The 108,858-nt window shown below is 70.3% G+C and carries 117 protein-coding genes, 3 tRNA genes, 1 pseudogene and 1 riboswitch (1 of these 122 only partly in view); of the genes and pseudogenes, 53 read left to right on the forward strand and 68 right to left on the reverse strand.

What is annotated here, in order from left to right:
* Positions 1 to 780: 780 nt before the first annotated feature.
* Both ASF28_RS16715 and eno read right to left on the reverse strand, forming a co-directional pair.
* Positions 781 to 1,188 carry a thiol-disulfide oxidoreductase DCC family protein gene (locus ASF28_RS16715; protein ID WP_056095772.1) on the reverse strand — a complete coding sequence of 136 codons (408 nt, stop codon included), beginning with the start codon at positions 1,186 to 1,188 and terminating at the stop codon, positions 781 to 783.
* A 77-nt stretch (positions 1,189 to 1,265) separates the two neighbouring features.
* Positions 1,266 to 2,555, reverse strand: a complete 1,290-nt coding sequence (gene eno / locus ASF28_RS16720; RefSeq protein WP_056095180.1) for a phosphopyruvate hydratase — start codon at positions 2,553 to 2,555, stop codon at positions 1,266 to 1,268.
* Between the two features lie 283 nt (positions 2,556 to 2,838).
* On the opposite strand from eno, the gene queF reads away from it, so the two are divergent.
* Complete coding sequence (gene queF, locus ASF28_RS16725; protein ID WP_056095183.1) at positions 2,839 to 3,303, forward strand: preQ(1) synthase; 465 nt, start codon at positions 2,839 to 2,841, stop codon at positions 3,301 to 3,303.
* Positions 3,304 to 3,334: 31 nt separating this feature from the next.
* On the opposite strand, the gene ASF28_RS16730 is transcribed toward queF, so the two are convergent.
* The 15 genes from ASF28_RS16730 to ASF28_RS16795 form a co-directional block, all read right to left on the reverse strand.
* The gene (locus ASF28_RS16730; RefSeq protein WP_056095186.1) at positions 3,335 to 3,853 is read right to left on the reverse strand and encodes a hypothetical protein; all 519 of its coding nucleotides are present in this window, start codon (positions 3,851 to 3,853) and stop codon (positions 3,335 to 3,337) included.
* Positions 3,854 to 4,032: 179 nt separating this feature from the next.
* Positions 4,033 to 4,356 carry a hypothetical protein gene (locus tag ASF28_RS16735; RefSeq protein ID WP_056095187.1) on the reverse strand — a complete coding sequence of 108 codons (324 nt, stop codon included), beginning with the start codon at positions 4,354 to 4,356 and terminating at the stop codon, positions 4,033 to 4,035.
* Positions 4,357 to 4,456: 100 nt separating this feature from the next.
* Positions 4,457 to 5,329, reverse strand: a complete 873-nt coding sequence (gene kdsA, locus ASF28_RS16740; RefSeq protein ID WP_056095190.1) for a 3-deoxy-8-phosphooctulonate synthase — start codon at positions 5,327 to 5,329, stop codon at positions 4,457 to 4,459.
* Positions 5,330 to 5,338: 9 nt separating this feature from the next.
* A complete protein-coding gene (locus ASF28_RS16745; RefSeq protein ID WP_056095193.1) occupies positions 5,339 to 5,845 on the reverse strand; it encodes a hypothetical protein in 507 nt (168 codons plus the stop codon).
* A gap of 22 nt (positions 5,846 to 5,867) precedes the next feature.
* Positions 5,868 to 6,194: a BrnA antitoxin family protein gene (locus ASF28_RS16750; RefSeq protein ID WP_056095198.1), complete on the reverse strand. Its 327-nt coding sequence runs from the start codon at positions 6,192 to 6,194 to the stop codon at positions 5,868 to 5,870.
* On the reverse strand, positions 6,181 to 6,453 hold the full coding sequence (locus ASF28_RS21965; RefSeq protein ID WP_082476622.1) for a BrnT family toxin: 273 nt from the start codon (positions 6,451 to 6,453) through the stop codon (positions 6,181 to 6,183). The genes ASF28_RS16750 and ASF28_RS21965 overlap by 14 nt, the downstream gene beginning before the upstream one ends.
* Before the next feature lie 55 nt (positions 6,454 to 6,508).
* On the reverse strand, positions 6,509 to 6,958 hold the full coding sequence (locus tag ASF28_RS16755; protein ID WP_056095201.1) for a hypothetical protein: 450 nt from the start codon (positions 6,956 to 6,958) through the stop codon (positions 6,509 to 6,511).
* A 65-nt stretch (positions 6,959 to 7,023) separates the two neighbouring features.
* Positions 7,024 to 8,319 carry an aminotransferase class I/II-fold pyridoxal phosphate-dependent enzyme gene (locus ASF28_RS16760; RefSeq protein WP_056095203.1) on the reverse strand — a complete coding sequence of 432 codons (1,296 nt, stop codon included), beginning with the start codon at positions 8,317 to 8,319 and terminating at the stop codon, positions 7,024 to 7,026.
* A 208-nt stretch (positions 8,320 to 8,527) separates the two neighbouring features.
* The gene (locus ASF28_RS16765) at positions 8,528 to 10,078 is read right to left on the reverse strand and encodes a Do family serine endopeptidase (protein WP_056095205.1); all 1,551 of its coding nucleotides are present in this window, start codon (positions 10,076 to 10,078) and stop codon (positions 8,528 to 8,530) included.
* Positions 10,079 to 10,168: 90 nt separating this feature from the next.
* The gene (locus ASF28_RS16770) at positions 10,169 to 10,879 is read right to left on the reverse strand and encodes a DUF2459 domain-containing protein (RefSeq protein ID WP_056095775.1); all 711 of its coding nucleotides are present in this window, start codon (positions 10,877 to 10,879) and stop codon (positions 10,169 to 10,171) included.
* 2 nt (positions 10,880 to 10,881) lie between these two features.
* A complete protein-coding gene (locus ASF28_RS16775; protein ID WP_056095208.1) occupies positions 10,882 to 13,623 on the reverse strand; it encodes a valine--tRNA ligase in 2,742 nt (913 codons plus the stop codon).
* A gap of 112 nt (positions 13,624 to 13,735) precedes the next feature.
* Positions 13,736 to 14,353 (reverse strand): PopZ family protein, encoded by a 618-nt coding sequence (locus ASF28_RS16780; protein WP_200912689.1) that lies wholly within the window; start codon positions 14,351 to 14,353, stop codon positions 13,736 to 13,738.
* A gap of 307 nt (positions 14,354 to 14,660) precedes the next feature.
* Positions 14,661 to 16,055 (reverse strand): TolC family outer membrane protein, encoded by a 1,395-nt coding sequence (locus tag ASF28_RS16785; protein ID WP_056095778.1) that lies wholly within the window; start codon positions 16,053 to 16,055, stop codon positions 14,661 to 14,663.
* 194 nt (positions 16,056 to 16,249) lie between these two features.
* Positions 16,250 to 16,909 (reverse strand): protein-L-isoaspartate O-methyltransferase family protein, encoded by a 660-nt coding sequence (locus ASF28_RS16790; RefSeq protein WP_056095214.1) that lies wholly within the window; start codon positions 16,907 to 16,909, stop codon positions 16,250 to 16,252.
* 220 nt (positions 16,910 to 17,129) lie between these two features.
* A tRNA-Cys gene (locus ASF28_RS16795) sits at positions 17,130 to 17,203 on the reverse strand.
* A 274-nt stretch (positions 17,204 to 17,477) separates the two neighbouring features.
* On the opposite strand from ASF28_RS16795, the gene ASF28_RS16800 reads away from it, so the two are divergent.
* Positions 17,478 to 17,553 (forward strand) — tRNA-Asn (locus ASF28_RS16800).
* A 164-nt stretch (positions 17,554 to 17,717) separates the two neighbouring features.
* Positions 17,718 to 17,793, forward strand: a tRNA-Asn gene (locus tag ASF28_RS16805).
* Between the two features lie 258 nt (positions 17,794 to 18,051).
* On the opposite strand, the gene ASF28_RS16810 is transcribed toward ASF28_RS16805, so the two are convergent.
* The 11 genes from ASF28_RS16810 to ASF28_RS16860 all read right to left on the reverse strand — a co-directional run bounded on the left by ASF28_RS16810 (position 18,052) and on the right by ASF28_RS16860 (position 26,185).
* Positions 18,052 to 18,255, reverse strand: coding sequence for a hypothetical protein (locus ASF28_RS16810; protein WP_056095218.1), 204 nt, complete (start codon positions 18,253 to 18,255; stop codon positions 18,052 to 18,054).
* A 182-nt stretch (positions 18,256 to 18,437) separates the two neighbouring features.
* Positions 18,438 to 18,698 (reverse strand): hypothetical protein, encoded by a 261-nt coding sequence (locus ASF28_RS16815; RefSeq protein WP_056095220.1) that lies wholly within the window; start codon positions 18,696 to 18,698, stop codon positions 18,438 to 18,440.
* 50 nt (positions 18,699 to 18,748) lie between these two features.
* Positions 18,749 to 19,873, reverse strand: a complete 1,125-nt coding sequence (locus ASF28_RS16820; RefSeq protein WP_157085632.1) for a branched-chain amino acid ABC transporter substrate-binding protein — start codon at positions 19,871 to 19,873, stop codon at positions 18,749 to 18,751.
* A 71-nt stretch (positions 19,874 to 19,944) separates the two neighbouring features.
* On the reverse strand, positions 19,945 to 20,304 hold the full coding sequence (locus ASF28_RS16825; RefSeq protein WP_056095223.1) for a DUF6867 family protein: 360 nt from the start codon (positions 20,302 to 20,304) through the stop codon (positions 19,945 to 19,947).
* Positions 20,304 to 21,101, reverse strand: a complete 798-nt coding sequence (locus tag ASF28_RS16830; RefSeq protein WP_056095226.1) for an ABC transporter ATP-binding protein — start codon at positions 21,099 to 21,101, stop codon at positions 20,304 to 20,306. The genes ASF28_RS16825 and ASF28_RS16830 overlap by 1 nt, the downstream gene beginning before the upstream one ends.
* Positions 21,098 to 21,958, reverse strand: coding sequence for an ABC transporter ATP-binding protein (locus ASF28_RS16835; protein WP_056095783.1), 861 nt, complete (start codon positions 21,956 to 21,958; stop codon positions 21,098 to 21,100). The genes ASF28_RS16830 and ASF28_RS16835 overlap by 4 nt, the downstream gene beginning before the upstream one ends.
* Positions 21,959 to 22,014: 56 nt before the next feature.
* On the reverse strand, positions 22,015 to 23,319 hold the full coding sequence (gene livM, locus ASF28_RS16840) for a high-affinity branched-chain amino acid ABC transporter permease LivM (RefSeq protein ID WP_056095785.1): 1,305 nt from the start codon (positions 23,317 to 23,319) through the stop codon (positions 22,015 to 22,017).
* Positions 23,320 to 23,392: 73 nt separating this feature from the next.
* Positions 23,393 to 24,310, reverse strand: a complete 918-nt coding sequence (locus ASF28_RS16845; protein WP_056095229.1) for a branched-chain amino acid ABC transporter permease — start codon at positions 24,308 to 24,310, stop codon at positions 23,393 to 23,395.
* A gap of 209 nt (positions 24,311 to 24,519) precedes the next feature.
* Positions 24,520 to 24,933 carry an EF-hand domain-containing protein gene (locus ASF28_RS16850; protein ID WP_056095232.1) on the reverse strand — a complete coding sequence of 138 codons (414 nt, stop codon included), beginning with the start codon at positions 24,931 to 24,933 and terminating at the stop codon, positions 24,520 to 24,522.
* 183 nt (positions 24,934 to 25,116) lie between these two features.
* A complete protein-coding gene (locus ASF28_RS16855) occupies positions 25,117 to 25,467 on the reverse strand; it encodes a hypothetical protein (protein ID WP_056095234.1) in 351 nt (116 codons plus the stop codon).
* A 67-nt stretch (positions 25,468 to 25,534) separates the two neighbouring features.
* Positions 25,535 to 26,185: a hypothetical protein gene (locus ASF28_RS16860; RefSeq protein WP_056095237.1), complete on the reverse strand. Its 651-nt coding sequence runs from the start codon at positions 26,183 to 26,185 to the stop codon at positions 25,535 to 25,537.
* A gap of 152 nt (positions 26,186 to 26,337) precedes the next feature.
* On the opposite strand from ASF28_RS16860, the gene ASF28_RS16865 reads away from it, so the two are divergent.
* Both ASF28_RS16865 and ASF28_RS16870 read left to right on the forward strand, forming a co-directional pair.
* Positions 26,338 to 27,006 carry a response regulator gene (locus tag ASF28_RS16865; protein ID WP_056095239.1) on the forward strand — a complete coding sequence of 223 codons (669 nt, stop codon included), beginning with the start codon at positions 26,338 to 26,340 and terminating at the stop codon, positions 27,004 to 27,006.
* Between the two features lie 56 nt (positions 27,007 to 27,062).
* Entirely contained in the window at positions 27,063 to 28,415 is a 1,353-nt protein-coding gene (locus tag ASF28_RS16870; protein ID WP_056095243.1) for a sensor histidine kinase, read from the forward strand.
* Here ASF28_RS16870 and msrA read toward each other — a convergent pair.
* The 3 genes from msrA to ASF28_RS16885 all read right to left on the reverse strand — a co-directional run bounded on the left by msrA (position 28,399) and on the right by ASF28_RS16885 (position 30,630).
* Positions 28,399 to 28,923, reverse strand: coding sequence for a peptide-methionine (S)-S-oxide reductase MsrA (gene msrA, locus ASF28_RS16875; RefSeq protein ID WP_056095247.1), 525 nt, complete (start codon positions 28,921 to 28,923; stop codon positions 28,399 to 28,401). The genes ASF28_RS16870 and msrA overlap by 17 nt on opposite strands.
* A gap of 138 nt (positions 28,924 to 29,061) precedes the next feature.
* On the reverse strand, positions 29,062 to 30,159 hold the full coding sequence (locus ASF28_RS16880; RefSeq protein ID WP_157085633.1) for a 2'-deoxycytidine 5'-triphosphate deaminase: 1,098 nt from the start codon (positions 30,157 to 30,159) through the stop codon (positions 29,062 to 29,064).
* Between the two features lie 105 nt (positions 30,160 to 30,264).
* Complete coding sequence (locus ASF28_RS16885; RefSeq protein ID WP_244475064.1) at positions 30,265 to 30,630, reverse strand: hypothetical protein; 366 nt, start codon at positions 30,628 to 30,630, stop codon at positions 30,265 to 30,267.
* Positions 30,631 to 30,849: 219 nt separating this feature from the next.
* Between ASF28_RS16885 and apaG the strand changes: the two genes are divergently transcribed.
* The 4 genes from apaG to ASF28_RS16905 are packed head-to-tail and all read left to right on the forward strand — an operon-like array spanning position 30,850 to position 33,328.
* Positions 30,850 to 31,242, forward strand: coding sequence for a Co2+/Mg2+ efflux protein ApaG (apaG, locus tag ASF28_RS16890; protein WP_056095256.1), 393 nt, complete (start codon positions 30,850 to 30,852; stop codon positions 31,240 to 31,242).
* Positions 31,243 to 31,246: 4 nt separating this feature from the next.
* Positions 31,247 to 32,413, forward strand: coding sequence for an acetylornithine deacetylase (gene argE / locus ASF28_RS16895; RefSeq protein ID WP_056095259.1), 1,167 nt, complete (start codon positions 31,247 to 31,249; stop codon positions 32,411 to 32,413).
* Positions 32,410 to 33,018 carry a spermidine N1-acetyltransferase gene (gene speG, locus ASF28_RS16900; protein ID WP_082476639.1) on the forward strand — a complete coding sequence of 203 codons (609 nt, stop codon included), beginning with the start codon at positions 32,410 to 32,412 and terminating at the stop codon, positions 33,016 to 33,018. Before argE ends, speG begins: the two co-directional genes overlap by 4 nt.
* Positions 33,019 to 33,043: 25 nt before the next feature.
* Positions 33,044 to 33,328, forward strand: coding sequence for a YciI family protein (locus ASF28_RS16905; RefSeq protein WP_056095262.1), 285 nt, complete (start codon positions 33,044 to 33,046; stop codon positions 33,326 to 33,328).
* A gap of 10 nt (positions 33,329 to 33,338) precedes the next feature.
* Here ASF28_RS16905 and ASF28_RS16910 read toward each other — a convergent pair whose 3' ends face one another.
* The 3 genes from ASF28_RS16910 to ASF28_RS16920 form a co-directional block, all read right to left on the reverse strand.
* Complete coding sequence (locus ASF28_RS16910) at positions 33,339 to 34,346, reverse strand: Hsp33 family molecular chaperone (RefSeq protein ID WP_056095264.1); 1,008 nt, start codon at positions 34,344 to 34,346, stop codon at positions 33,339 to 33,341.
* Positions 34,347 to 34,515: 169 nt separating this feature from the next.
* The gene (gene argF, locus ASF28_RS16915; RefSeq protein WP_056095790.1) at positions 34,516 to 35,463 is read right to left on the reverse strand and encodes an ornithine carbamoyltransferase; all 948 of its coding nucleotides are present in this window, start codon (positions 35,461 to 35,463) and stop codon (positions 34,516 to 34,518) included.
* Positions 35,464 to 35,504: 41 nt separating this feature from the next.
* Positions 35,505 to 36,698, reverse strand: a complete 1,194-nt coding sequence (locus ASF28_RS16920; protein WP_056095267.1) for an aspartate aminotransferase family protein — start codon at positions 36,696 to 36,698, stop codon at positions 35,505 to 35,507.
* A 237-nt stretch (positions 36,699 to 36,935) separates the two neighbouring features.
* Between ASF28_RS16920 and ASF28_RS16925 the strand changes: the two genes are divergently transcribed.
* Positions 36,936 to 37,409 carry a RidA family protein gene (locus ASF28_RS16925; RefSeq protein ID WP_056095273.1) on the forward strand — a complete coding sequence of 158 codons (474 nt, stop codon included), beginning with the start codon at positions 36,936 to 36,938 and terminating at the stop codon, positions 37,407 to 37,409.
* Positions 37,406 to 38,158, forward strand: coding sequence for a glycerophosphodiester phosphodiesterase family protein (locus ASF28_RS16930; protein WP_056095275.1), 753 nt, complete (start codon positions 37,406 to 37,408; stop codon positions 38,156 to 38,158). Before ASF28_RS16925 ends, ASF28_RS16930 begins: the two co-directional genes overlap by 4 nt.
* A 20-nt stretch (positions 38,159 to 38,178) precedes the next feature.
* Here ASF28_RS16930 and ASF28_RS16935 read toward each other — a convergent pair whose 3' ends face one another.
* On the reverse strand, positions 38,179 to 38,577 hold the full coding sequence (locus tag ASF28_RS16935) for a hypothetical protein (protein ID WP_157085634.1): 399 nt from the start codon (positions 38,575 to 38,577) through the stop codon (positions 38,179 to 38,181).
* Positions 38,578 to 38,717: 140 nt separating this feature from the next.
* Between ASF28_RS16935 and ASF28_RS16940 the strand changes: the two genes are divergently transcribed.
* Entirely contained in the window at positions 38,718 to 39,962 is a 1,245-nt protein-coding gene (locus tag ASF28_RS16940) for a GNAT family N-acetyltransferase (RefSeq protein ID WP_056095281.1), read from the forward strand.
* Positions 39,963 to 39,983: 21 nt separating this feature from the next.
* The gene (locus ASF28_RS16945) at positions 39,984 to 40,505 is read left to right on the forward strand and encodes a glutathione peroxidase (RefSeq protein WP_056095283.1); all 522 of its coding nucleotides are present in this window, start codon (positions 39,984 to 39,986) and stop codon (positions 40,503 to 40,505) included.
* Here the strand turns inward: ASF28_RS16945 and ASF28_RS16950 are convergent.
* On the reverse strand, positions 40,475 to 41,446 hold the full coding sequence (locus ASF28_RS16950) for a cation diffusion facilitator family transporter (RefSeq protein ID WP_056095287.1): 972 nt from the start codon (positions 41,444 to 41,446) through the stop codon (positions 40,475 to 40,477). The two genes, ASF28_RS16945 and ASF28_RS16950, sit on opposite strands and share 31 nt — an antisense overlap.
* Positions 41,447 to 41,591: 145 nt before the next feature.
* Between ASF28_RS16950 and ASF28_RS16955 the strand changes: the two genes are divergently transcribed.
* On the forward strand, positions 41,592 to 42,023 hold the full coding sequence (locus ASF28_RS16955) for an HIT family protein (RefSeq protein ID WP_056095290.1): 432 nt from the start codon (positions 41,592 to 41,594) through the stop codon (positions 42,021 to 42,023).
* Positions 42,024 to 42,065: 42 nt separating this feature from the next.
* On the opposite strand, the gene ASF28_RS16960 is transcribed toward ASF28_RS16955, so the two are convergent.
* The 3 genes from ASF28_RS16960 to ASF28_RS16970 form a co-directional block, all read right to left on the reverse strand.
* Complete coding sequence (locus ASF28_RS16960) at positions 42,066 to 42,491, reverse strand: PilZ domain-containing protein (protein ID WP_056095292.1); 426 nt, start codon at positions 42,489 to 42,491, stop codon at positions 42,066 to 42,068.
* A gap of 91 nt (positions 42,492 to 42,582) precedes the next feature.
* Entirely contained in the window at positions 42,583 to 42,810 is a 228-nt protein-coding gene (locus ASF28_RS16965) for a hypothetical protein (protein WP_056095294.1), read from the reverse strand.
* A gap of 66 nt (positions 42,811 to 42,876) precedes the next feature.
* A complete protein-coding gene (locus ASF28_RS16970) occupies positions 42,877 to 44,931 on the reverse strand; it encodes an NAD(+) synthase (protein ID WP_443189745.1) in 2,055 nt (684 codons plus the stop codon).
* Positions 44,932 to 45,225: 294 nt separating this feature from the next.
* Between ASF28_RS16970 and ASF28_RS16975 the strand changes: the two genes are divergently transcribed.
* Together ASF28_RS16975 and ASF28_RS16980 are read left to right on the forward strand one after the other, a co-directional pair.
* Entirely contained in the window at positions 45,226 to 48,363 is a 3,138-nt protein-coding gene (locus tag ASF28_RS16975; RefSeq protein ID WP_443189748.1) for a DNA translocase FtsK, read from the forward strand.
* Between the two features lie 116 nt (positions 48,364 to 48,479).
* On the forward strand, positions 48,480 to 49,376 hold the full coding sequence (locus ASF28_RS16980) for a LolA family protein (RefSeq protein WP_056095303.1): 897 nt from the start codon (positions 48,480 to 48,482) through the stop codon (positions 49,374 to 49,376).
* A gap of 37 nt (positions 49,377 to 49,413) precedes the next feature.
* On the opposite strand, the gene ASF28_RS23620 is transcribed toward ASF28_RS16980, so the two are convergent.
* Positions 49,414 to 50,217: a CatB-related O-acetyltransferase gene (locus ASF28_RS23620; RefSeq protein WP_274533135.1), complete on the reverse strand. Its 804-nt coding sequence runs from the start codon at positions 50,215 to 50,217 to the stop codon at positions 49,414 to 49,416.
* Between the two features lie 319 nt (positions 50,218 to 50,536).
* On the opposite strand from ASF28_RS23620, the gene ASF28_RS22620 reads away from it, so the two are divergent.
* Entirely contained in the window at positions 50,537 to 51,505 is a 969-nt protein-coding gene (locus ASF28_RS22620) for an O-fucosyltransferase family protein (protein ID WP_157085635.1), read from the forward strand.
* A 139-nt stretch (positions 51,506 to 51,644) separates the two neighbouring features.
* Here ASF28_RS22620 and ASF28_RS16990 read toward each other — a convergent pair whose 3' ends face one another.
* A complete protein-coding gene (locus tag ASF28_RS16990; protein ID WP_056095309.1) occupies positions 51,645 to 52,403 on the reverse strand; it encodes a lysophospholipid acyltransferase family protein in 759 nt (252 codons plus the stop codon).
* Between the two features lie 167 nt (positions 52,404 to 52,570).
* Here ASF28_RS16990 and ASF28_RS16995 point away from each other — a divergent pair, with 167 nt between their 5' ends.
* On the forward strand, positions 52,571 to 53,380 hold the full coding sequence (locus ASF28_RS16995; protein WP_056095312.1) for an exodeoxyribonuclease III: 810 nt from the start codon (positions 52,571 to 52,573) through the stop codon (positions 53,378 to 53,380).
* Positions 53,381 to 53,646: 266 nt separating this feature from the next.
* Here the strand turns inward: ASF28_RS16995 and ASF28_RS17000 are convergent, their stop codons facing one another.
* Entirely contained in the window at positions 53,647 to 55,095 is a 1,449-nt protein-coding gene (locus ASF28_RS17000; protein WP_056095315.1) for an amino acid permease, read from the reverse strand.
* 106 nt (positions 55,096 to 55,201) lie between these two features.
* Positions 55,202 to 55,313, forward strand: a riboswitch (SAM-I-IV-variant riboswitch).
* 55 nt (positions 55,314 to 55,368) lie between these two features.
* Here ASF28_RS17000 and ASF28_RS17005 point away from each other — a divergent pair.
* The gene (locus ASF28_RS17005) at positions 55,369 to 56,415 is read left to right on the forward strand and encodes a threonine aldolase family protein (protein WP_056095793.1); all 1,047 of its coding nucleotides are present in this window, start codon (positions 55,369 to 55,371) and stop codon (positions 56,413 to 56,415) included.
* An 82-nt stretch (positions 56,416 to 56,497) separates the two neighbouring features.
* Here ASF28_RS17005 and ASF28_RS17010 read toward each other — a convergent pair whose 3' ends face one another.
* On the reverse strand, positions 56,498 to 56,698 hold the full coding sequence (locus tag ASF28_RS17010) for a hypothetical protein (RefSeq protein ID WP_056095319.1): 201 nt from the start codon (positions 56,696 to 56,698) through the stop codon (positions 56,498 to 56,500).
* A 442-nt stretch (positions 56,699 to 57,140) separates the two neighbouring features.
* Between ASF28_RS17010 and rpsO the strand changes: the two genes are divergently transcribed.
* From rpsO to ASF28_RS17025, 3 genes are all read left to right on the forward strand, one after another.
* On the forward strand, positions 57,141 to 57,410 hold the full coding sequence (gene rpsO, locus ASF28_RS17015; RefSeq protein ID WP_056095323.1) for a 30S ribosomal protein S15: 270 nt from the start codon (positions 57,141 to 57,143) through the stop codon (positions 57,408 to 57,410).
* A gap of 219 nt (positions 57,411 to 57,629) precedes the next feature.
* The gene (pnp, locus tag ASF28_RS17020; protein WP_056095327.1) at positions 57,630 to 59,801 is read left to right on the forward strand and encodes a polyribonucleotide nucleotidyltransferase; all 2,172 of its coding nucleotides are present in this window, start codon (positions 57,630 to 57,632) and stop codon (positions 59,799 to 59,801) included.
* A gap of 240 nt (positions 59,802 to 60,041) precedes the next feature.
* Complete coding sequence (locus ASF28_RS17025) at positions 60,042 to 60,263, forward strand: YgaP family membrane protein (RefSeq protein WP_056095330.1); 222 nt, start codon at positions 60,042 to 60,044, stop codon at positions 60,261 to 60,263.
* Between the two features lie 58 nt (positions 60,264 to 60,321).
* Here the strand turns inward: ASF28_RS17025 and ASF28_RS17030 are convergent, their stop codons facing one another.
* Positions 60,322 to 60,588: a GlsB/YeaQ/YmgE family stress response membrane protein gene (locus ASF28_RS17030; protein WP_056095331.1), complete on the reverse strand. Its 267-nt coding sequence runs from the start codon at positions 60,586 to 60,588 to the stop codon at positions 60,322 to 60,324.
* A gap of 225 nt (positions 60,589 to 60,813) precedes the next feature.
* Between ASF28_RS17030 and ASF28_RS17035 the strand changes: the two genes are divergently transcribed.
* A complete protein-coding gene (locus tag ASF28_RS17035; RefSeq protein ID WP_056095335.1) occupies positions 60,814 to 61,173 on the forward strand; it encodes a RidA family protein in 360 nt (119 codons plus the stop codon).
* A complete protein-coding gene (locus ASF28_RS17040; protein WP_056095796.1) occupies positions 61,173 to 62,309 on the forward strand; it encodes a polyamine ABC transporter substrate-binding protein in 1,137 nt (378 codons plus the stop codon). The genes ASF28_RS17035 and ASF28_RS17040 overlap by 1 nt, the downstream gene beginning before the upstream one ends.
* 7 nt (positions 62,310 to 62,316) lie before the next feature.
* Here the strand turns inward: ASF28_RS17040 and ASF28_RS17045 are convergent, their stop codons facing one another.
* Positions 62,317 to 62,517 (reverse strand): hypothetical protein, encoded by a 201-nt coding sequence (locus ASF28_RS17045; protein ID WP_056095338.1) that lies wholly within the window; start codon positions 62,515 to 62,517, stop codon positions 62,317 to 62,319.
* A 26-nt stretch (positions 62,518 to 62,543) separates the two neighbouring features.
* A complete protein-coding gene (locus ASF28_RS17050) occupies positions 62,544 to 63,593 on the reverse strand; it encodes a hydantoinase/oxoprolinase family protein (protein WP_056095341.1) in 1,050 nt (349 codons plus the stop codon).
* Between the two features lie 28 nt (positions 63,594 to 63,621).
* Here ASF28_RS17050 and ASF28_RS17055 point away from each other — a divergent pair, with 28 nt between their 5' ends.
* Complete coding sequence (locus tag ASF28_RS17055) at positions 63,622 to 64,305, forward strand: HisA/HisF-related TIM barrel protein (RefSeq protein ID WP_056095343.1); 684 nt, start codon at positions 63,622 to 63,624, stop codon at positions 64,303 to 64,305.
* 130 nt (positions 64,306 to 64,435) lie between these two features.
* Here ASF28_RS17055 and fae read toward each other — a convergent pair whose 3' ends face one another.
* The 7 genes from fae to ASF28_RS17090 form a co-directional block, all read right to left on the reverse strand.
* Positions 64,436 to 64,948 carry a formaldehyde-activating enzyme gene (gene fae / locus ASF28_RS17060; protein ID WP_027173662.1) on the reverse strand — a complete coding sequence of 171 codons (513 nt, stop codon included), beginning with the start codon at positions 64,946 to 64,948 and terminating at the stop codon, positions 64,436 to 64,438.
* Between the two features lie 185 nt (positions 64,949 to 65,133).
* Positions 65,134 to 66,063, reverse strand: a complete 930-nt coding sequence (locus ASF28_RS17065) for a triphosphoribosyl-dephospho-CoA synthase (RefSeq protein WP_244475065.1) — start codon at positions 66,061 to 66,063, stop codon at positions 65,134 to 65,136.
* A complete protein-coding gene (locus ASF28_RS17070; protein ID WP_056095346.1) occupies positions 66,060 to 66,974 on the reverse strand; it encodes an ATP-grasp domain-containing protein in 915 nt (304 codons plus the stop codon). The genes ASF28_RS17065 and ASF28_RS17070 overlap by 4 nt, the downstream gene beginning before the upstream one ends.
* A gap of 277 nt (positions 66,975 to 67,251) precedes the next feature.
* A complete protein-coding gene (mch, locus tag ASF28_RS17075) occupies positions 67,252 to 68,238 on the reverse strand; it encodes a methenyltetrahydromethanopterin cyclohydrolase (RefSeq protein WP_056095349.1) in 987 nt (328 codons plus the stop codon).
* Complete coding sequence (locus tag ASF28_RS17080; RefSeq protein ID WP_200912690.1) at positions 68,235 to 69,383, reverse strand: ATP-grasp domain-containing protein; 1,149 nt, start codon at positions 69,381 to 69,383, stop codon at positions 68,235 to 68,237. Before ASF28_RS17080 ends, mch begins: the two co-directional genes overlap by 4 nt.
* A gap of 54 nt (positions 69,384 to 69,437) precedes the next feature.
* On the reverse strand, positions 69,438 to 70,331 hold the full coding sequence (locus ASF28_RS17085) for an NAD(P)-dependent methylenetetrahydromethanopterin dehydrogenase (protein WP_056095356.1): 894 nt from the start codon (positions 70,329 to 70,331) through the stop codon (positions 69,438 to 69,440).
* Between the two features lie 139 nt (positions 70,332 to 70,470).
* Positions 70,471 to 71,463, reverse strand: a complete 993-nt coding sequence (locus ASF28_RS17090; RefSeq protein ID WP_056095359.1) for a beta-ribofuranosylaminobenzene 5'-phosphate synthase family protein — start codon at positions 71,461 to 71,463, stop codon at positions 70,471 to 70,473.
* Between the two features lie 334 nt (positions 71,464 to 71,797).
* On the opposite strand from ASF28_RS17090, the gene ASF28_RS17095 reads away from it, so the two are divergent.
* From ASF28_RS17095 to ASF28_RS17110, 4 genes are read left to right on the forward strand one after another with little or no spacing between them, the layout of a single operon-like run.
* The gene (locus tag ASF28_RS17095) at positions 71,798 to 72,877 is read left to right on the forward strand and encodes a hypothetical protein (protein WP_056095361.1); all 1,080 of its coding nucleotides are present in this window, start codon (positions 71,798 to 71,800) and stop codon (positions 72,875 to 72,877) included.
* Complete coding sequence (locus ASF28_RS17100) at positions 72,871 to 74,514, forward strand: formylmethanofuran dehydrogenase subunit A (RefSeq protein WP_056095364.1); 1,644 nt, start codon at positions 72,871 to 72,873, stop codon at positions 74,512 to 74,514. The genes ASF28_RS17095 and ASF28_RS17100 overlap by 7 nt, the downstream gene beginning before the upstream one ends.
* A gap of 33 nt (positions 74,515 to 74,547) precedes the next feature.
* Complete coding sequence (fhcD, locus tag ASF28_RS17105; RefSeq protein WP_056095366.1) at positions 74,548 to 75,504, forward strand: formylmethanofuran--tetrahydromethanopterin N-formyltransferase; 957 nt, start codon at positions 74,548 to 74,550, stop codon at positions 75,502 to 75,504.
* The gene (locus ASF28_RS17110) at positions 75,501 to 76,298 is read left to right on the forward strand and encodes a formylmethanofuran dehydrogenase subunit C (RefSeq protein ID WP_056095369.1); all 798 of its coding nucleotides are present in this window, start codon (positions 75,501 to 75,503) and stop codon (positions 76,296 to 76,298) included. Before fhcD ends, ASF28_RS17110 begins: the two co-directional genes overlap by 4 nt.
* 18 nt (positions 76,299 to 76,316) lie before the next feature.
* Here the strand turns inward: ASF28_RS17110 and ASF28_RS23035 are convergent, their stop codons facing one another.
* Together ASF28_RS23035 and ASF28_RS23040 are read right to left on the reverse strand one after the other, a co-directional pair.
* Complete coding sequence (locus ASF28_RS23035; protein ID WP_056095373.1) at positions 76,317 to 76,673, reverse strand: HigA family addiction module antitoxin; 357 nt, start codon at positions 76,671 to 76,673, stop codon at positions 76,317 to 76,319.
* Between the two features lie 18 nt (positions 76,674 to 76,691).
* Entirely contained in the window at positions 76,692 to 76,973 is a 282-nt protein-coding gene (locus ASF28_RS23040; RefSeq protein WP_056095376.1) for a type II toxin-antitoxin system RelE/ParE family toxin, read from the reverse strand.
* 216 nt (positions 76,974 to 77,189) lie between these two features.
* Between ASF28_RS23040 and ASF28_RS17125 the strand changes: the two genes are divergently transcribed.
* The 12 genes from ASF28_RS17125 to folK all read left to right on the forward strand — a co-directional run bounded on the left by ASF28_RS17125 (position 77,190) and on the right by folK (position 86,404).
* Positions 77,190 to 77,396, forward strand: coding sequence for a hypothetical protein (locus ASF28_RS17125; RefSeq protein WP_056095380.1), 207 nt, complete (start codon positions 77,190 to 77,192; stop codon positions 77,394 to 77,396).
* Positions 77,397 to 77,527: 131 nt separating this feature from the next.
* Complete coding sequence (locus ASF28_RS17130; RefSeq protein WP_056095383.1) at positions 77,528 to 79,156, forward strand: sensor histidine kinase; 1,629 nt, start codon at positions 77,528 to 77,530, stop codon at positions 79,154 to 79,156.
* A complete protein-coding gene (locus ASF28_RS17135) occupies positions 79,153 to 79,857 on the forward strand; it encodes a response regulator transcription factor (RefSeq protein ID WP_056095386.1) in 705 nt (234 codons plus the stop codon). Before ASF28_RS17130 ends, ASF28_RS17135 begins: the two co-directional genes overlap by 4 nt.
* 184 nt (positions 79,858 to 80,041) lie before the next feature.
* Entirely contained in the window at positions 80,042 to 80,131 is a 90-nt protein-coding gene (pqqA, locus tag ASF28_RS17140) for a pyrroloquinoline quinone precursor peptide PqqA (RefSeq protein WP_018043604.1), read from the forward strand.
* A 45-nt stretch (positions 80,132 to 80,176) separates the two neighbouring features.
* Positions 80,177 to 81,076: a pyrroloquinoline quinone biosynthesis protein PqqB gene (pqqB, locus tag ASF28_RS17145; protein WP_056095389.1), complete on the forward strand. Its 900-nt coding sequence runs from the start codon at positions 80,177 to 80,179 to the stop codon at positions 81,074 to 81,076.
* Between the two features lie 236 nt (positions 81,077 to 81,312).
* The gene (gene pqqC / locus ASF28_RS17150) at positions 81,313 to 82,395 is read left to right on the forward strand and encodes a pyrroloquinoline-quinone synthase PqqC (RefSeq protein ID WP_056095392.1); all 1,083 of its coding nucleotides are present in this window, start codon (positions 81,313 to 81,315) and stop codon (positions 82,393 to 82,395) included.
* A complete protein-coding gene (gene pqqE, locus ASF28_RS17155; RefSeq protein ID WP_056095395.1) occupies positions 82,392 to 83,549 on the forward strand; it encodes a pyrroloquinoline quinone biosynthesis protein PqqE in 1,158 nt (385 codons plus the stop codon). Before pqqC ends, pqqE begins: the two co-directional genes overlap by 4 nt.
* Positions 83,546 to 84,268 carry a hypothetical protein gene (locus ASF28_RS17160; protein WP_056095398.1) on the forward strand — a complete coding sequence of 241 codons (723 nt, stop codon included), beginning with the start codon at positions 83,546 to 83,548 and terminating at the stop codon, positions 84,266 to 84,268. Before pqqE ends, ASF28_RS17160 begins: the two co-directional genes overlap by 4 nt.
* The gene (locus ASF28_RS17165; RefSeq protein ID WP_056095400.1) at positions 84,249 to 84,620 is read left to right on the forward strand and encodes a hypothetical protein; all 372 of its coding nucleotides are present in this window, start codon (positions 84,249 to 84,251) and stop codon (positions 84,618 to 84,620) included. The genes ASF28_RS17160 and ASF28_RS17165 overlap by 20 nt, the downstream gene beginning before the upstream one ends.
* Positions 84,621 to 84,753: 133 nt before the next feature.
* Positions 84,754 to 85,527, forward strand: a complete 774-nt coding sequence (gene folP / locus ASF28_RS17170; RefSeq protein WP_082476641.1) for a dihydropteroate synthase — start codon at positions 84,754 to 84,756, stop codon at positions 85,525 to 85,527.
* The gene (gene folB, locus ASF28_RS17175; RefSeq protein ID WP_056095406.1) at positions 85,524 to 85,901 is read left to right on the forward strand and encodes a dihydroneopterin aldolase; all 378 of its coding nucleotides are present in this window, start codon (positions 85,524 to 85,526) and stop codon (positions 85,899 to 85,901) included. Before folP ends, folB begins: the two co-directional genes overlap by 4 nt.
* A 26-nt stretch (positions 85,902 to 85,927) precedes the next feature.
* Positions 85,928 to 86,404 carry a 2-amino-4-hydroxy-6-hydroxymethyldihydropteridine diphosphokinase gene (gene folK, locus ASF28_RS17180; protein WP_056095409.1) on the forward strand — a complete coding sequence of 159 codons (477 nt, stop codon included), beginning with the start codon at positions 85,928 to 85,930 and terminating at the stop codon, positions 86,402 to 86,404.
* Between the two features lie 114 nt (positions 86,405 to 86,518).
* On the opposite strand, the pseudogene ASF28_RS23675 reads toward folK, so the two are convergent.
* The 7 genes and pseudogenes from ASF28_RS23675 to ASF28_RS17215 all read right to left on the reverse strand — a co-directional run bounded on the left by ASF28_RS23675 (position 86,519) and on the right by ASF28_RS17215 (position 93,668).
* Positions 86,519 to 87,096 (reverse strand): annotated as a pseudogene (locus tag ASF28_RS23675) (L,D-transpeptidase family protein).
* A 1-nt stretch (position 87,097) separates the two neighbouring features.
* Complete coding sequence (gene xoxJ, locus ASF28_RS17190) at positions 87,098 to 87,952, reverse strand: rare earth element methanol dehydrogenase accessory protein XoxJ (protein ID WP_056095412.1); 855 nt, start codon at positions 87,950 to 87,952, stop codon at positions 87,098 to 87,100.
* Positions 87,952 to 88,572, reverse strand: a complete 621-nt coding sequence (locus tag ASF28_RS17195) for a c-type cytochrome, methanol metabolism-related (protein ID WP_082476642.1) — start codon at positions 88,570 to 88,572, stop codon at positions 87,952 to 87,954. The genes xoxJ and ASF28_RS17195 overlap by 1 nt, the downstream gene beginning before the upstream one ends.
* A 134-nt stretch (positions 88,573 to 88,706) precedes the next feature.
* Complete coding sequence (gene xoxF1 / locus ASF28_RS17200; protein WP_056095415.1) at positions 88,707 to 90,509, reverse strand: lanthanide-dependent methanol dehydrogenase XoxF1; 1,803 nt, start codon at positions 90,507 to 90,509, stop codon at positions 88,707 to 88,709.
* A gap of 652 nt (positions 90,510 to 91,161) precedes the next feature.
* A complete protein-coding gene (locus tag ASF28_RS17205; RefSeq protein WP_056095418.1) occupies positions 91,162 to 91,917 on the reverse strand; it encodes an ABC transporter ATP-binding protein in 756 nt (251 codons plus the stop codon).
* A complete protein-coding gene (locus tag ASF28_RS17210) occupies positions 91,898 to 92,635 on the reverse strand; it encodes an ABC transporter permease (protein WP_056095421.1) in 738 nt (245 codons plus the stop codon). Before ASF28_RS17210 ends, ASF28_RS17205 begins: the two co-directional genes overlap by 20 nt.
* 49 nt (positions 92,636 to 92,684) lie before the next feature.
* Positions 92,685 to 93,668 (reverse strand): ABC transporter substrate-binding protein, encoded by a 984-nt coding sequence (locus ASF28_RS17215; RefSeq protein WP_056095424.1) that lies wholly within the window; start codon positions 93,666 to 93,668, stop codon positions 92,685 to 92,687.
* A gap of 179 nt (positions 93,669 to 93,847) precedes the next feature.
* Here ASF28_RS17215 and ASF28_RS17220 point away from each other — a divergent pair, with 179 nt between their 5' ends.
* Positions 93,848 to 94,225: a 4a-hydroxytetrahydrobiopterin dehydratase gene (locus tag ASF28_RS17220; RefSeq protein WP_056095427.1), complete on the forward strand. Its 378-nt coding sequence runs from the start codon at positions 93,848 to 93,850 to the stop codon at positions 94,223 to 94,225.
* Positions 94,226 to 94,524: 299 nt separating this feature from the next.
* On the opposite strand, the gene ASF28_RS17225 is transcribed toward ASF28_RS17220, so the two are convergent.
* From ASF28_RS17225 to ASF28_RS17240, 4 genes are all read right to left on the reverse strand, one after another.
* Positions 94,525 to 94,746, reverse strand: coding sequence for a hypothetical protein (locus ASF28_RS17225; protein WP_056095431.1), 222 nt, complete (start codon positions 94,744 to 94,746; stop codon positions 94,525 to 94,527).
* 57 nt (positions 94,747 to 94,803) lie between these two features.
* A complete protein-coding gene (locus ASF28_RS17230) occupies positions 94,804 to 95,649 on the reverse strand; it encodes a metallophosphoesterase (protein WP_056095801.1) in 846 nt (281 codons plus the stop codon).
* A gap of 5 nt (positions 95,650 to 95,654) precedes the next feature.
* Positions 95,655 to 96,251, reverse strand: coding sequence for a cation transporter (locus ASF28_RS17235; RefSeq protein ID WP_056095434.1), 597 nt, complete (start codon positions 96,249 to 96,251; stop codon positions 95,655 to 95,657).
* An 88-nt stretch (positions 96,252 to 96,339) separates the two neighbouring features.
* Positions 96,340 to 96,765, reverse strand: coding sequence for a hypothetical protein (locus ASF28_RS17240; protein WP_056095437.1), 426 nt, complete (start codon positions 96,763 to 96,765; stop codon positions 96,340 to 96,342).
* Between the two features lie 237 nt (positions 96,766 to 97,002).
* Between ASF28_RS17240 and croR the strand changes: the two genes are divergently transcribed.
* The 10 genes from croR to ASF28_RS17290 all read left to right on the forward strand — a co-directional run bounded on the left by croR (position 97,003) and on the right by ASF28_RS17290 (position 107,130).
* Positions 97,003 to 97,482 carry a 3-hydroxybutyryl-CoA dehydratase gene (croR, locus tag ASF28_RS17245; protein ID WP_056095440.1) on the forward strand — a complete coding sequence of 160 codons (480 nt, stop codon included), beginning with the start codon at positions 97,003 to 97,005 and terminating at the stop codon, positions 97,480 to 97,482.
* Between the two features lie 65 nt (positions 97,483 to 97,547).
* Positions 97,548 to 98,294: a TrmH family RNA methyltransferase gene (locus ASF28_RS17250; protein WP_056095803.1), complete on the forward strand. Its 747-nt coding sequence runs from the start codon at positions 97,548 to 97,550 to the stop codon at positions 98,292 to 98,294.
* Positions 98,295 to 98,430: 136 nt separating this feature from the next.
* Complete coding sequence (crtI, locus tag ASF28_RS17255) at positions 98,431 to 100,023, forward strand: phytoene desaturase family protein (protein WP_056095443.1); 1,593 nt, start codon at positions 98,431 to 98,433, stop codon at positions 100,021 to 100,023.
* A gap of 374 nt (positions 100,024 to 100,397) precedes the next feature.
* Positions 100,398 to 100,799, forward strand: coding sequence for a DUF2141 domain-containing protein (locus ASF28_RS17260; RefSeq protein WP_056095806.1), 402 nt, complete (start codon positions 100,398 to 100,400; stop codon positions 100,797 to 100,799).
* A gap of 8 nt (positions 100,800 to 100,807) precedes the next feature.
* Positions 100,808 to 101,794 (forward strand): ABC transporter ATP-binding protein, encoded by a 987-nt coding sequence (locus tag ASF28_RS17265; protein ID WP_056095445.1) that lies wholly within the window; start codon positions 100,808 to 100,810, stop codon positions 101,792 to 101,794.
* Entirely contained in the window at positions 101,791 to 102,993 is a 1,203-nt protein-coding gene (locus ASF28_RS17270; RefSeq protein WP_056095448.1) for an ABC transporter permease, read from the forward strand. Before ASF28_RS17265 ends, ASF28_RS17270 begins: the two co-directional genes overlap by 4 nt.
* Positions 102,994 to 103,059: 66 nt before the next feature.
* The gene (locus tag ASF28_RS17275) at positions 103,060 to 103,290 is read left to right on the forward strand and encodes a DUF433 domain-containing protein (protein WP_056095451.1); all 231 of its coding nucleotides are present in this window, start codon (positions 103,060 to 103,062) and stop codon (positions 103,288 to 103,290) included.
* Between the two features lie 76 nt (positions 103,291 to 103,366).
* Positions 103,367 to 104,893, forward strand: coding sequence for a phytoene desaturase family protein (locus ASF28_RS17280; protein WP_056095454.1), 1,527 nt, complete (start codon positions 103,367 to 103,369; stop codon positions 104,891 to 104,893).
* Between the two features lie 150 nt (positions 104,894 to 105,043).
* Positions 105,044 to 105,814 carry a lysophospholipid acyltransferase family protein gene (locus ASF28_RS17285; protein ID WP_056095809.1) on the forward strand — a complete coding sequence of 257 codons (771 nt, stop codon included), beginning with the start codon at positions 105,044 to 105,046 and terminating at the stop codon, positions 105,812 to 105,814.
* 194 nt (positions 105,815 to 106,008) lie between these two features.
* Positions 106,009 to 107,130, forward strand: a complete 1,122-nt coding sequence (locus ASF28_RS17290) for a glycosyltransferase (RefSeq protein ID WP_056095812.1) — start codon at positions 106,009 to 106,011, stop codon at positions 107,128 to 107,130.
* A 175-nt stretch (positions 107,131 to 107,305) separates the two neighbouring features.
* Here ASF28_RS17290 and cutA read toward each other — a convergent pair whose 3' ends face one another.
* On the reverse strand, positions 107,306 to 107,632 hold the full coding sequence (gene cutA, locus ASF28_RS17295) for a divalent-cation tolerance protein CutA (protein WP_056095457.1): 327 nt from the start codon (positions 107,630 to 107,632) through the stop codon (positions 107,306 to 107,308).
* 110 nt (positions 107,633 to 107,742) lie between these two features.
* On the opposite strand from cutA, the gene ASF28_RS17300 reads away from it, so the two are divergent.
* A complete protein-coding gene (locus ASF28_RS17300) occupies positions 107,743 to 108,513 on the forward strand; it encodes an NAD kinase (protein ID WP_056095460.1) in 771 nt (256 codons plus the stop codon).
* Positions 108,514 to 108,517: 4 nt separating this feature from the next.
* Here ASF28_RS17300 and ASF28_RS17305 read toward each other — a convergent pair whose 3' ends face one another.
* A protein-coding gene (locus tag ASF28_RS17305; RefSeq protein ID WP_056095463.1) for a DUF2336 domain-containing protein crosses the window boundary here: on the reverse strand, positions 108,518 to 108,858 show its final stretch. The gene runs 1,474 nt beyond the window's last position; 341 of the gene's 1,815 nt are visible here — the last part of the coding sequence; the start codon falls outside the window, past its right edge — the gene reads right to left on this strand; the stop codon is at positions 108,518 to 108,520.

The following is a 108,858-nucleotide window of genomic DNA, read 5'->3' on the forward strand; positions in this document are numbered from 1 at the left end:
GTGTGTCTCGGCAATCGTCTCACGAGTGTGTCTCGGCAATCGTCTCACGATTGTTCGTTAGAACAATCCGCAAGGACAACGCCGTCCACGCTTCTCTTTCTCAGATTCACTTGTCAAAGAACGCCGGATCRCTCCGGAAACCCRATACAACCAGACCGCGCRGTCWCCCGCACGAAACCYGATTGCCAGACTTGGGAAACCGTGGTACCGACCTCACCATTGGTGAGTCGTCCCAGCGGTCCGGAGCGTCTAGAGCCCCGTCACCATTCTGTCAACCCGGGATTGCCAGACTTGGGAAACCGTGGTACCGACCTCACCATTGGTGAGTCGTCCCAGCGGTCCGGAGCGTCTAGAGCCCCGTCACCATTCTGTCAACCCGGACAATCCGGCGAACCCGCCAAACCACCCCGCCGACAGAACGACACCCGAGAGACAAAAACAGTGGATCATCCAGCCAAGGCCGGATCATCCATCCGATAAATCGTCTCCGAGATGTACCGGCCGCCGCCCCGAGACCCGAAGGTTCCGCTCGCCGCCGCCGATGACCGGGGTATACGGGCACCAAACCGGGCCGTCAACAGCCCGCACGACAGAAATGCAAAAATCTCGCGACGGATACGTCATTCGCCGTCACGGGCCGCCGAAGGCCCACGGGGGGGATGCTTTCCATCCGAGGTGCGCTTGGCGATCCCCTTCCCCGCAGGACTCGGACTTCGGATGATCGTTTTTCGCCCCGAGACGTCGCTCACCTCCCCGGTGGCGGCGCGGATGCCGGGCGGCTCAGGCGCCACCCGGTCCGCACGACCCGTCGCAGGGCGTCCGGCCACCGAGGCGGCGGGCGATCCAGGGGCGCAGGGGCAGGAACAGGCGGTAGGCGCCCTCTGCGAGCCATGGAGCGCCCGGAACGTGACGCACCCAGGCGAGGCGGTGCCATCCGGGCAGGTGCGACCACAGGGTGAAGAAGCCGGCTGCCCCGGAGGTCAGGCGACCGTCGCCGTCGCGGACGTGGAAGCGGGCGCGGGCGGCGTCGCGATCGAGGCCGCCGAGATCGGCCGGGCCGTCCCGGCTCACATCCACCCAGGCGAGGGCATCGGCACCCCGGCTTCGGCGATAGGTCCGGATCTCCGCGGCGCAGAGGGGGCAGGCGCCGTCGTAGTAGACGGTGAGCGGGGCGGGCGTCGTGTTCATCCCAGTGAGATAGGGCGGCGCCAACGAAAAACGGCCGCGACGTGTGTCGCGGCCGTCCGGTGTTCGATGGGCCAGGCTCAGAGGCCCGAGCGGATCTTCAGGGCCTCGCGGCCGGCGTAGCGTGCCTGCGAGCCGAGGCCCTCCTCGATGCGGATGAGCTGGTTGTACTTTGCCAACCGGTCCGAGCGGGCGAGCGACCCGGTCTTGATCTGCCCGCAATTCGTCGCGACGGCGAGGTCTGCGATGGTCGAATCCTCGGTCTCGCCGGAGCGGTGGGACATCACCGCCGTGTAGCCGGCGCGCTGGGCCATATCGACGGCGGCCAGGGTCTCGGTGAGCGTGCCGATCTGGTTGACCTTCACCAGGATCGAGTTCGCCGTGCCTTCCTTGATGCCGCGCGACAGGCGGGTGACGTTGGTGACGAACAGGTCGTCGCCCACGAGCTGGCAGCGGTCGCTGACGCGGTCGGTGAGCAGCTTCCAGCCGGCCCAGTCGTCCTCGGACATGCCGTCCTCGATGGAGAGGATCGGGTAGCTGTCCACGAGCTTGGCGAGGTAGCTGACCTGGGCCTCGATGTCCCGGGTCTGGCCCTCGCCCTCGTAACGGTAGGCACCGTCCTTGAAGAATTCGGTGGCGGCGCAATCGAGGGCCAGCACCATGTCGGTGCCGGGCTTGAAGCCGGCGGCCTGGATCGACTGCATGACGAAGTCGAGGGCGGCCTCGGCCGAGGGGAGATTGGGGGCGAAGCCGCCCTCGTCGCCAACGTTGGTGTTGTGGCCGGCCTTCTTCAATGCGCCCTTCAGGGTGTGGAACACCTCGGCGCCCATGCGCACGGCCTCGGCGAGGGACGACGCCCCCACCGGCATGATCATGAATTCCTGGAAATCGATGGGGTTGTCGGCATGCGCACCGCCGTTGATGATATTCATCATCGGCACCGGCAGCACCCGGCCCTGCGTGCCGCCGATGTAGCGGTAGAGCGGCAGGCCTGCGGTCTCGGCCGCCGCCTTGGCCACGGCGAGGGAGACGCCCAGGATGGCGTTGGCGCCCAGCCGCGCCTTGTTCGGGGTGCCGTCGAGCTCGATCATCGCCTCGTCGATGGCGATCTGGTCCTCGGCATCCATGCCGCCGATGGCATCGAGGATGTCGGACTGCACGGCGTTGACCGCCTTGCGCACGCCCTTGCCGCCGAACCGGCCCTTGTCGCCGTCGCGCAGCTCCACGGCCTCGTGGGCGCCGGTGGAGGCGCCCGAGGGCACGGCGGCGCGGCCGAAGGAGCCATCCTCGAGGAGGACGTCGACCTCGATGGTCGGGTTGCCCCGGCTGTCGAGGATCTCGCGGGCGGCGATGTTGGTGATCGCGGTCATGCAGGAGCCTTCTTCGGACGTTGCGATCGTCGAGCGGGTCCGATGCGGCGCCCGTTCCCCTCCCCCTGGAGCCGATGGCGGCACGGGGTCGGAATCGCGATTCTGTCGAGGCTTATCCGCCAACGTCACGCGTCGGGCAAGCGCCCCACCCGTTCGCAGGGCGGCAGGGCTCGCAAGAATGTTGGCCCGACTGTCAAGAAATTCTTGCCGCGGCCGCGTGACCCCACCCGGCAGCGACGAACCGGCGGATGCACCTTGCCGCGTCGCGCGCTATAGCCTGGGCATGACGCACGCGCCCCTGAACCCCGAGACGCTCCAGCTGGGACAGGCCACCCCCCTGCCCGGCTCCCCCGAGGAAGCCCGCCTCGACCGAGTGCCGAACCCGCATCCGGGCACGGATTACCTCGCCCGCTTCACGGTGCCGGAATTCACCTCGCTCTGTCCCGTCACCGGCCAGCCGGATTTCGCGATCCTGGTCATCGACTACGTGCCGGACCAGTGGCTGGTGGAGTCGAAGTCGCTCAAGCTCTACCTCACAGCGTTCCGCAACCACGGCGCCTTCCATGAGGATTGCACCGTGGGCATCGGCCTGACGCTCACCGAACTCCTGGCGCCGCGCTACCTGCGCATCGGCGGCTACTGGTACCCGCGCGGCGGCATCCCCATCGACGTGTTCTGGCAGACCGGCAAGCCGCTGAAATCCGTGTGGCTCCCAGAACAGGGTGTGCCGCCCTACCGGGCGCGCTGAACGGCACCGAGCCCGGCGCCCCCCGGCGATCCTACCGGTCTTCGTGGATCGCGCGCCGAACCTGCTCGATGAACCTGTTCTGCGGCTCCGTCGGTCCCTGATGGACCGTGGCCACGGCCCTGAGCATCCGGCACAGATCATCCCGCTCGGCCTGGGTGAGCCGGTCGCGCAGGAGCGGCGCCAGGGATTGGATGGCCGTTTCGGGATCGGGCGCCTGATCGGCCGCGTGGCGGATCACCGCCATGCGTGTCGCGAGATCGTCGCCGGGGTCGGTTACGTCGCGCATCTGATTCAGGATCTCGCTCTCTTGCTCGGGCGTCGGGACGCCGCGCTGTCGGGCCACCAGCGTCATCAACACACCGACCGCATCGGCGGGACTGCGCAGGGATCGCATCGGCGCCGATCGGATATCACGCTCGCTCGCCCGTCGACGCCGGGCGGTACGCCAGTCCCGGACGGCGTGATCGATGTGCTCCATGCCGTCTCCGTATCTGACCCAGTAGATCAGGCCGGTCACGAGCGCTCCTGCCAGGGCGATGAGGATCGGCATCCGGGATGTCCTCCGTGCACGTTCACGCGATCATCCCATGCAATCTAGGCGGGCATTTTGCAATCGTCTCGAAGGTGAAGCGTGGCCTTTCTCGTGTCGCGATCCCTGCCCTTGCCCCCAATGCAAGAGGCGGCTGGCTCGCGCCAACCGCCCTGTCGTCCTAAACCGTGACTGGTGGCTTAGTAGCCATAGCCATAGGCGGGTGCGCCATAGCCGTAGGCCGGGCGATCGTAACCGCCGCGATAGTACGAATCGCGGGCTGCGCCCGCGGCGATGGCGCCCGCCGCGAGGCCGGCGATCCCGAGGCCGACGGCGGCGCCGGTTCCGATGCCGCGACGGCCACCGCCGCGATAGGCATAACCGCGATGGCCGTAGCCGCCGCCATGGCCATAGCCGCCGCGACCGTAGCCATGGCCGTGTCCGGGACGCGCCTCTGCGGCGGTCGCCGCCGCCATGGCGCCGAGGGAGAGGGTCATGGCCGTGATCATTGCGAGCTTACGCATAGGGATCCTTGAAATTTCGCGTTTCTTAAAAACGTCAACAAGGACGGGCGCGAAGGGTTCCCCAATCACCTGAACAGGGTCGGCGCGCGAAACCTGGGTCTCAGCCAAGAACGGATGTATTCGACGCTTTGGCGAGGCGGTCGAAGGCCTGCAATTGTGCCAGGAGGGCGGGCATATCCTTCAACGCCACCATGTTGGGACCGTCCGAGGGGGCTTGATCGGGGTCGGGATGGGTCTCGATGAACAGGCCGGCGACGCCCACGGCCACGGCGGCGCGGGCGAGCACCGCCACGAACTCGCGCTGTCCGCCGGAGGTGGCGCCCTGCCCGCCCGGCTGCTGCACCGAATGGGTGGCGTCGAACACCACCGGGGCGCCGCGGGTCACCCGCGCCATGATCGGCAGGCTGCGCATGTCGGACACCAGGGTGTTGTAGCCGAACGAGGCGCCGCGCTCGGTGACCAGCACGTTGGGGTTGCCGGCACCCGTCACCTTGGCGGCCACGTGGGCCATGTCCCAGGGGGCGAGGAACTGGCCCTTCTTGACGTTGACCACCCGGCCCGTCGCGGCGGCGGCCAGCAGCAGGTCGGTCTGCCGGCACAGGAAGGCCGGGATCTGCAGCACGTCGACGACCTCGGCCGCGACGGCGCAGTGCCCGGCCTCGTGCACGTCCGTGAGGACGGGCAGGCCGAACCGCGCCTTGATCTCGGCGAAGATCGGCAGGGCACCGGCGAGGCCGAGGCCGCGTGCGGTGCCGCCCGAGGTGCGGTTGGCCTTGTCGAACGAAGCCTTGAACACGAGGCCGATGCCGAGGCGGGCGGTCATCGCTTTCAGGGCGTCGGCGATCTCAATCGCATGATCGCGGCTTTCGAGCTGGCACGGGCCGGCGATGAGCGCGAAGGGGAGGTGGTTGGCGAAGGCGACGCGGCCGGCCTGGACGACGGGGCCGGCGGTGGGGGAAGCGATCTCGGACATGGGAGGGGTCTAGCCCGCCGGGCGCTCCACGAAAAGACCGGCCCGGCGGCGCAGGGGCGCGGCCGGCGTCACGAGGCAGACGGTGAGGCTGCCGGACAGGCTGTCCTCGCGCGGCCCGGTCTCGCAGCGCAGGGCCGCCCTGCCGGCGATGCCCTGGCGCGGGGGGCCCGTCAGCAGGGAATACTGGTGGAGCGTGAGCGCCAGGACCTCGACGGCTTCGGCCTTCGCGCCCGTGAGCGCCTCGGCGGCACGTCCGATCAGGGCGAAGAACGGTCGGTCCGGTTCGCGGGCCAGGGACCCGAACACCATCCGGCGCGGCGCCCGGCAGGCGAGGCTCATCCGCTCGGCGTCGGCCGCCCGGAACACGGCGCCCGACCCGGCCCGACCGGCGAGGGACGCGCCCGTGGCGCGGATGAGCTTGGCCGTGAGGGCGTCGCAGGCGTCGGCGGCCCCGGCTGGACCCGCGAGGGCAAGGAAGAGGCCGGTCACGGCCGCAATGCGAAGGGCGTACATCATGAGCGTTGGTTTACGCGGCCGCTCACCCCTTTGTCTCCACGGGACCGAGCTTGGCGGCGGCTTCCCGCAGCACATCGTTCATCCGGGTCTGCCAGCCATCGCCCGTCGCCTTGAAAGCGTCCACGATGGCGGCATCGAGCCGGATCGTCACCGGAACCTTGACGGGTGCCCTCTGGGGGCCACGGGACCGGCGCAGTCCCTCGGCCAGGGCCGGGAACACCTCGGCGAAGGGACGGGCGCTTCTGAAATCGTCCGCCGTCCATTCGGGGTTGTCGCTGACAGCGTCCCAGTCGGCCTGGGAATAGCTCGGATTCGGACCGTGACCGGGCGCGTTCTCAATGGCGGCCATACAACATCCTTTCCAATGAACTCGTTGGTCGAAGACTGATGAGCGCCAACGCCTCCGTGCCGAGTGGGGATACGATTGCAGCCACGACGAGGCGTCCGTGGAGCGATCCAATCAGCTTGCTCCGTGGGCGTCCGGTCTGGCTCGATTTGGCGGGAACGGCCACAGCCGTTGCGAAATCGAAGCCAGCCTCGAATTCAGCGAAGTCCAGATCGTGCTTGACGAGATTCGCGAGACGCTTCGGTTCATCCCACACGATCATGAATCGTATGTAAGATTAGATCTGTCGGATCGTCAATGGACGCGGGGGCGACCTTTCACCGTGCCGAGTCGAGCGACCCCGTCCGTTCTTCCCGGCAGGCTGCGTTCGCGTGCGGGCGCAGGATGCGGGACAGGCGCACCGGGTGCGAACCGGTCTCGTCCTCCAGCACGCCCGTGAGGGCATCGACGGCGAGCGTCCCCGTGAAGCGGATCGTGTGGCCATCCGCGTCCGCCGCGAAGGCGAGTTCCCTGGTGGCGGCGTCGAGGTGGAGGGTTTCCGCTTGGACAGGCCCGGACAGGGCGGCGGTCTCGTACACGAGGGTATCGCCCCGGGGCGAGCGGCGGAGGGTGACGCGCTGGCCGGCGGGCGCGTGGTCCGCCGTCAGGCACAGGTCGGCGTAGACATAGGTGCCGGAGGCCCAGGACGGTCGGGCCCGGACGGAGCCGGGAAGAACCGCCGACAGGATGAGGCCGAGGCCGAGGCTTCGTCGCGTGATCCTGTCCATCGCCGCCGCCTCTCGATCGCCGACGCACCATCGGGTGCGTCGGTTTCCGGTTTGCGTCGGGCCGGTTACGCGGGGTCGCGTTCGCGCGCCCGGCGCTCCGCCTCGACGGATGCAAGAAGGATGCATACGGCGATGCCCTCGGCGGCGGCGGTGCAGTCCTTCAGGCTCGGATAGGAGGGGGCGAGGCGCAGGACGCTGTCGCGCGGGTCGCGTCCGTAGGGCGAGGTCGCCCCGGCCGGGGTCAGGGCGAGGCCGGCGTCCTTGGCGAGGCGCACCACCTCGGAGGCGGTGCCGTCTCGGGCATCGACGGTGATGAAGTAGCCGCCCTCCGGCTTGGTCCACCGGGCCGCCCCCGTGCCGGCGAGGTGGCGCGACAGGGCTTCCTCCACGGCGGCGAATTTCGGCGCCAGCAGGGCGCGGTGCGCGTCCATGTGGGCGTCGAGGCCGGCGGCATCGCGCAGGAAGCGCACGTGGCGCAGCTGGTTGAGCTTGTCCGGCCCGATGGTGCGCTTCGACGCGCGGGCGAGGTACCAGCGCACGTTGTCGGGCGAGCTCGCGAAGAAGGCGAGGCCGGCGCCGGCCAGCGTAATCTTCGAGGTCGAGGCGAAGACGAAGGCCCGGTCCGGGTTCCCCGCCTCGGCGCAGAGGCTCAGGATGTCGGCGACCTTGATCCGCTCGGGGGTGAGGTGGTGCACCGCGTAGGCGTTGTCCCAGAACAGGCGGAAATCGGGGGCGGCGGTCTTCATGGCGGCGAGGCGCCGGACGGTCTCGTCGGAATAGGTCTCGCCCGAGGGGTTCGAGTATTTCGGTACGCACCACATGCCGCGCACGGCCGGGTCGGCCACCGCGGCCTCGACCACGTCCATGTCGGGGCCCTGCCCCGTCATCGGCACAGGAATCATGCGGATGCCGTAGGCTTCGCACAGGGCGAAGTGGCGGTCGTAGCCCGGCACCGGACACAGGAAGGCGACGTCGCTCTCCTTCGACCAGGGCTTGACCGAACCGGGCACGCCCGTGAGCAGGGCCCAGGCGATGCTGTCGTGCATCATGGCGAGGCTCGAATTGTCGCCGACCACGATCTGGTCGGCCGGCGCGTCGAGGAGGTGGGTGAACAGGGCGCGGACCTCGGCGATGCCCTGCTGGCCGCCGTAATTGCGCGCATCCTCGCCCGCCTGCGTGACGTAGTCGCCGTTGCCGGCGAGCCCGAGCATGCCGGCGGCGAGGTCGAGCTGCTCGGGTGAGGGCTTGCCCCGGGTCATGTCGAGCTTGAGCCCCCGGGCCTTGAACGCCTCGTAGGCGTCGCGGGCGCGGGCGTGAAGATCCGCGAGATCGGCAGGATTCCGATCGGCGATGGTGGTCATGGTGCGGTTCCGGATGGTTGGGGTGCTGCAATCAAACGGGATGCACCATGGCCCCTCGCGGGGCGCGCGTCACCCTGGCGGAGACGCGCGCCCCGCCGCCCTGCCCTGCGCTCCGGACAAAAGGAAGCCGGCCACGCGGGGCCGGCTTAAAGTCGCAGAGGGAGGGCAGAACGGTGGACGGGCGGCCGGTCGGACCGCCCGGATCGGATCAGCCGGCCTTGTTCAGGGCGACGGCGACGAAGCGGGTGGTGCCCTTGGAACTCTTCACCCGCATGAGCACCGCCTTGCGGCCGCTCGATTCGGCGGAGCGGATGCGCTCGGCAACCTCGGAGGGCCGGGAGACGCTGGCCCCGGCGACATCGAGGATGATGTCGCCCTGCTCGATCCCCTTGGCGGCGGCCGGGCCGTCGGGATCGACTTCCATCACGGCGACGCCCTCGTCGCCGGCGCCGACCTCGGAGGCCGGGGCGAGGCTGAGGCCGAGGCGCGGCTGGCCGTCCGTGGACGAACCGCCCCGGCCGCCGCCCGTCGCCGATTTCGGGTCGTTGGGGAGCGCTCCGAGTTCCACCGTGGCGGTGTCGGACTTGCCGGCCCGGAGGTAGGCGAGCTCGACCTTGGCGCCGGGCTTGAGGCCGGCGATGCGGCGGGACAGTTCCTTGGCGTCGTTGACCGGGGTGCCGTTGACCGACTCGATGACGTCGCCGGACTTGAGACCCGCCTTGGCGGCGGGCGTTCCGGCCTCGGCGTGATCGACCAGCGCGCCCTTGGCCTTGTCGAGGCCGAGGCCGTCGGCGATGTCCTTCGTCACCGGCTGGACCTGGACGCCGAGGTAGCCGCGCGCCACCTTGCCGTCGGCCCGGAGCTGGTCGACCACCGCCTGCACCGTCTCGGCGGGGATGGCGAAGGCCAGGCCGACGCTGCCGCCGGATGGGGACGCGATGGCGGTGTTCACACCCACCACCTCGCCGCCGACGTTGAAGGTCGGACCGCCGGAATTGCCCTTGTTGATGGGCGCGTCGATCTGCAGGAAGTCGTCGTAGGGGCCGGCGCCGATGTCGCGGCCGCGGGCGGAGACGATGCCGGCGGTGACGGTGCCGCCGAGCCCGAACGGGTTGCCGATGGCCACCACCCAGTCACCGACGCGGGGCGCCGACTTGCTGAGGGAGACGTACGGGAAGGGACCGCCCTCGGTGATCTTGAGCAGCGCCAGATCGGTCTTCGGGTCCTTGCCGATGACCTTGGCGTCGAGGGTGCGGTTGTCGTCGAGGGTCACCTGCACGGTCTTGGCCTTGTCGACCACGTGGTTGTTGGTGACCACGTAGCCGTCGGCCGAGATGATGAAGCCGGAGCCCATGGCGCCGCGCTGGCCCTGGCGCTTGGGACTCTGGCCGCCGAAGCCCGGGCCGCCCTGCCCGCCCTGTCCACCGGGGCCGCCCTGGCCGAAGCGCTTGAAGAACTCGCGCAGCTGCGGCGGCACGTTCTGCTGGCCCTGGTTACCCGGGCCGTCGTCGTCGTCCGCCGTCGCGCTGTCGTCGAGCTTCACCTTCACGGCGACGACGCCGGGCTTCACCTTGTCGACGACGGTGGCGAAGGACCCCGGCGGATGGTCGGGGGTCTCGATGGGGTTCTTCGACAGGGCCTGGGCATAGGCCGGGGTCGAGGGCTGGGTGAAGCCGATGCCGGCGCCCGTCGCCACGAGGGCGGCCACGGCGACGGAGGCGAGGGCATTGCGGCGCAGGCGGTTGGACTGGACGGGCATCGACGGTCTCCGGATCGGGTGGCGCCGCCAAACGGCAGGCCGTGATCCAGGGTGTAGGGCTCGACGGGTGACCCGCCCGTGGCGGAGAGGTTACGGTTTGGACAGGTTCGGCGCCTCGGTCAGGCCGGCGCGCCAGCGCAGGTCGAGGAGGAACCCCTGCGGGTGGGTGTCGAGCAGGAGGGTCACCGGCACGCCCGCCGCGTTGAGGAGCCGGGCCACCCAGTGATTGCAGACGTTGGCGTAGGAGAAGCGCCCCGCGCCTTCGTAGAACAGGCTCGGTCCGTAGAGGCCGGGACCGCCCGCGACGGGTTGCCCGTCGTCCAGGCGAAAGCTCCCGTCGAGGCGGGCGAGGAGCCGCGCCAGTCCGGTGCCCGAGACCCGCACGGGCACGATGTCGGCGTGGGGAAAGCTCTGACGCACGGTCCGTTCCAGGCCGACCACCTGGACGACGCCGGTGCGGCCGCCGGGGGTGAACAGGGCCTCCAGGGCGAGGCGGAGATCGAACTCGGCCAGCGTCGGCGTCGCCCGGTAGAACCGGGCCTCGCCCCAGCCGAATTCGAGGTCGGGATAGGCCCGGAACCGCAGGGCGATCGTCCGGAGCGCCGCGCCCGCGCCCTCCCCCGTCAGGGCTTCGCGTGGGATCACGAGGCCGGAATGCCAGCCGTGGCTGACGAGGTGGATGGTCCGGGCGTCGTCGCCCGTGGCGGGATAGAGGGCCGGGTCGCCGGGGCTCGCCGTGAGGACCACGGCGAGCCAGAAGATCGCGAGCAGGCCGGCAACTCCGAAAGCCAGCCGGCGCATGATCACGGGGTCTGGTCGGAGAGCCGCGCCAGGGCCTCGGTGATCTTCTCCAGGCGGGCGGCCTGGGCGGCCCGGCGCTCGTGCTGCTCGTCGACGATCTCGTCGGGGGCGCGGGCCATGAAGTCGGCGTTGGCGAGCTTGGCGTCGATCTTCGTGATCTCGCCCTCCGCCTTCACGGCCTCCTTTTGCAAGCGGGTGACCTCGGCCCCGAGGTCGACGATGCCCTCGAGCGGCAGGGCCGCCACGGAGCCGCGCACGAGGAGTTGCACGGCGTTGCGCGGGGCCGTCGCCTCGAAGCGGATCTCGGACAGGCGGGCGAGGCGCAGGAGGGTGTCGCTCCAGCGCGTGGCGCGCGCCCGCAGGGCGTCGTCGGCGCCGATGACCACCAGGGGGATCTGCGTCGCCGCCGGCACGCCGGTCTCGGAGCGGGCCGAACGGATCTCGGAGACGAGGTCCACGAGCCAGCCGATTTCGGCCTCGGAGGCCGGGTCGTTCAGGGCGGCGAGATCCGGCCAAGGCGCCAGGGCGAGGAGGCCCCGATCCGAAAGACCCTCGCCCTTGATGGCCCAGAGCTCCTCCGTGAGGAACGGCATGAACGGGTGCAGGAGCTTCGCGATCTGGTCGATGAGGAAGGCGACGGTTCCTTGCGTCTCCTCCCGCACGCCCGCATCGACGTTTTCACCCTGCAACACGGGCTTCGCCAGCTCCACGTACCAATCGCAAAAAATGTTCCAGACGAAGCGGTAGGCGGCGGCGGCGGCGTCGTTGAAGCGGTAGGCGTCCAGCGCCGCCGTGACCTCGGCCACGGCCCGCGCCGCCTCGCCCAGAGCCCAGCGGTTCAGGGGATCGGTGGCGGCCTCGGGGCGGTACTCGGCCCGCAGGGTGCAGCCGTTGATCTCGGCGAAGCGCGAGGCGTTCCAGAGCTTGGTCGCGAAGTTGCGGTAGCCCTCGACGCGGTTCACCGCGAGCTTGATGTCGCGCCCCTGCGCGGCCATGGCGGCGAGGGTGAAGCGCAGGGCATCGGCGCCGTACTGCTCGATGAGCCCGAGGGGATCGACGACGTTGCCCTTCGACTTCGACATCTTGGCGCCGGCGGCATCGCGGACCAGGGTGTGAAGGTAGACGGTGGAGAACGGCACCCGGTCGGTGACGTGAAGCCCGAGCATCATCATCCGGGCGACCCAGAAGAAGATGATGTCCTTCCCGGTGACGAGGGTGTCGGTCGGGTAGTGGCGGGCGAGTTCGGGCGTGGCGTCGGGCCAGCCGAGCGTCGAGAACGGCCACAGGGCGGAGGAGAACCACGTGTCGAGGACGTCCTCGTCGCGGGTCAGGGTGACCGCCCGGCCGTGCTTGGCGTCCGCTTGGGTCTGCGCCTCGGCCTCGCTCGGCGCGACGAAGCATCCACCCGCGTCGTCGTACCAGACCGGGATCTGGTGGCCCCACCAGAGCTGGCGCGAGATGCACCACGGCTCGATGTTCTCGAGCCACTGGAAGAACGTCTTCTCGTAGTTGTCGGGCACGAACTTCGTCTGCCCGTCGCGCACGGCCTGGAGGGCGCGCTCGGCCAGCGGCTTGACGTTCACGTACCACTGATCGGTGAGATACGGCTCGATGACCACGTTGGAGCGGTCGCCGTGCGGCACCGCGTGGGTGTTGGGCTCGACGAGGCGCAGGCGCTCGCGCGCCTCCATCAGGGCGACGACCTGTTTTCGCGCGGCGAACCGGTCGAGGCCGTGCAGGGCGAGGGCCTCCGGCTCCGGGTTCGCCCCGGCGAGGAAGGCGACGTTGTCCGCGAGGCTGATCCGAGCCTCGGGGTCCAAAATGTTGATGGGCGTGCAGCCGGCGCGGCGGCCCACCTCGAAATCGTTGAAGTCGTGGGCCGGGGTGATCTTGACCGCACCCGTGCCCTTCTCGGGATCGGAATAGGTGTCGGCGACGATGGGGATGAGGCGTCCGACCAGGGGCAGCCGCACGTGCCGGCCGACGAAGTGGGTGTAGCGCTCGTCGTCCGGGTGGACCGCCACCGCCGTGTCACCCAGCATGGTCTCGGGCCGCGTGGTCGCCACGGTGATGACGTCACCGGTCTCGGCGCCGTCCGCGTCGACGATGGGATAGTCGAAGTGCCAGAGGTGGCCCTTGACCTCGACCTGCACCACTTCGAGGTCGGAGATCGCCGTCTGGAACTTCGGGTCCCAGTTCACGAGGCGCTTGTCGCGGTAGATCAGCCCCTGGGCGTGGAGATCGACGAAGGTCTTCGTCACGGCCCGGACCATCTGGTCGTCGGGGGCGCCGTTCAGCCCCATGGTGAAGCGCTCGCGCGACCAATCGCAGGAGGCGCCGAGGCGCTTCAGCTGGTTGACGATGGCCCCGCCCGATTCCGCCTTCCAGGCCCAGACCTTCTCGACGAAGGCCGCCCGGCCGATCTCGCGCCGGCCCGGCTCCTTCGCTTCCATCATCCGGCGCTCCACCACCATCTGGGTGGCGATGCCGGCGTGGTCGGTGCCGGGCTGCCACAGGACGTCGCGGCCGCGCATGCGCTCGAACCGGGCCAGGATGTCCTGCAGGGTGTTGTTGAGGGCATGGCCCATGTGAAGGCTGCCGGTGACGTTCGGCGGCGGGATCACGATGGTGAAGGGCCGGGCGTCGGCCCGGTCGGGCCGGCCGGCCTTGAACGCGTCGCCCGCCTCCCAGGCGGCAGCGATGCGCGCCTCGACGGCGGCGGGGTCGAAGGTCTTGTCCATCATGGGCGGGGTCGGGCCAGTTCGAGCGCTGCGGGGTCTTCGCGGGTTGGCCCGCTTTCAACCCGTCAGGCCCGCCGCGTCAACACGAGGGCGGCGATTCCCGGCCCGCGACGCCTCAGCGCCCCCGCGCCACGCGCTCGATCTCAGCGCGCACGAGGCGCTCGACCAGGGGCGGCAGGTTCTCGTCGAGCCAGCCCTTCAGCATCGGCCGGAGCATGTCCTGCACGAGGTCTTCCAGGGTGCGGGGGCTGTTGGACAGCACCGTGTTGGCCAGCATGGTGAACGCCTGGCCGACGCTGGCATCGGTCACCGACGAGGTCAGGCGCTCGGCCGCCTCGGTCTCCGGCCGGGGCGCCTCGTAGGCCGGCGGCACTTCATGGGCCGGCGGCGCCTGGCGTGCCGGCTCGGGCGCGGCCATCCGCACCGGTTCGGGCTCGGGCTCTGGTTCGTCGTCGAACGAGATGGCGTCGAAATCGAGGGTCTCGTTGGTGAAGCCGATATCGGGCTCCGCGAAGGCAGCGGGCGCGGGCGCCTTGCGCACGGGCTGCGCCACCTCGGCGAGATCGAGGATGTCGTCGTCGTTCTCGGGCGGGGGTGGTGCGGCCCGGACGGACTCCATCACCTCGGCCTTGGCATTCTGATCGTCGGCGATGATCCGTCGGATGGAGGCGAGGATCTCCTCCATGGAGGGTTCCTGGGCCTTGTCCGGTACCACGGGGCTGGCTGCACTCATCCGGACGACGCTCGGTTCAGGAAGGAACGGTTGACGATGCGGGCCAGTATTTCACGCTCCCGTGCCGACACAAGCGTCCGGCGGAACGGGGTGCGGGATAAGCGCCGCGATCGCGATTCCCCCGGCCCGTGTGGCCGGAGGGCGACCCTCCGGCGGGCGTCCGCGCTGCCCGGACGAAGGATCGTCCCCGGTCGGATCGAGCGGGTGGCCCCCGCGAGACCCACGTCGCCCCGGGGCGGTCGCAGCGAGACCCGGCGGAGACCGCGCGTCTTGTGCAGCCGGCCTGGGCCGACGCCGGAACGACGCCCTAGCGACCGTCCGGGGTCCGGACGCCGAACCACAGGTCCTTGACCTGATCGAAGTGCTCCTTGGGGCTGTAGGTCGCCACCGGCAGCGCGGTGAAGCGCACGGTGAGTCGGCCGACGGTCTGGACCATCGCGTAGGAGAAGACGACGCGGTTGCGCTGGGCCACGATCAGGTTGACGCGCGCGGTCAGCAGTTCCTGCTGTGCGTTCAGGACGTCGAGGGTCGTGCGCTGGCCGACGCGGGCTTCCTCGCGCACGCCGTTGAGGGCGACTTCGTTGGCCTGCACCTGCGCCTGCGAGGCGATGACCTGGGCCTTGGAGGCTTCGAGGTCGCCCCACGCCCGGACGATGCCGGCGCGGATCTGGTCGCGCACGTCCTCGACCTCGATCCGGCGCTGGCCCACGAGCTCCTTGGCCTGGCGGATCTGGGAGTAGGTCAGGCCGCCCTCGTAGAGCGGCACCGAGATGCGGCCGACGATCTGGGCGTTGAGGCTGCGGTCGCCGGGAAACTGCCCGTCGAAACGTTGCTGGACCGTGCCGGAGAGGCCCGCCGTGGGGGCGAGCTGACCCTCGAACACCTTCACGCTGGATTCGGCCACGTCCACGGCATGCATCGCGGCCAGGATCTGGGGGTGCTCCTTCAAGCCGATGTTCATCGCGCTTTCGAGATTGGCCGGAACGTAGCGGTCGAGGGGGCGGCCGGGGGCGAGCTGACGGGGCTCGACGCCGATGAAGCGGCGATAGGTGCCGATGCTGGCCCGCAGGGACGCTTCGGCCTGGGCGACGTCGGAGCGGGCGCCGGCGAGGCGGGCCTCGGCCTGGGCGACATCGGTGCGTGTGACCTCGCCGACGTTGAAGCGGTCGCGGGTCTGGCGCAGCTGCTCTTCCAGCACCTCGACGTTGTTGCGGCGCAATTCGAGGTTGGCCGTGTCGCTCAGCACGAACATGTAGGCCTGCGCCGCGCTGAACAGCGTGTTCATCTCGATGGAGCGCAGGGTCTCGCGCGTGCCGAGCACGTTCGATTCCGCCCGGCGGGTCTGGTTGTCCGTCTGAAAGCCGTTGAACAGGGTCTGGTTGACCGTGAGGGACGCCCCTCCCGGCCGGGTCACGTTGTCGATGTTGAAGCCCTGGACCCGTCCGTCGTTGCGGGCGAGGCCGATATCGGCCGATCCGCTCACCGTCGGCCGGTAGCCGGATTTGGCCTGGGCCACGTTCTCGTCGACGCCGCGCAGGGCGGCCCGGTTGGAATTCAGAGTCGGGTTCGCCGCATAGGCGCGCGACAGGGCGCTCTCCAGCGTCTCGGCCATGGCCGGATGCGCTGCCGCCAGCGCCAGGGCGACGATAGCAACGCACCGAAGTCCGTGGCGCGTCGCAGGTTTCCGTTCTCTCACGTTCATCAGCCCTTGCGGTTTCACGATGAACCGGTCAGCCGTCATCTTGCGGCTTCGCGCATTCGCGCCATCCGGGTTGCCCGCCCACTGGCAAGTCTATCCGAACTTGGCGGAGCGGGCACCGGGTTGGGGACTGGCCGGGTGTTGAATGGACGGCAGTGCCGCAAAAAAGCGACACCGGCCGGTCGGTCCTCGGCGGATCAGAAGGCGAAGGCGTTCGCCGTCGCGAAGGCGCCGAGGCCGGGAAGCGACGCATCGAAGAGCGGGCGTGCGCCGAACGCATCGCCGGTCCGGACGAACAGGGTCGCCTTGGCGGCGCGGGGCGGGCCGAAGACGCAGACGAGGCGGCCGCCCTCCTCGAGCTGCTCGAGGAGGGCCTGCGGCCGGACCTCGACGCGGCCGTTGACGAGGATCGCGTCGTAGGGGCCGGCCTCCGGGGCGCCGGCCTCCAGGGGGGCCTCGACCACCGCGATGCCGGTGCGGTCGCCCAGGCGTTCGCGGGCACCGGCCGCCAGGGTGGCGGAGGATTCGACGGCGACCACGTCGGCGCCGAGGTGGCGCAGGATGGCGGCGGCGTAGCCGTAGCCCGTGCCGACATCGAGGACCTTGGCGCCGGCTTCGAGGTCGAGGGCCTGGATCATCCGGGCGAGCATCATCGGGGCCGGCATGGGCCGAACGTCGCCGCCCCCGCCATCGAGGCTCAGGGTCTGGTCGATATAGGCGAAATCCTCACGGCCGGGCGGCACGAACCGCTCGCGGGGCACATCCTCGAACGCGTCGAGGACGGTGACGCTGTTCACGTCGAAGGTCCGCAACTGACAGTCGACCATGAGGCGTCGCGCCTGCGCGTAATCGAGCATGGATGCGGTCTCTTCCTTCGACGGCGGCCCGGCGCCCGGCGCCGCCCGTCCCGGGACGGTGCTTGCCCGGCGACAGTGCCTGCGGCGGCGCTTGATGCCCGCGGGTTGTCGGGGATGGGGGCCGAAAACGCAAGGTTTCCGGGGCCGCCCGACGCGCGCCGATCCTCATCGCGAGAATAGCGGGGACAGCGTCGCCAATGAATTGAAACGGGAAGGAATTTGGAGGCCTCGCCCGGAATCGAACCGGGGTGCAAGGATTTGCAGTCCTCTGCGTAACCACTCCGCCACGAGGCCTTCCCGCTCTGCCCCGATCGAGCGGGGCGGCGACCCCGGCCGGGCGGTCCGTCCGGGGTGAGCGGTCTCTAGCAGAGGGTTGGGCCGATCGGCAACGGTGTTTCGCCGGCCAATACGGGGTAAGTTGCGCGCGGGGCCCGGCGTGGTGAACGCGCCCCGTTCCGGCGCGGACCCGCCGCCGCAGGGGCCGTTCGGGGAAATGCGACGGATTTGTCAAACGCCGGTCCCGGGGTCTTGCGTCCGGCATCGGCCCTGTGTAGAGACCCGATCGCGGTCCCCGATAGCTCAGTTGGTAGAGCAAGCGACTGTTAATCGCTTTGTCGCAGGTTCGAGTCCTGCTCGGGGAGCCAATTTCTTCTTTCGATCCTGTCCGGTGCTTGCGGGCGCCAAGTGCAGGGTCACGGTCCTTGGGACCTTCGTTTCGACCCGGGTTCAGCGCAGGTCTCGCGCGGCCCGGGCGGTCATGCCGCTCCCTTGCACGCCCCGTCGGGCGTGTGTAGAGACCCGGCGGTGATCCCCGATAGCTCAGTTGGTAGAGCAAGCGACTGTTAATCGCTTTGTCGCAGGTTCGAGTCCTGCTCGGGGAGCCAATCCTTCGTCCGTGCCGGCGCCGAGTGCCATCGGGTGCCGCCCGAGCCGGATCTCCCGATCCCGTGCCCGGTTGTCCGCCCGCGACCCCGCGCGAGGCTTTCCCCGATCCCGATCCTCTCCACCGGCGCGCGTCGTGGTCGCGTCAGGATTTTCGCGCCAAGATTTTAGCGCCGTGACATCCGCACCATGAAAAACGCCGCGGACCCTGGGGTCCGCGGCGTCGCTGAGGGATTGACGGTGATCGTGGCAGGCCGGGCTTACCGGTCGCCGGCTCCGGAGAGCAGCTTCTCGATCTGCTCCATGCCGTTGCCGTAGGCCTTGGCCTCCGTGGGCAGGCTGCGGTCGGACCGCTGCACCAGCTTGCCGTTCTTGCGAATGGCCCACTGGTAGGGAGCCCCCTCGGCCTTCGGCGGCACGATCTCGAGGGTGTAGGGATGGGTGTTGATGGTTGTCTCGCTCATGGCACCACTATGCCACGGGCGGACGCCGCTCGCCAGACTCGGGAGCGCTCAAGAAATCGATAAACCGACATTCCGGGCATTTTCCCGGGGCGAAACGGGTGTTTCAGGGGCCGGTGAGTGGGGGGACGGGCGTGCGGACGCCGCAATCCGGGCCACGCGGGGGCATGCCGGCGGTCGATTCCCTAGGGAAGGGCGCCGGTGGAGCCCCTCCCGGGTCGACCGTCGGCATCGGCGGAAGCGGTTGCCGAACGCCGCAGGGTGGCGAGATCGGCTTCCGCGGCGAGGGCCCGGGCCTGCCAGGCATCCCGCTCGGCCCGGGCTTCGGTCAGGGCGGCCTCGATCTTGTCGGCGCGGACCGTCTGCAGCTTGGCGAGGGCCTGCGCCCGCTCGCGCGCCCGGGTCTCGGCCGCCATCTGGACCTTGAGGTCCCTCGGCGTTCCCATGTGCTCTCCTCGATGGCGGCGCCGGCCCGGAGGCCGGCGCCCGCGCGACCTTACTGCGCGACTTCATTGCCGGCGTAGTTGATGGCGCCGTCGGCGCCCTTCTTCCAGACGTACATGACGTAGTCCGGCCGGGTGATGTCGCCCTTCTTGTCGTAGGCGATGTCGCCGATCACCGTGTCGAACGGCTTGCCCTGGTGCAGGACGGCGGCGACCTTCTGGCCGTCGGAGGACTTGGCGGTCTCCATGGCCTGCTTCAGGATCTGGACGGCGGCGTAGGAGTAGAGGGTGTAGCCCTCGGGGTCGAAGTTGATCGCCTTGAAGGCGTCCACGGTGGCCTTGGACTTCGGATTCTTGCGGGCGTCGGGCGAGAACGTCATCAGGGTGCCGTCGGAACCGGGGCCGGCCACCTGCGCGAATTCGCGGTCGGCGATGCCGTCGCCGCCCATGAGGGGGGCGTTGAGGCCCTGGTCGCGCATCTGCCGGATCAGCAGGCCGGCCTCGGTGTAGAGGCCGCCGAAATAGATCACGTCGATGCCCGCCTGCTTGAGCTTCGACACGAGGGAGGAGAAGTCCTTCTCGCCGGGGTTGATGCCCTCGAAGATCACGTTGGTGCCGCCCTTGGCTTTGAGCGCCTTCAGGGTCTCGTCGGCGAGGCCGCGGCCGTAGGGCGTCTTGTCGTGGACGAAGGCGATCTTCTTGCCTTTGAACTTGTCGGCGAGGTAGGCGCCGGCCACCGCGCCCTGCTGGTCGTCGCGGCCGCAGGTGCGGAACGTGTTCCAGTTGCCGCGTTCGGTGTACTTGATCGCCGTGGAGGCGGGGCTGATCTCGATGATGCCGGATTCCGCGAGCACGTCGGAGACCGGGATCGAGACGCCGGAATTGAAGGCGCCGACCACGGCCTTCACGCCCTCGGAGGCGAACTTGTTGGCCACCGAGACGCCCTGCTTCGGGTCGGAGGCGTCGTCGCCCACCGTCATCACGAGCTTCTCGCCGTTGACGCCGCCGGCCTTGTTGATGTCGGCGATGGCCTGTTGCGCGCCGGTCTTGATCTGCGCGCCGAAGGCGGCGTTCGGCCCGGTGACGGGGACGACCACGCCGATCTTGATCTCCGCGTTCGCGGCCGTCGCCGCGACCATCAGGCCGAGGGCGACGCCGACTGACAACACTGACTTCATGCTGGTTTTCCCTCTCGAAGCGTCGTGCCGCCCGGAAATCCCGTGACGGCAGGATCGCAGGACACGTGAACTCAAGGTGCGGCCGGCCGGTCCCGCCAGCTCAAGGGACCGGTGCGCTCGTAGAGCCAGGCGTATTGCCGGGTCATCTGGCCGGCGCGGGTGAAGCGATAGGCGAAGGCCCCGACGGCGAGCACGAACACGGCATCGACGGCGTAGGCCGGCGCCGACTGGAGCGTCCCCTCGAACAGGGCATAATGCAGGAAGCGCGTCACGGCCGCGATGAGCAGGAGGGCCAGCGCGCAGTGCCAGAACGGGCGCCAGCCCCGCGCCATGCCGCTGCCGGTCATCCAGGCGGCCGAGCCCCCCATCGCCACGGTGACGAGGAGGAAGATGCCGAGGGTGGCGCCGGTCGGCGCGAAGGTCTCCGGCATCAGTGCTGTCCCCCTTCGAGGTAGGCGGCCTTCACCTGCGGATCGTCGAGGAGCGCCTGGCCGGTGCCGCTCATGGTGACGGCGCCCGTGACCATGACGTAGCCGCGATGCGCTAGCTTGAGGGCATGGTAGGCGTTCTGCTCGACGATGAATACGGTGAGCCCCTCGGTGCGGTTGAGTTCGCGCACGGTGGAGAAGATCTGCTTGACCACCAGGGGGGCGAGGCCCAGCGACGGCTCGTCGAGCATGAGCAGGCGCGGCCGGCTCATGAGGGCGCGGGCGATGGCGAGCATCTGCTGCTCGCCGCCCGACATGGTGCCGCCGCGCTGGTCGATGCGTTCCTTCAACCGCGGGAACAGGGTGCACATCCGCTCGAGATCCTCGGCGAAGTGTTTCCCCCCGTTGACGGCGGCCCCCATCTGCAGGTTTTCGCGGACCGTCATCCGCGAAAAGATGCGCCGGCCCTCCGGGGATTGGGCGAGGTTGAGGCGGGCGATCTCGTGGGTCGGCAGCTTCGTGATATCCTGGCCCGCGAAGGTGATGGTGCCTTCGCGCGCCTGGGGCTGGCCGAAGATCGTCATCATCAGGGTCGACTTGCCGGCGCCGTTGGCGCCGATGAGGGCGACGATCTCGCCCTCGTTGACGTCGATGTCGACGCCCTTCAGGGCCCGGATGCTGCCGTAATAGGCCGAGACCCCGCGCACGCTCAGCAGCGGCCCCTTCGCCCCGGCGGAAGCACCTTGCGCCATCCGCTCGCGGGTCTCGTCCACGAGGACGTTGATGCCGGCGACGCTCATGCGTGGGTTCCTGCCAGGCCGACTTCGGCCTCGACGGCGGCGACCTCCTCGTCGTCGACGCCGAGATAGGCGGCGATGACGCGGGTGTCGTTGCGGATCTGGTCGGGCGTGCCGTCGGCGATCTTGATGCCGTAATCCAGCACCACGATCCGGTCGGAGATCTGCATCACCACGGACATGTCGTGCTCGATGAGAAGCACCGAGGTGCCGAACTCGTCGCGGATGAGGCGCAGCAACGTGTTGAGATCGGCCGATTCGCGCGGGTTGAGGCCGGCGGCCGGCTCGTCGAGGCAGAGCAGGACCGGGTCCGTGCACATGGCCCGGGCGATCTCCAGGCGGCGCTGGTCGCCGTAGGGCAGGTCGCCGGCCGGCTCGTCGGCCCGGTGGGTGAGGCCGATGCGTTCGATCCAGGCGGCGGCCTTGGCGATGGCCTCGTCCTGCGCGCGGCGGTAGCCCGGCAGGCCGAGGATGCCCGCGAGGCTGAAGCCCGAGGCCCGCATCAGGGGCTTGTGCATGGCGACCAGCAGGTTTTCCAGCACGGTCATCTGCGGGAACAGGCGGATGTTCTGGAAGGTGCGGGCGACCCGCGCCAACCGGTTGACGTCGTGGCCGGGCAGGCGCTCCAGCAGGTAGGTCTCGCCCTCCCGCTGACGCAGGCGAATCATCCCTTCGGTGGGTTTGTAGAAGCCCGTGATGCAGTTGAAGACCGTGGTCTTGCCGGCGCCGTTCGGGCCGATGAGGGCGGTGATGTCGCCGCGCCCGACCTTGAACGAGACGTCGCCGACGGCGGTGAGCCCGCCGAACCGCATGGTGAGGTGATCGACGACGAGGATCGGGTCGGCGGGACCGCCGGGCATTGCGGCCGGGGGCTCGTCCTTCAGGGTGGCGAGGCGGGTGAGACCGGTGGCGTCGCTCATCGGGCGCGCGCTCCCAGGCGCACGGACGGCGTGCGCTCGGAGATGAGCCCGCGCGGGCGCCAGACCATCATGGCCACCATGGCGAGGCCGAACAGGAGCAGGCGGTACTCGTTGGGATCGAACCCTTCGCCGAACACGGCCTTGAGGAAGCCGAGGTTGCGCAGCAATTCCGGCGCCCCGACCATGGCGATGGCGGCCACCGCGACGCCGAGCTGGCTGCCCATGCCGCCCAGCACGACGATGGCGAGGATGATGGCGCTCTCCAGGAAGTTGAAGCTTTCGGGCGAGACGAAGCCCTGGCGCACGGCGAAGAACGAGCCGGCGAACCCGGCGAACATGGCCCCCAGGGCGAAGGCCGAGAGCTTGGTGATGGTGGTGTCGATGCCGAGCGACCGGCAGGCGATCTCGTCCTCGCGGAGCGCCTCCCAGGCGCGGCCGAGGGGCAGGCGGCGCATGCGGAGCGTCACGAGGTTGGTGACGAGGGCGAGGACGAGGATGAGGTAGTAGAGGAAGACCACCCGGTGCATCGGGTTGAAGGCGAGGCCGAAGACGCTGGCGAAGCCGCCCTCCCCGGCCGTAAACGGAATTCCGAAGAAGCTCGCCCGCGGGATCGACGACAGGCCGGCGGACCCGCCGGAAAAGTCGACCCAGTTGATGAGGACGAGCCTGATGATCTCCCCGAAGGCGAGGGTCACGATGGCGAGGTAGTCGCCGCGCAGGCGCAGCACCGGAAACCCGAGCAGTACGCCGAAACCCGCCGCGAACAGGCCGGCGAGCGGCAGGCAGAGCCAGAACGACAGGCCGAACACCGTGGACAGCAGGGCGTAGGAATAGGCGCCCACGGCGTAGAAGGCGACGTAGCCGAGGTCGAGGAGGCCGGCGAGGCCGACCACGATGTTGAGGCCCCAGCCGAGCATCACGTAGGTGAGGATGAGGATGCCGAGATCGATCCAGTAGCGTCCCTCCGACAGGCCGCCCGACCCGAGGGCGGCGAGCAGCGGCAGGGTCAGGGCGACGACCAGGGTGAGCGGACCGATGATCCGGCCCGGGCGCGCGACGCGGGCGGGGGCCGTGGAGTCCGCCGCCGCCAGGGTGCGGGCGTCGCGGCGGCGCGAGACCTCGCCGAGCACGAGGCGCTGGGCGAGCCGCAGGACGAACACGGCGGCGCACAGGCCCGCCACCAGCCCCCAGCGGCCGGTGAGTCCGAGGCCGGTGCCCTGGCCGAGATCCGTGCGGTAGGCCACCACGGGGATGCTCAGGCCCAAGGTGACGAGCGCGAAGAGCGCCGCGTCCTTGAACATTTCGGGAAGGGGAGAGGCGGCGCGCGCGGACACCGTCGGGGTCACGGGGCCGATCGTCGTACCTTGAGCCACGCTAGACCTTCTCCACTTCGGGGCGCCCGAGGATGCCGGACGGCTTGAAGATGAGCACCACGATCAGGATCAGGAACGCGGCGACGTCCTTGTACTCGATGGAGAAGTAGGCCGACCAGAACGTCTCGATGAGGCCGATGATGAGGCCGCCCAGCACGGCGCCCGGCAGGGAGCCGATGCCGCCGAGCACCGCCGCCGTGAACGCCTTCACGCCGGGCACGAACCCGTCCGAGAACGAGACCACGCCGTAATAGAGCAGGTAGAGGGTGCCGGCGACGGCGGCGAGCGCCGCGCCGAGCACGAAGGTCAGCGAGATGGTGCGGTCGACGTTGATGCCGAGCAGGGCCGCCATGCGCCGGTCCTGCTCGCAGGCGCGCTGGGCCCGGCCGAAGGAGGTGCGCTGGACGAGGTACCAGAAGCCGGCGAGGAGCAGCGCCGTCGTCGTCATGATGATCGCCTGCTTGTAGGACAGGGTCACGGTGTACTGCCCGTTCTCGTAGAGGACGATCACGTCGCGCACGAGGGGCGGCACCGGCTTGTTGCGGGCGCCCTGCACCACCTGGACGAAGTTCGACAGGAAGATCGACACGCCGATGGCCGAGATCAGTGGCGCCAGGCGGAACGAGCCCCGCAGGGGCCGGTAGGCCACCCGCTCGATGGCCCAGCCCCACAGGGCGGTGAGCACCATGGCGACGATCAGCACGATGAGGAAGACGAGGGCGACGGAGGTCAGCCCGAGCCAGGTCGTGAGGATGAGGAAGAAGATCAGCGCGATGAAGGACGACAGCATGAACACGTCGCCATGGGCGAAGTTCACCATGCCGATGATGCCGAACACCATCGTGTAGCCGAGGGCGATCAGGCCGTAGATCGATCCAAGCGTCAGCCCGTTGATGAACTGCTGGGCGAAGAATTCCATGGGCGCCTTTTCCGGGACCGGGCGTCTTCGCGGGACCGATCGATGGGATCGGGCCGGTCTCGCGAATGGCGTGCCAGCTTGGCATGTTCCGAACCGGGGGCCACGGTCAATCCTCGCCGACCGGTTGCGATGGACGGTCGCCTGCCCCTGAAACACGAACGGCCCGGCACATGGAGTGCCGGGCCGTCGTCTGCGCGGTGCGCGAACCCTTACTTCAGCAGGGACACCAGGGCCTTGCCGGCCGGGGTCTTCAGCTCCTTGGCATCGAGGGTGCCGTCGTTGTCCGGATCGGCCGCCTTGAAGCGGGCTTCCACCAGGGCGAGGTACTCGGTCTTGTCGAGGGTGCCGTCGCTGTCCGGGTCGGCGGCCTTGAGGGCGCCCTTGCTGACGCGGCCCTTGAGCTCCTTGGCGTCGAGGGTGCCGTCCTTGTCCGATTCCAGCTTGTCGAAGCGGGCGGCGGCCACGGCCTGGGCTTCCTTGAGGTCGATGGTGCCGTCGTTGTCGGTGTCGACCATCGACAGGACCTTCTTCGCGCTCGGCTCCTTCGCCGAGGCCGGCATCGTCAGGGGAAGCGCGAGCGCCACGGCACCGAGGACGGCGGACAGGCGGGACAGTTTGGTCATGAGGAACCCTCTCTCAGGCAATCGCCATTGCCATTTCATCATCGGCGAACGGTCGAAATCGTATCTCATGCCGCAGTGCAATATTTCAACCCCCGCCATGGGGTGAACCGGTAGAATCCTGCCGGTCCGGCAACCCTCGGGACGGGTGGCACAACCCTGTACCGCCCGTCCCGCACCGGCCGATCAGTCGCGGGATTTCGGCGCCGCGGCGGGCGCCGGCAGGGCCGCGAGCTTATCGAGCAGCTGCAGGGCGATGTCGGCGCAGGCCTTCATCGGCTCGTCGGCGGCACATTTCACGTCGAGGGCGGTGTCGCCCCGCTCCAGGCGGAAATGGGCGGCCTTCGGTGGCGGCGGTGCGTCGGGGCCGCCACGCGGGCCGCGCGGGCCGGCATGGGGACCACCCGGCGGCGGGGGCGGCGGAGCGCCCGCCTCCGGACCGGGCTTCGGACCGCCGGGCGGCGGGGCGGGCTGGGCCATGGCGGCGGAGGCGGACAGGAGCGCGGCCGCGCTCAGCAGGGCGATGGTCTTGGTCATGGAAAAACCTCTCGGTGAGGGTGCCCGCGGGCCCCGGGGGAAGACTGCGAATCGCCACGTCCGGTTTCTAGAACACGCGCTTCTCCCGCATGTGTCCGTCGAAGCCGACATGGAGCTGGCGCTCGCGGCCATCGGCGCCCCGCGCCGCGATGTCGAGGTGGCGCGGCCCCCGCCCCGTGACGCGGATGTCGGAATAGCCGGCGGCCTCAACCTGGGCGGTCAGGGCGGGCACGTCGGGCTTGGCGCCGAGGCCGACCTTGTCCTTGGCCCAGTCGAGGGTGCCGGGGGGCGGGCCGCCGGCGGGACCGACCAGGACCCTCGTGCCGTCGGCCCGGGTGATGAGCGCGGCGTGGAGGAAGCCGTTCTCGAACCGGCCCTGGACGGTGACGGCCTCGCCCGTCTTCACCAGGGTGCCGCCCTCGCCCCGCTTGCCCGTCTCGACCAGGGCCTTGCCGGTGCCATCCTGCACCACGAACTTGTTGCCGTAGATCTCGGCGACCTCGCCCTTGGCGGCGATGGCGGCCGACGGCTTCAGGGCCGAGATGGCGACGGGCTCCACGGGGGTCGGCGTCGCGGTGCCGGTCTGGGCGAGCGACAGGCCGACGGCGCCGAAGGCGAGGGGGGCGGCGATGGCGCCGGCCACCAGGGCGCGCCGGCGGGAGCGCTTGGGGGCGGCCTTGGGGGTGAGGTCGGTGGCGGTGCCGTCGATGGTGGTCATGGGGTGTCGGCGTCCTGTCTGGGGTTGCCCTCTCGGGTTGACGCCGTTCTAGGGGCGCCCCGCCAATCCGATCTGAACCGGGCGGTTCAGCCCCGGTTAAACCGCACGGCGTAGCCCGCCACTTCTGCTCAATCCGACGGACCCTGCGCCCGATGAAGATCCTGCTCGTGGAGGACGACGCGCCCCTCGCCGCCGAGATCGCCAAAGCGTTGCGCGCCGAAAACTTCGCCCTCGACCACGCCGCGAACGGCGAGGACGGCCAGCATCTCGGCGAGACCGAGACCTACGACGCCGTGGTGCTCGACCTCGGCCTGCCCAAGCGCGACGGCATCGCCGTGCTCCAGGCCTGGCGCGGCGAAGGCCGGACGGTGCCGGTGCTCATCCTCACGGCGCGCGACGGCTGGAGCGACAAGGTGGCGGGCTTCAAGGCCGGGGCCGACGACTTCCTGGTCAAGCCGTTCCGGGTCGAGGAACTCGTGATCCGCCTGCGCGCCCTCGTGCGCCGGGCCACGGCCCACGGCGCGAACCGCGTGGTCTGCGGCCCCCTCACATACGATTCGGGATTGGGCACCTTCGAGCGCGACGGCCTGCCCCTGAAGCTCACGGGCCTCGAATGGCGGGTGCTGTCCTGCCTCATCCTGCGCAAGGACGGGGTGGTGCCCCGCGGCCAGCTCATCGAGCGGGTCTATGACGGCGATGCCGACGTCGATTCGAACTCCGTCGAGGTCATTATCACCCGCCTGCGCCGCAAGATCGCCCCGGCCCGCATCGAGGGCGTGCGCGGCCACGGCTACCGCCTGATGCCGGGGGACGCCGCATGAGGCCCCCCGGCGGGAAGTCCCAGCCCCCTGCCCCGCCCGCGCCGAAACCCGAACGCTTGCCGGGGCCGTTCCACCTCGGGTCGCTCCAGCGCCGGCTCCTCCTCGCCGCCCTGGTCGCCATCACCGTCGCCCTGGTGGTGGCGGGCGTGGCCATCGGGCTCGTCCTCCACCGCTTCGTCCGGGGACAGCTCGACAGCCGCCTCGACAGCCAGCTCGTCGCCCTCGCGGCCGGCCTTGAGCGCGGTCCCGGGAACCGCCTGCGCCTCACGCGCAGCCTCGACGGACCGCCCTTCGACCGCGACCGGGCCGGCTGGTACTGGCAGGTCCGCCAGGGCGACGCCGTCCTGCGCTCGGGTGCCCTGGAGGGCCGCGACCTCGATCCCGGCGAGCGGGCCCGTGACGGGCGTCGCCCGGGCCACCCGCACCCGGCCGACGGCACCGGCCCGTGGGGCGAGAGCCTGATCCTGCGGGTCCTCACCCTGCCGCCCGAGGCCGGGGTGGCGCCGGCGGTGCTCGTCGCCTCGGCGCCGGCCGACGCCCTGCGCGGGCCCCTGCGCGAGGCGGGCGGCGCCTTGGCGCTGATCCTCGGAATCCTGGGTCTGAGCCTCATGGCCGGCACCCTGGCGCAGGTGCGCCTCGGCCTCAGGCCCCTGGAGCGCCTGCGCCGCGACCTCGCGGCGGTGCGGGCCGGGCACCGTGCCCGCGTGCCCGGCCAGCAGCCGGCGGAGATCCGGCCCCTGGTGGCGGAGGTCAACGCCCTCCTCGATCAGAACGCGGCCAATCTGGAGCGGGCGCGCACCCACGTGGCCAACCTCGCCCACGGCCTGAAGACGCCCCTCGCGACCCTATCGCTCGCCCTGTCCGACCGCGCCCACGACCCCGACGGGACCCTCGGCGGCCTCGTCGGCGCCATGGATGGCCAGGTGCGCCATCACCTGCGCCGCGCCCGCGCGGCGGCTCTGGGCGGCGCCACCCGCGAACGGACGGCCCTCGCCGAGCCCGTCGCGGACCTGCGCGCCACCTTCGCCCGGCTCTATGCGGAGAAAGGCCTCGTCATCGACGTGACCCTGCCGGCCGGGGCGGCGGTGGCCTGCGACGGCCAGGACCTCGACGAGATGCTCGGCAACCTCATCGACAACGCCTGCCAATGGTGCCGGGGCTACGTCCGGATCGGCGCGGCGAGCACGGAGGCGGGCCTCGCGATCACCGTCGAGGATGACGGGCCCGGCCTCGTACCGGAGGCCGCCGCCGAGGCGGTCCGGCGGGGCCGGCGCCTCGACGAGTCCGTGCCGGGCAACGGCTTCGGCCTGTCGATCACCCAGGAGCTCGCCGAACTCTACGGCGGCGGCCTCCACCTCGGTCGCTCGGGCCTCGGCGGCCTGCGGGCCGGCCTCACGTTGCCGGTGTGAGGGTCTTCTCTGCGCGGGCCGGCAGCGTCCAGTTCGGCCGGACGAAGTGGCAGGTGTACCCGTCGGGGCGCTTCTCGAGGTAGTCCTGGTGCTCCGGCTCGGCCTCCCAGAACGGACCGGACGGCGTCACCTCCGTGACGACCTTGCCGGGCCACAGGCCGGAGGCGTTCACGTCGGCGATGGTTTCCTCCGCGACCTGCCGCTGCACGTCGTCGGTGTAGTAGATCGCCGAGCGATAGCTCAGGCCGCGGTCGTTGCCCTGGCGGTTCGGCGTCGTCGGATCGTGGATCTGGAAGAAGAATTCCAGCATCCGCCGGAAGCTCGTTACGGCCGGATCGTACGTGATCTCGATGGCCTCGGCATGGGTGCCGTGGTTGCGGTAGGTCGCGTCCGGCACGTCGCCGCCGGTGTAGCCCACGCGGGTGGACACGACCCCCTCCTGGCGCCGGATCAGGTCCTGCATGCCCCAGAAGCATCCGCCGGCGAGGATGGCGCGCTCGTTGCTCATGGTCGTCCTTTCTCGGGTCTCGATAGCCCTGAGATAGGGTGCCGCCGCCCGATGTCCCAGCGGGCGGGCCGCCGGGCCACCCTGCGCGGAGCGTCGCGGGGGCTTCTTGGGCGAAAGACGTGTCGGGCGAAGTGCCTCTCAGGCGAAGTGCTTCGACAGCTTCAGCCCCTGCGCCTGATAGTTCGAGCCGGCCCCGGCCCCGTAGAGGGTCGCCGGCACCTCGGCCATGCGCTCGTAGACGAGGCGGCCGACGATCTGGCCGTCCTCCAGCAGGAACGGCACGTCGCGCGAGCGCACCTCCAGCACGGCCCGCGCCCCCGCCCCGCCGGCCCCGGCGAAGCCGAAGCCCGGATCGAAGAAGCCGGCGTAATGCACCCGGAACTCGCCGACGAGGGGATCGAACGGCACCATCTCGGCGGCGTGGTCCGGCGGCACCTGCACGGATTCCTTCGAGGCCAGGATGTAGAACTGGCCCGGATCGAGGATCAGGGCGCCCGAACCGTCCGCGGCCAGCGGCTCCCAGAACTCGGCGGTCCGGTGCGCGCCGGGCCGGTCGACGTCGACGAGGCCGGTGTGGCGCTTGGCCCGGTAGCCGATGAGGCCGTCGAACCCGGAGAGATCGATGGAGACGGCGATGCCGCCCTGGAACGACGGGTTCGCCGCATCGACCAGGGGGGTCCTGCCATGAAGCGCCGCGAGTTCGCCGTCGTTCAGGCGCGGCTCGCCCCGGCGGAAGCGGATCTGCGACAGGCGCGAGCCCGTGCGGACCTTCACCGGGAAGGTGCGGGGCGAGATCTCGGCGTAGAGCGGGCCGTGATAGCCGGCCTCGACCTGATCGAAGGCCGTGCCCCGGTCGGTGATGACCCGGGTGAACACGTCGATCCGGCCCGTCGAGCTCTTCGGGTTGGCGCTGGCCGCGAGGTCGCCCGGCAGGGCGAGGTGCTCCTGCAGTTCGGCGATGTAGACGCAGCCCGTCTCCAGCACCGCGCCCTGCGTCAGGTCCATCTCGTGCAGGACGAAGGCCTGGATGCAGGCCTGGACCGTGCGGGCGCCGGGCAGAAAGCTGGTGCGGACGCGAAACACCCGGGCGCCGAGGCGCAGGTCGAGGCTCGCCGGCTGGATCTGGTCGGGGGCGTAAGGCGTGTCCGGCCGGATCGCGCCCGCCTGCGTCAGGGCCGCGATGCCCTGCGCCGCCAGGATGCCCGCGGAGGGGCCCGTCTGCGCATTGGTCTGCATGGCGTCCGGCATCCTTCAGGGCTTCGCCCGCGCTCGATCGGGCGCCTCGTCGGGTCAGGGTCGCCGGAATTCGCGCCAGTTTCGGACGGAGCGCCTAAGGCCGCGTTAAACCTCCGGCTCTTCGGGCGCCTTCAGGACGATCCGCGCCAGGGCGAGACGGGCGAGGGCTCCCATGGCGACGAGGCCGGCAAGCGCGCTCGCCAGCACGGGGAAGCCCGCCGGCCAGACGACGAGGCCGAGGCCGAACAGGACCGCACCGAGGCCGGCGCCCGGCCCGAAGGCCAGCACCACCGACGGCATTGCCGACAGGCGCGGCCCCGGCCCGGCCCGGCGCGCGACCCGGGTTCCGACCGCCCGCGCCAGCCCGTCGAGGACGAGGGCGGCGGCCAGCGCCGCCGCCGCCCAGCCGTTGGAATCCGGGGCGCGCCAGGCGAAGGCCCCCGCCAGCCCGGCGATGGCGAGGCTGGCCAACAGGCCGCTCCGGGCGAGGAGACCTCGCTTGGCAAGTGGTGCGGGACCACGCGAAACGGCCCTGTCGATCACGCAGGCTGATCCTCACGTTTGCGCGGGCACCCCCGCATTCACCACGATTGACGCGGTTTTCGCCGGGCCGTACCACGGCGCCCTGAGCGTGTCGCGATCCTCCGGATCGCGGCCGGGTCAGGCCCGGCCACGGAGGCGTTGAAGGCGATGTACAAGGCTCAGACGCGCGGCATCAGCGTGACCGTGCAGCCCCGCTTCGTCGAGGAGGAATCCTCCCCCGCCGAGAGCCGCTACTTCTTCGCCTACACCGTGGAGATCGTGAACAACGGCTCCGAGCAGGTGCAGCTGCGCTCGCGCCACTGGCGCATCGTCGATGGGCGCGGATCGACCCAGGAGGTGCGCGGCGCCGGCGTCGTCGGCAAGCAGCCCGTGCTCGAGCCCGGCGAGTCGTTCAGCTACACCAGCGGCTGTCCCCTCACCACGCCCGACGGGCTCATGGCCGGCAGCTACACCATGGCGACTCATGCGGGCGAGAGCTTCGAGGCCGAGATCCCCGCCTTCTCCCTCGACTCGCCCCACGTCCGCCGCAGCGTTCACTAAACCGATGTCCGGCCCGCGCCCCACCACCCTCGATCTGCTGGCGCGGCTCGTGGCCTTCGACACCGAGAGTTCGAAATCGAACCTCGCCCTCATCGACTTCGTCTGCGGCTACCTAGACGGCCTCAACGTCCCGCACGTCCGCATCCCCAGCGCGGACGGCGACAAGGCCGCCGTGTTCGCCACCATCGGCCCGATGATCGACGGGGGGATCGTCCTGTCGGGCCACACCGACGTGGTGCCGGTGACGGGTCAGGCCTGGACCACGGACCCGTTCACCCTGCGCATCGCCGACGGGCGCGCCTATGGCCGCGGCGCCGTCGACATGAAGGGGTTCTGCGCCCTGGCGCTGGCGGCGATCCCGGATTTCCTCGCCGCCGACCTGGCGCGCCCGATCCACATCCTCCTGTCCTACGACGAGGAGACCACGTGTCTCGGCGTCGCCGACACCATCGCGCGCTTCGGCGCCGACCTGCCGCGCCCCGGCGCCGTCATCGTCGGCGAGCCCACCGACCTCGAAGTGGCCGACGCCCACAAGAGCATCGTCACCTACCTGACCACCGTGCACGGCCACGAGGCGCATTCGGCGAAACCCATGCTCGGCGCCAACGCCGTGATGGCGGCGGCCGACCTCGTGTCGGAACTGAACCGCATCGCCGACCTCATGATCGCCCGCGGCGACGCCTCCGGCCGGTTCGACCCGCCCGCCACCACGGTGCATGTCGGCACGATTTCCGGCGGCACGGCGCGCAACATTCTGCCCAAGCTCTGCACCTTCCACTGGGAGTTCCGGGGCCTGCCCGACCTCGACATGGGCGAGATCCCGGCCCTGTTCGCCGCCAAGGTCGAGACGACCCTGCGCGACCGGCTCAACCGCTACGGCGATTACGGGCGCATCGAGACCCTGGAGGAGGTGGCGGTGCCGGGCCTCGCGCCCGAGCCGGGCTCGGAGGCCGAGCGCCTCGCCCTGCGGGTGGCCGGGCGCAACCACACCATCTCCGTGCCCTACGCCACGGAGGCCGGGCGCTTCCAGGGGGCGGGCATCCCGACGGTGGTGTGCGGCCCCGGCTCCATCGACCAGGCCCACCAGCCGGACGAGTACATCACGCTGGCCGCCCTGGAGGCCGGCGAGGCCTTCATGGCCCGGCTCATCGCGGAATGTGCACGGCCATGACCCAAACCAAGAGCCAAACCAAGGGCACCTTCGTGTCCCGCACCATCGCGGCCGACGGTCCGGTCAAGCTCCGGCCCCTGGAGCGCGAGGACCTGATGTTCGTGCATCAGCTCAACAACAACGACAGCATCATGCGCTACTGGTTCGAGGAGGCCTACGAGTCCTTCGCCGAACTGGCGCAGCTCTACGAGCGCAACATCCACAACCAGACCGAGCGGCGCTTCATCATCGCCAATTCCGACGGCGAGCCCGCGGGCCTCGTCGAGCTCGTGGAGATCAACCACCTCCACAGGCGCTGCGAGTTCCAGATCGCCATCCATCCGGCCTTCCAGGGCCAGGGCTACGCCCCCCGCGCCACGCGCATCGCCATGGACTACGCCTTCAGCGTGCTCAACATCCACAAGCTCTACCTGCACGTGGACAAGGACAACGCCCGGGCCGTGCGCATCTACGAGCGCTGCGGCTTCGTGCCGGAGGGCATTCTCAAGGACGAGTTCTTCGTGAACGGCAAGTACCGCGACGCCGTGCGGATGTGCCTGTTCCAGCCGGCCTACCTGGCACGGCGCGGCAGCGGGGACATCGCCGAGCCGGTGCTCAAGGCCTGACGGCCCTCCCCCCAGGAGTACGGACATGATCGTCGTCTCGCTCACCTACCTCAAGAGCGCCGAGGAGGCCGACCGCCACATGGAGGGCCACATGGCGTGGCTGAAGACGGGCTATGCCGAGCACGGCTTCCTCGCCTCCGGGCGCAAGGTGCCGCGCACCGGCGGCGTGATCCTCGCCCGCGGCCCGCGCGCCGCGGTCGAGGCCTATCTCGAGAGCGACCCGTTCAAGACGCACGGCATCGCCGATTTCGCGGTGACCGAAATCGACGTGACCACGGCCGTCGCGGGACTGGAGGCCCTGAAGGGCTGAGCCTCGTTCCTCAGCCGGCCGCGACCTGCGCCTCCACCTCGGCCGGATCGAGATCGTAACGCCGCGAGCAGAACTCGCAGGTGATGCCGATGCGGCCGTCGTCGGCGACCATGTCGCGGCGCTCCTGGGGCGAGAACGACACGATCATCGCCATCACGCGCTCGGGCGAACACCGGCACTGCTCGCGCACCCCTTGCGCCTCGAACACCCGCACGCCGCGCTCGTGGAACAGGCGGTAGAGCAGGGTCTCGGACGACACCGCCGGATCGACGAGCTCGTGATCCTCGATGGTGGAGACGAGGCTGCGCGCCTCGACCCAGGCATCGTCCTCGGGGACACCCTGGGCGTCGAAATGGGCGTGGCCCTCCGGGATGTCGCCGGGGGGCAGGTCGGCGAGCCGCGCCCGGTCGACGGATTGCGGCAGGAACTGCACGAGGAGGCCGCCGGCCCGGTAGGTGGTGGCGCCGTTCGCGAATTCCTCCGCCACGGCAAGGCGGACCTGGGTCGGGATCTGCTCGGACTGGCGGAAATACTGGTGCGCCGCCTCTTCCAGGCTCTGGCCCTCCAGGGCGACGACGCCCTGGTAGCGGCTGCTCTGCGGCCCCTGGTCGATGGTCATGGCGAGGTGCCCCTGCCCGATGAGGTCGTGGCTCTTCAGAGGGGTGCTGCCCAGGGCCTGAACCCGCGCGGCGTCGAAGCGGGCCGTGGCGCGGACCCGGTCGGGGGCCTCGAAATCGACGACGATCATCTCGACGGGGCCGTCGGTCTTGGTCTGGAGCTGGAACCGGCCCTCGAACTTCAGGGACGACCCGAGGAGCACGGTGAGCGCCGCCGCTTCACCGAGCAGCCGCGCTACCGCGTCGGGGTAGCCGTGCCGGCGCAGGATGGTGTCGACGGACGGCCCGAGGCGCACCACCCGGCCGCGCACGTCGAGGGCCTCGACGGAGAAGGGCAGCACCACGTCGTCGTCGCCCTCGATGACGGGGGTCTGAGAAGCGGGTTCGTGTCCGGCAGTCATGGCATCTCCCTTCGGGCGCGACGGATCGGGCCAAGCGGAATCCCGCGAGCGCATGGGATCGCCGCCCTTCGCTCAGCGCTCCGGTCCATCCGTCGTCTGGCCTCGGCCGTTCATATAGGACGCGATCGCCACCCGCGCGACGGGGGGCCGTACGTCCCCCGTCGCGCCGTCAGAGGGCGCGCAGGCACCACGCCAAAATACCCTTCTGGGCATGCAGGCGGTTCTCGGCCTCGTCGAAGATCACCGATTGCGGGCCGTCGATGACCTCGGCCGTGACCTCCTCGCCGCGATGGGCCGGCAGGCAGTGCATGAACAGGGCGTCCTTGGCCGCCGCCGCCATGAGCTTGGCGTTGACCTGATAGGGCGAGAGCAGGTTGTGGCGGTGATGGTCGTCCTCGTCGCCCATGGAGACCCAGCAATCGGTCACCACGACGTCGGCGCCGTCCACGGCCGCGTAGGCGTCCGTGGTCACGTTGAGGCTGGCGCCCTCGGCCCGCGCCCAGTCGAGGAGGGGCTGCGGGGTCGCCAGTTCCGGCGGGGCGGCGATGTTCAGGGTGAAGTCGAACCGCGCGGCGGCGTGCACCCAGCTCGCCAGGACGTTGTTGGCGTCGCCCGACCACGCGACGGTGCGGCCCCGGATCGGCCCGCGATGTTCCTCGAAGGTCAGCACGTCGGCCATGATCTGGCACGGATGCGAGACCTTGGTCAGCGCGTTGATCACCGGCACCTCGGCGTGTTCGGCCAGCTCCAGCATGAGGTCGTGGTCGAGGATGCGGATCATGATCGCGTCGACGTAGCGCGACAGCACCCGGGCGGTGTCGCCCACGGTCTCGCCCCGGCCGAGCTGCATCTCGCCGCCCGTCAGCATCAGGGTCTCGCCGCCGAGTTCGCGCATGCCGACATCGAACGAGACGCGGGTGCGGGTGGACGGCCGGTCGAACACCATCGCCAGGGTCTTGCCGACGAGGGGCCGCTCGGCCGCGACCTCGCCCTTGCGCCGGCGCGCCTTGATGCCGGCCGCGGCGTCCAGCACCGTGCGAAGCTGCGCGGGGGAAAAGTCCTTGAGGTCGAGGAAGTGGCGCGGGCCGCTCTGGGTCCCGTTGAGGGTCGTGGTCATGGGTCCGTTCTTCGTCTGACGGTTCGTCGCGGGGCCGGCCGTCACGCGGCCGCTCCCTGGGTCCGGGTCTCGAGGGCGGTGGCCGTCGCGTCGAGGCGCGACACGGCCTCGGCCACGTCCGCATCGGTGATGATGAGCGGCGGCAGCAGGCGCACGACGTTGTCGCCCGCCGGGATGACGAGGAGGTGCATGTCCCGTGCCGCCGCGGCGAAGTCGGTGTTGAGCACGCCGAGCTTGAGTCCGAGCATGAGCCCGTCGCCGCGGATTTCCCGGATCACCGTGGGGTGGCGGTCCTGGAGGGCGGCGAGACGCTGCTTCAGGAGCAGCCCCACCTGTCCGACCCGGTCGAGGAAGCCGTCGGCCAGGACCACGTCGAGCACGGCGTTGCCCACCGCCATGGCCAGCGGATTGCCGCCGAAGGTGGTGCCGTGGGTGCCGGCCGTCATGCCGCGCGCGGCCTCGGCCGTGGCGAGGCAGACGCCGAGGGGAAAGCCGCCGCCGATGCCCTTGGCCGCGCTCATGATGTCCGGGGTCACGCCGGACCATTCATGCGCGAACAGCCGGCCCGTGCGCCCGACCCCGGTCTGGACCTCGTCCATGATGAGCAGGAGGCCGTGCGCGTCGCACAGGGCGCGCAGGGCGCGCAGGTGCTCGTGCGGGATCACCCGCACGCCGCCCTCGCCCTGGATCGGCTCGATCATCAGGGCGGCGGTCTCCGGGCCGATGGCGGCTTCGAGGGCGTCGAAATCGCCTGTCGGCACCTGATCGAACCCGTCCACCTTCGGACCGAAGCCCTCGATGTACTTGGCCTGTCCGCCGGCCGCGATGGTGGCGAGCGTCCGCCCGTGGAACGCGCCCTCGAAGGTGATGATCCGGAACCGCTCGGGGTGGCCGCCGACCGCGTGGTACTTGCGCGCCATCTTGATGGCGGCCTCGTTGGCCTCGGCCCCGGAATTGGCGAAGAACGCCACGTCGGCGAAGGTCGCGTCGACGAGGCGTTGCCCCAGGCGCTCGCCGTCGGGGATCTCGAACAGGTTCGAGGTGTGCCAGAGCTTCTGCGCCTGGGACGTCAGGGCTTCCACGAGGTGGGGGTGGGCGTGGCCGAGCGCGTTCACCGCGATGCCGGCGCCGAAATCGAGGTATCGCTCGCCGTCGCGTGCCACGAGCCATGCGCCCTCGCCGCGCTCGAAGGCGATGGGGGCCCGGGCATAGGTCGGCAGAAGGGCGGATGTCACGATCCCGACTCCGTGTCTCGCGGCGGCCGAAGGCGGCCGCACCAAATGAAAGTGCCGCCTCGGCAAGGGGGCGGCACGCGCGCGATTACTAGAGAAAAGCCCAATTCTGTCAATGACGGGACGGGTTCACACCGCCGACATGACGGCACGCTACACCCGCCGCGGGGATGCCTTGCGTGCCGCGCGCGGACATGGTCAGAGCGCCCCCACAAGAGTTTCGAAGGAGACGCGACGCGGATGAGCACGGCCAAGGAACGTCTGGAGGCGCTCGGCCTCACCCTGCCGAAGGCGGCGGCCCCCGTGGCGAACTACGTGCCGTTCGTGCGCACCGGCAATCTCGTGGTGATCTCGGGGCAGATCTGCTTTTCCGCCGACGGCAAGCTCGACCCGGCCCATCTCGGCAAGCTCGGCGCCGAGGTCTCGGTGGAGAACGGCATCGCCGCCGCGCGCCTGTGCGCCATCAACGTCCTGGCGCAGGTGCAGGCGGCCGTGGGCGACCTCGACCACGGCGTGGTGCAGTGCGTGCGGCTCGGCGGCTTCATCAACGCGGTGCCGAGCTTTGCCGGCCTCGCCGGCATCATGAACGGCGCCTCCGACCTCATGGTCGAGATCCTCGGCGACCGGGGCCGCCACGCCCGGGCCACCGTGGGCGTCGCCGAACTCCCCCTCGACGCCGCCGTCGAGGTCGAGGCGATGTTCGAGGTCAAGTGAGCGTCAACGCACCGGCCTGGCTCACCGCCCGGCCCATCGCCCATCGCGGCCTGCACGACCGGGCGGCCGGCGTGCCGGAGAACACGGTCGCGGCGGCCGAGGCCGCGATTCGTGGCGGCTACGCCATCGAGTGCGACGTGCAGCGCAGCGCCGACGGCGAGGCGATGGTCTTTCACGATGCCGGGCTCGGGCGCCTGACCGGGGTGTCCGACCCGGTGGACAGCCTCACGGCGGCTGCCCTGTCCGATCTCGCCGTGGCCGGATCGCCCGAACGCATCCCGACCCTGCCCGACTTCCTTGCCGCCATCGCCGGACGCACGCCCCTCGTGATCGAGGTGAAGTCGCACTACGCGGGAGACCTGCGCCTCATGGAGCGCGTCGCCGAACTCGCCCTCGCCTATGACGGCCCCGTGGCGGTCAAGTCGTTCGACCCGCACCTCGTGACCGCCCTGCGCGACCTCGCCCCAACCATTCCGCGCGGCATCGTCGGCGAGACCCGCCAGGACGACCCGGCCTACGCCGCCCTGCCCCCGAGCCTGCGCCGCTCGCTGTCGGACCTGCTGCATTTCGACGAGACCGCGCCGGACTTCCTGTCGTGGCGCGTGGACGACCTGCCCTGCGCGCCGGTCCATCTCTGCCGGCTGCTCGGCGCGCGTCCGGTCATGACCTGGACCGTGCGCAATCCGGACCAGCGCCGCCATGCCGAAGCGCATGCCGACCAGATGGTGTTCGAGGGGTTTATCCCCTGAGAAATCCTCGCCCTGGCGGCCTACTTCGCCAGGGGCTTCAGTCCCTCGAGGAAGGCAGAAACCTCGCGGCGATTCCACGATGCCCCGTTGTTCCAAAAGTCGAGCAGGGCAACGTGGTTGAGGCGCACCCACGCGATCACGCGCGGAAGCGCGACACGCGAAAGGGTGACGGGTAGAAAGTCGTCGCGGGGCTGCGGGTCCGGGCCGATGGAGACGATGAGGCAGGGCAGGGTCCTGCCCGCCCTATCGGGATACCACTTTACCCGAGGGCCATGCGCGCCCAGTGCCGTCGAGATGAAGATCGTGCCAGGAATGTTGGTGTCCTGTTCGTCGAGATTGGCCATCTCGATCAGGACGTCTTGGGCAAAATCGTCCGGCGGCGTGCGGGACGGATGCGTCTGCCCGGCATGAACGTTCATCAGTCCCATCGTTTGCCCCTTCCGAAGGGAAGTTCCGCGTGATCTTGAGCTTGCGGGGCCGTCCTGGCAACCGGCCTGCGACGGTGCCGGCCCCGCTCCGCCCTTGGCCCCTCCGCCGGCGGGGCCTAGATTGCCTCCTCATGGACACGCCCGACGCAGCCCCCGCCGCCCCCGCCGAGATCGTGACCGAACTGCAGGTCCGCGCCGTCCAGGGCCTGGGCCAGATCGCGGCAGCCGAATGGGATTCCTGCGCCACCTCGCCCGAGACCCTGTCGGCCGGGGACGAGACCCACAACCCGTTCACCTCCCACGCCTTCCTGTCGGCCCTGGAGGATTCGGGCTGCGTCTCGCGCCACACCGGCTGGCTGCCGCTCCACGTGGCGGTGGAGCGCGAGGGCCGCCTCGTCGGGGTGGCGCCGTGCTATCTCAAATCCCACAGCCAGGGCGAGTACGTGTTCGACCATGGCTGGGCCGACGCCTACGAGCGGGCCGGCGGGGCCTATTACCCCAAGCTCCAGGTCAGCGTGCCGTTCACCCCCGTCACCGGGGCGCGCTTCCTCATCGCGCCGGGCCAGGACGTGAACGAGGCCGCCTCCGCCCTGGTGGCGGGCCTGCGCGCCCTGCGGGCCGAGACCAAGGCCTCGTCGATCCACGTCACCTTCATGCAGGAGCGGGAATGGACGCAGGCCGGGGAACTCGGGTTCCTCCAGCGCGTCGACCAGCAGTTCCACTGGGACAATGCCGGCTACGCCACCTTCGAGGATTTCCTGGGCGCGCTGGCCTCCCGCAAACGCAAGGCGATCCGGCGCGAGCGCCGGGACGCGCTTGCCAACGGCATCACCATCGAACACGTCACCGGCGCCGACCTGAAGCCCGAGCACTGGGAGGCGTTCTACGCGTTCTACTCCGACACCGGCGCGCGCAAATGGGGCCGGCCCTACCTCAACCGCAAGTTCTTCGACCTCGTCGGCGCGCGCATGCCCGAGCGGGTACTGCTGATCCTGGCCCGGCGCGAGGGGCAGATCATCGCCGGCGCCATCAACTTCATCGGCGACGTCGCCCTCTACGGCCGCAACTGGGGCTGCGTCGAGGACCATCCGTTCCTGCATTTCGAGGTCTGCTACTATCAGGCCATCGACTACGCCATCGCGCACGGCCTGAAGCGCGTCGAGGCCGGGGCCCAGGGCGAGCACAAGCTCGCGCGCGGCTACCGGCCGGTGCTCATGCATTCGGCCCACGACATCGCCGACCCCGCCCTGCGCCGGGCCGTGGCCGACTACCTCGAGCGCGAGCGCGCGCACGTGATCGAGGCGGCCGACGCGCTCGACACCCTGACGCCGTTCCGGCGCGGCGGGATCGAGGGCGGGCCCGACGAGCCAGTCTGAAACCATTGCCGAAGGCGCCCGATGACCGACCTGCACAGCCTCGTTCCGCGCGCCGCCGACGGCACGCCGTATCCGCTCGCGCAGCATCGCGGCGAGGTGCTCCTCGTCGTCAACACCGCCTCGCAATGCGGCTTCACCGGGCAGTATGCCGGGCTCGAGGACCTGTGGCGCCGCCACCGCGCCGCCGGCCTCGCGGTGCTGGGGTTTCCCTGCAACCAGTTCGGCGCCCAGGAACCGGGGGATGCCGCCGAGATCGCCCGATTCTGTAGCCTGACCTACGACGTGACCTTCCCGGTGCTCGCCAAGGTGGCGGTGAACGGAGCCGACGCCGACCCGGTCTTCGCCCACCTCAAGCGTGAACGGCCGGGACTGCTCGGCCTCACGGGCATCAAGTGGAATTTCACCAAGTTCCTCGTCGGCCGCGACGGCCGGGTGATCGCCCGCTACGCCCCGAAGACGAAGCCGGCCGATCTCGACGCGGCCATCGCGAAGGCCCTGGCCGAGCCGGCGCCTCAGGCCTCGGCGGCGGCGGTCGCCGGGTAGGAGGCCGCCTCCTTCGACTGGATCTCGATGAACACCCGGGTCACGTCGGGGCTCTTCGCCTTGAGCTTGCGTTCGAGGCGTCCGACCATCGCCTCGATGGCGCCGGCGCTCAGGGTGTCGTCCATGTCGAGGCTGACGTTCACCAGGATGTCGGACGGCCCCATGTGCTGGGTCAGCACGGCGTTGACGTTGTGGACGCCCGGCTCCGTGCGGACCACCGCGCGGATGGCGGCGACGAGGGCCGGGTCCGCCGCCTCGCCGATGAGCAGGCCGTGGGTCTCGATCATCAGGAAGGCCGCCATGCCGATGAGGATCGCCCCGATGGCGATGGAGGCCCAGCCGTCGAGGTCGGGCATGTCGAGGACATGCGCCAGGATCACGCCCGAGAGGGCGACCACGAGGCCCATCAGGGCGGCGACGTCCTCGATGAGCACCGTGAACAGGGCCGGGTCCTTGCTGCGGCGGATGGCGGTGATCGGCGGCCGGCTGCCCTTCTCGGCCCAGAACGACTTCAGGGCGACGGCACAGGAATAGCCCTCGGCGAGCACGGCGAAGCCGAGGATGCCGACATTGACCCACAGGCCCGGGATGGTGTGGCCGAACACGTGGGCGTCCGAGACCGGCTCGGGATAATGCAGCTTGTGGATGCCCTCGTAGACCGCGAAGGCGCCGCCCCCGAGGAAGATGAACAGCGCGACGATGAAGGCGTAGAAGTAGATCTCCCGGCCGTAGCCGAACGGGTGCAGGGCATCCGCCGGGCGCTTCGCCCGCTTCATGCCCACCAGCAGCAGGATCTGGTTGGTGGTGTCCACCATGGAGTGGACGCCCTCGGCCAGCATGGCCGAGGAGCCGGTGAAGAACGCGCCGACGAACTTCGCCGCCGCGATGGCGAGGTTGGCGCCGGCGGCGGTGTAGATGGCGCTGGTGCTCTCGTGGGCCATGCGGGTCTCGTCCGGAAAGGGGCCGGGGGAGTCCCTGGCGTCGATCCCTGCAACGCGCTGAGTACGGTCAAGGTTCGCCCGGTGGACGCGCGGGGGGCGCCTGTGCATCGTGGCGCCCGAAACGATTTCATCGGAGCGACCGGCCGTGACCGCAGCCTATGACCCCCAGAACATCTTCGCCAAGATTTTACGCGGGGAGATCCCGGCTCACCGGGTCTACGAGGACGACCACACCCTGGCGTTCATGGACGTGATGCCCCAGGGCGAGGGCCATACCCTGGTGATCCCCAAGGCCCCGGCCCGTGGTCTCCTCGACGCCGACCCGGCCTCCCTCGCGGCGGTGGCGGCGACGGTCCAACGCGTCGCCCGCGCGGCGAAGGCGGCGTTCGCGGCCGACGGCCTGACGGTGTTCCAGTACAACGAGCCGGCCGGCGGCCAGACGGTGTTCCACCTCCACGTCCACATCCTGCCGCGCTTCGACGGCGTGGCCCTCGGGCGTCACACGGGCGGCATGGCCGATCAGGGTCTGCTCGCCGATCACGCGGCGCGGATCCGGGCGGCGCTGGAGACGGCGTAACGGTTGTCGCTCGGGCAAGGCGAGCCCGCGGCGACGCTCGCGTCACCCGGCGTTGAGGGTTTCGCCGGTCCCCATGGCGGTCCCGGCCGCGGCGACGGGCGCACCCATGAGCAGGCGGCGCAGGGCCGCGTTCTCGGCCTCGAGCTCGCTCACGCGGCGCATCAGGGCCATGAGCGAGGTGGTATCCTCGGCGGGAGCCGGCGCGGAGGCCGGCGCGGCCTCGAGGGCGAAGGCAATGCCGACGCCGTCGGCGCGGCGCCAGGCCAGGGTCGAGCGGTAGGTCTTGTCCTTCTGCGGAATGTAGAGCTCGAAGGAATCGGGCAGCGTCGAGGTCTCGGTGAGCGCCAAGCGTGCACCGGAGGCCGACATGTCGCGCACGAGGCAATCCATGCTCGACGCGCCCTTGTTGAACAGGATCCGGCCCTTGAGGAACGTCCTCTGCCGTACTTCCCTGCGATGCTCCGACATGGGGCGCGACCTCCGTTCACCGCACGTAATGCCGGTACCCTGGCACGCGCGCCTTAAGGAATGATCGCCGGAATGCCGGATTCGCGGCCGGTCAGTGGAAGCGGCTGTCCATGGTCTGGAACAGGTAGAAGCCGTTGAAGCGCACGGCCGTCTCCGCCGCCCGGTCGTCGAACTCGATGGGGGCCGCGCCCAGATCCGCGATCTTGCCGCCGAACGACCAGTGTCCGCCGCCGAGGAAGTGCGGCACCGCGCGGCTCTCCGGCACGGCGCAGCACAGGCCCTCGACGGTCCTGAGGCAGAAAACGTTGTAATTCTGCATCGGTCAACCTCCGATTCGCCCGCTCGGCAGACGGCTTAGCCAGACAATCGGACAGGTTTGTGTCGGTCAGGTTTCGGGAACGTTGCGCTCCAGTTCGTCCAGCCATGCCCGGGCGGTGCCGTCGGAGGGCGCGCGCCAGTCGCCGCGGGGCGAGAGGGCGCCCCCGGCCGAGACCTTCGGCCCGTTGGGCAGGGCCGAGCGCTTGAACTGGCTGAAGCCGAAGAAGCGCCTGAGGAACAGGGCGAGCCAGGCCCGGATCTCGGGCAGCGCATAGGCCCGGCGCTCGGCATCGGGAAAATCCGGCGGCCAGGCGCCGGCCTGCGCATCGCCCCAGGCATGGAGCGCCAGGAAGGCGATCTTCGAGGGCCGGAACCCGTACCGCAGGGTGTAGAACAGGGTGAAGTCCTGCAGGGCGTAGGGGCCGATGACGTCCTGCGTGCTCTGCGGCCGCGCCCCGGCCTCCACCGGCACGAGCTCGGGCGAGATCTCCGTGCCGAGGATCGCCTTCAGGGTGGTGCCGACCTCATCCGAGAACTGCCCCGTGCCGACCACCCAGCGGATGAGGTGCTGGATCAGGGTCTTCGGCACGCCGGCATTGACGCCGTAATGGCTCATCTGGTCGCCGACGCCGTAGGTGCACCAGCCGAGCGCCAGTTCCGACAGGTCCCCGGTGCCGATGACGATGCCGCCCTGCTGGTTGGCCAGCCGGAACAGGTAGTCCGTGCGCAGGCCCGCCTGCACGTTCTCGAAGGTGACGTCGTAGACCGGTTCGCCCCGTCCGAACGGGTGATCCATGTCGGCCAGCATCTTCGTGGCCGTGTCGCGGATGTCGATCTCCCGCGCCGTGGTGCCGAGCGCCGCCATGAGCGCGTGGGCGTTGGCCTTGGTCTCGTCCGAGGTGGCGAAGCCCGGCAGGGTGTAGGCCAGGATGTCGGAGCGCGGAAGGCCGAGGCGGTCGAACGCCTTGGCGACGACGATGAGGGCGTGGGTCGAATCGAGGCCGCCCGAGACGCCTATGACGGCGCGCTTCGTGCCCGTCGCCTCCAGGCGCTGGGCGAGGCCCGCCACCTGGATGTTGTAGGCCTCGTAGCAATCCCGGGCGAGGCGGGCGGGATCGGCCGGCACGAACGGAAACCGCTCGACCCGGCGCTCCAGGCCGAGGTCGCCCGGGGGCGGATCGAGGCGGAACCCGATCCGGCGACGGGCCGACCCGCGGGCACGGGCATTGTCGTCGAAGCTGCCGGCCTGGAGCCGCTCCTGCGCGAGGCGGTCGAGGTCGATGTCGGCCAGGGTCACGACCGGGCGGTCGGCGAAACGCGCACCCTCGGCGAGGCGCTCGCCCAGCTCGTCGATGCTGGTCTGGCCGTCCCAGGACAGGTCGGTGGTGGATTCGCCCAGACCCGCCGCCGCGTAGACGTAGGCGCACAGGCCCCGCATGGAGGCGGCCCGGGACAGGAGCGCCCGCGACTCCGCCCGGCCGACGGTGATGGGGCTGCCCGAGGGGTTGGCCAGCACCGTGGCGCCGGCGAGCGCCAGATCCATGCCGGGGGAGGCGGGGACCCACAGGTCCTCGCACACCTCGACGCCGAGGACGAAGCCGGGAATGTCCTCGGCGGCGAACAGCAGGTCGGTGCCGAAGGGCACCGTGTGTCCGCCCACCCGGATCGTCTCGCCCGCGATGCCCACGCCCGAAGCGAAGTGGCGCTTCTCGTAGAATTCCCGGTAGTTCGGCAGGTAGCTTTTCGGCACCACCCCGAGCACCCGGCCCCGGTGGATCGCCAGGGCGCAATTGTAGAGCCGGTGGCCGAAGCGCAGGGGCGCGCCGACGACGAGGACGGGGCTCAGTGTTTCAGAGCCCGCCCGCACGGCCTCGACGGCCGCCTCGACGGCGTCGCAGACCGTGGTCTGCAGGAGCAGATCCTCGATGGCGTAGCCCGACAGGCAGAGTTCGGGAAACACCGCCAGGGCCGCGCCGTGCCCGTCGCAGTCCCACGCCAGGGCCAGGACCGCCGCGGCATTGGCCGCCGGATCGCCCGGATGGCTGCGCCCGGTGCAGGCCGCGACCCGGGCAAAACCGTGGGCGTAGAGCGAGCGGAAGGCGGCGGGGCTGGTCTGGGCCAAGGGAGCGGTCAAAGGGCAGGGGGCTTCCGGTCGGGGCCTTCGGGACTGACCGGTCCATCCTACCCCGCGGCGCCCCCGCTCTCCAACCGCCGCACCGGAGCAAGCGTCTGTTAACGACGATGGTCCTAACTCGTCGGTGAACCGCGCCCCTCCCGGCGGCGGACCCGCTTCGAGTAAATCCGGCCAATCATGCGCGCATCGGGACGGCTCCCCTACTCCCATCGTGACCCCTCTCGTCCCGTCCGTGGCGGCGACCGCCTCGGACTGTCCATCGGCGCCCTGGCGCACCGGCTCATGAACCTGCGGGCCACCCTCACCCGCCGGCTCGCCGGGCCGCCGCAGCGCCCGGACTACACCGTGGCGGCGACCCGGCCGGCCCCGAGCTGGATGACGAGTCCGCAGGCCTTCGTCGGACGGGAGGCGGCCTACCGCACCCCGCCCGCCGCGCAGGGCTGGCCCGACCACGTCTTCGACGACCGCGCCACCCTCGACATGATCCCCGCGCGCGCCGCCCCCTTCGCCCGGCCCGAGGACGGTCTCCCTGAAGGCGAGGCCGGTCCCCGCGTCCTCATCCGCGCCCCGCGCCGGCCCGCCGCCATCGTGCCGGAGGCCGACGATAACCCGCGCGTCCAGGCGCACACCACCACCGCCCCGGCCCCCGCCGTGCGCTACACCCGCACGCCCGATCCCGTGCTGCAGGAGCGGCGCCAGCGCGCCCTCGATGCCGAGCGTGCCGTCCTCGCCCAGGCCGAGGCCGCCGCCGAGGAGATCCGGACCCGCGCCGAGGCGGAGCGCGCCGCCGCGGCCGCAGCGCTCGCGGCCGCCGAACTCGAAGCCATCGAGCGGGCGACCCGCGAGGCGGCGGCGGCCACCGCCGAGCCCCTGTGGCGCCAGCCCTTCGTGGTGCCCGAGGGCGTGCGCTTCTTCCGCAGCCCCGACCGCCGGCAGGCCAGCCCCGCCATCGAAGCGACTGCCGTCGAAGCCCCCGTCCTCGAACTCTCCGTCGTCGCCGAGGTGCCCCCCGCCCCCGTCCTGCCGGAGATCCACGCGGCCGATCCCGTCCCGGACGATCGCGACTGGTCGGACGTGCCGGACTGGTCCGAGGTCCATGCCTGGTTCGACGCCCGCGACTCGGCCGCCCTCGATGCGTGGTCGGAGATCCAGGCCGAATCCGTCGAGGCCGCGCCGATCCCCGCCGGCATCGCGCCGCCGGCCGCCGCCCCCTTCGTCGCCGCCCCCGAAGACATCGCCCTCCTGCGCGTCCTGGCGCCGGCACCGGTCTACGTCCTCGACCGCCTGCTGCAATTCGACCGGACCGCGACCCCCGCCCCGGCCGACGGACAGGACAACGCCGCCCGCGCCCTCGCACCGCCGTCCGCGGCGCCGCGTCCTCCGGTGCTCAGCGCCATGGCCGCCCGCGCGGCCATCCGCTCCGCCCGTCCGACGCCCCCCTCCCCTGCCCCGGTGCCGTTCGTCGCCGTGTTTCCGCCGATGCCCGACGTGCATCCGGAGCGGGTCGCCCTCCCCGAGCCCCTCTCGTTCGCCGAACCCGTAACGGCCGCCGAGCCGGCCTTCGTCCCCACGGCGATCCCGTCGCGGACGGTCCTGCTGCGCACGCCCAAGGGAGCCGCCCCCGAGCCCGTGGCCGAGGCACCGGGGCTCGAGATTCCGGCTGAGCCCGAAATCGCGCCGGAGCCCGAGGCCCCGGTGGCGGTCGCCCCCGCGGTCCTCAACATCCCCCGCGCCATCCTGCCGGAGCGCCCGACCCTCATCGCCGCCGGGCGCCACATCTCCATGTCGCTCGTCGAGAACGAGGATTACGAGCACCCGTCCCTCGAACTCCTGGCCGAGCCCGACCCGAGCGGGACCGAGGAGGTCGATGCCGACGTCCTGGAGCAGAACGCCCTCAACCTCCAGCAGACCGTGCAGGACTTTGGCGTGCGCGGCGACATCCTCGCGGTGCGCCCGGGTCCCGTCGTGACCCTCTACGAGCTGGAGCCGGCCCCCGGCACCAAGTCGAGCCGCGTCATCTCGCTCTCCGACGACATCGCCCGGTCCATGTCCGCCGTCTCGGCCCGCGTCGCCGTGGTCCCCGGCCGCAACGTCATCGGCATCGAGCTGCCCAACGACACCCGCGAGACCGTGTACCTGCGCGAACTCCTGGCCTCGGCCGATTTCGGCCTGAGCAAGCACAAGCTCGCCCTGTGCCTGGGGAAAAACATCGGCGGCGAACCCATCATCGCCGACCTCGCCCGTATGCCGCACCTGCTGGTCGCCGGCACCACCGGCTCCGGCAAGTCGGTCGCCATCAACACCATGATCCTGTCGCTCCTGTATCGGCTCAAGCCCGAGGAGTGCCGCCTGATCATGGTCGATCCGAAGATGCTGGAGCTCTCCGTCTACGACGGCATCCCGCACCTCCTGTCGCCCGTGGTCACCGACCCCAAGAAGGCGGTCATCGCCCTCAAATGGGCCGTGCGCGAGATGGAGGAGCGCTACAAGAAGATGTCCAAGATCGCCGTGCGCAACATCGACGGCTACAACGCCCGCATGGCCGAAGCCCGGGCCAAGGGTGAGATCATCACCCGCGAGATCCACACGGGCTTCAACCGCGAGACCGGACAGGCGGTCTACGAGACCGAGGAGATGGACCTCTCGGCCCTGCCCTACATCGTCATCGTGGTCGACGAGATGGCCGACCTGATGATGGTGGCGGGGAAAGACATCGAGGGGGCGATCCAGCGCCTCGCCCAGATGGCGCGGGCGGCGGGCATCCACCTGATCATGGCGACGCAGCGACCGTCCGTCGACGTCATCACCGGCACCATCAAGGCGAACTTCCCGACCCGGATCTCCTTCCAGGTCACGTCGAAGATCGACAGCCGCACGATCCTCGGCGAGATGGGCGCCGAGCAGCTGCTCGGCCAGGGCGACATGCTGTTCATGGCCGGCGGCGGCCGCACCACCCGCGTGCACGGCCCGTTCTGCTCGGATTCGGAAGTCGAGAGCGTGGTGGCCCACCTCAAGCGCCAGGGCCGGCCGTCCTATCTGGAGGCCGTGACCACCGACGATTCCCCGCCGGACGAGAAGCCCGCCAAGGGCGCGAAGGCCGACAAGGCCGAGAAGGCCCAGGCCCTCGAGGCCGAGGACCTTGACGTGCCGATCTTCGACGGCGGCGCCTTCGCCGCCACCGGCGGCATCGATCCGGGCGCGGAACTCTACGACCAGGCCGTGCAGGTGGTGATGCGCGACAAGAAGGCGTCGACCTCCTACATCCAGCGCCGCCTGCAGATCGGCTACAACCGCGCCGCCTCGATCATGGAGCGGATGGAGATCGAGGGCATCGTCGGCCCGGCCAACCATGCCGGCAAGCGCGAGATCCTCATGGAGGGCGGCCCCGGCCCGTCGTCGATGATGGACTACGACGATTGAGCCGTCTCCGCCCCGTCCGGGGCGGGAGCGTGGCCCCGACCCGTCGCATAATCGCCACAGGGGCGGACTCTAAGCGGAGCCCGCCCCGTCCGAACCGCCCTTTAGGAGACCGCCAGATGATCGGCCGCCGTCACCGCCTCGCCGCCGGCCCGCTCCTCGTCCTGGCGGCCGTCCTCGTCCAGTCTCAGCCCGTCGCGGCCCAGGGCTCGTTCCTCGACGGCCTGTTCGGCCGGAAGGAGGAGCCGGCCCCGGCGCCCGTCGAGCCGGCGGCTCCGCCGGCGCCCGTCGCGCCGAAGAAGCCGGCACCGCAGGCGGCCAAGCCGGCCAAGGACCCGAAGGACGCCAAGGCGGTCGCTGGCGACAAGATCGTGACCCCCAAGCTTCCGGCGAAGGCCGCGGAGCCCGCCGCCAAGGTGGCGGCCGTGGGCGCGCCCCTGGGCCAGGAGGCCGATGCGGCCGGCGTGCTGGCGCAGGCCAACGCCTACTTCAACGGCATCACCACGCTCACCGGCTCCTTCATCCAGATCGGCGCCGACGGGCGGCGCATCGGCGGCAAGCTGACCCTGGCCAAACCCGGCCGCCTGCGCTTCGACTACGACCAGCCCTCCCCCCTGGAGGTGGTGGCCGACGGCACGTCGGTCGCGGTCAAGGATCGCAGGCTCGGCACGCAGGACCTGTACTTCATCTCGCAGACGCCCCTGAAATTCCTCCTGCGGGAAAAGATCGACCTCGCCCGCGACCTCACGGTCTCGGACGTGTCGAACGATCCGGGCGGCGTGCGCATCTCCATGGAGGACCGCTCGACCCTCGGCGGCACCTCGAAGATCCAGCTGTTCTTCGACGCCGAGGTGAAGACCCTGAGCCAGTGGCGGATCACCGACCCGCAGGGCTACCAGACCACAGTGCAGCTCTCGAACCTGCAGAAGGGCCGCAGCGTCGAGGGCACGGCGTTCTTCATCAATTACGGCCGGTCCGAGGACAAGGCCATGGAGAAGCAGATCCGGGCGCAGTGAAGATTTTCGCTCCGTATCTTGAAAGGGTGTTCTGACGTCAGAGCAAATCCGCGAGTGCGAAGGTGGTCGGTACGAAAGGCTCGCTCTCGGCGACGCGACGTTCCAGGGCGTCGATGGATACTTCCGGTCGCGAAACGTCGATTCCCGTCAATTGCCAGGGTGCCAAGGTCCACCAGCGGCTCGCCAGCAGGCGTGTGATGAGGGGCTCTGGGAACCTGTAGCGGACGGCGCGTGCAGGATTGCCGACCATCACGGCATAGGGTGGTACGTCCCGCGTCACGACGGCGTAGGCTCCTATGATGGCGCCCGTGCCGATCCTCACTCCTTGCCGGATATATGCACGGTGCCCAATCCAGACGTCATTTTCGATCATGATTCGACTACCCATCACGAAACCCTGGCTGCCCTCGGTGTTCGGACGGTAGGCATCGTATTCCGCCGCGCCAGTAAATGATTGGCCGACATCAAAGAGTTTCTCATGCAAGTAGAAGCTTGGGGTCGTGCTGAGCCAATTGATCGAGTGGTCGCCGCGGCCCATCTGAACTTCTTCGCCAATGGATGTGTATCGACCTACGTCGATATTGTTGAAGTATCCAGTAACGCCATAGCTGAAACACCCCATCCGCAAGTACCCATGTAGATCCATCCATTTGACGCTGCACGGCGCTTCGTACACCGACTCCTCGGGAATCCACATGGCACCTGGACCATGCGCGGTTTCCACGCCGCGCGCGTGGAGTTTCTGCTTCAGATCGGCGGTCAGGAGGTAGCGACCTAAGACAGGTTCAGGGGCGGGGTGCGGTGTGACCTCCTTTCGGCGTTTGAAATAGCGTGAGAACACTCGGATGAAGCTCCTTGAGGCGATGATGGCTGTGAGTATTATCGCGAGGAAGACGAGCCGCGAGCCGCCTCCGCCCTGGCACGCGAGGACGGTGGAAATCTGTTAGCCCATCAGGTGCACAGGCTCAAAACGATCCTCTCAATGGCGGTTCGTAGGGGGGGCTTCATATTATCTGAGTGAACCCGGCGGGTTTTCCGCCGGTGTGCGTCCTGTTTCTACCCCTTGGTGCTCGACTCTCGGCACGAATAAAGGGTTCAAGGTAAAAGCCCCGGAAGCCGCGCAAATTTATAGTTAAACTTCGAAAAAGGGACATCGTCTTATGTCGAATCAGTTGCCGCTCGGTTATCATTACAATGATGGCGGTATTAACAATCAAAAGTTCGCTCTGCTGGGGCTATGTGCCGCCGCCGCGAAGAATGAAAACTCAGATGGGCGGGAAATTTACCTTCCAAAAATATTCAGTCGTGATCAGCATGACAAGCGGTCGTCGCTGCATGAGTTCGATGCCATTTTCTGGAGAGACGTATTTGAATCTTTCTGTGAAAGGTGGGGCATCGTCATTGTCGATATGCCCAATGTTTCTTATGCCGATCGTATCGAACGCGGAGGTTGGACACTTTTCGGCGAGGGAGCAGGGCAACTTGGAAAACATTACCACGCCAAGGCCGATATAAGTGCGAGCCTTGCGGCAGATTTCCTTAGGTCTTTGGTTCCCCGTATAAAATCGAAACCAATTTTCCAAAATATTTGTAATCAGGTGTTTTTCTCAAAGGGAATTAATACAGTTGTTCAGCTTCGCATCGAGGAGGACTGGTTCCAGTACTGTCAACAGAATTTATCTGTTACTGTTGAAGAAAAGGAAGATTTTTATCTTGAGGCTCATCAGATTATTCAGAAAGTGAAGAGTTCACTTTCTGATATAGGGGATACTGTCTTCGTTGTCTGTGACGAGCGTTATATTTTCGCTCCAAAATGGGAGATCGCAAAAAGGACTTACGACGAAACCGGGGTTAGCATCATTTGGAAGTCGGATCTGATTCCCAATGAGGATTATGATGCGCTTTCGCCACTCGACGCATCACTGATCGATTTCGAAATCAGTGCCCTGGCGCCCAGATTTGTTGGAAACTCGCGGTCCACGTTTGCGAACCTTCTCTGCTTCGAACGATTCGCCAGATCTTTCCGGCCTTCTGGGGACTGCTACATCTACAATAATATCGGGCCTACACTCGGCCTTCGCACCGATCTGGGAACCGCATTCGTTCCGAAAGACGTTTGTGCTTCTTGAAGCGGTGGCCCGATGGTTGGCCATTCGCATTCGCGCTATTGCTTCGAGCATTCGCGACAGGCAGCAGCTTTTTGCCCCGTACCGAGGGGTAAATGTCCGTAAGGTGCTCCGCGCCATGCCCTTTCGTGCCGTCCGCCCTCTATAGGGTATCCACGATCGCGGTACGGGGCGTCTCGGAGGGGGCTCCCGGAATCCGCCACCGATCCAATTCCGCATCGATGGCCCCTTGCGTCCCCGCCATGAACGCCGCACCCGAAAGCCCCGCCGGCAGGAGCGGGAGGTAGCGCACCGTCACGGCGCCGGGATGGTGGCGTGAGCCGCCGTGGGGCCAGTACAGGCCGGAATTCACCGCCACGGGCAGCACCGGCAGGCCGAGCTTGGCGTAAAGCAGCTCGACGCCGCGCTTGAACTGCACCGGATCGGCGATGCCGCCGCGGGTGCCCTCCGGGAACATCAGCACGGAGCGGCCGTCCGCGATGGCCGCGCGGCTCTCGTCGATCATCACGCGCAGGGCCTGGGTGCCGTTGGCCCGGTCGATGATGATCATCGGCGAGCGCCGCAGGAACCAGCCGACGATGGGGATCGCCACGAGTTCGCGCTTGGCCACGATGGCGACGTTGGGCACCAGGGTGAGGAACGCCAGGGTCTCCCAGGCCGACTGGTGATTGGCGACGATGAGGCAGGGGCCGGCCGGGACGTTCGCCCGCCCCTCCTCGACGTAGGTCAGGCGGACGATGCGCGCGAGGCCGAACAGGATGCCGCGCGACCACAGGCGGGTCGCCGCGCGGATCGGCTTCGCGGGCGCGCCCAGCGCCGCCAGCACCACGAGGGGCACGACGAAGAGCGCGGTCCAGCCGGCCCAGTACAGGTTGAACAGCGTGGAGCGGATGCGCGACACGGTAACGACAGCCCTCGATCGCGCGCCCTTCCGGACCCCGTCGGGGATCGCGGACGGGCGCGGCATTTCCACGGCGACGGCCGGGGCGGTTTCGGTCTATGCCGAAGCCGCCGCGCCGACGCGCGCACGTTCCTTTAAACGTTTTCCAGCCTCACGCGAGCCGATCGTTGCGCCTCACCGTCACCACCTGGAACATCAACTCGGTGCGCCTGCGCATCGATCTCGTCCTGCGCTTCCTCGCCGAGGCCCGGCCGGACGTCCTGTGCCTGCAGGAGACTAAGTGTCCCGACGACGCGTTTCCCCTCAAGGCCCTACGCGGGTCGGGCTACGAGCACGTCGTCTTCGCCGGGCAGAAGGGCTACAACGGCGTCGCGATCCTGTCGCGGTTCCCGCTCATCACCCGCGACGTCATGGCCTTCTGCGACCGGGCGGACGCGCGCCACATCTCGGCGGTGCTGGGGCCGGAGGCGGGTGCCGCCGCCGGCATCGTCCTGCACGATTTCTACGTGCCGGCCGGCGGCGACGTGCCCGACCGGGCCCTCAACCCGAAATTCGGCCACAAGCTCGACTTCCTCGCCGAACTGCGGGCCTGGGGCGGGCGCCGCGTGGCGGGCCCGGCGATCCTCGTCGGCGACCTCAACGTCGCGCCCCTGGAGCACGACGTCTGGTCGCACCGGCAGCTCCTCGACGTGGTGAGCCACACCCCCGTGGAGACGGAAGGCCTCGAGACCCTGCGGGGCGAGGCCGGCTGGATCGACACCGCCCGCCTCCTCGTGCCGGAGCCGGAGAAGATCTACACGTGGTGGAGCTACCGCTCGCCCGACTGGGCGGCGGCGAACAAGGGCCGGCGCCTCGACCACGCCTGGGTCTCGCCCGATCTCGCCGGCACCGTGCGCGACGTCACCGTGGCCCGGCACGCGCGGGGGTGGGAGCGCCCGTCCGATCATGCGCCTGTAACCCTGACGCTCGAGCTTTAGGAAACGGCGCGCGGAACACGGGCCGCCTCGCCCGCATTGGCTCTCCGAAATGCCGCGCCCGCGGCCCGCGGCCGAACCGGAGTTCCCATGCGCAAGCTCATCGTCGCCTTCCTCCTGCCCAAGCTCGTGTCCTACCTGCGCCGCCGCTATTCCGGCGGGCCGAACCGCCGCTCGATCTGAGCCATCGGTCAGCGTTTCCGGCGTCGACCGACGCCGGACGGATCACGGAACGAACGGGCCCTGCGGGGCCCGTTTTGCTGTTCGGGTCACGCCGCGCCGGCCCGAACCCGCCGCGCCCGCCTGCGCCCATAGGCGAAGTAAAGCACCAGCCCGAGGCCGAGCCACGCCGCGAGGCGCAGCCAGGTGTCGCCCGGCAGACCCAGCATCAGGGCGAGGCAGGTGAGGATGCCGAGGATCGGCACCACGGGCACCCAAGGCGCCCGGAACGGGCGGGGCCGCTCCGGGTCGGTCCGGCGCAGGATGAGGACGGCGGCGCAGATCACCCCGAACGCGAACAGGGTGCCGATGCTCACGAGTTCGCCGAGGATTCGGATGGGCACCAGGGCGGCGATCAGGGCCGTGCCCGCGCCGATGACGGCCTGGCTCGCCGCCGGCACCCGCGTCCCCGGATGCACGCGGGCGAAGACCGGCGGCAGCAGGCCGTCGCGGGCCATGGCGTAGAACACCCGGGCCTGCCCGTAGAGGGCGGTGAGCGCCGCCGTGGTCAGGCCGAGGATCGCCCCGACCTTGATCGCCACGGACAACACCCCGTACCCGATGACGTCCATGGCTTTCGCGATGGGGTCGGCGACGTCGAGCTCCCGGTAGGGTACCAAACCCGTGAGGATGGTCGCCACCGCCACGTACAGCACCGTGGTGACGGCGAGGGACCCGAGGAGCCCGATGGGCGCGTCGCGCTGCGGATGGCGGGTCTCGGCCGCCGCCGTCGAGACGGTCTCGAAGCCGAGGAAGGCGAAGAACACCACGCCCGCCCCGCGCAGGATGCCGCTCCAGCCGAATTCCCCGAACGTGCCCGTGTTCTCGGGGATGAGGGGCGACCACAGGGTCGGATCGACATGGGCGGCGCCGAGGCCGACGAAGGCCAGGATGATCGCGAGCTTGATCGCCACCAGGGCGGCGTTGACCCGGGCCGAGGCGCGGTTGCCCCGCATGAGCAGCCCCGTGAGCCCGAGCACGATGGCGGCGGCCGGCAGGTCGAACCACGCCGTTCCACCCCCCGGCAGGCTTGTGCCCGGCGCCGCCGTCAGCACCGCCGGCAGGTGCAGGCCGAGATCGGCCAGGAGGCTGCGGACGTAGCCCGACCACCCCACCGCCACGGTCGCCGCCGCCACGGCGAATTCGAGGACGAGGTCCCAACCGATGATCCAGGCGCAGAGCTCGCCGAGGGTCGCGTAGGCATACGTGTAGGTGCTGCCCGGGGCCGGCACCAGGGCGGCGAGTTCGGCGTAGCACAGGGCGACGAGGGCGCAGGCGAGGCCGCCGAGCACGAACGACAGGGGCAGTCCCGGGCCGGCATGGTTGGCCGCCGCCGTACCGGTGATGACGAAGATGCCGGCCCCGATGGTGGCGCCGACGCCCATGGCAACGAGGTCGACGGCCGAGAGGCTGCGCCCGAGGCGCGGCCCCGCCCCGTCCTCGGCCTCCGCCAGGATGGCGGTGAGGGGTTTTCGCAGTGTGAGGCTGTCGCCGGCCATGGTGTCGGGTTCCGCTGACGGTGGTTCCGCGACGCGCGATTCGTGCCAGCCTGCCCGCACCAAACCACCCGTGCGTTGTCGTCCGGGCGCCCATCTGCTAAAACCGGAGCCGCATCAAGAGTCGGGCCGACGCCTGACGCCAACCTGCTCCCGGGCAAGGTGGCGCCCTTCCGCTTCCGGGAGGGGATGTGGCCGGACCGGCAACAAACGGGTTTCGCCACACGTCGTCGTCCCGCCCCGCATGCGGACCCGTGACGACAGGCGACCCCCGTGATCCCTCCTAAACCCCAGCAATTCGCGAGCGACAACTACGCCGGCATCTGCCCCGAAGCCTGGGCGGCGACGCAGGCCGCCAATGCGGGCTCGATGCCGGCCTATGGCGAGGATCCGTGGACGGCGCGGGCGGCGGACGCGTTCCGGACCCTGTTCGACAAAACCGACGCCCAGGTGTTCTTCGCCTTCAACGGCACCGCCGCCAACGCCCTGGCGCTGGCCTCCCTGTGCCAGTCCTACCACAGCGTCATCTGCGCGGCCTCGGCCCACGTCGAGACCGACGAGTGCGGCGCGCCGGAATTCTTCTCCAACGGCTCGAAGCTCCTCGTCGCCCCCACCGAGAACGGCAAGCTGACCCCGGCGGCCGTGCGGGCCCTCGCCACCGGCCGCTCGGACATCCACTTCCCGAAGGTCCGGGCGGTGACGATCACGCAGCCGACGGAAACGGGACAGGTCTACGCCCTGGACGAGATCCGCGCCCTTTCGGCCACCTGCCGGGACCTCGGCCTGCGCCTCCACATGGACGGGGCACGCTTCGCCAATGCCTGCGCCAGCCTCGGCTGTTCGCCCGCCGACATGACTTGGCGGGCGGGCGTCGATCTCCTGTGCTTCGGCGGCACCAAGAACGGCATGGCCGCCGGCGAAGCGATCCTGTTCTTCGATCCCGCCCTGGCGGAGGATTTCGGCTACCGCTGCAAGCAGGCGGGACAGCTCGCCTCGAAGATGCGCTTCCTGTCGGCGCCCTGGGTCGGGATGCTGGAGGGCGGCGCCTGGCTCGCCAACGCCCGGCACGCCAATGCCTGCGCCGGGCGACTCGCCGCCGCCGTGGCGGGCTTGCCCGACTGGTCGGCCATGTTCCCCGTCGAGGCCAACGCGGTCTTCCTGCAGACCCCCGCGGACCAGCTGGACGGGCTGCGCGCGAAGGGCTGGCGCTTCTACACCTTCATCGGCGGCGGCGCCCGGTTCATGTTCGCCTGGGATTCCGACCCGGTCCGGGTCGATGCCCTGGCGGAGGACATCCGGAGCCTGAGCCGCCGCGCGGCCTGAAGGTTTCGACCCCGAGGGCTGCAACGAAGAAGGGCCAGCCTCGCGGCTGGCCCTTCTCTCATTCCGCCTTCGAGACGGTGGCTTACTCGGCCGCGCTCATCTCGGGGGTGAAGTGACCGCACCAGTCGGCGGCGCCCACCACCGGCCACAGGCCGTGGCCCTGGGGCTCGGGCTGGCTCACCGGCGGGTTGAACCGGCACAGGCCCTCGTCGGCGGCGGCCGCCGCGCCGTTGACCTTGTGCTCGTCGAAGAACTTGCAGCTCTCACACTTGGCGTGCGCCATGATCGTCGCTCCTGATCGAGAATCGGCAGCGTCGCTGCCCGCAGTTAAGAATTAGAACAGATCCAATCTGGCAGTCAACGGGGTTGTGGGCGTGCGGTTCCGTACCGGGTCGCCATCACCTGGTCGCCCTCGGGTTTTGGGGACCTCCGGGGCCGTCTTCGGGCGCGGGGCGGGTGGACCGGTCCGGCCCCCGGAGGGGGCGTTCCGCGAGGCGGGCGGGGTGCCCGAGCGCCCGGGCTCTCGGCCGCCGGCGGGGGTGGCATGGTCCGCACTTTCGTGTATGGTCCGCGCGCTTCGACCCGTGTGAACGGGGCCGGGGCACAAGCTGCTTGTGGACTGACCGTGCTGGACGACATCCCGGCACCGGCCTCCCGCGAGTGTTCGCGAGTTCTCGCTCCGCCGGGGCTCGCACGATCCGAAAACCCCACCGAAAGGGATAGCGATGTCGATCTCGGCAGAGCGCAAGACCGCGCTCATCAAGGAATACGCGACGGGCGGCAAGGACACCGGGTCCCCCGAGGTCCAGGTGGCGATCCTCACCGAGCGGATCACCAACCTCACCGGCCACTTCAAGACCCACGGCAAGGACAACCATTCCCGCCGCGGCCTCCTGAAGATGGTCTCGCAGCGCCGCTCGCTGCTCGACTACGTCAAGGGCAAGGACGAGGCCCGCTACCGCGGCCTCATCGAGCGCCTCGGCATCCGCCGCTAGGCCACGCCTTCCACGCGGTCCCGAGCCTCGCTCAGGGCCGCGTTTCGTTGAAAAGACCGTGTGGCCGGAATGGGTTCGGCCGCGCGACCCTCGGGAGACTTGGAGGCGTGCCGGTCGGGGACAGGATCGCGAGCGGTTTTCGGATCATCGAAAACCGCTCGCCATCTTGCCCCCGGCGGCGCCGGGTCCGCCCGACCGCATGATGGCAAGGACCAAAGAATGTTCGACGTACAACGTGAAGAGCTGATGTGGGGCGACCGCAAGCTCGTCCTCGAGACGGGCAAGGTCGCCCGCCAGGCCGACGGCGCCGTGATGGCGACGTATGGCGAGACCTCGGTGCTCGCCACCGTCGTCTCGGGCAAGGAGCCCAAGGTCGGCATCGACTTCCTGCCGCTCACCGTGAACTACCAGGAGCGCGCCTACGCCGCCGGCCGCATCCCCGGCGGCTACTTCAAGCGCGAGGGCCGTCCGTCCGAGAAGGAGACCCTGGTCTCCCGCCTCATCGACCGTCCGATCCGCCCCCTCTTCGTCGACGGCTGGCGCAACGACACCCAGGTGGTGGTCACCGTCCTGACCCACGACCTCGAGAACGATCCCGACATCCTCGCCATGGTGGCGGCCTCCGCCGCGCTCACCCTCTCCGGCGTGCCGTTCATGGGCCCCATCGGCGCCGCCCGCGTCGGCTACGTCAACGGCCAGTACACCCTGAACCCCCTGGTCGCCGACCTCGAAGCCTCGACCCTCGACCTCGTCGTCGCCGGCACCACCGACGCCGTGCTGATGGTCGAGTCCGAGGCGAAAGAGCTCGACGAGGAGGTCATGCTCGGCGCCGTCATGTTCGGCCACAAGCATTTCCAGCCGGTCATCGAGGCCATCGTGCGCCTCGCCGAGAAGGCCGCCAAGGAGCCCCGCAACTTCTCCGCGCCCGAGAACGGCGATGTGGAAGCCGCCGTGCTCGGCGTCTGCGAGGCCGAGCTGCGCGAGGCCTACAAGAACACCATCAAGCAGGAGCGCTACGCCGCCGTCGACGCCGTGAAGGCGAAGGTGATCGCGGCCCTCTGCCCCGCCGAGGGCGAGCAGAAGTTCGCGCCTGAGAAGGTCAAGGCCGCGTTCAAGGAAGCGCAGTCGAAGGTCGTGCGCTGGAACATCCTCGACACGGGCTCGCGCATCGACGGACGCGACGTCCGCACCGTGCGTCCCATCGAGTCCCAGGTCGGCGTGCTGCCGCGCGCCCACGGCTCCTCGCTGTTCACCCGCGGCGAGACCCAGGCCCTCGTGGTCGCCACCCTGGGCACCGGCGAGGACGAGCAGTTCATCGACGCCCTGGAAGGCACCTACAAGGAGACCTTCCTGCTGCACTACAACTTCCCTCCCTACTCGGTGGGCGAGACCGGCCGCATGGGCTCCCCGGGCCGTCGCGAGATCGGCCACGGCAAGCTCGCCTGGCGCGCCATCCACCCCATCCTGCCCCCGGCCCACGAGTTCCCGTACACGATCCGCGTCGTGTCCGAGATCACCGAGTCCAACGGCTCGTCCTCCATGGCCTCCGTCTGCGGCGCCTCCCTGTCGCTGATGGATGCGGGCGTGCCCCTGCGCCGTCCCGTGGCCGGCATCGCCATGGGCCTCATCCTCGAGGGTGAGCGCTACGCCGTGCTGTCCGACATCCTCGGCGACGAGGATCACCTTGGCGACATGGACTTCAAGGTGGCGGGTACGGAAGCCGGCATCACCTCCCTGCAGATGGACATCAAGATCGCCGGCATCACCGAGGAGATCATGAAGGTCGCCCTGCATCAGGCGCAGGAAGGCCGCGTCCACATCCTCGGCGAGATGTCCAAGGCGCTGACCGACGCCCGTCCCGAGCTCGGCGAGTACGCGCCGCGCATCGAGACCATGCAGATCCCCACCGACAAGATCCGGGAAGTGATCGGCACCGGCGGCAAGGTGATCCGCGAGATCGTCGAGAAGACCGGCGCCAAGATCAACATCGACGACACCGGCACGGTGAAGATCGCGTCCGCCGACGGCAAGGCCATCAAGGCGGCCTACAACTGGATCCGCTCCATTGTGGCGGAAGCCGAGGTCGGCATGATCTACGACGGCACCGTCGTGAAGTGCATGGAGTTCGGCGCCTTCGTGAACTTCTTCGGCGCCAAGGACGGCCTCGTCCACATCTCGGAGCTCGCCGCCCAGCGCGTCGCCAAGGTGACGGACGTCGTCAAGGACGGCCAGAAGGTGAAGGTCAAGTTCCTCGGCGCCGACGATCGCGGCAAGATCCGCCTGTCCATGAAGGTCGTCGACCAGGAGACCGGCGAGGACCTGACCGAGAAGCTCAAGGCCGAGCGCAACGCCGAGCAGGACCGCGCCCGCGGCCCGCGCCAGGACGCCTGAAGCCCACCTCAGGACGCCTGGGGCGCCTTGGCCTCAAGTTCCGACCAAGAGCACGAAGCGCGGCCCCTCGGGGCCGCGCTTTTTTGTGAGCGGAATCGGAACGGCAGGTGCGGCCGCGCTCTCCCTGCGCCCGGCGCGGTGCCGTCCCGCCACCCCGGCGCCCGTTTCGCGGAACGCCAGCCCTCACGCGGCGTTCGCCTCGCGACGCAGTATGAGCACGTCACAGGAGCACGTTCCAGAATGTCCGACCCGATGATCCCGAGCCTCTTCGAGGGCGAGACCAACCTGACCACCACCGAGCGGGCCGTGTCCGTGGTGCTCGGCCTCGGCATCGCCGCCGCCGCCGCCCAGCCGCGCCCGAACAAGTTCCTGAGTCTCGCCGCCCTCGTCATCGGCGCCGGCCTCGCCATCCGGGGCGCCACGGGCCATTGCCCGATCAAGCAGGTGAGCCACACGGCCTGAACGAATAAAGGGGCGCCCGCGGGCGCCCCTTCTCCGTTCCAACCCCTGAGGGTTCGGATCAGAAGGTGTTGGTGGTGCGGCGGCCGGCGACGAAGCCGTAGATGGCGAGCACCACGATGGCGCCGACCACGGCGCCGATGAAGCCCGCGCCCTGGTTCGGACCGTACCAGCCAAGCGCCTGGCCGAGGAAAGTGGCGACGAAGGCGCCGACGATGCCGAGGATGGTCGTCATGATGAAGCCTGCGGGCTCCTTGTCGCCCGGCATGATGAACTTGGCGATGACACCGGCGACGAAGCCGATGATGATGGTCCAGATGATACCCATGGATTGGTCCTCGCTGCGCGGCGGTCCTGACGCGGTGGTTCAGGCTTGGCCGTTTTGTGATCATGAAACGCCGCACCGCAGCACTGGTTGCGCCGGGAGTGGCAAGATTGTCGCAACGGCGCAACACGGGGCGCATCGCCCCCTTTACGGTCGCCCCCGCGACGCGGCACAACCCTCGCCCATGGCCCGCGATAGGGACGGGCCGCGAGAGGCATCGCGTTCAGCATGACGATCCAGCGCTTCGAATCCGGCCCGCGCATGAGCCAGGCGGTGACCTGCGGCGACATGGTCTACCTCGCCGGCCAGACGGCCAACACCACCGTCGGCGCCGGCGTCACCGCGCAGACCCAGGAGATCCTCGACACCATCGACCGCCTGCTGGCCCTCGCCAGCAGCGACAAGAGCCGCATCCTTCAGGCGACGATCTATCTCTCCGACATCGCCACCTTCGCGGAGATGAACGCGGCCTGGGAGCCGTGGGTCTCGCCCGACAACAAGCCCGCCCGCGCCACGGTGGAAGCCCGCCTCGCCGGCCCCGAATATCTCGTCGAGATCGTCGTCGTCGCCGTCAAGGCCGCCGCGTGATCCGCGCGCGCACCCGCCGCAGCCGCGTCGCCGGGGCGGGCCTTCTGGCCGGAGCGCTCGTGGCCCTGGCGCTGGGCTGGGGCGGCCCTGCGCGCGCGCAGACCACGCCGGAGCGCGTGATCAACATCTACAACTGGTCGGACTACATCGACCCCCGGATGCTCGACGCCTTCACCCGGGAGACGGGCATCCGGGTCGTGTACGACACCTATGACAACAACGAGATCCTGGAGACCAAGCTGCTCGCGGGTCGCTCGGGCTACGACCTCGTGGTGCCGTCGGGGCCGTTCCTGCAGCGGCTGATCCGGGCGCAGGTGTTCCAGCCCCTCGACAAGGCGAAGATCCCGAACCTCGTCCATGCCTGGCCCGAGGTCGCCGGGCGCCTCGCCACCTACGATCCCGGCAACGCCTACGCCGTCGACTACATGTGGGGCACCACCGGCATCGGGGTGAATCTCGGCCTCGTGCGCGAGCGCCTCGGCGCGGCCCAGCCCCTCAACACCTGGAGCCTCGTCCTCAACGGCGGCCTGCTGAACAAGCTCAAGGATTGCGGGGTCATGCTCCTCGATTCGCCCGAGGACCTGATCCCGAGCCTGCTGCCGGCCTACGGCCTCAAGCCCGACACCAAGCGCTGGGACGACATCACTCAGGTGACCGACGCCCTGTTCAAGGTGCGGGGCGCCGTGCGCAAGTTCCACTCGTCGGAATACATCGGCGGCCTCGCCAACGGCGACCTGTGCCTGGCGGTCGGCTATTCCGGCGACGTGATGCAGGCGAAGAAGCGCGCCGAGGAGGCCAAGAACGACGTCGACATCGCCTATTACGTGCCCCGCGAGGGCGCGCTCATGTGGTTCGACGCCTTCGCGATTCCGAAGGACGCCCCCCACCCGGCCGAGGCCCACGCCTTCATCGACTACATGATGCGGCCCGAGGTGGCGGCGGCCAACACCAACTTCGTCTCCTATGCCAGCGGCAACGCGGCGGCGAAGAAGTTCGTCAAGGCGGAGATCCTGGGCAATCCCGGCATCTACCCCGACGACGCCACCCTGCAGCGCCTGTTCGTCAACACCGCCTGGGACGACCGCACCCAGCGCTTCGTCACCCGGGCGTGGACGCGGGTGCGCACGGGGCGCTGAGCCGCCGTCACGCCACGGCGGGCGGCTCGTCGGCCTCGGGGCCGGACGGCGAGTTCAGGATGTCCTCGAGTTCGTCCACCAGCCGGTCGATCTGGTCCGAAGTCGCCAGGACCTTGAGGGTCTGGCCGTCCTGGGTGGCGAAGGCGAGTTCGATGTCCTCGCCCGAACGGGCGGCGAGGATGCGGGCGAGGCGGTAGGTGGCGCTCATGGGCGGGCTCCGTGGGACGCTGGGATCTATCGGGCGAGGAGGGCGACGGCCACGGCCGGACCGCAGGTGGAGGCCCAGTCGGCCCCCGCCGGGGACACGCGGTCGGCGATGAGGTCGGTGAGCGCGACGGCCGGACGGCCGAGGCGGGCCGCCAGGCGCTCGGCGAGGAAGCGCCCGGCCCCGCACACGACCACGGGCGCGTCCGGCGGCAGGTCCGCGCGGGAGAGCAGCAGGGCGGCGGCATCGTGCAGGGGGCGGAGCTGGGCTTCCGCGAAATGGGCGGCGAGGGCCCGCCAGTCGGCCGGCGTGCCCTCGCCGTGGTCGCGGCCGATGAGGCGGGCCAGCCGGATCTCGCTCTCCGCCAGGGACTTGCCCTTGCCGTCGGCGCTCTGCTGCTGGTCGGCCCCGTCGGCCAGGTCGCCGGTGACGCGGTAGACGTCCGCCATGGTGGCGAAGGTCTCGGCCATGAGCCGGGTGCGGCGGCCCCGGAACGGGGCGTGGTCGGCGAGGGCGATGGGGTGGGACCGGACCACGCCCGTGTAGACGAGTTCGCCCGTCTCCAGGCGCTCGGCATCGCTGTAGCCCGTGGCCGCCGGCCGGCCCCCGACCACGGGGATGAGGTCGGCGGTGGTCGAGCCGATATCGACCAGGAGCGCTTCGGCGCGGTGCCGGCCGACGAGGGCGGCGGTGGCGTGCCAGTTGGCCGAGGCGATGTCGGCGGCCGCCGCGCGGGCCGAGTCCGGCGCGAGGAAGCCGGCGCGGCCGCCGTAGATGCGGACGGAGCCCGTCAGATTCGCCCCCGCCCAGCCGGCGAGCTGCGCGACGCCATCGGCCCTGTCCGAAAAACAGTCGGTGAGTTCGCCCGTCATGGTGACGACGTGGTCGGCGGAGGTCCGCGCCCAGTCGGGCAACTGCGAGAAGGTCTCGTCGAGGGCCGGCAGGCCGCGCCACAGGCGGCAGGGCGCCTGCACCACGGCCTCGACCCGGCCGTCGCAAACGCGGGCCGCCTTGACATGGACCCCGCCGAGATCCCAGCCGATGACGGTCGTTTGCGTGGGCGCGGATGCTGCTGTCACGGGAGCGGGCCTGGGGACGGAGAACGGAATGGCGGACGGATTCGAGCTCATCCCGGTCATCGACCTGCGCCACGGGCAGGTGGTGCGGGCGCGGGCCGGGGAGCGCGCCACCTATGCCCCGATCGTGACGCCGTTGGCAAAGGGATCGTCGCCGGCCGACGTGGCGCGCGGGCTGCTCGGCGCCGTGCGGGCGAGCCTTCTCTACGTCGCCGACCTCGACGCCATCATGGACGGCGCCCCGCCGGATCGAACGAGCCTGGCGGCGATCCGCGCCGCCTGCCCGGAGGTGCGGCTCTGGGTCGATGCCGGGTTTTCGGACAGCCCCGGGGTGGAGGTGTTCCTGGCATCGAACCTCGGGCGGCCGGTCATCGGCAGCGAGAGCCAGGCGGATGCTGGCCTCGTGCGCGGGCTCGGCGACCGGGCGGTGTTCTCCCTCGACACGCGGGGATCGGAGCGCCTCGGACCGGAGGCCCTGCACGACGAGCCGGCGCACTGGCCGCGCGACGTGATCGTGATGACCCTGGGGCGGGTCGGGGCCGGGGCCGGGCCGGACCTCGACCGCCTGCGTGCCCTGAGGGCCGCGAGCCCGGCGACGCGCCTCTACGCGGCGGGGGGCGTGCGCGGACCGGCGGACGTGGCGGCCCTGGCGGCGATGGGCGTCGCCGGCGCCCTCGTCGCCTCCGCGATCCACGACGGCGCGTTCGTGGCGTGAGCCAAAAAGAATGGGGCGGCCGAAGCCGCCCCACATCAGTAGTTCATCGTCCGAGGAAGATGGATGCCAGTCGCTGGATCAGGCCCCGCGGTGCGGGCGGAGGCTCACTCTGCCCAGGACTGCCCCCAATCTAAGCGTTCGACGCGAAGGGGTGCGAGGCCGAGTTGCGCTGCTCGGTGGCCTGAGCGGCGGTGGGCTCGCCCTTGACGGCGCGCTGGATGGAGAGCTTGACGGCGTCGTAGTTGTACTTCTGGATCTTGGCGTCGTCGGCCGCTTCCCAGTGGATGAACACGCCGACCAGGATGAACAGGTCGTCGGCCTCATCGGCGGGGATGATGCCCTCGGCGACGGCGTCCTGCACGGCCTTGGCAACGCCGTACTGGGCGGGGCCGAACATCTGGACGGCCTGACGGGCGTCGTTGATGGTGACCTTGTTGAACATCAGGGTGTTCGGCTTGCAGGGCAGGTTCGGCGCGATGACCGCGAGCAGGCTGGTGAAGCCGTGCTTGTTGTTCACGAGGCCGTTGCAGAAAGCCGTCTCGGCCGGCGAACCGCGCGGTCCGATGATGAGATCGATGTGGGCGACCTCGTTGCCATCGCCGACGAGAGCTTCGCCGACCAGAACCTTGTTGATCTTCGCCATGTGGGGTTTCTCCCAGGAGTCTTGAAAAGACGTGACCGCCCTCGAAGGGGAGCGCGGCCGAAAGCTATCCTTGTTCACGGCGTCCAGCCCCCGAAAGGGCGGACCGGTTAGCCCGGATCGCGGCGCGGACCCTACTCTGGGCGTTTGCCCGGAACAACCCTGCGCGCCGTGCGGTTTTCGCCAATTTATTTGACTTCGGGCGGAACAAATTCTGTCGATGGTGAATCCGACGACCGCTCCGGGCCGGGGACGCACCGCGCGGGTCCGGCGAGGAGCCGATCGAGGAACAGGGTCGCGACGGTGAAGTCGGCGCTGGTGCCGGGGTTGAGGCCGGCCGCCTTCCAGGCCCGGTCCTTCGCCAGCAGGGCGTCCACGGGCCGGGTCGCGAGGTCGAGGCCGAGGAGGGCGGCGGCCTCGTCGCGCAGGGCCTCGGCGCGGGGGCGCCCGTGCTTGCGCGCCACGTGGCTGTCGGGCACCCGCGCCAGGTAGGCGAGGAACACGGCCGTGGTGGTCCAGGGCTCCGACAGGCCCGTGCGGCGGGCGGCGGCGAGGGCCGGCAGGCCGATGTCGAAGAGATCGGCGAACCCGCCGACATAGGCGCGGGCGATGGCGTCGCGGGGGGCCGCCTCCGCCATGGCCGCGCGGAGTGAGGGGGGCGCGTCCGGCCCGGTCACGTCGTGGCGGACGGCCGTGCCGAGGCCGCCGGGATTCGCCAGCCGGATCGCGGCGTAGACCTCCGCCGCGTCGTCTCCGTCGAAGCCGCCGAGGATCGCGTCCAGGGCGGCGCGCAGGGGGCCATCCGCCTCGGCCGCCCGCGCCAGGGGCGCGCACAGGAGCAGGATTCCGAGATTGGTGTTCTGGCCCACCGCCGCCAGGGTCGCCGCCATGGCGGCGCGGACCCGTGCCCCGACCCGCGCGCCCGTCCGGGCTAGGTGCGGGGCGGAGACCTCGGCGCTGGTGACGAAATCGACCGTGGCCATGCGGTGGCCGTCGGCGAAGGCGTGGACGTTGCCGGGCTTGAGGGCGTCGAGTTCGGCCAGACAGCTCGCCCGGTAGGCCGCGCCGATGGCCGTGAGGCCGGACGTCCCGAGTTCGCGCATCCCGGGTTCGGTCATCCGAGCGCCGAGACGAGGCGCGGGGGCCGGGCCGCCCGCACGGCGGCGAGGAAGCCGCGCGCCACGGCGAGGGCGATGTCGACCTCCGTAACCTTCTGCAGGCCCGACCACGCCGGCATGGAATTGACCTCGAGGACCAGGAAGCCGCCCTGCCCGTCCTCGACGAGGTCGACGCCGGTGTAGTCGACGCCCACCGCCGCCGCCGCCGCTTCGGCGAGTTCGGCCGCCGCCGGCGGCATCGCCCAGGGCAGCGGCCGGCCCCCGCGATGGACGTTGGTGATCCAGCCGTCGCCCTCGCGGATCATGCCGGCGATGGCGCGGCCCTCGCAGACGAAGACCCGGTAGTCGCGCCACAGGCCGTCGCTGCGGGCGACGTAGCGCTGGAGGTAGTAGACCCGGGAGACGGCGTCCTCGTCCGGCAGGTCGTCGGGGGTCTCGATGAGCTGGAGCCCCTCCCCCTGCGAGCCGAACAGGGGTTTCAGCACCAGGGGCCGGCCGGGGCCGGCCTCGCGGGCCACGATCGCCGCCGCCGCCGCGCGCTTCGAACACACGAAGGTGCCGGGGGTCGGCAGGCCGGCCCGGTCGATGAGCAGGCTCGTCATCGCCTTGTCGACGGAGCGCTCGATGGCCGTCGGCGAGTTCCACACGGTGGTGCCGGAGGCGACCAGGGCGTGGAGCACGCCGAGGCGCAGGGTGGTGGCCTCGAAGGTGCCGCCCGCCACGGTGCGCAGGAGCACCCCGTCCGGCAGGGCGTCGGCAAAGCCCGGCACCCGCAGGGGCTCGCGCCCGCCCGTCTCGATGGCGACGTCGGCCAGGGAGAACAGCACCGGCTCCGCGCCGAGGTGCTCGAGGGCGGCCTTCAGGCGCGCCTTGTGCCAGTTGCCATTGTCGGCCGCGAGCCCGATCCGCATTGCATTGTTCTCACACGATGTCCGGATTGATCCGGCGGGGCCGTCGCGCAGTTCCCTCGCCCCGCCTGCGGGGAGAGGGCCGTGCCGACCTTGTCGTCGGCACGGCGAGGCGGCAGCCGAGGGTGAGGGGGCGTCGTGGAAGGAGCCTCGTCTGGAGGCACCCCCTCACCCTCGCTTCGGCTGGCGCCTTCGCTGGCCGCATGGACGGCAGGGTCCATGCGGCCCTCTCCCCGCCCGGCGGGGAGAGGGGGCAGGCGCCCTGCCCCCGTGATCCCCGTCAGCTGAACGAGGCTTCCACCAGCTCCGGCATCAGCCGCCCACCGCGAAAACTCTTGCCCGTGGTGACGGAGGTGACGATGACCTCGGCCGGGCTGAACAGGGCCCCGTCGATCTTGTAGAAGTCGCCGTTCACCCGGCCGAAGATGTCGGCGAAGGGCGCGCCGTGGTCGGCCGAGGTGGTCGACGGCAGCTGCTCGGCGAGTTGGCGGGCGTCGGCCTCGTCGGCCTCGACGTAGAGATGCACCCGGCCGCCGTAGATGATGGCGTCGTTGGTGCGGCCCATGGCCTGGATGAAGTCCGGGTGCTGGGGCGAGAGCGGCGCCGACCCGAGGCCGTCGACGATCTTGTGCAGGTCGAACCCGACGGTGTGGGCCTTGTGGAGGGCCACTTCGAGGACGCGGGCGACGACCTGGGTCGCACCGGCGAGGCTCTGGGTCGGCGCGTAGATGAAGGTCAGGTGCTCAGGGGACAGGCCCGTGGCCTCGGCCACCTTGGCGATCACCGAGGCCGGCGGGCCGCCGGCCGCCTCCAGCACCAGGGCGGTCTGGGTGGCGGTGTCGCGGTAGCCGAGCTCGGCGTAGAGGTCTTCCACCACGGCGACGGCCCGGCCGGGCCCGGAGCCGAGGGCGAAGAAGCCGGAATCCCCGGTCTCGTCGGCGAGCGACCAGCCGGCATACTGGCTGCCGAGGCAGGCGATCACCGGATCGGACGAATGCACCACCACGGAGTAGGGCCAGGCCGCCACGGGGCCGGAGGGGGCGATGGTGACGGTGCCGAGGCCGCCGAGGCAGATCTCGGCGATGCGCCGGCCGGCCTCGATGGAGCCGCGCACGGAGGCGCCGGCATCGACCATGCGGGCGCCGTCCTGCGTGGTCACGGCGAGACGCAGCACGTCGGCATCGGCGACGAGGCGCTCGACCAGGGGGGCGGTGAGGGCGTTGACGCTCGGATAGGGGCTTTTGGGCGCCGTCGGACGCGTGGTCATGGGTGTTCCTCCGTCAGATCGAGCAGGGTCCGCAGGTGGGCGGCCCGGCCTCGCAACATCTCTCTCGTGGCGGCCGAGTCCGGCCCCGTTGCGAACAGGGTGCACAGGGGCGCGTCGCGCGCCACCGGGCTGCCGGATCTTGGGCGGTCGCGAACGAAAGCCGGCCAGTCGATCGGCGGCATCGGCGCGTAGCCGGTGGCCGCGTAGCAGATTTCCGTGGCCGCCGCATCCACCGGCGCGGCTTCCACAACGGGGAGGCGGCCGAGGCTCGCCGCGATGTGCTGCGCCAGCAGCGGCGTCGGGCGCCGGTCGAGGATGTCGAGGGTGGCGCCGGGGCGCGGGTTGATCTCGGTCAGCCACCACTCCTCGCCCGAAACCAGGATGTCGGCGCTGGCGAGGCCGCGCAGGCCGGTCTCAATGACGAGGCGTTCGACGGCGTCGGCGATCCGTCCGACCATGCGCGGGGCGAGGGCCTGGGGCTCGTGGCGCGCACGCGCGACGGCACCGGCGTAGCGGAACGGGCGCAGGGGCGAGGGCGCGCTCCATTGCTCCGTGAGGCCGACGAGGGCGATGGTCTTCCCATCCGCCAGGAACGCGAGGGCGTGGGCCCGGCCCGGCACGCGGGCCTGGAAGTAGGCGCCCGGCGGCGCCGGTCCGACTGTTGCCGCGCGGATGTGGGTGCCGCCCGAGCCGCCGGCCCGCTTCAGGAGCCAGCCGGCCCAGTCGGGCACGGGGTCGCGGGTGACGGCGGGGTGGGGCACGCCGAGGCGGGCGCAGAGGCCGGCGAAGCCGAGGGGGTCCTTGAGGCGTGCGACGGTGCCGGGGGCGGCGCCGAGGACATGGTACCGCGCCGCGAGGGCCGCCATGAGGTCGGGCGCGCCCTCGAAGCCGCTGCCGAGGACGAGCCCCAGCGGCGGCCGGCCGGCCGAAGCCGCCAGGGCGTCGAGGTCGGCGAGCACGCCTTCCCCGCCGAGGCGCCCGTCACCGAAGCGGCCCGAGGCGGGGCGGTGGTGCTCGGCGAGGTCGAGGGTGTCGGCGTCGCCGAAGAGGTCGAGGACGAGGGGACGCAAGCCCGCCCGCCGCGCCGCCTGGGCGAGGGCACGGCCGGACTGGGCGGCGATGAGGAGGGTGTCGCCGCCCGCCAATCCGTCAGGTTCGGACAGGGGGTGGGCCTCGCCGGCCGGCGTCCGTCCGGTCCCTCAGCCCGCCACCTCGACGGCCACCGTGTAGGCATCGCGAAAATCGAGGCAGAGGGGCTCCTTGGCCTCGAGCATGCGGCGGAACAGGCGCGACTGGGTCTGGTACTTCACGTTGCCCACCGCGAGCGCGCCGATGCCGACGCCCTTGCCCACCGGAAGGGGCACGTCGACGGCGTTGACGTCGATGCCGGCGATGCCGGCCGGGGGCACGGCGTTGACGTCGGAGGCGACGAGGAGGTTCGGCGCGGATTCGAGATCTTCCGCCGTGAGGATCGAAACGCCGGCCGGGCCGGCCGACAGGATCACGTCGGCGTTGGCGATGGCCGCGCGCCGGGCCTCCACGGTGGAGCCGTCCACGGACCCGACCTCGACGCCGAAGCGCCAGCGCATGGTGTGGGCGATCTTGCTGACCCGCTCCTCGCCGTCATGGCCGACGATGGTGGTCTCGGCGCCGTTGAGGGCTCCGATCACCGCCGCCACGTAGGCGACGACGCCGGCCCCGCCGAAGATGACGATGCGCTTGCCGGCGAGCTCGGTGTCGAACTTCGCCTTCAGGGCGCGGGTCACCTCGGCGACCATGGCGGCACCGGTGGTGAACGAGCCGGCTGGGTCGGCGAAGATGTGGTTGGCGAACGGCGGCACCAGGGCCTTCTTCGCCCGGTCGACCATGTCGAGGGCCTCCTCGGCGTTCTTGCCGGCGATGAAGATGCCCGTGCGCGTCCCGTCCTGGGGCGAGCGGGAGAAGATCGAATCCTGCACCAGGGACGTGACGTCGGGCAGGCTCGCGCCGGTGTAGGTCGCGATGGTCTCGAACCCGGCATCGACGGCCATGTTCACGTCGAACGGGCTCATGTGTTTGAGGGGCGTGATCATGTGCAGGATCGAGCGGGCCATGGCGGGTTTCCCTCCGTGCGGTCGCGGTCAGTTCTAGGAGACTTGCCCCGATCGTGCGCCGGGGTGATGAAATGTCAAAGCCGGTGGTCGTCGGCCCGATCGAGGGCAGGTCGATAGCCTGTGCCGCCTTTGCGTCGTCTTAAAGCGGCGTCACCGCGGCGCCGGTGTTGCGTCCGCGCGCGATGAGGAAGCGCAACGGGCCGGGCCGCTCCAGGGATGCGACCAGCCTCCGCGCCGCATCGTCCGACGGCACCAGGGCGAAGCCCGTCGGCCCCCAGGAGCTCTGCCCATAGCCGGCGATCCCCTGCGCGGCGATGGCGGCCAGCGCCTCGGCCACGGCGGGGCTGGCGTAGCGCCCGCCCTGATGGGGCGCGAAATGATCGCCGATGAGGCGCTGGATCCGGGTGATCCCGGCGCCGAATCCCTCGGGCTCGGCGGTGGCGGCGGCGGGCAGCACCTGCATCAGGACGATGCGGCAGATCTCGGCGGCCTGGGCCTCGGGGAAGCGCGGCAGCTCGCGAAAGGCCTCGGTCTCGCGGGTGCCGTGGACGCCGGTCATGCCGGTGTCGAGGATGAGGACGACGCGCCACGCCTCCGGGTAGGCCAGCCGCGCGATGACGGGGGGCGGGTTGCCGAGGCCGTCGCGTCCCCCGTCGACGATGAGCCCCCCTTGGGTGAAGGCCGCGAGGCCGACGCCGGAGCGGTTGCCCCGGTCGAGGGCATCGGCGAAGGCCTCCGGCGCGAACGGGCGGCCCGCCAGGCGGGCCAGGGCCGCGGCGACGGCGAGCGCCAGCTGCGTCCCCGAGCCGAAGCCCGCATGGGCCGGCATCGTCTCCGCGATGTCGATGGCGGCGTGGCCGTCGATTCCGAGGTGCCCGGCCGCCGCCAGGGCGTAGCCATGGGCGCGCTTCGCTTCCGGTCCCGTCACCGTCAGGCCGGGTGCGGCGCGCGCCGTGAGGGTGATGGCGGGGGTGTCGAGGGCGAGGCCGAGGCTGCCGAAGCGCCGTCCGAGGCCGCCATGGAGGTCGAGGAAGCCGAAATGCAGGCGGCCCGGTGCGTGCACCCGCACGCCGGCCGCCCCGGATTCGTCCCCTGCCCCCTCCGGGATCTGCGTCACGTCGATCCCTCTCATCGTCACGGCCGCATCGCGCGGACCGGTTCATCGCATCGCTGCGGAGCGGATTGCCCGGCAGCGGGCTTCTCCCATAGAGCGCGGACGCCTCGCAAGCGTCGCGAACGCATCCGTCCTCCGGGGCGCACCACGCGGGGGCCGCCCGAACGTCCGTCGCGATGGCGAGACGAAAAATTTCCAACCGCAATCGGTCGGGCATCGGCCCCGGGACTTGCTTGGGGGGCGGCCCCGATGCAAACGTGCCGCCCGATCGTTCTGGACTGGCTCAGTCCCGCCGTGCGCGACGCCCGTTTTGTGGCGTGCGCCGGGCTCTCGATTTTCCAAGGTGCAAAGTATGGCGGCCTGGGTGAAGGGTGGTGCGACGGATGCGGACGCGGCGGTGGATGCCGCCGCGACGCTCCTCGCCGCGGCGCGGACGCCGATCGTGGCGGGGCTCTGCGCCGAACTGAGCGCCGTGCGGGCGGCCTATCACCTCGCCGACGCCATTGGCGCCTCCGTCGATCCCGTGGCGGGGCCGAACCTCTACGCCGAACTCGGTGTTTTGAGCCGGACGGGCGCGATGCTCACCACGCCGGCCGAGACCACGGGCCGGGCGGACGCGGTCCTCATCGTCGGCAACGCGCCGTGGGAGCGGCCCATCGTCCAGGAGATCGCCGAGTCCGCGCCGACCCGGGGCCGCGCCGCCGGGGCCGAGCGCACCCTCCTGTCGCTCGGCGGCCCGCGCAACGGCGCCACCCGGCACGTGGCCTATCCGGCGGAAGCCGGCGGCCTCGCCGTCTCCGTCGCGCACCTGCGCGCCTACCTGAAGGGCCATCTCGCCGGCGAGACCGCCTATGGCGACCTCGCCCGGCGTCTCGCCGCCGCCCAGTACGGCGTCGTGCTGTACGACGCCGCCGAACTCGGCGAACTCGGCGTCGAGATGCTCCAGGGCATGGTCAAGGACCTCAACGAGGTCACGCGCTTCTTCACGCTTCCCGTCTCCGATCCGTATCAGGGCCGCGCCCTGCTCCAGCTCGCCGCCTGGACCACCGGTCAGGCGCCCCGCGTCGGCTTCGGCCGCCACGTGCCCGAGCACGACCCCTGGCGTTTCGACAGCGCCCGCCAGATCGCCGCCGGCGAGGCCGATGCCGTCCTGTGGCTCGCCTCCCTCCCCGCCCCCCGGCCGGACTGGCTCGGCACCCTGCCGAGCATCGCCATCGTCGGCGAGGGCAGTCCCGAGGCCACGGGCGACGCCGCCGAGATCGTCATCGCCGTCGGCGTGCCGGGCGAGAGTGCGGGCGGCAGCCTGTGGAACGACCGGCGGGCCACCATCACGTACGCGCCGCCGACCGGGCAGCCGGCCGAGCTGACGGCCGCCGGCGTGCTCGCTGCCATCCAGGACCGCCTCGTGCAGAAGAAGGCCGCCTCATGCTGATCCGCATCCAGGGGGGACGGGTCGTCGACCCGACGGCCGGGCGCGACGCCGTCGGCGACGTCTGGATCGAGAACGGCCGGGTCGTCGCCGCCTCCGAGCGCGCCCCCGACCAGACCATCGACGCCACGGGCTGCGTGGTGATGGCGGGCGGCGTCGAGGTCCACTCGCACATCGCCGGCGGCAACGTGGTGATGAGCCGCCTGCTCCTGCCCGAGCTCTACGCCAGCGAGGCGGCGCCCGAGGGCCATCCGTTCGCCCATGCCGGCGGGTCGGCCGCCTGGATCGGCGCGAACTACGCCCGGATGGGCTACACCATCGCCGTCGAGCCGGCGATGCCGCCGGCCAACGCCCTCTCGACCCAGCTCGAACTCGCCGACATCCCGCTGCTCGACCGCGGTGCCCTGACGGTGATGGGCAACGACGACCACCTGCTCCAGCTCCTGCGCCAGCGCGAGGGCAAGGCGGCGGTGCGCGACCTCGTCGCCCTCGCGGTCGCCACCTCGCGGGGCCTCGGCGTCAAGTGCATCAACGCGGGTGGCGCCTCGGCCTTCAAGGACGGGATGCTCAAGCTCAGCCTCGACGAGGAAATCCCCGTCTACGGCCTGACCACCCGCAAGATCATGACGGCCCTGCTCGACGCGGTGGAGGAAATCGGCGTGCCGCATCCGCTGCACGTCCATTGCAACAACCTCGGCATTCCGGGCGCCGACGAGTCCTTCGTCGACACCCTGGAGGCGGCCGAAGGCCGGCGCATCCACTTCGCCCACGCCCAGTTCTACGCCTACGGCGTCACCGATCCGGAGAACCCGGCCACCGGCGGCTTCCGCTCGGCGGCCGAGCGCATCACGGAGGCGATGGAGAAGCACCCCAACGCCACCTTCGACGTCGGCCAGGTCGCCTTCGGCCAGACGGTGACCATTTCGCTGGACATCCTGCGCCAGTTCGCCGGCCGCAAGGGCGCCAATCCGAAGAAGTGGATCCTGACCGCCGGCGACGCGGAAGGCGGCGGCGTCGTGCCGTTCCTGTACAAGCCACGCGGTGCCGTCAGCTCCCTGCAATGGGCCATCGGCCTCGAGCTCATGCTGCTGTCCAAGGAGCCGGAGCGCACGATCCTGACGACGGACCACCCCAATGGCGGTCCGTTCACGGATTACCCGCACATCATCCACCTGCTGATGGACAAGGAGAAGCGCGACCGCGAGATCGCCGGCCTCCACAAGGTCATCGGCGAGCGCTCGGGCCTGTGCGCCATCGAGCGCGAGTACAGCTTTTCCGAGATCGCGCAGCTCACCCGCTCGGGGCCGGCGAAGCTCCTGGGCCTTACGGACCGCGGCCACCTGCGCGAGGGTGCGCGGGCCGACGTCGCCATCTACCGCGACGACCGGGACCGCACCGCCATGTTCGCCCGGGCGAAACGCGTGCTCAAGGACGGCGTCACCATCGTCGAGGACGGCGAGGTCGTGGCCTGGACCTCCGGGCGCACCCTCGAACTTGACGTCGAGTCCGACAAGGCCATGGTCGCCCGCTCCGAGACCTACCTGCAGGACCGGTTCGGCGCGGGCCTGAACTCGTTCGCGGTGCCGGACGAGGCCTTCCCGAAGGCGGACGTGTTCGAGGAGGTCGCATGTCTGGCTTGAAGGCGGTGCGTTGCGTGAGGACCGGTGGCTGACATGACGGAACTCACCCTCAACGGAATCCCGGTGATCGACACCTTCGCCGAAGCGTTCGACGTCGCCGGCACGGCGATCATCATCACCAACGACACGGCGAAGTGGGCGATGATCGCCGCCGTCACCATGACGGGGTTCGCGACCTCGGTGATCGGCTGCGGCGCCGAGGCCGGCATCGATTGCGAATTGTCGCCCGAGGAAACCCCGGACGGGCGCCCGGGCGTGCGGGTCCTGCTGTTCGGCTTCGAGCCCAACGGCCTCAAGGACCAGCTGCTCAAGCGCGTCGGCCAGTGCATCCTCACCTGCCCCGGCACCGCCTGCTACGCCGGTGTCGACGGGCCGACGAAGATCAAGCTCGGCGGCGCCATCCGCTACTTCGGCGACGGGTTCGCCGTGGCGAAGCGCCTGCCCGACCCGATCACCGGCAAGTCGCGCCGCTACTGGCGCATCCCGGTCATGGACGGCGAGTTCCTGTGCGAGGACTTCGTCCGCGCCGTGGACGGGGCGGTGGGCGGCGGCAACCTGCTGTTCCTCGGCCGCAACCACGCCGAGACCCTGAAGGTCGCCGAGATCGCCGTCGACGCCGCCCGCACGATCTCGGGCGCGATCCTGCCCTTCCCCGGCGGCATCGTCCGCTCGGGCTCGAAGGTCGGCGCGCGCACCAAGGGCATGATGGCGTCGACCAACGATGCCTATTGCCCGACCCTCAAGGGCCGGGCCGGGACCGAATTGTCGGCCGATGTCGGCGTGGTGCTGGAGATCGTCATCGACGCCCTGACCTCGCACGGCGTCGCCGAATCCATGCGCGCGGCCCTGCATGCGGCGACGGAAGCGGGGGCCGCGCACGGCCTCGTCGCCGTCACCGCCGGCAATTACGGCGGCAATCTCGGCCGCCACCATTATCACCTGAAGGACCTGCTCTCGAAGGAGCCGGCGAGCGAGGCTGGAGCGGCATGAGCACCCTCACCCTGCGCCAGGAGCCGCCGGAGCGGCTCGATTTCCTCCACGTCACCCCGCTCTCCCTCAGCCGCCTCAGCGAGGCCGAGGCGGCGCGACTTCCCGTGGGCACCAGCCGCCGGGGCCTGACCCTGGGCGACTGCTTCACCATCGCCCTCGACAAGTCTGAGGATCTCGTCATCGAGGGCGGCTCGTCGCGCCTCGACCGGGTCGGGGCCTCCCTCGACGGCGGCAGCATCCGCGTCGTCGGCGATGTCGGCCAGCGCCTCGGCGCCGGCATGAAGAACGGCAGCGTCACGGTTACCGGCTCGGCCGGCCCGTTCGCGGGCTCCGGCGCCACCGGCGGCACCATCACCATCGCGGGCGACGCCGGCGATCACGCCGGCGGTGCGGTCTACGCCGCCAAGGCCGGCCTCGACGGCGCCACCCTGGTGATCAAGGGCACGGCCGGCGACCACCTCGGCGACCGCATGCGCCGCGGTCTCATCCTCGTCGGCACGGCCGGGGCGCACGCGGGATCGCGGATGATCGCCGGCACCATCGCGGCCGGGTCGCTCGGCGACCATCCGGGCTTCGGCATGCGCCGCGGTACCATCCTGGCCAGCGCGACGGGAGCCCTCACCCCGAGCTTCGTCGAGACCGGCACCCACGACCTCGTGTTCCTGCGCCTCCTGGCCCGGTCCCTCCGGCCCCTGAGCCCCGCCCATGCCGACCTCGCCGCCGGGGCGCTCACCCGCTACTCAGGCGACCTCGCCACCCTCGGCAAGGGTGAATTGTGGGTGTCGGCGGCCTGACCGGCCGCCGCTTCGCCATCAGGCGGCGTCCCGGACCAGCGGCGTGATGCGATCGACGGTATCGCCGAGGGCGCGCCTGGCCGTCTCGACGTCGAAGGCGGTCTGGAGGTTGAGCCAGACCCGCGGATCGAGTTCGAAGTAGCGCCCGAGCCGCAAGGCCGTATCGGCCGTGATCCCGATCTCTTCGCGGGCGATCCGTTCGATCCGGGTTCGCGGTACGCCACAGGCCTTGGCGATGGCGTAGGCCGTCAGGTTCAGCGGCACCATGAACTCCTCCCGCAGCACCTCCCCGGGGTGCAGCGGCGGCAGGACGATGGGCGAGTCCGTCTCGGCTTCCAGGTTCGTCTCGGCTTCCAGGTTCGTCCGGTTCGGCATGACGCGCTCCTCTAACGCTCAGTGATAGTCCACGATCTCCACATCCTCGGGACCGGCCTCGGTCCATCGGAAGCAGATGCGATACTGATCGTTGATCCAGATCGCGTGCTGCCCCGCTCGATCCCGGCCGAGGGGATGAAGCCGGTTGCCGGGGGGAACCTTCAGCGCCTCGAGGGAGGTCGCGGCGTTCAAGAACCCCAGCTTCCGCCGTGCCGTCTTCAGGATCGCGTTGGGAAGGGCACGCGGCTGCCGCCCTTCCGCGACATCGCGCGTCCTCCGATCCGCGAAACTCCGAATCATCGCGATCTCCGACCAATGAGGAATAGTATCACTGGATGATACGTTCCGTCAAATGAGCGGACATCCGGTTCATCGTGACGATGTGAACCGGACAGGCTGATGCGCACTTCTCCCGGACGCTTGCACAAAGCTCCCAATCCGATGAGTTTGGCCTGCCCTGCTCCGGCATCGAGATGTCGAAGCGTGCCGCTCTTAAGCCCCACACAGGTCCGGCCGATGCTCATCCTGCTCTCGATCTGCCTTCTCTCCGAGCCGACCCAGTGCCGGGAGGACAAGATCGATCTCTCGTTCGAGGCGCGCGGCCCCACCGTGTGCCTGCGCAATTCCCAGAGCGCCCTCGCCAAGTGGCAGGCCGAGCATCCCGAATGGCACGTCGCCCGCTGGCGCTGCGCCGTGCGGGGCTCCGTCCCGCGCGATCTGTGATCGCGTCTGGAGCAGACCCGTCCTTGCACTTGCGAACATTGGCTTCTTGCGCCTAGACATCCGTCCCATGACGCGATGACCTGTGGGTCTTCTGTGACTCATGGGAGGAAGTGGCAGGACGTGGCCGGACAATGCGCTCGCTGAAGGTTCGGTTCGCCCTGCTCCTCGGCAGCACCGCCCTGCTCGTGGTCCTGGCGGCCCTCGGCGTGCTCGGCTCGATCGGGGCCGCCGAGCGGACCATCGACCGGACGCTGGCGGCCCAGGGGCGCCTCGAACTCCTCGTCGAGCTGTCGGGCCGCATGACCCAGTACGGCCTCGCCGCCCTGGAGGCGGTGAGCAACCCCGACGCGCAGCCGGAGGGCCTGTCGATCGCCCGCACCAACGTCGACCGCGCCCTGGTCGCCGTGGACGAGGCCCTCGGTCACAGCATCGTGGCCAGCGACGACCCCCTCGACCGGACGCAGTACGCCGCCCGCGCGCGACCCATGGCGCAGCTTCGCTCGGCCCGCGCCATCCTCGACCGGCAGGTCGCCCAGGTCCTGCGCCGCTCCGAGGACGAGCAGCGCCGGAGCGCCATCCGGGGCGCCCTCAACGGCTTCGGCGCCATGACCGGACAGCCGCTCTCGTTCCTCATCGAGGTCGAGCGCCGCTCGATGATCGCCGGATCGGACGCCGCGCGCGACCTGTCCGCGACCCTGCGGGTGGCCTCCCTGGCGGCCGTGGCGGCGGCGCTCGCCATCGTGTTCGGGCTCTACCGGGCGGTGACGCGGCCGACGCTCGCCCGCATCGAGTCCATGCGTCAGGCGGCGAGCGCCGTCGGCCGGGGCGAGCTCGACACCCGCCTCTCCGTGGCGACGCGGGACGAGCTCGGCCTGCTGGTCGCGAACTTCAACCGCATGGCCGCGCGGCTCGCCCGGCGCGAGGGGCGGCTCGCCGCTGACCGGGCCGCCCTGGAGGATACGGTGGCGGCCCGCACCACGGACCTGCGCGCCGCCAACGCGCGCCTGGAGGCGGTGGACCGCTCGCGCCGGCGGTTCTTCGCCGACGTCAGCCACGAACTGCGCACGCCGCTCACCGTGATCCTCGGCGAATGCGACATCGCCGCCCGCTCGGCCGGGCGCCCCGGCACCGACTTCGCCCCGGTCTTCGCCACCATCCGCAAGCGCGCCCTGCGCCTCCAGCGCCGGGTCGAGGATCTGCTCCGGGTCGCGCGCTCGGAATCCGGCCAGATCGAACTCGACCGGCGGCCCGTCCGCGCCTCGCTCATCCTCATGGACGCCGTCGACGGCATGGCCTCGGAGGCGGCGCGCCGCCGCGTGAGCCTCGTCCTCAAGCCCATCGCCACCGACGCGACCGTGCTGGCCGACCGGGAATGGCTGCGCCAGGTCCTGGAGAGCCTCGTCGACAACGCCCTTCGGCACGCCGCCGGCCTGACCCGCGTCACCCTCGCCCTCGCGGTCGCTCCGGGCGGCCCCGCGACCGTCACCGTCACGGATGACGGGCCGGGCTTTCCGCAGACCGGCGAGGCCCTGTTCGAGCGCTTCCGCCGCGAGAGTCCGTCCGGCGAGACCGGGTTCGGCATCGGCTTGGCCCTGGCGCGCTGGGTCGTTGAGCGGCATGATGGCACGATCCGCCTGGGAGCCGGGCCTCGGGACCGGGGCGCGCAGGTCGTCCTCGCAATCCCCGCGACACTTCCCATTGCACCGGACGACGACGCGGCGTCGGCCTCCCATCGGATTGAGAAGGAAACCACGGCATGACCCGGGTCTTGATCGTCGAGGATGACAGCGACATCCGCGCCATGCTGGCGCGCGGCCTCGAGGCGGAGGGGTTCTCCGTCGGGGTCGCCGGCTGCGTCGACGACGCCCTCATCGCCGCGCGCGACTCGGCGCCGGAGGCCGTCGTCCTCGACATCACCCTGCCGGACGGCTCGGGCCACGACGTCTGCCGGTCCCTGCGGGAGGGCGGCTATCCCGGCCCGATCCTGTTCCTCTCCGCCCGCGACGAGGTCCGCGACCGCGCCGAGGGCCTGGCCCTCGGGGCCGACGACTACATCGTCAAGCCGTTCGTGTTCGACGAACTCCTCGCCCGCCTGCAGACGCACCTCCTGCGCCGCAAGGAATCCGACGAGCCCCGCACCATCGTCACGGCCGGCCGCCTCGTCCTCGATCTCAACATCCGCCAGGTCGGCTTCGCCGATGCGACGGCGCGCCTCACCCCGCGCGAGGCCGAGCTGCTGGCCCTGCTCATGGACAAGGCCAACCAGCCGGTGTCGCGCGGCGACATCTTCGACAAGCTCTGGGCCGGCCAGGGCGGCCTGTCGCTGAATGTCGTCGATGTTTACGTGGGTTACCTGCGCACCAAGCTGTCGGACTTCGTCCGTCTCGGCGGCCCGGTCATCGTCACCGTGCGCGGCCGCGGCTTCATGCTCGACCTCAAGGGCCAGGATTTCCGGCACTGAGGCCGAGCGAGCTTGAGCGCTTTCTGAGAGGATGGCGGGACGAACCGGCAATTTAGCGCTTGAAGTCGGCGGCGGAATTGTCGATATAGCTCCCGCGACAGAAACCACTGCGCCGTCAGTGTCTTACGATCTTCTTAAGGTGGATCGGGGCGCTGCTGTTCAAAAGAAACTCTGGAGAAACACCATGACCTGGGCTGCCCCCGTCGTTTCCGAGATCTGCGTTGGCATGGAAGTCACGAGCTACGAGTCGGCCGAGATCGACACCTTCAACTGAGGTTGTCGGAGCGAGCCTGAGGAGCGGGACGGCGTCGGTTCAACCATGCATGTCGTGATCCTCGGCTCCGCCGCGGGCGGCGGCCTTCCCCAGTGGAATTGCCGCTGCCCCATCTGCTCCCTCGCCCGCGAGGATTCCACCTGCGTCAGGCCGCGGACCCAGTCGAGCATCGCCGTCTCCCCCGATGGGGACCGTTGGCTCCTGGTGAACGCCTCCCCCGATATCCGCCAGCAGCTGTTCGACAATTCCGTGCTGCATCCGCGCGAGGGCCTGCGCCACTCGCCGATCCACGCGGTGCTGCTGACCAACGGCGACGTCGACCACGTCGCCGGCCTGCTGACCCTGCGCGAGGGCCAGCCCTTCACCCTCTACGGCACGGCCGGCATCCTCGACTCCGTCAACGCCAACCGGGTGTTCGACGTGATGGCCGAGGGCGTCGTCGCCCGCGAGCCCATCGGCCTCGACGCCGCGTTCGAGCCCGTTCCGGGGCTCAGGGTCACCCTGTTCTCCGTGCCCGGCAAAGTGCCCCTGTGGCTCGAGGGGAAGACCGTGGAGCTCGGCGCCGAGACCGAGACCACCGTCGGGGCGATGATCGAAGCGAACGGCCGTCGCCTCGCCTACATCCCCGGCTGCGCCCGCGTCACCGACCGGCTCAAGGGACAGATCGCCGGCGCCGATGCCCTGCTGTTCGACGGCACCGTGCTCCTCGACGACGACATGATCCGCGCCGGGGTCGGCACCAAGACCGGCTGGCGCATGGGCCACGTGCCGATGACCGGCGAGAACGGCTCCATCGCGGCCCTGGCCGACATCGAGATCGGCCGCCGCGTCTTCGTCCACATCAACAACACCAACCCGGTGCTGGTGGAGGATTCGCCCGAGCGCGCCGCCGTCGAGGCCGAGGGCTGGATCGTGGCCCATGACGGCCTGAGCTTGTCCCTCTGACCGCCTGCGGGGTTGCGGGCCGCACCCGTTGAAGGCCCGGACCCGCTGGCAATTTACTGCGCGCGTTGATATATGATGCGCAATATAATTGCGCTCGTGGGATCGTTGGCCTGACAGGCCCCGCGACACCATCTACAAGAAGCGCCCAGGAAACGCAGACCTCTGAACGCAGATCTCCGAACGCAGACGTCGGACTTCAGACGTCGGAACGCCCACCGCCGGATCCGGACAACGCCATGACCGCGCCTTTTCCAACCCCCGTCGCCGACGAGACCCAGCGCCTGCTGAGCCCGGAAGAGCTCGCGGCGGCCCTGCGGGACATCGGCGCCCGGCGCTACCACAACCTGCATCCGTTCCACCGCCTGCTGCACGACGGCAAGCTGAACAAGGATCAGGTCCGGGCCTGGGCGCTCAACCGCTACTATTACCAGGCGATGATCCCCATCAAGGACGCCGCGGTGCTGGCCAGGATGGAGGATGCGAGCCTTCGCCGGATCTGGCGCCAGCGCATCGTTGACCACGACGGCGACGCCCCCGGCGACGGCGGCATCGAGCGCTGGCTCAAGCTCGCCGAGGGCGTCGGCTTTTCGCGGGACTATGTCGAGTCGACCCAGGGCATCCTGTCCGCGACCCGCTTCTCCGTGGACGCCTACGTCCACTTCGTGAAGGAGCGCTCGCTGCTCGAAGCCATCGCCTCGTCGCTCACCGAGATGTTCTCGCCGACCATCATCTCCGAGCGCGTCGCCGGGATGCTGAAGAACTACGACTTCATCACCAAGGACACCCTCGCCTACTTCGACAAGCGCCTGACCCAGGCGCCCCGCGACGCCGATTTCGCCCTCGACTACGTCCAGAAGCACGCGACCACGCCGGAGCTTCAGCGCCAGGCGATGGCCGCCCTGACCTTCAAGTGCAACGTGCTGTGGACGCAGCTCGACGCCCTGTACTTCGCCTACGTCGCCCCCGGCCTGACCCCGCCCGACGCCTGGACCCCCGGCACCGGCCTCGTGCCTGAAACCGCCACGGCGCAGGCCGCCGGCACCGGGACGCTGGGCCCGCACGACGTGCCGCGCCTGCCGCGCGGCGTGCGCCTGCGCCACGACACCGTGCGCGGCGAGCACGTGCTGCTCGCCCCCGAGCGCACCTTCGACCTCGACGCCAACGCCGTGGCGGTCCTCGAATACGTCGACGGTGCCCGCACCGTGCGCGACATCGCCGGTCTGCTGGCGGAAAAATTCACCGCCGACCGCGCGGTGATCGAGGCCGACATCCTCGTCATGCTGAACGACCTCGCCACAAAACGGGTTCTTGAGCGATGAACGCCCTCACGCCGAATGCCCCCGTCCTGCCGGCGCCCGTCGGGCTCCTGGCCGAACTGACGCATCGCTGCCCCCTGCGCTGTCCGTACTGCTCGAACCCCCTCGAACTCGACCGGCGCTCGGGCGAGCTCGACACGGCGACGTGGCAGCGGGTGCTGACGGAGGCGGCGGCGCTCGGCGTGCTGCACGTCCACCTCTCGGGCGGAGAGCCGACGGCCCGCAACGACATCGTCGAGATCACCCAGACCTGCGCCAAGCTCGGGCTGTACTCGAACCTCATCACGTCCGGCGTCGGCGGGGCGTTGGCCAAGCTCGACGCCCTCTACGACGTGGGCTTGGACCACGTGCAGCTCTCGGTGCAGGGGGTCGATGCGGCCAATGCGGAAAAAATCGGCGGGTTGAAGAACGCGCAGCCGCAAAAATTCGCCTTCGCCGAGCGGGTGACCCAGCTCGGCCTGCCGCTGACCCTCAATTCGGTGATCCACCGCGGCAACATCCACGAGGTCGAGGGCTTCATCGATCTCGCCGTGAAGCTCGGGGCCAAGCGCCTGGAGGTGGCCCACACCCAGTATTACGGCTGGGCCTACGTCAACCGCGCCGCCCTGATGCCGAACAAGGCCGAGGTCGACCGCTCCATCCGCATCGTCGAGGCCGCGCGCGAGCGCCTCAAGGGCCAGCTCGTCATCGACCTCGTGGTGCCGGACTACTACGCCAAGTACCCCAAGGCCTGTGCCGGTGGCTGGGGCCGCAAGCTCATGAACGTGACGCCCGCCGGCAAGGTGCTGCCTTGCCACGCCGCCGAGACCATCAAGCAGCTCGAATTCTGGTACGTCACCGACCATTCGCTCGGCGACATCTGGGCGAACTCGCCGGCCTTCACCGCCTATCGCGGCACCGACTGGATGCAGGAGCCCTGCCGCTCGTGCGACCGGCGCGAGAAGGATTGGGGCGGCTGCCGCTGCCAGGCCCTGGCGCTCGCCGGCGACGCCGCCGCCACCGACCCGGCCTGCTCCCTGTCGCCGCTCCACGCCAAGGTGCGTGATCTCGCCACGGAAGAGGCGGCCGAGAGCCCGCCCGACTACACCTACCGGACCATCGGCAGTAACGTGCAGCCCAATGTGCGGACGCCGCTGAACGAGGACGCGCCCCTTTGAAGCCCACCATTCTTGCCGCCACCCTCGCCGCGCTGCTGATGCTCGGCGGCACCCCCCCTTTGGCCCAGACCCCGCCCGCGGCGGACACCGCGCCCGTGACCAAGGCCAGCACCGCCGCTCCGAACGCCTCCGACCTGCTGTTCGAGCAGCCGCAGATGAAGAACGTGCCGCCCGGCACGAAGCTCACCTACGGCTACATCCGCCGCAGCGGCATCTCCAAGGGGCCGTTCGGGCCGCCCATGGACGACACGATCAAGCTCGGCATCGAGCCCGGCAAGAGCGCCGACGCCCGCGACATCCGCGTCGAGATGTTCTCGGGCGCCAACCGCTTCCCCGCCGGACCGTTCGAGGACATGCCGGGCAATCCCGTGATGACCCTGTTCCTCGAGCATCACCTCATGGACATGGCCCGGGTGCTTTCGGCCAACCCGCGCTACATCAAGAACGCCATCCGCAAGGGTCTGCGCGACAACGCGACGGTGACGCCGACCACCATCGACTACAAGGGGCGGACGGTCTCGGCCTGGCGCATCGAGACGCAGCCTTTTCTGGAGGACCGGATGAAGGACCGCATGCGCGGGATGGAGAACATCCGCTACACCTTCGTCACCTCCGATGCCGTGCCCGGCGAACTCGTCTCCATCGAGGCGCAGTCGAAGAACGCCGAGGGCGGCGAACTCCTGCAAGAGAGCCTGACCTATGATCCGAACGCTGGTTGAGCGCGCCGCCCTCGCGGCGTTCCTCGTCGCGGGCCTCGCGGCGCCCCTGCACGCCGCCGAGCCGGAGAACGACTACCCGACGGAGGCGCGGGCCGATTACATCTTCGGATGCATGGCCGCCAACGGCCAGTCGCGCGAGTCCCTGTCGCGGTGCTCGTGTTCCCTGGACGCCCTGGCGTCGATCCTGTCCTACGACCACTACATCCAGGCCAGCACCGTGCTCTCCATGCGCCAGGGCATCGGCCAGCGCGCCAACGAGTTCAAGTCGACCAAGGTGTTCGACGACAAGGTCGCGGAGCTGCGCCGGGCCCAGGCCGAGGCCGAGATCCGCTGCTACCGCGGCGGGGCGTGACGCGGGGCGTTGCGCCCCGGGCCTAATCGGGCGAAAGCAATCCGGACCGCTCCCACCCGATAGAGCCCCCGTGCCCCCTCCTCCCTCGACCCTGCAGACCCTGCTGCCCGATCTCGGGCAGCGCGTGCTCGTGATGGGCATCCTCAACGTCACGCCGGATTCCTTCTCCGACGGCGGGCGCTTCGCCGACCCCGGACCCGCCCGTGCACAGGCCGAGACCCTGGTGGCCGAGGGCGCGGCCCTCATCGATATCGGCGGGGAATCGACCCGGCCGGGCCACACCCCCGTCTCGGCGGAGGACGAGCAGGCCCGCATCCTGCCGGTGATCCGCGACCTCGCCCGCCACCTGCCCGTGCCGATCTCCATCGACACCTACAAGGCCGCCACCGCCCGGGTGGCCCTGGAAGCCGGGGCGCGCATCGTCAACGACGTCTGGGGCCTGCAGCGCGAGCCCGACATCGCCCACGTCGCCGCCGATCACGGCGCACCCGTGATGGTGATGCACAACCGCGAGACCATCGAGCCCGAGATCGACATCGTCGCCGACATGCTCCGCTTCTTCGAGCGGTCCCTCGCCATCGCCCGGCACGCCGGCATCCGCGACGCCGACATCGTCCTCGATCCGGGAATCGGCTTCGGCAAGAGCTGGGAGCAGCACCTCGAAGCCCTGCGGCGGCTCCCCGAGATCGTCGCCCTCGGCTTTCCGGTCCTCGTCGGCGTCTCGCGAAAGTCCCTGCTCGGCCGCCTGCACAACACGGAGACGAAGCCCGTGGACCGCCTGTTCGGCTCGGTGGCGAGCCACGTCCTGGCCGCGACCCTCGGCGCGGGGATCGTCCGGGTCCACGACGTCGCCCCCCACGTCGACGCCCTGCGGGTGGTGGATGCCGTGATGGGGCGCGGCGCATGAGCGACCGCATCCTCGTCCAGCGCATCGCGGTGTTCGCCTATCACGGCCTGCTGGAGGAGGAAGCGCGCCTCGGCCAGCGCTTCTACATCTCCCTCGACTGCCGCCTCGACCTCGCCCCCGCCGGCCGCTCCGACGATGTCGCCCACACCGTGAGCTACGCCGATCTCACCGAGATCGTCACCCGGATCGCGACGCAGCGGCGCTTCGCCCTCATCGAGGCCGTGGCCGAGGCCATCGCGGTCGAGATCCTGGCGGCGCACGCCCCGATCCGGAGCGTGCGCGTGCGGGTCGACAAGCCGAGCGCGCCGGTGCCGGCGGTGATCGAGGGCGTCGCCATCGTCATCACCCGGCACCGGACCGGGGCCGGGGCGTGACCGCTCCCCCCAGCACCGCGGCCCGCATGAACGCCGCCTATCTCGGCCTGGGCTCCAACATCGGCGACAAGGCCGCGACCCTGGCCGAGGCGGTGGCGCGCCTCGCGGTGACGCCGGGCATCCGCATCACCGCGCGCTCGGCCGATTACCGCACCCCGCCCTGGGGCGACACCGATCAGGACTGGTTCCTGAACGCGGCGCTCGGCGTCGAGACTTCGCTCTCGCCCCACGACCTGCTGGAGGCGGGCCTCGCCATCGAGACCGCCATGGGCCGGGTGCGCGAGCGCCGCTGGGGGCCCCGCGTCATCGACATCGACGTGCTGTCCTATGCCGGCGCCACCATCGCCGACGAGCGCCTGGTCCTGCCGCACCGGTTTGTGCGCGAGCGCGCCTTCGTGCTGGTGCCGCTCGCCGAGATCGCCCCCGACCTCGTCATCGGCCCCGAGACCGTGGCGCAGGCCCTGGCCAAGCTCGACGCCACGGGGATCGAGCCCGTCCGATGATATCTGTTCTCGTTGTCCCCGACCCTTGGTCGGGGACAACGAGACCCGGCGGACGACCGCCGCCGCGCGGTCGCGCGGGCACGTCCCGATGAATCAGCTCATCGCGGTCCGGGGTCAGGGCCTGATCTCCACCGGAGTCCCGACGTCGACCCGGGCGTAGATCGCCGCCATCTCGGCATTGGTGACGCCGACGCACCCGTTGGTCCAATCGACCAGCCGATGCAGGGGGCCGAGCCAGGACAGGCCGTTGAGCAGGCCGTGGATCATGATGTCGCCGCCCGGCTCACGGCCCTCCGCCGACGCTTGGGCCGCCTGCTCCGGCGTCGGGTAGGACACCTTCAGGGACAGGTGGGCGACACTGCGCGGATTGCGATAGGCGATGGCGTAGACCCCCTCCGGCGTCCGGCCGTCGCCCTCGCGCGCCTTCTGGCCCACGGGCGAGAAACCGAGGGAGGGGAGACCGGATAAATGGCGAGCACCCTGCCCTGGCGCAGGAGCGTCAGGCGCCGCGCGGCCTTTTCGACGAGGATGCGGTCGGCCCGCTCCGGTGCCGCGACGAGGTCCGGCTCGACGCGGGTCCATTGCCGCTGATCGACCAGGGCGAGGCCGAGGGCGCCGAGAACGACGAGGGCGGCGATGGACCCGATCCACCGCCGCCCCCGTGGGCCTCGTTGCAGCGGCGTGGCCGCCATGTCAGGGTTTCGGCGCTTCGAGGAGCTTGTTGCCTTCCTCTTCGAGGAGCGGCACGTCGAAGTCGCGCAGGATCTTCTCGATGTCGGCGCGGCGCTTGCGCAGGATGGTGTTGAGGGACCGCTTCCAGTCGTTTTCCTCCATCCGCACCCCGAGGGCGATGCGGAAGGTCAGCGGCGGCCGGTCGGGCTCTTCGAGGAGCGGCACGACCGTCATCGGCACGCCGCTCTGCTTGGCGAGCCAGCCGGCGGCCGGTCCCCACAGGATGGCCGCGTCGACCCGCTTCTCGGCCAGATCCGCGATGGCCTCGGCCGCGATGGTCTGGTGCTTGCGGGCCGGATCGAGCTGGTAGGGCGCGTAGGCCTTCATCGAACTGACGAGGCCGAGTTCCCCCATCCGGTTCACCGGCGGCGTGCCGCCGATGACGCCGATGGCCTTGCCCTTGAGGCGGGGATCGTCGAGGCGCGTCACCCCGTCGAGCTCGCCCGAGCGCGTCACCAGGGTGTAGGCCGAGCGGTAGTACGGGTTGGTGTGCTGCACGAGCTCGCCGCCCGAGGCCGACCCCATGATGAGGTCGCACAGGCCGGTGCCGAGGGTGTTGCGGACAAAGCCGGGCCCCTGGGTCAGCCAGTAGTAGCGGACCTTGACCTTCAGCTCCTCGGCGATGATCGCCGCGATCCGGTTCTCGAACCCGTCCTCCTTGCGCTGGGAGAACGGCATGTTGCCCGGGTCGCCGCAGACGCGCAGGGTGTCCGTGGTGACGAGATCGGGCAGCGATTGCGCCAACGCGGGTCGCGCCCCTGCTGCGGTGAGCAGGAGCGCGAGGGCGAGGCCGGTGGTCAAGCCTGTGCGGGTCATCAGCCGCCTAGGCACTCCTTCTCGGCCTTCTTGGCGGCCTCGGGCTTCTCTTCCTTGTCCGTCGGGCGCACGCGCGGCATAGCGCCGGAGGCACGGGCCTTCAGGTAGGTGTAGAGGTCGTCGGCGTAGCACATGACGTTCTTGTTATCGCCGAAGGCGGGCATGACGTTGGTGCCGGCCGCGCTGACGTCCTGCTTGCCGCCGGCGATGATGCCGATGAACTCCTCGTAGGAGATACGCTTGAGCGAGTCCTTGAGGGCGGGCGCATAGGTCGAGCCCATGGCGTCGGGGCCGTGGCAGACGTGGCACTCGGCGTGATAGCGGCGGTAGCCCGAATAGGCGTACCAGTCGAACTTCTTGCCGTCGTTGGTGATGTGGTAGGTCGGGGCGCCGTCCTTATCGAAGTACTTGCCGTCCTCGACCTTCACCGCCTGATACTTGTCGAGCAGCTTGGCGTCCTTGTCGGGCGCATTGGGATCGAGCTGGTTGGTCACCGCGGCATCAGCGGGCTTGGCCTCGGCAGGCTTGGCGTCCTGCGCCTGAACGGCGGCAGTGGAGGCGAGCGCGAACACGAGGGCGGCCACGAGCGGACGGATGGCGGCTTTGCTTTGGTACTGCAACGACGTTTCTCCCAGGAGCATCCATCGGCCCGTGGGACCGATGTTCGAATTGTTCTTGATCAAGACCTAATCATAAAGGTGCCGGCGCGGAAACCCGCGCCGGCACCCTAACCTTCAAAGCTTCGTGCGACCGATTAGTTCGGGAGCGCGAACACGGTCAGCTGACCGCCGAGGTTGGTGTAGTTCGAGAGGGCGGCGTAGCCACCCACCGCGCCGAGACCGGCGTTCGGGTCGGTCAGGCCGGCCGCGAGGCCGATGCCGGCCCAGCCACCGACACCCGACAGGATGCCGACGAACTGCTTGCCCTTGTGCTGGTAGGTCATCACGTTGCCGATGATGCCCGACGGGGTCTTGAACTTGTAGAGCTCCTTGCCGGTCTTGGCATCGACGGCCTTCAGGAAGCCTTCGAGGGTGCCGTAGAACACCACGTCACCGGCGGTGGCGAGGGCGCCCGACCAAACCGAGAACTGCTCGGCGTTCGACCACTTGATCTTACCACCGATGTTGTCCCAGGCGATGAAGTTGCCCATGCCGCCGTGGCTGTTGGGGGCCGGGTACATGGCCAGCGTCGCGCCGACGTAGGGCTGGCCCGGGGTGTAGGACACCCGGAACGGCTCGTAGTCCATGCAGACGTGGTTGGTGGGGACGTAGAACAGCTGGGTCTTCGGCGAGAACGCCGCAGGCTGCTGATCCTTAGTGCCGAGAGCGGCGGGGCAGATACCCTTGGAGTTGGTATCCTCACCGTTCTGCTCGGTGGAGTACTTGGCCTGGACGAGCGGACGACCGTAGGTCTTCGAGCCCTTGTCCATGTCGACCTTGGAGGCCCAGTTCACCACCGGATCGAACTTCTCGGCGACCAGGAGCTCGCCGGTGGCGCGATCGAGGGTGTAGCCGAAGCCGTTACGGTCGAAGTGGGTGAGGAGCGGACGATCCTTGCCGTCAACCTTCTGATCCGTGAGGATCATCTCGTTGATGCCATCGTAATCCCACTCGTCGTGGGGGGTCATCTGATAGACCCACTTGGTCATGCCGGTGTCGGGGTTACGCGCGAAAATGGTCATCGACCACTTGTTGTCGCCCGGACGCTGCTTGGGGTTCCAGGTCGAGGGGTTGCCGGTGCCGTAGTAAACGAGGTCCAGCTTCGGATCGTAGGAGAACCAGCCCCAGGTGCTTCCGCCGCCGGTCTTCCACTGGTCGCCTTCCCAGGTCTTCACCGAGGAATCCTTGCCGACGGGCTTGCCGAGCGAGGTGGTCTTCTCGCCGTCAATGATCATCTGCTCGTCGGTGCCGACGGAGTAGCCGCGCCAGACCTTCTTGCCGGTCTTGGCGTCGTAGGCGGTGACGTGGCCCTGCACGCCGAACTCGCCGCCGGAGATGCCGACGATGATCTTGTCCTTCACGGGCAGGACGGTGGCGGTGTTGGTCTCACCCTTCTTGGGGTCGCCGTTGGCGACGGACCAGTTCACCTTGCCGGACTTGGCGTCCAGCGACACCAGGGTGGTGTCGGCCTGGTGCAGGATGATGTTGCCATCGGCGTAGGCGAGACCACGGTTGACCGTGTCGCAGCACATGACCGGGATGACGCTCGGGTCCTGCTTGGGCTCGTACTTCCAGACGATCACGCCGTCCTTGTCGAGGTCGAGGGCGTAGACGATGTTCGGGAAGGGGGTGTGGACGTACATCATGTTGCCTACGACGAGGGGCGAGCCCTCGTGACCGCGCAGAACGCCGGTCGAGAACGTCCAGGCCACCTGAAGCTGCTTGACGTTGCTGGCGTTGATCTGGTCGAGCTTCGAATAGCGGGTGTTGCCGTAATCGACGGTCTGAAGGACCTGCTCGGCCGGGTTGGCCGTGCGCTTCAGGACGTCTTCGTTGGCGAGGGCCGGGGCAGAAGCCACCAGGCCGGCGCCCAGGGCGAGAAGGTGAACCGCTCTCATGCATTCCTCCGACAAGTCTTGACACCTGGCATCCGCGTATCTCTCGATCTGCGTCCGTCGGTGCGACCTGCTGTTTGCGACAGGGACAGGGTGCGCTTCCGTAGCGGGCGAAGGAATCGGACAAAACCCTGAGGTTCCGTTCCGCTCCTCCAGGCCGAGGGCCGCTATCCCTTTGCGGCGCCCCTCGAAACCGAAGCTTGAATGAACTCTAAGAAAAATTCCCGGCCCGTCAACTCGCATTCTGTGGGCTTCATGAGGCTAGGCCGAAGCTCAGCCGGACGTGACCTTGGTGAATCGCAGGCTAATGCTGCATCGCAAACCATGGTGCGGTGCAAAAACCATGGATCCGTCTTCAAATGGTTTTATCGATCTGACGCTATCCTATGTGCGGAGCGCATGGTTTGGCGTGGATCCGGACTTGCCTCCGCGTAGACGCCGGCTCCTAGATGCGCGCATCTTGGTATTTGGTATTTCAGTTTGAGCGCCGTCGAGCGTAAGCAGGATAATGCATCGGCAGTTTGCCGCGGCCGCGCGATCGGGCAGTGGCGGAATCGGCGGGATCGACGGCTTCTGGCAATGATGCGTTGTCTCGCCGCATCGCGTCGTCCCGCCGTTTCTCGGGGACGGACGCGCCCGGAACGGTCCCATTCGCTCAGACGGCGATGATTCCGGGGTAGCGCGCCGCGAGGTCGGCCCGGGTCGCGTCGGTCCAGGCCCGGTCGCGCATGTCCCGCGGCCGGCCGAGGGGCACCGTGGCGACGAGGCTCGCCGGCCGGGCCGAGACGAGGACGAGGCGGTCGGCGATGGCGATAGCCTCGGCGACGTTGTGGGTCACCATCAGGACGCCCATCCCGGTGCCGGTGACGCTGCCGACCACGAGGGCGCGCAGGGCCGCCGCCGAGGCGTCGTCGAGGGAGACGAACGGCTCGTCGAGGACGAGGATGCGGGGCGCCTGGGCGAGGGCGCGGGCCAGGGCGACGCGCCGGGCCATGCCCAGCGACAGGGCGCCGGGATAGCGCCGCCGCCACGGGGTCAGGCCGAGGGACTCGAACAGGGCGTCGAGATCGCGGCCGCGCGCGGGGCGCGGCAGGGCGAGGCGCACGTTCTGCTCCACGCTGCGCCACGGCAGCAGGCGCGGCTCCTGGAACACCATGGCGATGCCGGCGGCCGCCGGATCGGGGGTCACGCTGCCGTCGTAGGCGGTGTCGAGGCCGAGCAGGATGCGCAGGGTCGTGGTCTTGCCCGCCCCCGAGGGGCCGATGAGGCAGGTGATCTCCTTCGCCCGGACGGTGAAGGCGAGGTTGCGCACGGCGGCGACCGGCTCGGGGCCGCCGGCGCCGTAGACCTTCGCGCGGATGTCGACCGTTAGGGCCGCCCCCGCGGCGGCGTTATCGCCAGCGTCGCACATGGGCTTCGAGGCGCTGGAGGACGAGGATGTCGATGGCGATCATCACGCTCATGAACACGATGCTGTAGCCGACGATGGCCGCCACGTTCAGGCTCTGGACGAAGTAGTAGTTGATGGCGAACCCGACCCCGTTGGGGCGGCCCAGCAGCTCGATCACCAGGACGATCTTCCAGGCGAGCGACAGGCCCGAGCGGGCGGCCGCCACGGCGAAGGGCTGGAGCTGGGGCACCAGCACGTGGGCGATCCAGGTGCGGCGGTCGAAGCGGTAGGTCCGGGCCATCTCCTCGAGCTGCGGGTCGAGGCCGCGTGCGCCCTCGCGCAGGATCACCGCCACGTTGGGCAGCTTGTTGAGCACCACGGCCAGCACCGCCGCGCCCTCGTTGAGGCCGACCCAGATGTAGGCCAGCACGGTGATGACCAGGGCCGGGGTGTTGAGCAGGATGAGGAGCGGCGTGTCGAGGACGAGGTTGAGGCGGCGCGACCGCCCCAGCGCAATGCCCAGCAGCACGCCGAGCACCATGGCCAGCACGAAGGAGACGCCCACCCGGGCAAGGGTGATGCCGACGTTCCACCACAGGTCGCCCGAGGCCCATTCGCTCCGGATGAAGGCAAGGATCGCCAGGGGCGCCGGCAGCAGCCGCGAGCCGGCGGCGACGGCGGCGGCCTGCCACCCGGCCAGCAGGACGAGGACCGAGACGAGACGGGTGGCGAACCCCATGGGCTAGACGGACCCCATGGACTAGAAATGCGCCGGGGCGCGGGCCCCGTCAGCCATTGGCGGTGCCGTCGTAATACAGGCCCGGCGGCAGGGTGGTGCCGGTACCGACGAGGCGTTCGCCGCCGAGGCGGGCCAGCACGCCGTAGAGCCGCTCGCCGTCGGCGCGCTCCACGGCCAGGGGCCGGCGCGGAATGCCCGCGAGGAAATCGCGCTTGAGGGCCTCGAAGGTCGCTTCGTCCTCCGCCGCCATGAGGGGGCGGACCACGTCCCAGGCCGAGGCGTCCTGGGCGAGCATGTCCTTGGCCGCCTTCGAGGCGCGGGTGAAGCCGGCCACCGCCTCGGGCTTGGCCCCGAGGGTCTCGCCCGCGAACAGGTAGCCGATGAGGGCCATGGAGCCCGTGGCGCCGAAGGCCCGCATGATGTCGTCGGAGCCGATGAGGCGGCGGAAGCCCTTGGGCTCCAGGCGGGCGCAATAGGTCCAGTACAGGAGCCCGGCATCGAGCTCGCCCTGCTCCAGCTTGAGCGCCAGCAGGGGCGGCGCTCCGAACGCGATGGTGGCCTCGGTCTCGAGATCGAGGCCGGCGGTGTCGCGGGCCTGGGCCTTGAGCAGCAGCCAGTTCTTGTCCAGGGGTCCGCCGGCGACGCCGAGGCGCTTGCCCTTGAGGTCCTTGAGGGTGGCGATGGGGCTGTTGCCCGGCACCATCAGCGAGCCCTCGGTGGTGGAGTACGGGAAGAAACGCATGCTCCGCCCCTCGTTGCCGAGGCGGGCCGCCCAGAGCAGGTCGCCCACGATGGTGTCGACCTGACCGCCCTGGAAGGCGATGCGGGCGGCGTCGTTGCCGGCGAGCTTGACGACGTCGAGGGTGAAGCCGTGGGCCGCGTCGAGGCCGCGCGCCTTGATCAGGGCGGCCTCCCACGAGACCGTGCCGAAGGGCAGGCTTCCCACCGAGACCCTCGGGGCACTCGCATGGGCCGAGCGGCCGACCAGGGGCAGCCACGCCGCCGTCGCGAGCAATCCGCGCCGTGACAGCATAGGCGGTCCCTCCCTTATTCTGTTGAGAGTCTCAATAGAATGTCCCGGTTCGGCCGTCCACCGGCGCGGCCGCGGCCGCCCTGAGGCGAAACGGCCCGCGATCTTGCGCGGCGTTCCGGCCCGTCGCAGGGTCGCCGGCGGGACCCGGCCGATGGGGCCGGGCAACGGGAGATCCGACCATGGCCGAACCGCGTGACGGCGTCCTCGACGACGCCACCATCGAGGCGCGCCTCAAGACCGAACTGCCGGCCTGGCGCCTGGAGGACGGCTGGATCAAGCGCACCTACAAGACCGCCGGCTGGAAGAGCACCCTCATGGTCATCAACACCGTGGGGCACCTGGCGGAGGCCGCCTGGCACCACCCCGACCTCACGGCGTCCTATGCCTGGGTCGAGGTCCGCTTGACCAACCACGCCGCCAAGGGCGTCACCGAGAAGGATTTCGCCCTGGCGCGGAAGATCGAGGAGGTGGTGGGCTGGCAGCCCGGCACCGAGGGCGGCGCCCTGGAGGGTACGCCCACGGACCCGCGCTTCGCCTACATCAAGCACGAGAAGTGATCGATCGGCCCGGCTCCCGCCCCCCCTTTCCCGAACGCCTGGAGCGCAGCGGAAGGTGATCCGGGACCCAGCGCGCGAAGGACCGCGTCAGCGGTTCGATCCGACCGGCGCTGAGTTCCCGGACGCTTCGCGGCTCCCTGTGCTGGCCCCCGGATCGGGCTCCGCTGCGCTGCGCCCGTCCGGGGAAGGGCGCGGCTCCTACCAAATCCGTCTGTTCCCGTCGGGACAGCGGGTTCGGGCCTCGCTCGGACGCCGCGTGGGCGTGATGGTCCCAGCTCCGCTCATCGATCGGAGCGTGATCACTCGGCCCCCTTCACCCGGCGGCACTCGGTCTTGAGGTAGCTGGTCTTGCCGATTTCGTCGCGCAGGTCCGTGCGGGCGATGATCTCCTGCCAGCCGTTGGTGCAGCCGAGCTCGTTGGTGACGCGGACCTTGCGGACCTCGCTCGCCGTCTCGTCGGTGCAGGCCTCGATGGGGATGCCGTTGGCGCAGACGAGGACGACGGCGATGAAGGCGTTCACGGGCGGGCTCCGGTTCTCACGTGCGTCTCAGGGTACGCGCCGCGCCGGGTCCGGGTTTCAGCCGACCTCCAGGATCGTGTCGGGCGAGAAGGTCTTGCCCTCCACGGGGTTGGCGACCCAGCGGGTGCGCCCGACCCGCAGGTCGTGCGCCGCGTGGAAGTGCCCCGAGATCCACAGGTCCGGCCGGACGGCGTCGGGCAGGTCGTCCAGCACCGTGGTGGCGTAGAACGCCGGCAGCCACCACGGCACGCCCGGCGCCCCGCGAAACGCGTCCGCCGCCGCCGTGCCGGCGGGGTGGTGGGTGAGGCACACCGTCGGGCCCTCGTGCGGGACCGACAGGGCGGCGACCAGGGCCGCGCGCTCCCGCTCATGGGCCGCCATGGCGTCCGCCGGCGACCAGACCGAGCCGTCGCCGTTGCGGATGGCGCCGCGGAACTCGCGGGAGCCGGTGACGGGGTCGGTCATGCGCGCGGCGGCGTAGGCGACGGGATCGGCGGGCCGGTCGGCCGTGCCGTCCGTGAGCCAGCGCCCGGCGAGGCGCCAGTCGCTCCACAGGGTGGTGCCGACGAAGCGCACGCCGTCGCGGATCACGGCGGCGCCCGCCTGGAGCAGGTGGATCGTGTGCCCCGCCCCGTTGAGGCGCGTCACCTCGGCCTCCAGGGCGGCGAGGAGCTCGGGCGCGGTGCGGCCGTCGCCGGTGGGGGCGTAGCGCTCGTGGTTGCCCGGCACCAGGACGATGGGCCGCCCCTGTGCCAGGGCCACGAGGGCGGCCAGGCCCCGCTCGGGATGGCCCTCCCACAGGTCGCCGGCGCAGGCCAGCACGTCGAAGGCCGGGCGCGGCGGCGGGATCACGTCGAGGCGGCGGCGCTCGAGGTGCAGGTCGGAGATCGGAAAGAGGCGCATGGGGGTCAGGAGATCGCGTTCGCCGCGCGCCATTCCGCGCGGGCCGCCCGGAGAATGTCGCCGGCCGAGTCCGCGTTGAGGATCGCGATGCCGGCGGCCGCGACGAGGTCGGGCCAGGGCGACAGGGTCAGGGCGGTGAGCAGGCCGGCGGCAATGATGGCGAGGTTGGCGTAGGCGTCGTTGCGGGCCGAGAGGTAGGCCGCCCGGGTCAGGCTGCCGCCGCCGTCGCGGTGGCGCGCCAGCATGGCGGCGCAGGCGAGGTTGACGGCCAGCGCCGCGAGGCCCGTGAGGGTCAGCGCCAGGGGGGCGGGCGGCGTCAGGTCCGAGAATTTCTCGTAGGCCGCGTAGGCGGTGGCGAGCCCCGGGATCACCAGGATGCCGGCCAGCACCATGCCGAGGCGGGCCCGGTTGCGCACGCTCCAGCCGATGCCGGCGAAGATGAGGAGGTTGATGGCCGCGTCCTCGAGGAAGTCGAGGCTGTCGGCGATGAGGGCGATGGAGCCGATGGCGAGCGCCACGGCGATCTCGATGCCGAAGGAGCCGAGGTTCAGACCCGCGACCCGGGCGACGACGGGGCGGAGCGCGGGGGCGGGCTGGGTCACGGTGCGGTCCTCGTAGCCGGCGCCTCATCGCCGATGCGTGCCGTCCTGTCGAGGGCGGACCCGTCGAGGGGGGCGGCCCGCGACCGGTTCAGCTCCCGCGGGAGATGCGCCGGTTGCGCACGTCCTTCAGGGCGCGCCGGTGCACGGCGGCCACGACCGGCGGCACCGGCTCGGGCCGGGGGACGCCTTTCATGCGGACCGAGGCCGACAGGGCCGGGTGGACCCGTGGGTCGTGCGGCAGGGCCGAACGGGCCGGCACGGTTTCCCACTGGCCCGCTACGGCCGCAGGCATCGCGGGCTGGCGCATCCTGCCCCGGTGGCCCTTGCGCGACCGCGGCAGTTTCGGCGTGTGGAAGGCGTCGACCGCGAAGGCGACCAGGGATGCCGCGAGGCAGCCGCAGGCTAGGCCGAGGATGTCGGGTCGCGCTCCCTCGCTCGTCATCAGGGCGACGAGGCCCGTGAGGGAGAGCGCCGCCCCGACATGGCGGGGCGCAAAAAGATCTGGATCGGCCATGCCGGGCAGCGTACGGCACGAGGGTTCACGAACCCGTGAAGACGGCCGTTCCATTTGTACCCAACGGCCGCTTGTGTACCCAACGCCTCTCGGGCCCCGGCCCCCCTCCGCGCGGCCGGAGACTGGATTTGGCCGCGCGCCTGTGCGAGGCGACAAAGGGATCTTCGGCGCGGCGAACGGGCGCGCCGTCAGCGCGGGCGATCCCCGCGTGCCACGAATGAGACGGGGGAACTGCCCATGATGCCCGAACTGCGCGTCCTGTATTTCGAGGACCTCGAAGTCGGCCTGTCCGAGACCCTCAACAAGGAGATCTCGTCCTCCGACGTGGTCGGCTTCGCCGAGATCACCGGCGACCGCAACCCGATCCACCTGTCCGAGCACTTCGCCGCCCGCACGCCATTCGGCACCCGCATCGCCCACGGCCTCTACACCGCCGGCCTGATCTCGGCGGTGCTCGGCACCCGCCTGCCCGGCCCCGGCGCCATCTACATCAGCCAGACCCTGAATTTCCGCGCGCCCGTGCGCATCGGCGACACCGTGCAGGTGACCGTCGAGGTGGCCGAACTCGTGCCCGAGCGCCGCCGCGCCCGCCTGAAGTGCACCTGCTCGGTCGCCGGCGAGATCGTCCTCGACGGCGAGGCCCTGGTGAAGGTCCCGACCAGGGCCGAGGCCGATCCCCTCGCCATCCGCATGGGCGGCCGTCCGCCGAGCGCCTGACCCGGCGCTTGACCCCGATCCCCATCGACGATCCGGCCGACCCGCGTCTGGCGCCCTACACCGCCATGCGCGAGCGCGACCTCGTCGGCCGCGAGGGCCGCTTCATCGTCGAGGGCGAGGTCACCTTGCGGGTGATGCTCTCGGAGCGGGCGCGGTTCTCGCTGGAGTCGATTCTCCTGTCGCCGGAGCGCGTGGAGGGCCTGGCCGACATCCTCACGGCGCGGACCGAGCCGGTGCCGGTCTACGTCGCCGAGAAGGCCGTGATGAGCGCCATCGCGGGCTTTCCGATCCATCGCGGCGTGTTGGCCGTCGGTCTGCGCGGGGCGGAGGTTGCCCTCGCGGTGCCGCCCGCTCCGGCGCCGGCCCTCGTCGTCGGCCTCGTCGGCCTGACCAACCACGACAATGTCGGCGGCCTGTTCCGCAACGCCGCCGCCTTCGGGGCCGACGGCGTGCTCCTCGACGCCGCCGCCTGCGACCCCCTCTACCGCAAGGCGATCCGGGTCTCGGCCGGCGCGGCGCTGACGGTGCCGTTCGCGCGCCTGCCCGACGGGGCGGCACTTCTCGCCTTCGCCGCGGCCCACGGCCTCGTCCCCCTGGCCCTGAGCCCCGCCGGCCGCGAGACCCTGTCCGAGCTCGCGCCCCCGCCGCGCGTCCTCCTGCTCCTCGGCACGGAAGGCCCCGGCCTGCCCCAGACCCTCATGGCCCGGGCCCGGACCGTGCGGATCGCCATGGCGCCGGATTTCGATTCCCTCAACGTCGCCACGGCCGGGGCCCTGGCCCTCCACCACCTCGCCGCGCACCGCCTGGGCTGACACGCGACAATCCGTGGCTCTTGCCCTCCCCGGTGCTACGCTCAAGATTGCACGGGTCCGTCCGGTACAGGGCGTCGCAGACTTCGGTTCAGGCCAGGGGGCCGCGATCCGGAACGTTAAGTGGGAGTTGTGAGCGTTGCTGCAGTCACGGGATGGCTTGCGGACCCTGTCCGGACGCCGGGTCATCATCGTCGGCGCCGGTCCCGGCGGCCTCGCCACCGCCCTGCTGCTGGCGCGCGCGGGCGTTCACGTCACGCTCCTGGAGAAGGACCCGGCGGTGGGCGGCCGGACCAAGACCGTCGAGGCGCCGGGCGGCTACCGCTTCGACATCGGGCCGACCTTCTTCCTCTATCCACAGATTCTCGCCGACATCTTCGAATCCTGCGGCGAGCGCCTCGAGGACCACGTCAAGCTCGAGCGCCTCGATCCGCAATACCACCTCGTCTTCGAGGAGAACGGCGGCATCTCGGGCACGATCCAGGCGACCAACGACATGGCGCGCCTGGAGGCGGAGGTCGCCCGCATCGCGCCGGACGACGCCAAGAACGTCCGGAAATTCTTTTCCGACAACCGGGTCAAGCTGAAGTTCTTCAAGCCGGTTCTGGAGCAGGCCTTCCACACCCTGCGCAGCATGGCCTCCCCGGCGATGATCGCCGCCCTGCCCCACCTCCATCCCGGGCGCAGCGTCGACAAGGACCTGCAGCGCTACTTCGCCGACCCGCGCGTGCGGCTCGCCTTCGCGTTCCAGACCAAATACCTCGGCATGTCGCCGTTCCGGTGCCCGAGCCTGTTCACCATCCTGTCGTTCCTCGAATACGAGCACGGGGTCTATCACCCCGTCGGCGGCTGCGGCGCCGTTTCGGAGGCCATGGCCGGCCTGGCCCGGCGCATGGGCGTCGATATCCGCCTCGGCGCGAGCGTCGACCGGGTGCTGTTCGAGGGGAAAAAGGCCTGCGGCGTCGTCTGCGGCGGGGAGACGATCCACGCCGACGCGGTGGTGATCAACGGCGATTTCGCCAAGGTGATCAAGGATCTGGTACCCCAGACCCACCGCCCGCGCTGGCGCGACGCCAAGATCGCCAAGGCGCGCCTCTCGTGCTCGACCTTCATGCTCTATCTCGGGATCGAGGGCCCGGCGCCGGAGGCCCTCGGCCATCACACCATCCTGTTGTCGGAGGATTACGCCCGCAACATCCGCGAGATCACCGGCGGCACCCTGCCGATGCAGCCCTCGCTCTACGTCCAGCATGCCGGCTTCACCGATGGCGGCATGGCGCCGCCCGGCCACACCAGCCTCTACGTCCTCGTGCCGGTCCCCAACCTCAAGGCCGACATCGACTGGGCGACCACGCGGGCGACCTATCGCCGCCTCGTCCTCGACCGCCTGAAGATCTTGGGCCTCGGGGACATCGAGGAGCGCATCCGCTACGAGCGCATCGTCGATCCGACGGAGTGGCGCGACGATTTCTTCGTCCACGAGGGCGCCACCTTCAACCTCGCCCACGACCTCATGCAGATGCTCTACTTCCGCCCGCACAACCGCTTCGGGCCGGGGCTCTACCTCGTCGGCGGCGGCACCCATCCGGGCTCGGGCCTGCCGGTGATCTACGAGGGCGCCCGCATCACCGCCCGCCTGCTCATCGAGGAACTGTCGGCGGGCCGCGTCGGCGCCGAGGCCGCCGGCGTGCCGACCACGGCGCCCCTCGCCACCTCCGGCGACGCCGCGTGATTTCTTTCCTGACCGACAGCTTCGACCGTCGGCACGTGTCCCCTCGCCATGGGGCAGGGCTCGGGTCCTCCTGTTCATCGGCTTTCGTCGTCACCCATCTCGCGGGCAGCACGGGTCCCCTCTCCTGGAAGGAGAGGGACAGGGTGAGGTGTGCGAAGTCTCCGGAGAGTCCACGACCCTCACCCCAACCCTCTCCCAAACAGGAGAGGGGGCCCGTCGCGCGTGTTCGAAGCCTCTTGGGTCCTGTTCGAGCGCCGAGAGAACCCATCTGCGATCGCCCTGCCTTCCAAGAAAGGGGGCCGGTCGTCGCTGCCCGATCCGCAGCGATCGAACACGTTCGGTCCGTTGCACGCGCCCTTCAGGTTGCGGCCTGTCTGGTAGCTTTTTTCTCGGCCGGTCCCGCCGTCGCGGCCACCGTGGCGGTGACCGTGGACGGGATCGAACCCGTGCCGTCCACCCTCTACGTCGCCCTGTGCCAGGGCGGCCTGTCGGAGGCCGAGTGCCGGATCGGCCAGGATGCGCCCGTGCGCGGCCCGAGCCAGCGCGTGGTGTTCGAGGATGTCGCGCCCGGCGCCTACGCGGTGGCGGCCTTCCAGGACCAGAACGGCGATCGCCGCCTCGACCGCACCGGCCTCGGCCTGCCCACCGAGCCCTACGGCTTCTCCGGCCCGTCCGAGCGTACGGCCCGGCCGGACTTCGCCCGCGCCCAGGTCGCCGTGCGCGAGCCCGGACTGGCGTTGCGCCTGCGCCTGACCCGCGCCCTGCCCCGCCGCTGACCGCCCCCGTGCCGCCCGACGCACCCCTGGTCGTGGTCCGGGGGGCTGCCTTGAGCTACCGCGACCGCCGCGTCCTCGACGGCGTCGACCTCGACCTCTTCGCCGGCCGGACCGTGGCCCTGCTCGGTCCCAACGGGGCCGGCAAGACCTCGCTCATGCGCCTCGTCGCCGGCCGCCTCGCGCCGCAGTTGGGCACCGTGCGGATCGCGGGGAGCGATCCGTTCGCGACGCCCGAGGCCCGCCGGGCCATCGGCTGGGTGCCCCAGGACATCGCACTGTATCCCCGCCTCACGGTGGCCGAGAACCTCGACGTGTTCGCGCGCCTCGCCGGCCTCGGCCGCCCCGCCCGGCGCGCGGCCCTGGCCGACGCCCTCGACCTCACGGGGATCGCCGAGGTGGCCGGGCGCCCCGTCGGCCTGCTGTCGGGCGGCTACCAGCGCCGGGTCAACATCGCCGCGAGCCTCATGGCCCGGCCCCGCCTCGTCCTCCTCGACGAGCCGACGCAGGGCGTCGATCTCCACGCCCGCGCCGCAATCCACGCCGTGCTGGAGCGCCTGCGCCGCGCCGGCGCCGCCCTCCTCGTCGCCACCCACGATTTTTCCGAGGCCGAGCGCCTCGCCGACCGGGCCGCCTTCCTCGCCCAAGGGCGCATCGTGCGCGAGGGCGCCCTGCCCGACCTCCTGGCGCGCCTGCGCGACGGCGCGCCCGAGCACGAGGTCGCCCTGTCGGGCCCCGCCTCCGGCCTGGCCGAGGCGGCCCTGCGGCGGGCGGGCTTCGCGCCCGTGGACACCGGCCTGACCTGGCGGGCGCTCCCCTCCGCCGGCCCGCGCCTCGACGCGGCCGCCCTGCTGGACACCCTTCGGACGGACGGCGTCCCCGTCGCCGAGATCCGCATCCGCACCCCCGGCCTCGAGGCGGTCTACCGCGACGCCCTGGGCCTGTGGGACCCGGCCGACCCCGTCCGGCTCCGCCGCCGCGCGGAGGCCGCACCATGATCGCCGCCGCCTTCCGGGTGATGCTGCTCGGCCTGGTGCGCGACCGCGCCGCCCTGGTCATGGCCTTCGTGCTGCCCACCGTGATCTTCGTGATCTTCGCCGCGATCTTCTCCGGCGCCATCGGCGAGCGCATCCGCATCCATCTCGGCCTCGTCGACCTCGCCCGCACGGCGACGACGGAGCGCCTCGTCGCGGCCCTGGAGGCCGACCCGTCCCTGCGCATCGCCCGCCTGCCCGTCGCGGATCTCGCCGGGGCCGCGCGCGCCGTGCGCCGGGGCGAGGTCGACGTCGCCCTGGTCCTGCGCGGCGACCTCGACGCCGCGCCGGCCGGGACGGCCCCCGCCGAGCAGCCCGTGGTCCTCGTCGAGAACCCGGCCCGGGCGCTCGCCACCCCCATCGCCCTCGGGCAGTTCCAGCGGGTGCTCAATGAGGCCCTGCCCGACGTGGTGCTGGCCCGGATCGTCGCCGACGTCGAGCGCTCGGGCAAGATCGGCGCCGACGAGCGCGCCTTCCTGACCCAAGCCTTCGCCGAGCAGCGCGCCCGCAAGGAGCCGTTCTCGTTCGCGTCCCTCGTCGAACTCCGCAGCACGGCGACGGGCGGCGGCAACGATCGGGTGAGCTACTACGCCGGCGCCATTGCGGCGGTGTTCCTGCTGTTCGCTGCCATGCAGGGGGCGATGTCCCTCGTGGAGGAGCGCCAGGGCGGCCTCGCCGACCGCCTCACCGCGGCCCCCGGTGGCCTCGCGGTGATCGTGCTCGGCAAGTTCGCCTTCCTCGTCGTCCAGGGCATGCTCCAGGCCGGCCTGATCTTCGCCGCGGCGAGCCTGCTGCACGGCGTCGATCTGAGGCCCCACTGGGGGGCCTGGCTCGTCACCACCCTTCTGGTTGCCGCCATGGCTGCCGGGCTGGCCCTCGCGGCGTGCGCAGCGGCCGCCACCCGCCAGCAGGCCCACCTCGCCTCGACCTTCGGCGTCCTCCTGCTCTCGGCCGTGGGCGGCAGCATGGTTCCGCGCTTCCTCATGCCGCCGTGGCTGCAGCAGGCCGGCTGGTTCACCCCCAACGCCTGGGCCATCGAGGCCTACCAGACCGCTCTCGGCGAGGGCGTCTCCGCCGCCCTGCCGGCCTGGGGCGTGATGATCGCCGTGGCGGCGGTGAGCTTGGTGGTTGCCGTGGGGCTGGTGTCGCGGCGGGTGGCGTGAGGGGGTGCCTCCCGTTGAGGTTGTGCGGCAGGCATGACATGGTCACGGATGATTACGGAGCCTTCCATGGCTGAGCCCCGCCTCCGATCGATTGGGCCGACCGTCCCCACGGAGATCGTGTCGGACGCCCGAATCCTCGGCGGCATGCCGGTGCTGTCGGGAACCCGTATTCCGGCCGAGACCATCGCGGCCTATCTCCGCGCCGGTCAGACGTCGGCGGACATTCGGGCCGACTATCCCACCCTGCCGGCCGACGGCATCACCATCGTCGAGGCGTGGGCCGCCGCGACGGGGTAACGCGTTGACCCCCGGTGCAGGCGGCCTAGCTTCAACAACAAGGGCGGCCTTCGTCCGCGCCGGGAGTGACACGAACATGCGGGCTGGGTCTTCGGTCGCCGTCGTCGGCGCGGGGTTGGGCGGCCTCGCGGCGGCCTGCGTGAGCGCGGCGCGCGGCCACGCGGTCACCCTCTACGACAAGAACGACTGGCTCGGCGGCAAGGCGGCGGTGCTGCACGAGGGCGGGTTCCGGTTCGACATGGGGCCGACCATTCTGACCGTGCCGAAGGTGCTGGAGCGCATCTTCCAAGAGGCCGGGCGCGACATCCGCGACTACCTCGATCTCCGCCGCCTCGATCCGCAATGGCGCTGCTTCTTCGACGACGACACCCGCATCGACCTCATGGCCGACGTGCCGACCATGGCCGCCAGCATGGACCGGTTCGCCCCCGGCACGGGGGCGGGGGAAGGTTATAAAAAGTTCATCGAGATCTCCGAGCATCTCCACGGCGTCTCCAATCGGTTCTTCTTCTGGAAGGCCGTGGAGGACCTGTTCGACACCATCGACATCCGCGCCAACATGAATCCCGGCACCCTGCGGGATGTCCTGTCCCTGCGCATGGGCTCGTCGGTGGCGGGCACCATCCGCTCCAAGGTGAAGGACGCCCGCCTCGCCCAGATGCTCGACCACTTCGTGCAGTATGTCGGCTCGTCGCCCTACGGCGCGCCGGCCGTGCTGTGCGCCATCGCCCACATGCAGACGGCGGAAGGGGTGTGGTACCCCATGGGCGGCACCCGCGCCGTGGCCGAGGCGTTGTCGAAGCTCGCCGGCGAACTCGGCGCCACCCTGCGGCCGGGCGACGAGGTCACGGGCATCGCCACCGAGAACGGCGCGGTGACGGGCGTGCGCACCGCCGCCGGCACCACCCCGTTCGACGCCGTCATCTCCAACATGGACAGCGTGCGGACCTACCGCGAACTCGTCGGCGGGGCCGTCGGCAAGGCCTACGAGAAGAAGTCCTTCGAGCCGGCCTGCTCGGGCGTGGTGCTCTACCTCGGCCTCAACAAGCGCTACGACCACCTCAGCCACCACGACTTCGTCTTCTCCCGCAACCCGGAGGAGGAGTTCGACTACATCTACCGCAAGGGCGAGCCGGCGCCGGACCCGACGGCCTACCTCGCCGCGCCGTCCTCCACCGATCCGAGCGTGGCGCCGGAGGGCGGCGAGGCCCTCTACGTCCTCGTCCACACGCCGTACCTGCGGCCGCATCACGACTGGCAGAAGATGTTCCCGGCCTACCGGCAGGTGATCCTGGACAAGCTCAAGCGCACCGCCGGCATGCCGGACCTGGAAGAGCGCATCGTCGTCGAGCGCCACCTCACGCCGCAGGACATCCACGAGCGCTACCGGGTGCTCAACGGCGCGATCTATGGTCTCGCCTCCCACGGCAAGTTCATGGGCGCGTTCAAGCCCGGCAACCGCTCGCGCAAGGTGCGGGGGCTCTACCTCGCCGGCGGCGCCGCCCATCCGGGCCCCGGCATGCCCATGGTGATGATGTCGGGCTGGATCGCGGCGGACGCCCACGACACCGACGCGCGCGGCGAGGTGCGGGCGAGCGCCTGAGCCGGTTCGCGTTGGCGCGCCGACGCGAACCTGCTTAGCTCCCTGATCCGTCGCAGAGTTTCGACGCAAAACCGGTGACCACGTTTGCGAAATCTGCTCAAGGACCGGGCGGTGTCGGCCCCGGCCCGCTCGGCCTTCGTCTGGCGGTTCATGGTCGGGTATTTCGACCGGTTCCTGCGCCGCCACATGAACGCCCTGCGGATCGCCCGCTGGGGCGTTCCGGATTGTGCCGGCCATCCCGGCCCCGTCGTGGTCTACTGCAACCACCCGGCATGGTGGGACGCCGCCGTGGTCATCCTGCTCGCCGGGCGGCTGTTCCCGAAGCGCGAGAGCCACGCCCCGTTCGATGCCGGGATGCTGGCGCGCTACGCGATCTTCGCCCGCATCGGCGCCTTCCCGGTCGACCTCGACTCGGCCCGCGGCGCGGCCCAGTTCCTCCGCTCATCGCGAACCATCCTGGCGCGGCCCGGCGCGATGATCTGGATCACCGCGCAGGGGCGCTTCGCCGACGTCCGCGCCCGGCCCCTCGATCTCCGCGCCGGCGTCGCCCGCCTAGCCGAACTCGCCCCCGACACCCTGTTCGTGCCCCTGGCCCTCGACTACGCCTTCTGGGAGGAGCGCGGGGCGGAGGCCTGTGCCGCCTTCGGGCCGCCGATCCGGGGCGCCGACCTCCTGGCCCTGCCCCGGCCCGAGCGCCTGGCCCGGATGGAGGCGGCCCTGACCGACACCCTCGACCGCCTCGCCGGCGACGTGATCGCCCGCGATCCCGCTCGGTTCACGGCGCTCGTCTCGGGTGCCAAGGGCGTCGGCGGCGTCTACGATCTCGCGCGGCGCCTGCGCGCGGCCCTCACCGGCCGCCGCTTCGAGCCCGCACACCGTGCCGAGCCAGATCGTTTGCCCGAGGAAGACCGCCAGCCGTGATCCTCGCCCTCGCGATTCTGTCAGTGCTGCTCGCCCTGCTCCCGGCAATCCTCGCCGCCGTGAACCTCGTCGCCCTGCGCACGCCGGTGCCGGATGCGTCTCGCAGCGAGGCCGCGCGCCGGCAGCACGGGTCCCCTCTCCTGGAAGGAGAGGGACAGGGTGAGGTGTGCGACATCTCCGAAAAGTCCACACACATCACCCCAGCCCTCTCCTTCCAGGAGAGCGGGCCCGTCGCGGTTCAGGCCGACGCATCGCGGACGCCGGAAGCCGATCCGCCGAACGCCGAAAAAAGACCCCGCGTGTCGATCCTGATCCCGGCCCGCGACGAGGCCGCCACCATCGAACACACCGTGCGGGCGGCGCTGGCCAGCACGGGGGCCGCCATCGAGGTGCTGGTCGGCGACGACCACTCCACCGACGCCACCGCCGCCCTCGTGCGGGCCATCGCCGCCACCGACTCGCGCCTGTCCCTCGTGCCGATTCCGTCCCTGCCCGAGGGCTGGACGGGGAAGAACCACGCCTGCGCGGTGCTGGCCGGGCGGGCCCGCTTCGAACACCTCCTGTTCATCGATGCCGACGTGACCCTGGCGCCGGCGGCGGCGGCGGCCCTGGCGGCGCACGCCACCGCCACGGACGCCGCCCTCGTCAGCGGCGTGCCGCGCCAGCGCATGGGCACCCTCGGCGAGCGTCTCACCGTACCGATGATCGGCTTCCTCCTCGTGGGCTACCTGCCGGTGCCGATGATGCGGTCGTCCCTGCGCACGTCCCTCGGGGCGGCCTGCGGCCAGCTCGTCCTCGTCGACCGGGCGGTCTACGCCGCCACGGGCGGCCACGGGGCGATCCGGGGTTTCCTCCACGACGGCGTGCTGCTGGCGCGCCGCCTTCGCGGGGCGGGCCACCGCACCGACCTCGTGGCCGGCCACGCCCTCGCCTCCTGCCGGATGTACCGCGGCTGGGGAGAAGCCTGGGCCGGGTTCTCGAAGAACGCCCACGAGGGCATGGCGACCCCGCGCGCCCTCCCCATCTGGAGCCTGCTGCTGTTCGGCGGTCACATCCTGCCGGTGCTGCTGCTGATCCTGTTCGGCCTCGGCCTCGTCACCCCCGTCGCGGCCGGCCTGGCGCTGGCCGCGCTCCTGCTCTCCCTCGGCACGCGGGCGGCGATCACCTTCGCCATGCGCGAGCCCGCCGTCACGATCCCGCTGCATCCCGTGACCGTGACCGTGGCGCTCCTGATCCAGTGGAACGTGCTCCTGCGCCGCAAGGCCGCCGGCGCCGCCGTGTGGAAGGGGAGAAGCTATCCGCTGAACGGGGCCTGATGGGTTCGACGTATCGCGAGTATCGCCGATGACGGGGCTTGGCGCGGGTCCCCTCTCCTGGAAGGAGAGGGACAGGGTGAGGTGTGTGACCTTTTCGGAGAGTCCACGCACCTCACCCCAACTCTCTCCTTCCAGGAGAGGGAGCACTGGTGCGCCTGTTCGATCCGAAACGGTCCTACACAGCGCCGCCGGTCTCCTCGGCGATCCACGCCGCCGTGTCCGGATCGGCGCCGGTCACGGGTAGGTGGAGGATGATCGGCGTCTCGTAGGGGTGGCGCGCCTTGAGGGCGGCACCGAGGGGCTCGGCCAGGGTCTCGCGGCTCTTGATCAGGGCCACCACCTCGTCGGCCCGCTCCACCGCGCCCTTCCAGGCATAGACCGAGCGCATCCCCGGCAGCACGTTGACGCAGGCGGCCAGGCGCAGGCGCACCAGGGCCTCGCCCACGGCGAGGGCCGCGTCGGCATCCGGGAAGGTGGTGTAGACGAGAAGCGGACGCTCCATGCTATGGGTCTCCTGGCTATGGGTCTCCCGATCGCGGACCGGCGGCTGCATCCCGCGCGGTGCGCCGAGGTGCGACGCGGATCGCGGTCGGGTCAACGGGGCGGGGGTTCATGTCGCGGCGTTTTAACACGATCGCGTTCATCGCGAGCCCGACGGACGACGCGCGCCAGGCGGCGGACGCCCTGATGCGCCGCTACGACCACGTGCCGCCCGAGGAGGCGGACGTGGTGGTGGCCCTCGGCGGCGACGGCCTCATGCTCCAGGCCCTCCACCGCTTCATGGATGCCGGCAAGCCGATCTACGGCATGAACCGCGGCACCGTCGGCTTCCTCATGAACGAGTACCGCGAGGAGGACCTCCTCGAGCGCCTCGAGAACACCAAGCGCAGCCGCATCCACCCCCTGCTCATGGAGGCCGTGGACACGGAGGGGCGCCGGCACCGGGCGCGGGCCCTGAACGAGGTCTACATGCTGCGCCAGACCCATCAGACCGCCAAGCTGCGGATCTCGGTGGACGGCCACGTGCGCCTGCCCGAACTCATCGCCGACGGGGTGCTGGCGGCGACGCCGGCCGGGTCCACGGCCTACAACCTCTCCGTGGGCGGGCCGATCCTGCCCCTCAACGCCCGCCTGCTGGCCCTGACGCCGATCTCGTCCTTCCGCCCGCGCCGCTGGCACGGGGCGCTCCTGCCCGATCACGCCCGCATCTTCATCGAGGTGCTCGATGCCGAGCACCGGCCCGTGGCGGCGGTGGCCGACCACACGGAGTTCCGCCGGGTCGCCACCGTCGAGACCTGGCTCGACCACGCCACCAACCTCGTGCTCCTGCACGACCCCGGCCACAGCCTCGACGAGCGGATTCTTCGCGAGCAGTTCGGCTGACGCCTCACGCGGCGAGGCGGACGCGCTCCCGGTCGGCGCGGTAGCTCGCCACCAGGGCGTTCGGGATCGTGTCGAGGATCTCCGCGACGGTCGCCGTGCGGGTCTGCGCGTCGTCCTGCGGCGTCGTCTCCCGCAGCTTCGCCGCCCGGTCCTCCTGGAACTGCGCCAGGATCGCCCGCGGCAGGGCTTCGAGGATGAGGCCGACGGGGTCGTTCCGGCCGGCCTCCCCGGCTTGGATGGCCTCCTGAGCTTGGACGGCCTCCTGGGCTTCGACGGCGACCCCGTCGTCGACGATCCCGGCGGCTGGAGCCGCTTCGGGGGCCGCTGTGGCGGTGGCGCCCGCAT

Source organism: Methylobacterium sp. Leaf99, assembly GCF_001422375.1.
Lineage (GTDB): Bacteria > Pseudomonadota > Alphaproteobacteria > Rhizobiales > Beijerinckiaceae > Methylobacterium.

Bases quoted from the DNA above. Each gene is read 5' to 3' on its own strand.
- ASF28_RS16715 (WP_056095772.1), bottom strand. From the start codon at position 1,188: ATGAACACGACGCCCGCCCCGCTCACCGTCTACTACGACGGCGCCTGC.
- eno (WP_056095180.1), bottom strand. From the start codon at position 2,555: ATGACCGCGATCACCAACATCGCCGCCCGCGAGATCCTCGACAGCCGG.
- queF (WP_056095183.1), top strand. From the start codon at position 2,839: ATGACGCACGCGCCCCTGAACCCCGAGACGCTCCAGCTGGGACAGGCC.
- ASF28_RS16730 (WP_056095186.1), bottom strand. From the start codon at position 3,853: ATGCCGATCCTCATCGCCCTGGCAGGAGCGCTCGTGACCGGCCTGATC.
- ASF28_RS16735 (WP_056095187.1), bottom strand. From the start codon at position 4,356: ATGCGTAAGCTCGCAATGATCACGGCCATGACCCTCTCCCTCGGCGCC.
- kdsA (WP_056095190.1), bottom strand. From the start codon at position 5,329: ATGTCCGAGATCGCTTCCCCCACCGCCGGCCCCGTCGTCCAGGCCGGC.
- ASF28_RS16745 (WP_056095193.1), bottom strand. From the start codon at position 5,845: ATGATGTACGCCCTTCGCATTGCGGCCGTGACCGGCCTCTTCCTTGCC.
- ASF28_RS16750 (WP_056095198.1), bottom strand. From the start codon at position 6,194: ATGGCCGCCATTGAGAACGCGCCCGGTCACGGTCCGAATCCGAGCTAT.
- ASF28_RS21965 (WP_082476622.1), bottom strand. From the start codon at position 6,453: ATGATCGTGTGGGATGAACCGAAGCGTCTCGCGAATCTCGTCAAGCAC.
- ASF28_RS16755 (WP_056095201.1), bottom strand. From the start codon at position 6,958: ATGGACAGGATCACGCGACGAAGCCTCGGCCTCGGCCTCATCCTGTCG.
- ASF28_RS16760 (WP_056095203.1), bottom strand. From the start codon at position 8,319: ATGACCACCATCGCCGATCGGAATCCTGCCGATCTCGCGGATCTTCAC.
- ASF28_RS16765 (WP_056095205.1), bottom strand. From the start codon at position 10,078: ATGCCCGTCCAGTCCAACCGCCTGCGCCGCAATGCCCTCGCCTCCGTC.
- ASF28_RS16770 (WP_056095775.1), bottom strand. From the start codon at position 10,879: ATGCGCCGGCTGGCTTTCGGAGTTGCCGGCCTGCTCGCGATCTTCTGG.
- ASF28_RS16775 (WP_056095208.1), bottom strand. From the start codon at position 13,623: ATGATGGACAAGACCTTCGACCCCGCCGCCGTCGAGGCGCGCATCGCT.
- ASF28_RS16780 (WP_200912689.1), bottom strand. From the start codon at position 14,353: ATGAGTGCAGCCAGCCCCGTGGTACCGGACAAGGCCCAGGAACCCTCC.
- ASF28_RS16785 (WP_056095778.1), bottom strand. From the start codon at position 16,055: ATGAACGTGAGAGAACGGAAACCTGCGACGCGCCACGGACTTCGGTGC.
- ASF28_RS16790 (WP_056095214.1), bottom strand. From the start codon at position 16,909: ATGCTCGATTACGCGCAGGCGCGACGCCTCATGGTCGACTGTCAGTTG.
- ASF28_RS16810 (WP_056095218.1), bottom strand. From the start codon at position 18,255: ATGAGCGAGACAACCATCAACACCCATCCCTACACCCTCGAGATCGTG.
- ASF28_RS16815 (WP_056095220.1), bottom strand. From the start codon at position 18,698: ATGGGAACGCCGAGGGACCTCAAGGTCCAGATGGCGGCCGAGACCCGG.
- ASF28_RS16820 (WP_157085632.1), bottom strand. From the start codon at position 19,873: ATGAAGTCAGTGTTGTCAGTCGGCGTCGCCCTCGGCCTGATGGTCGCG.
- ASF28_RS16825 (WP_056095223.1), bottom strand. From the start codon at position 20,304: ATGCCGGAGACCTTCGCGCCGACCGGCGCCACCCTCGGCATCTTCCTC.
- ASF28_RS16830 (WP_056095226.1), bottom strand. From the start codon at position 21,101: ATGAGCGTCGCCGGCATCAACGTCCTCGTGGACGAGACCCGCGAGCGG.
- ASF28_RS16835 (WP_056095783.1), bottom strand. From the start codon at position 21,958: ATGCCCGGCGGTCCCGCCGACCCGATCCTCGTCGTCGATCACCTCACC.
- livM (WP_056095785.1), bottom strand. From the start codon at position 23,319: ATGTTCAAGGACGCGGCGCTCTTCGCGCTCGTCACCTTGGGCCTGAGC.
- ASF28_RS16845 (WP_056095229.1), bottom strand. From the start codon at position 24,310: ATGGAATTCTTCGCCCAGCAGTTCATCAACGGGCTGACGCTTGGATCG.
- ASF28_RS16850 (WP_056095232.1), bottom strand. From the start codon at position 24,933: ATGACCAAACTGTCCCGCCTGTCCGCCGTCCTCGGTGCCGTGGCGCTC.
- ASF28_RS16855 (WP_056095234.1), bottom strand. From the start codon at position 25,467: ATGACCAAGACCATCGCCCTGCTGAGCGCGGCCGCGCTCCTGTCCGCC.
- ASF28_RS16860 (WP_056095237.1), bottom strand. From the start codon at position 26,185: ATGACCACCATCGACGGCACCGCCACCGACCTCACCCCCAAGGCCGCC.
- ASF28_RS16865 (WP_056095239.1), top strand. From the start codon at position 26,338: ATGAAGATCCTGCTCGTGGAGGACGACGCGCCCCTCGCCGCCGAGATC.
- msrA (WP_056095247.1), bottom strand. From the start codon at position 28,923: ATGAGCAACGAGCGCGCCATCCTCGCCGGCGGATGCTTCTGGGGCATG.
- ASF28_RS16880 (WP_157085633.1), bottom strand. From the start codon at position 30,159: ATGCAGACCAATGCGCAGACGGGCCCCTCCGCGGGCATCCTGGCGGCG.
- apaG (WP_056095256.1), top strand. From the start codon at position 30,850: ATGTACAAGGCTCAGACGCGCGGCATCAGCGTGACCGTGCAGCCCCGC.
- argE (WP_056095259.1), top strand. From the start codon at position 31,247: ATGTCCGGCCCGCGCCCCACCACCCTCGATCTGCTGGCGCGGCTCGTG.
- speG (WP_082476639.1), top strand. From the start codon at position 32,410: ATGACCCAAACCAAGAGCCAAACCAAGGGCACCTTCGTGTCCCGCACC.
- ASF28_RS16905 (WP_056095262.1), top strand. From the start codon at position 33,044: ATGATCGTCGTCTCGCTCACCTACCTCAAGAGCGCCGAGGAGGCCGAC.
- ASF28_RS16910 (WP_056095264.1), bottom strand. From the start codon at position 34,346: ATGACTGCCGGACACGAACCCGCTTCTCAGACCCCCGTCATCGAGGGC.
- argF (WP_056095790.1), bottom strand. From the start codon at position 35,463: ATGACCACGACCCTCAACGGGACCCAGAGCGGCCCGCGCCACTTCCTC.
- ASF28_RS16925 (WP_056095273.1), top strand. From the start codon at position 36,936: ATGAGCACGGCCAAGGAACGTCTGGAGGCGCTCGGCCTCACCCTGCCG.
- ASF28_RS16935 (WP_157085634.1), bottom strand. From the start codon at position 38,577: ATGAACGTTCATGCCGGGCAGACGCATCCGTCCCGCACGCCGCCGGAC.
- ASF28_RS16940 (WP_056095281.1), top strand. From the start codon at position 38,718: ATGGACACGCCCGACGCAGCCCCCGCCGCCCCCGCCGAGATCGTGACC.
- ASF28_RS16945 (WP_056095283.1), top strand. From the start codon at position 39,984: ATGACCGACCTGCACAGCCTCGTTCCGCGCGCCGCCGACGGCACGCCG.
- ASF28_RS16950 (WP_056095287.1), bottom strand. From the start codon at position 41,446: ATGGCCCACGAGAGCACCAGCGCCATCTACACCGCCGCCGGCGCCAAC.
- ASF28_RS16960 (WP_056095292.1), bottom strand. From the start codon at position 42,491: ATGTCGGAGCATCGCAGGGAAGTACGGCAGAGGACGTTCCTCAAGGGC.
- ASF28_RS16965 (WP_056095294.1), bottom strand. From the start codon at position 42,810: ATGCAGAATTACAACGTTTTCTGCCTCAGGACCGTCGAGGGCCTGTGC.
- ASF28_RS16975 (WP_443189748.1), top strand. From the start codon at position 45,226: ATGAACCTGCGGGCCACCCTCACCCGCCGGCTCGCCGGGCCGCCGCAG.
- ASF28_RS16980 (WP_056095303.1), top strand. From the start codon at position 48,480: ATGATCGGCCGCCGTCACCGCCTCGCCGCCGGCCCGCTCCTCGTCCTG.
- ASF28_RS22620 (WP_157085635.1), top strand. From the start codon at position 50,537: ATGTCGAATCAGTTGCCGCTCGGTTATCATTACAATGATGGCGGTATT.
- ASF28_RS17000 (WP_056095315.1), bottom strand. From the start codon at position 55,095: ATGGCCGGCGACAGCCTCACACTGCGAAAACCCCTCACCGCCATCCTG.
- ASF28_RS17010 (WP_056095319.1), bottom strand. From the start codon at position 56,698: ATGGCGCACGCCAAGTGTGAGAGCTGCAAGTTCTTCGACGAGCACAAG.
- rpsO (WP_056095323.1), top strand. From the start codon at position 57,141: ATGTCGATCTCGGCAGAGCGCAAGACCGCGCTCATCAAGGAATACGCG.
- pnp (WP_056095327.1), top strand. From the start codon at position 57,630: ATGTTCGACGTACAACGTGAAGAGCTGATGTGGGGCGACCGCAAGCTC.
- ASF28_RS17025 (WP_056095330.1), top strand. From the start codon at position 60,042: ATGTCCGACCCGATGATCCCGAGCCTCTTCGAGGGCGAGACCAACCTG.
- ASF28_RS17030 (WP_056095331.1), bottom strand. From the start codon at position 60,588: ATGGGTATCATCTGGACCATCATCATCGGCTTCGTCGCCGGTGTCATC.
- ASF28_RS17035 (WP_056095335.1), top strand. From the start codon at position 60,814: ATGACGATCCAGCGCTTCGAATCCGGCCCGCGCATGAGCCAGGCGGTG.
- ASF28_RS17045 (WP_056095338.1), bottom strand. From the start codon at position 62,517: ATGAGCGCCACCTACCGCCTCGCCCGCATCCTCGCCGCCCGTTCGGGC.
- ASF28_RS17055 (WP_056095343.1), top strand. From the start codon at position 63,622: ATGGCGGACGGATTCGAGCTCATCCCGGTCATCGACCTGCGCCACGGG.
- fae (WP_027173662.1), bottom strand. From the start codon at position 64,948: ATGGCGAAGATCAACAAGGTTCTGGTCGGCGAAGCTCTCGTCGGCGAT.
- ASF28_RS17065 (WP_244475065.1), bottom strand. From the start codon at position 66,063: ATGACCGAACCCGGGATGCGCGAACTCGGGACGTCCGGCCTCACGGCC.
- ASF28_RS17070 (WP_056095346.1), bottom strand. From the start codon at position 66,974: ATGCGGATCGGGCTCGCGGCCGACAATGGCAACTGGCACAAGGCGCGC.
- mch (WP_056095349.1), bottom strand. From the start codon at position 68,238: ATGACCACGCGTCCGACGGCGCCCAAAAGCCCCTATCCGAGCGTCAAC.
- ASF28_RS17085 (WP_056095356.1), bottom strand. From the start codon at position 70,331: ATGGCCCGCTCGATCCTGCACATGATCACGCCCCTCAAACACATGAGC.
- ASF28_RS17090 (WP_056095359.1), bottom strand. From the start codon at position 71,463: ATGAGAGGGATCGACGTGACGCAGATCCCGGAGGGGGCAGGGGACGAA.
- ASF28_RS17095 (WP_056095361.1), top strand. From the start codon at position 71,798: ATGGCGGCCTGGGTGAAGGGTGGTGCGACGGATGCGGACGCGGCGGTG.
- ASF28_RS17100 (WP_056095364.1), top strand. From the start codon at position 72,871: ATGCTGATCCGCATCCAGGGGGGACGGGTCGTCGACCCGACGGCCGGG.
- fhcD (WP_056095366.1), top strand. From the start codon at position 74,548: ATGACGGAACTCACCCTCAACGGAATCCCGGTGATCGACACCTTCGCC.
- ASF28_RS17110 (WP_056095369.1), top strand. From the start codon at position 75,501: ATGAGCACCCTCACCCTGCGCCAGGAGCCGCCGGAGCGGCTCGATTTC.
- ASF28_RS23035 (WP_056095373.1), bottom strand. From the start codon at position 76,673: ATGCCGAACCGGACGAACCTGGAAGCCGAGACGAACCTGGAAGCCGAG.
- ASF28_RS23040 (WP_056095376.1), bottom strand. From the start codon at position 76,973: ATGATTCGGAGTTTCGCGGATCGGAGGACGCGCGATGTCGCGGAAGGG.
- ASF28_RS17125 (WP_056095380.1), top strand. From the start codon at position 77,190: ATGCTCATCCTGCTCTCGATCTGCCTTCTCTCCGAGCCGACCCAGTGC.
- ASF28_RS17130 (WP_056095383.1), top strand. From the start codon at position 77,528: ATGCGCTCGCTGAAGGTTCGGTTCGCCCTGCTCCTCGGCAGCACCGCC.
- ASF28_RS17135 (WP_056095386.1), top strand. From the start codon at position 79,153: ATGACCCGGGTCTTGATCGTCGAGGATGACAGCGACATCCGCGCCATG.
- pqqA (WP_018043604.1), top strand. From the start codon at position 80,042: ATGACCTGGGCTGCCCCCGTCGTTTCCGAGATCTGCGTTGGCATGGAA.
- pqqB (WP_056095389.1), top strand. From the start codon at position 80,177: ATGCATGTCGTGATCCTCGGCTCCGCCGCGGGCGGCGGCCTTCCCCAG.
- pqqC (WP_056095392.1), top strand. From the start codon at position 81,313: ATGACCGCGCCTTTTCCAACCCCCGTCGCCGACGAGACCCAGCGCCTG.
- pqqE (WP_056095395.1), top strand. From the start codon at position 82,392: ATGAACGCCCTCACGCCGAATGCCCCCGTCCTGCCGGCGCCCGTCGGG.
- ASF28_RS17165 (WP_056095400.1), top strand. From the start codon at position 84,249: ATGATCCGAACGCTGGTTGAGCGCGCCGCCCTCGCGGCGTTCCTCGTC.
- folP (WP_082476641.1), top strand. From the start codon at position 84,754: ATGGGCATCCTCAACGTCACGCCGGATTCCTTCTCCGACGGCGGGCGC.
- folB (WP_056095406.1), top strand. From the start codon at position 85,524: ATGAGCGACCGCATCCTCGTCCAGCGCATCGCGGTGTTCGCCTATCAC.
- folK (WP_056095409.1), top strand. From the start codon at position 85,928: ATGAACGCCGCCTATCTCGGCCTGGGCTCCAACATCGGCGACAAGGCC.
- xoxJ (WP_056095412.1), bottom strand. From the start codon at position 87,952: ATGACCCGCACAGGCTTGACCACCGGCCTCGCCCTCGCGCTCCTGCTC.
- xoxF1 (WP_056095415.1), bottom strand. From the start codon at position 90,509: ATGAGAGCGGTTCACCTTCTCGCCCTGGGCGCCGGCCTGGTGGCTTCT.
- ASF28_RS17205 (WP_056095418.1), bottom strand. From the start codon at position 91,917: ATGTGCGACGCTGGCGATAACGCCGCCGCGGGGGCGGCCCTAACGGTC.
- ASF28_RS17210 (WP_056095421.1), bottom strand. From the start codon at position 92,635: ATGGGGTTCGCCACCCGTCTCGTCTCGGTCCTCGTCCTGCTGGCCGGG.
- ASF28_RS17215 (WP_056095424.1), bottom strand. From the start codon at position 93,668: ATGCTGTCACGGCGCGGATTGCTCGCGACGGCGGCGTGGCTGCCCCTG.
- ASF28_RS17220 (WP_056095427.1), top strand. From the start codon at position 93,848: ATGGCCGAACCGCGTGACGGCGTCCTCGACGACGCCACCATCGAGGCG.
- ASF28_RS17230 (WP_056095801.1), bottom strand. From the start codon at position 95,649: ATGCGCCTCTTTCCGATCTCCGACCTGCACCTCGAGCGCCGCCGCCTC.
- ASF28_RS17240 (WP_056095437.1), bottom strand. From the start codon at position 96,765: ATGGCCGATCCAGATCTTTTTGCGCCCCGCCATGTCGGGGCGGCGCTC.
- croR (WP_056095440.1), top strand. From the start codon at position 97,003: ATGATGCCCGAACTGCGCGTCCTGTATTTCGAGGACCTCGAAGTCGGC.
- ASF28_RS17250 (WP_056095803.1), top strand. From the start codon at position 97,548: ATGCGCGAGCGCGACCTCGTCGGCCGCGAGGGCCGCTTCATCGTCGAG.
- ASF28_RS17270 (WP_056095448.1), top strand. From the start codon at position 101,791: ATGATCGCCGCCGCCTTCCGGGTGATGCTGCTCGGCCTGGTGCGCGAC.
- ASF28_RS17275 (WP_056095451.1), top strand. From the start codon at position 103,060: ATGGCTGAGCCCCGCCTCCGATCGATTGGGCCGACCGTCCCCACGGAG.
- ASF28_RS17280 (WP_056095454.1), top strand. From the start codon at position 103,367: ATGCGGGCTGGGTCTTCGGTCGCCGTCGTCGGCGCGGGGTTGGGCGGC.
- ASF28_RS17285 (WP_056095809.1), top strand. From the start codon at position 105,044: ATGGTCGGGTATTTCGACCGGTTCCTGCGCCGCCACATGAACGCCCTG.
- cutA (WP_056095457.1), bottom strand. From the start codon at position 107,632: ATGGAGCGTCCGCTTCTCGTCTACACCACCTTCCCGGATGCCGACGCG.
- ASF28_RS17300 (WP_056095460.1), top strand. From the start codon at position 107,743: ATGTCGCGGCGTTTTAACACGATCGCGTTCATCGCGAGCCCGACGGAC.